The 115,343-nt window shown below is 70.2% G+C and carries 93 protein-coding genes and 13 pseudogenes (2 of these 106 running past the window's edge); 52 read left to right on the forward strand and 54 right to left on the reverse strand.

The window, feature by feature from the left end; all coding sequences use genetic code 11:
- The 11 genes in view from ACIBVL_RS28970 to ACIBVL_RS29020 are tightly spaced (at most 12 nt apart) and all read left to right on the forward strand, a layout consistent with a single transcriptional unit that may run on beyond the window.
- On the forward strand, positions 1-248 hold the 3' end of the coding sequence (locus ACIBVL_RS28970) for a glycosyltransferase (protein WP_399101452.1). 1,003 nt of this gene lie to the left of the window's left edge; 248 of the gene's 1,251 nt are visible here — the last part of the coding sequence; the start codon falls outside the window, past its left edge; it ends in the stop codon at positions 246-248.
- On the forward strand, positions 245-1,480 hold the full coding sequence (locus ACIBVL_RS28975; RefSeq protein WP_399101454.1) for a class I SAM-dependent methyltransferase: 1,236 nt from the start codon (positions 245-247) through the stop codon (positions 1,478-1,480). The genes ACIBVL_RS28970 and ACIBVL_RS28975 overlap by 4 nt, the downstream gene beginning before the upstream one ends.
- Positions 1,477-2,274: a glucose-1-phosphate cytidylyltransferase gene (locus tag ACIBVL_RS28980; protein ID WP_399101456.1), complete on the forward strand. Its 798-nt coding sequence runs from the start codon at positions 1,477-1,479 to the stop codon at positions 2,272-2,274. Before ACIBVL_RS28975 ends, ACIBVL_RS28980 begins: the two co-directional genes overlap by 4 nt.
- Positions 2,271-2,918: a PIG-L deacetylase family protein gene (locus tag ACIBVL_RS28985; RefSeq protein WP_399101458.1), complete on the forward strand. Its 648-nt coding sequence runs from the start codon at positions 2,271-2,273 to the stop codon at positions 2,916-2,918. The genes ACIBVL_RS28980 and ACIBVL_RS28985 overlap by 4 nt, the downstream gene beginning before the upstream one ends.
- 3 nt (positions 2,919-2,921) lie before the next feature.
- Positions 2,922-3,956 carry an NAD-dependent epimerase/dehydratase family protein gene (locus ACIBVL_RS28990; RefSeq protein ID WP_399101460.1) on the forward strand — a complete coding sequence of 345 codons (1,035 nt, stop codon included), beginning with the start codon at positions 2,922-2,924 and terminating at the stop codon, positions 3,954-3,956.
- Positions 3,944-5,227 carry a DUF4910 domain-containing protein gene (locus tag ACIBVL_RS28995; RefSeq protein WP_399101462.1) on the forward strand — a complete coding sequence of 428 codons (1,284 nt, stop codon included), beginning with the start codon at positions 3,944-3,946 and terminating at the stop codon, positions 5,225-5,227. Before ACIBVL_RS28990 ends, ACIBVL_RS28995 begins: the two co-directional genes overlap by 13 nt.
- Before the next feature lie 5 nt (positions 5,228-5,232).
- Positions 5,233-6,522 (forward strand): hypothetical protein, encoded by a 1,290-nt coding sequence (locus tag ACIBVL_RS29000; protein ID WP_399101463.1) that lies wholly within the window; start codon positions 5,233-5,235, stop codon positions 6,520-6,522.
- 12 nt (positions 6,523-6,534) lie between these two features.
- A complete protein-coding gene (locus ACIBVL_RS29005) occupies positions 6,535-7,482 on the forward strand; it encodes a glycosyltransferase family 2 protein (protein ID WP_399101464.1) in 948 nt (315 codons plus the stop codon).
- Positions 7,479-8,717: a polysaccharide pyruvyl transferase family protein gene (locus tag ACIBVL_RS29010; protein ID WP_399101465.1), complete on the forward strand. Its 1,239-nt coding sequence runs from the start codon at positions 7,479-7,481 to the stop codon at positions 8,715-8,717. The genes ACIBVL_RS29005 and ACIBVL_RS29010 overlap by 4 nt, the downstream gene beginning before the upstream one ends.
- On the forward strand, positions 8,714-9,265 hold the full coding sequence (gene rfbC, locus ACIBVL_RS29015; RefSeq protein WP_399101467.1) for a dTDP-4-dehydrorhamnose 3,5-epimerase: 552 nt from the start codon (positions 8,714-8,716) through the stop codon (positions 9,263-9,265). Before ACIBVL_RS29010 ends, rfbC begins: the two co-directional genes overlap by 4 nt.
- A 6-nt stretch (positions 9,266-9,271) precedes the next feature.
- Positions 9,272-10,606: a glutamate-1-semialdehyde 2,1-aminomutase gene (locus ACIBVL_RS29020; protein ID WP_399101469.1), complete on the forward strand. Its 1,335-nt coding sequence runs from the start codon at positions 9,272-9,274 to the stop codon at positions 10,604-10,606.
- 17 nt (positions 10,607-10,623) lie between these two features.
- Here ACIBVL_RS29020 and ACIBVL_RS29025 read toward each other — a convergent pair whose 3' ends face one another.
- Positions 10,624-11,316, reverse strand: a complete 693-nt coding sequence (locus tag ACIBVL_RS29025) for a phosphatase PAP2 family protein (protein WP_399101471.1) — start codon at positions 11,314-11,316, stop codon at positions 10,624-10,626.
- A gap of 557 nt (positions 11,317-11,873) precedes the next feature.
- Between ACIBVL_RS29025 and ACIBVL_RS29030 the strand changes: the two genes are divergently transcribed.
- Together ACIBVL_RS29030 and ACIBVL_RS29035 are read left to right on the forward strand one after the other, a co-directional pair.
- Positions 11,874-12,407 (forward strand): hypothetical protein, encoded by a 534-nt coding sequence (locus ACIBVL_RS29030; protein ID WP_399101828.1) that lies wholly within the window; start codon positions 11,874-11,876, stop codon positions 12,405-12,407.
- Between the two features lie 26 nt (positions 12,408-12,433).
- Positions 12,434-13,078, forward strand: a complete 645-nt coding sequence (locus ACIBVL_RS29035) for a dihydrofolate reductase family protein (protein ID WP_399101473.1) — start codon at positions 12,434-12,436, stop codon at positions 13,076-13,078.
- 31 nt (positions 13,079-13,109) lie between these two features.
- Here the strand turns inward: ACIBVL_RS29035 and ACIBVL_RS29040 are convergent.
- The 15 genes and pseudogenes from ACIBVL_RS29040 to ACIBVL_RS29110 form a co-directional block, all read right to left on the reverse strand.
- Positions 13,110-13,217: pseudogene (locus ACIBVL_RS29040) on the reverse strand (IS630 family transposase); the annotation flags it as partial.
- Positions 13,218-13,296: 79 nt separating this feature from the next.
- Positions 13,297-16,245, reverse strand: a complete 2,949-nt coding sequence (locus ACIBVL_RS29045) for a glycoside hydrolase family 18 protein (RefSeq protein WP_399101475.1) — start codon at positions 16,243-16,245, stop codon at positions 13,297-13,299.
- A gap of 201 nt (positions 16,246-16,446) precedes the next feature.
- Complete coding sequence (locus tag ACIBVL_RS29050) at positions 16,447-16,659, reverse strand: integrase core domain-containing protein (RefSeq protein WP_399101477.1); 213 nt, start codon at positions 16,657-16,659, stop codon at positions 16,447-16,449.
- On the reverse strand, positions 16,659-16,988 hold the full coding sequence (locus ACIBVL_RS29055) for a hypothetical protein (protein ID WP_399101479.1): 330 nt from the start codon (positions 16,986-16,988) through the stop codon (positions 16,659-16,661). The genes ACIBVL_RS29050 and ACIBVL_RS29055 overlap by 1 nt, the downstream gene beginning before the upstream one ends.
- A 573-nt stretch (positions 16,989-17,561) precedes the next feature.
- On the reverse strand, positions 17,562-18,692 hold the full coding sequence (locus ACIBVL_RS29060; protein ID WP_399101481.1) for an XdhC family protein: 1,131 nt from the start codon (positions 18,690-18,692) through the stop codon (positions 17,562-17,564).
- Between the two features lie 165 nt (positions 18,693-18,857).
- On the reverse strand, positions 18,858-21,053 hold the full coding sequence (locus ACIBVL_RS29065; protein ID WP_399101483.1) for a xanthine dehydrogenase family protein molybdopterin-binding subunit: 2,196 nt from the start codon (positions 21,051-21,053) through the stop codon (positions 18,858-18,860).
- A complete protein-coding gene (locus ACIBVL_RS29070) occupies positions 21,050-22,030 on the reverse strand; it encodes an FAD binding domain-containing protein (RefSeq protein ID WP_399101485.1) in 981 nt (326 codons plus the stop codon). Before ACIBVL_RS29070 ends, ACIBVL_RS29065 begins: the two co-directional genes overlap by 4 nt.
- A 12-nt stretch (positions 22,031-22,042) precedes the next feature.
- Positions 22,043-22,693 (reverse strand): (2Fe-2S)-binding protein, encoded by a 651-nt coding sequence (locus tag ACIBVL_RS29075; protein WP_399101488.1) that lies wholly within the window; start codon positions 22,691-22,693, stop codon positions 22,043-22,045.
- 297 nt (positions 22,694-22,990) lie between these two features.
- Positions 22,991-23,404 carry a cupin domain-containing protein gene (locus ACIBVL_RS29080; RefSeq protein WP_399101490.1) on the reverse strand — a complete coding sequence of 138 codons (414 nt, stop codon included), beginning with the start codon at positions 23,402-23,404 and terminating at the stop codon, positions 22,991-22,993.
- A 36-nt stretch (positions 23,405-23,440) separates the two neighbouring features.
- Positions 23,441-24,208: an SDR family NAD(P)-dependent oxidoreductase gene (locus ACIBVL_RS29085; RefSeq protein WP_399101492.1), complete on the reverse strand. Its 768-nt coding sequence runs from the start codon at positions 24,206-24,208 to the stop codon at positions 23,441-23,443.
- A 97-nt stretch (positions 24,209-24,305) separates the two neighbouring features.
- Positions 24,306-24,518 carry an SDR family NAD(P)-dependent oxidoreductase gene (locus tag ACIBVL_RS29090; protein ID WP_399101494.1) on the reverse strand — a complete coding sequence of 71 codons (213 nt, stop codon included), beginning with the start codon at positions 24,516-24,518 and terminating at the stop codon, positions 24,306-24,308.
- A gap of 58 nt (positions 24,519-24,576) precedes the next feature.
- A complete protein-coding gene (locus ACIBVL_RS29095; RefSeq protein ID WP_399101496.1) occupies positions 24,577-25,833 on the reverse strand; it encodes an MFS transporter in 1,257 nt (418 codons plus the stop codon).
- Between the two features lie 167 nt (positions 25,834-26,000).
- On the reverse strand, positions 26,001-26,519 hold the full coding sequence (locus ACIBVL_RS29100; RefSeq protein ID WP_399101498.1) for a cyclophilin-like fold protein: 519 nt from the start codon (positions 26,517-26,519) through the stop codon (positions 26,001-26,003).
- Between the two features lie 15 nt (positions 26,520-26,534).
- A complete protein-coding gene (locus ACIBVL_RS29105) occupies positions 26,535-27,200 on the reverse strand; it encodes an SDR family NAD(P)-dependent oxidoreductase (protein WP_399101500.1) in 666 nt (221 codons plus the stop codon).
- An 85-nt stretch (positions 27,201-27,285) separates the two neighbouring features.
- Entirely contained in the window at positions 27,286-28,302 is a 1,017-nt protein-coding gene (locus ACIBVL_RS29110) for a zinc-dependent alcohol dehydrogenase family protein (protein ID WP_399101502.1), read from the reverse strand.
- Between the two features lie 183 nt (positions 28,303-28,485).
- Between ACIBVL_RS29110 and ACIBVL_RS29115 the strand changes: the two genes are divergently transcribed.
- Entirely contained in the window at positions 28,486-29,355 is an 870-nt protein-coding gene (locus tag ACIBVL_RS29115; RefSeq protein WP_399101504.1) for a helix-turn-helix domain-containing protein, read from the forward strand.
- Between the two features lie 254 nt (positions 29,356-29,609).
- Here the strand turns inward: ACIBVL_RS29115 and ACIBVL_RS29120 are convergent, their stop codons facing one another.
- The 7 genes and pseudogenes from ACIBVL_RS29120 to ACIBVL_RS29150 form a co-directional block, all read right to left on the reverse strand.
- Positions 29,610-30,347, reverse strand: a complete 738-nt coding sequence (locus ACIBVL_RS29120) for an HAD family hydrolase (protein WP_399101506.1) — start codon at positions 30,345-30,347, stop codon at positions 29,610-29,612.
- Positions 30,344-31,153 (reverse strand): DeoR/GlpR family DNA-binding transcription regulator, encoded by an 810-nt coding sequence (locus ACIBVL_RS29125; protein ID WP_399101508.1) that lies wholly within the window; start codon positions 31,151-31,153, stop codon positions 30,344-30,346. The genes ACIBVL_RS29120 and ACIBVL_RS29125 overlap by 4 nt, the downstream gene beginning before the upstream one ends.
- A gap of 167 nt (positions 31,154-31,320) precedes the next feature.
- On the reverse strand, positions 31,321-32,355 hold the full coding sequence (locus ACIBVL_RS29130; RefSeq protein WP_399101510.1) for a zinc-binding dehydrogenase: 1,035 nt from the start codon (positions 32,353-32,355) through the stop codon (positions 31,321-31,323).
- A 26-nt stretch (positions 32,356-32,381) separates the two neighbouring features.
- A pseudogene (locus ACIBVL_RS29135) lies at positions 32,382-33,387 on the reverse strand (zinc-dependent alcohol dehydrogenase family protein).
- Positions 33,384-34,271 carry a carbohydrate ABC transporter permease gene (locus ACIBVL_RS29140; RefSeq protein ID WP_399101512.1) on the reverse strand — a complete coding sequence of 296 codons (888 nt, stop codon included), beginning with the start codon at positions 34,269-34,271 and terminating at the stop codon, positions 33,384-33,386. The pseudogene ACIBVL_RS29135 and the gene ACIBVL_RS29140 overlap by 4 nt, the downstream one beginning before the upstream one ends.
- Positions 34,268-35,227: a carbohydrate ABC transporter permease gene (locus ACIBVL_RS29145; protein ID WP_399101514.1), complete on the reverse strand. Its 960-nt coding sequence runs from the start codon at positions 35,225-35,227 to the stop codon at positions 34,268-34,270. Before ACIBVL_RS29145 ends, ACIBVL_RS29140 begins: the two co-directional genes overlap by 4 nt.
- A gap of 79 nt (positions 35,228-35,306) precedes the next feature.
- Positions 35,307-36,665 (reverse strand): ABC transporter substrate-binding protein, encoded by a 1,359-nt coding sequence (locus tag ACIBVL_RS29150; RefSeq protein WP_399101516.1) that lies wholly within the window; start codon positions 36,663-36,665, stop codon positions 35,307-35,309.
- 134 nt (positions 36,666-36,799) lie between these two features.
- Between ACIBVL_RS29150 and ACIBVL_RS29155 the strand changes: the two are divergent.
- A pseudogene (locus ACIBVL_RS29155) lies at positions 36,800-37,744 on the forward strand (PfkB family carbohydrate kinase); the annotation flags it as partial.
- Between the two features lie 176 nt (positions 37,745-37,920).
- Here the strand turns inward: ACIBVL_RS29155 and ACIBVL_RS29160 are convergent.
- Both ACIBVL_RS29160 and ACIBVL_RS29165 read right to left on the reverse strand, forming a co-directional pair.
- Positions 37,921-39,438, reverse strand: a complete 1,518-nt coding sequence (locus ACIBVL_RS29160; protein WP_399101518.1) for an FGGY-family carbohydrate kinase — start codon at positions 39,436-39,438, stop codon at positions 37,921-37,923.
- A gap of 960 nt (positions 39,439-40,398) precedes the next feature.
- A complete protein-coding gene (locus ACIBVL_RS29165) occupies positions 40,399-40,989 on the reverse strand; it encodes an isochorismatase family protein (protein WP_399101520.1) in 591 nt (196 codons plus the stop codon).
- 653 nt (positions 40,990-41,642) lie between these two features.
- On the opposite strand from ACIBVL_RS29165, the gene ACIBVL_RS29170 reads away from it, so the two are divergent.
- From ACIBVL_RS29170 to ACIBVL_RS29200, 7 genes are all read left to right on the forward strand, one after another.
- Entirely contained in the window at positions 41,643-42,104 is a 462-nt protein-coding gene (locus ACIBVL_RS29170) for a hypothetical protein (RefSeq protein ID WP_399101522.1), read from the forward strand.
- Positions 42,105-42,937: 833 nt separating this feature from the next.
- Complete coding sequence (locus ACIBVL_RS29175; protein WP_399101524.1) at positions 42,938-45,484, forward strand: DUF6603 domain-containing protein; 2,547 nt, start codon at positions 42,938-42,940, stop codon at positions 45,482-45,484.
- 109 nt (positions 45,485-45,593) lie between these two features.
- Positions 45,594-47,837 carry a hypothetical protein gene (locus ACIBVL_RS29180; protein WP_399101526.1) on the forward strand — a complete coding sequence of 748 codons (2,244 nt, stop codon included), beginning with the start codon at positions 45,594-45,596 and terminating at the stop codon, positions 47,835-47,837.
- 38 nt (positions 47,838-47,875) lie between these two features.
- On the forward strand, positions 47,876-51,349 hold the full coding sequence (locus ACIBVL_RS29185) for a hypothetical protein (RefSeq protein ID WP_399101528.1): 3,474 nt from the start codon (positions 47,876-47,878) through the stop codon (positions 51,347-51,349).
- Between the two features lie 69 nt (positions 51,350-51,418).
- A complete protein-coding gene (locus tag ACIBVL_RS29190) occupies positions 51,419-52,969 on the forward strand; it encodes a discoidin domain-containing protein (RefSeq protein WP_399101530.1) in 1,551 nt (516 codons plus the stop codon).
- A 581-nt stretch (positions 52,970-53,550) separates the two neighbouring features.
- On the forward strand, positions 53,551-53,865 hold the full coding sequence (locus ACIBVL_RS29195) for a hypothetical protein (protein ID WP_399101532.1): 315 nt from the start codon (positions 53,551-53,553) through the stop codon (positions 53,863-53,865).
- Positions 53,866-54,512: 647 nt separating this feature from the next.
- Positions 54,513-55,763 (forward strand): flavin-containing monooxygenase, encoded by a 1,251-nt coding sequence (locus ACIBVL_RS29200; protein ID WP_399101830.1) that lies wholly within the window; start codon positions 54,513-54,515, stop codon positions 55,761-55,763.
- 169 nt (positions 55,764-55,932) lie between these two features.
- On the opposite strand, the gene ACIBVL_RS29205 is transcribed toward ACIBVL_RS29200, so the two are convergent.
- Positions 55,933-56,748, reverse strand: a complete 816-nt coding sequence (locus ACIBVL_RS29205) for a helix-turn-helix transcriptional regulator (RefSeq protein WP_399101534.1) — start codon at positions 56,746-56,748, stop codon at positions 55,933-55,935.
- 72 nt (positions 56,749-56,820) lie between these two features.
- Between ACIBVL_RS29205 and ACIBVL_RS29210 the strand changes: the two genes are divergently transcribed.
- The gene (locus ACIBVL_RS29210) at positions 56,821-57,537 is read left to right on the forward strand and encodes an SDR family oxidoreductase (protein WP_399101536.1); all 717 of its coding nucleotides are present in this window, start codon (positions 56,821-56,823) and stop codon (positions 57,535-57,537) included.
- Between the two features lie 16 nt (positions 57,538-57,553).
- On the opposite strand, the pseudogene ACIBVL_RS29215 reads toward ACIBVL_RS29210, so the two are convergent.
- A pseudogene (locus tag ACIBVL_RS29215) lies at positions 57,554-58,217 on the reverse strand (transposase); the annotation flags it as partial.
- 776 nt (positions 58,218-58,993) lie between these two features.
- Here ACIBVL_RS29215 and ACIBVL_RS29220 point away from each other — a divergent pair.
- Positions 58,994-60,742 (forward strand): SpoIIE family protein phosphatase, encoded by a 1,749-nt coding sequence (locus ACIBVL_RS29220; protein ID WP_399101538.1) that lies wholly within the window; start codon positions 58,994-58,996, stop codon positions 60,740-60,742.
- Between the two features lie 698 nt (positions 60,743-61,440).
- Here ACIBVL_RS29220 and ACIBVL_RS29225 read toward each other — a convergent pair.
- The 5 genes from ACIBVL_RS29225 to ACIBVL_RS29245 all read right to left on the reverse strand — a co-directional run bounded on the left by ACIBVL_RS29225 (position 61,441) and on the right by ACIBVL_RS29245 (position 66,331).
- Positions 61,441-62,247, reverse strand: a complete 807-nt coding sequence (locus ACIBVL_RS29225; RefSeq protein ID WP_399101540.1) for an urease accessory protein UreD — start codon at positions 62,245-62,247, stop codon at positions 61,441-61,443.
- Between the two features lie 101 nt (positions 62,248-62,348).
- Complete coding sequence (gene ureG / locus ACIBVL_RS29230; RefSeq protein ID WP_399101542.1) at positions 62,349-63,044, reverse strand: urease accessory protein UreG; 696 nt, start codon at positions 63,042-63,044, stop codon at positions 62,349-62,351.
- Between the two features lie 28 nt (positions 63,045-63,072).
- Positions 63,073-63,747 (reverse strand): urease accessory protein UreF, encoded by a 675-nt coding sequence (locus tag ACIBVL_RS29235; protein WP_399101544.1) that lies wholly within the window; start codon positions 63,745-63,747, stop codon positions 63,073-63,075.
- An 81-nt stretch (positions 63,748-63,828) separates the two neighbouring features.
- Complete coding sequence (locus ACIBVL_RS29240) at positions 63,829-65,685, reverse strand: urease subunit alpha (RefSeq protein ID WP_399101546.1); 1,857 nt, start codon at positions 65,683-65,685, stop codon at positions 63,829-63,831.
- The gene (locus ACIBVL_RS29245; RefSeq protein ID WP_399101548.1) at positions 65,669-66,331 is read right to left on the reverse strand and encodes an urease subunit gamma; all 663 of its coding nucleotides are present in this window, start codon (positions 66,329-66,331) and stop codon (positions 65,669-65,671) included. The genes ACIBVL_RS29240 and ACIBVL_RS29245 overlap by 17 nt, the downstream gene beginning before the upstream one ends.
- Positions 66,332-66,620: 289 nt before the next feature.
- On the opposite strand from ACIBVL_RS29245, the gene ACIBVL_RS29250 reads away from it, so the two are divergent.
- Positions 66,621-67,172 carry an ATP-binding cassette domain-containing protein gene (locus ACIBVL_RS29250; protein WP_399101550.1) on the forward strand — a complete coding sequence of 184 codons (552 nt, stop codon included), beginning with the start codon at positions 66,621-66,623 and terminating at the stop codon, positions 67,170-67,172.
- A gap of 707 nt (positions 67,173-67,879) precedes the next feature.
- Positions 67,880-68,332: pseudogene (locus ACIBVL_RS29255) on the forward strand (transposase); the annotation flags it as partial.
- Between the two features lie 11 nt (positions 68,333-68,343).
- Here ACIBVL_RS29255 and ACIBVL_RS29260 read toward each other — a convergent pair.
- Positions 68,344-69,179 (reverse strand): annotated as a pseudogene (locus ACIBVL_RS29260) (IS5 family transposase).
- Positions 69,180-69,233: 54 nt separating this feature from the next.
- Positions 69,234-69,806: pseudogene (locus ACIBVL_RS29265) on the reverse strand (IS5 family transposase); the annotation flags it as partial.
- Here ACIBVL_RS29265 and ACIBVL_RS29270 point away from each other — a divergent pair.
- The 3 genes and pseudogenes from ACIBVL_RS29270 to ACIBVL_RS29280 all read left to right on the forward strand — a co-directional run.
- Positions 69,806-70,547, forward strand: a pseudogene (locus tag ACIBVL_RS29270) (IS256 family transposase); the annotation flags it as partial. The pseudogenes ACIBVL_RS29265 and ACIBVL_RS29270 sit on opposite strands and share 1 nt — an antisense overlap.
- A gap of 402 nt (positions 70,548-70,949) precedes the next feature.
- Positions 70,950-71,560: pseudogene (locus tag ACIBVL_RS29275) on the forward strand (IS110 family transposase); the annotation flags it as partial.
- A 255-nt stretch (positions 71,561-71,815) separates the two neighbouring features.
- On the forward strand, positions 71,816-72,220 hold the full coding sequence (locus ACIBVL_RS29280) for a RidA family protein (RefSeq protein WP_141573509.1): 405 nt from the start codon (positions 71,816-71,818) through the stop codon (positions 72,218-72,220).
- Between the two features lie 32 nt (positions 72,221-72,252).
- Here ACIBVL_RS29280 and ACIBVL_RS29285 read toward each other — a convergent pair whose 3' ends face one another.
- Complete coding sequence (locus tag ACIBVL_RS29285; RefSeq protein WP_399101553.1) at positions 72,253-73,059, reverse strand: IS5 family transposase; 807 nt, start codon at positions 73,057-73,059, stop codon at positions 72,253-72,255.
- An 88-nt stretch (positions 73,060-73,147) separates the two neighbouring features.
- Here ACIBVL_RS29285 and ACIBVL_RS29290 point away from each other — a divergent pair.
- Positions 73,148-73,749: pseudogene (locus ACIBVL_RS29290) on the forward strand (transposase); the annotation flags it as partial.
- 7 nt (positions 73,750-73,756) lie between these two features.
- Here ACIBVL_RS29290 and ACIBVL_RS29295 read toward each other — a convergent pair.
- Complete coding sequence (locus ACIBVL_RS29295) at positions 73,757-74,221, reverse strand: hypothetical protein (RefSeq protein WP_399101555.1); 465 nt, start codon at positions 74,219-74,221, stop codon at positions 73,757-73,759.
- 196 nt (positions 74,222-74,417) lie between these two features.
- Here ACIBVL_RS29295 and ACIBVL_RS29300 point away from each other — a divergent pair, with 196 nt between their 5' ends.
- The 13 genes and pseudogenes from ACIBVL_RS29300 to ACIBVL_RS29360 all read left to right on the forward strand — a co-directional run bounded on the left by ACIBVL_RS29300 (position 74,418) and on the right by ACIBVL_RS29360 (position 85,480).
- On the forward strand, positions 74,418-75,254 hold the full coding sequence (locus ACIBVL_RS29300; RefSeq protein WP_399101557.1) for an alpha/beta fold hydrolase: 837 nt from the start codon (positions 74,418-74,420) through the stop codon (positions 75,252-75,254).
- A gap of 42 nt (positions 75,255-75,296) precedes the next feature.
- Entirely contained in the window at positions 75,297-76,148 is an 852-nt protein-coding gene (locus tag ACIBVL_RS29305; RefSeq protein ID WP_399101559.1) for an NmrA/HSCARG family protein, read from the forward strand.
- Between the two features lie 44 nt (positions 76,149-76,192).
- Positions 76,193-76,740: pseudogene (locus ACIBVL_RS29310) on the forward strand (SsgA family sporulation/cell division regulator).
- Positions 76,712-77,809 carry an LLM class flavin-dependent oxidoreductase gene (locus ACIBVL_RS29315; RefSeq protein ID WP_399101561.1) on the forward strand — a complete coding sequence of 366 codons (1,098 nt, stop codon included), beginning with the start codon at positions 76,712-76,714 and terminating at the stop codon, positions 77,807-77,809. Before ACIBVL_RS29310 ends, ACIBVL_RS29315 begins: the two are co-directional and overlap by 29 nt.
- Complete coding sequence (locus ACIBVL_RS29320; RefSeq protein ID WP_399101563.1) at positions 77,806-78,579, forward strand: CE1759 family FMN reductase; 774 nt, start codon at positions 77,806-77,808, stop codon at positions 78,577-78,579. The genes ACIBVL_RS29315 and ACIBVL_RS29320 overlap by 4 nt, the downstream gene beginning before the upstream one ends.
- A 41-nt stretch (positions 78,580-78,620) precedes the next feature.
- Positions 78,621-78,890 carry a WhiB family transcriptional regulator gene (locus tag ACIBVL_RS29325; protein ID WP_399101565.1) on the forward strand — a complete coding sequence of 90 codons (270 nt, stop codon included), beginning with the start codon at positions 78,621-78,623 and terminating at the stop codon, positions 78,888-78,890.
- A gap of 230 nt (positions 78,891-79,120) precedes the next feature.
- Positions 79,121-79,915, forward strand: coding sequence for a helix-turn-helix domain-containing protein (locus ACIBVL_RS29330; protein ID WP_399101566.1), 795 nt, complete (start codon positions 79,121-79,123; stop codon positions 79,913-79,915).
- 177 nt (positions 79,916-80,092) lie between these two features.
- Positions 80,093-80,486, forward strand: a pseudogene (locus ACIBVL_RS29335) (alpha/beta hydrolase fold domain-containing protein); the annotation flags it as partial.
- 1 nt (position 80,487) lies between these two features.
- The gene (locus ACIBVL_RS29340) at positions 80,488-81,276 is read left to right on the forward strand and encodes a low temperature requirement protein A (RefSeq protein WP_399101568.1); all 789 of its coding nucleotides are present in this window, start codon (positions 80,488-80,490) and stop codon (positions 81,274-81,276) included.
- A 261-nt stretch (positions 81,277-81,537) separates the two neighbouring features.
- Positions 81,538-83,418, forward strand: a complete 1,881-nt coding sequence (locus ACIBVL_RS29345) for an amidohydrolase (protein WP_399101832.1) — start codon at positions 81,538-81,540, stop codon at positions 83,416-83,418.
- Positions 83,419-83,516: 98 nt separating this feature from the next.
- Positions 83,517-84,179: a hydrolase gene (locus ACIBVL_RS29350; protein WP_399101570.1), complete on the forward strand. Its 663-nt coding sequence runs from the start codon at positions 83,517-83,519 to the stop codon at positions 84,177-84,179.
- A gap of 49 nt (positions 84,180-84,228) precedes the next feature.
- Positions 84,229-84,762, forward strand: coding sequence for a DoxX family protein (locus ACIBVL_RS29355; RefSeq protein ID WP_399101572.1), 534 nt, complete (start codon positions 84,229-84,231; stop codon positions 84,760-84,762).
- On the forward strand, positions 84,743-85,480 hold the full coding sequence (locus ACIBVL_RS29360) for a YoaK family protein (RefSeq protein WP_009340868.1): 738 nt from the start codon (positions 84,743-84,745) through the stop codon (positions 85,478-85,480). The genes ACIBVL_RS29355 and ACIBVL_RS29360 overlap by 20 nt, the downstream gene beginning before the upstream one ends.
- Positions 85,481-85,546: 66 nt before the next feature.
- Here ACIBVL_RS29360 and ACIBVL_RS29365 read toward each other — a convergent pair whose 3' ends face one another.
- Positions 85,547-86,560, reverse strand: a complete 1,014-nt coding sequence (locus ACIBVL_RS29365; RefSeq protein WP_399101575.1) for a helix-turn-helix domain-containing protein — start codon at positions 86,558-86,560, stop codon at positions 85,547-85,549.
- Between the two features lie 104 nt (positions 86,561-86,664).
- Entirely contained in the window at positions 86,665-89,550 is a 2,886-nt protein-coding gene (locus tag ACIBVL_RS29370; protein ID WP_399101577.1) for an AAA family ATPase, read from the reverse strand.
- 444 nt (positions 89,551-89,994) lie between these two features.
- Between ACIBVL_RS29370 and ACIBVL_RS29375 the strand changes: the two are divergent.
- A pseudogene (locus tag ACIBVL_RS29375) lies at positions 89,995-90,329 on the forward strand (transposase); the annotation flags it as partial.
- A gap of 171 nt (positions 90,330-90,500) precedes the next feature.
- Here ACIBVL_RS29375 and ACIBVL_RS29380 read toward each other — a convergent pair.
- Together ACIBVL_RS29380 and ACIBVL_RS29385 are read right to left on the reverse strand one after the other, a co-directional pair.
- The gene (locus ACIBVL_RS29380) at positions 90,501-91,832 is read right to left on the reverse strand and encodes a class I SAM-dependent RNA methyltransferase (RefSeq protein ID WP_399101579.1); all 1,332 of its coding nucleotides are present in this window, start codon (positions 91,830-91,832) and stop codon (positions 90,501-90,503) included.
- 103 nt (positions 91,833-91,935) lie between these two features.
- Positions 91,936-94,014 (reverse strand): APC family permease, encoded by a 2,079-nt coding sequence (locus ACIBVL_RS29385; RefSeq protein ID WP_399101581.1) that lies wholly within the window; start codon positions 94,012-94,014, stop codon positions 91,936-91,938.
- A gap of 415 nt (positions 94,015-94,429) precedes the next feature.
- On the opposite strand from ACIBVL_RS29385, the gene ACIBVL_RS29390 reads away from it, so the two are divergent.
- Both ACIBVL_RS29390 and ACIBVL_RS29395 read left to right on the forward strand, forming a co-directional pair.
- The gene (locus tag ACIBVL_RS29390) at positions 94,430-95,098 is read left to right on the forward strand and encodes a potassium channel family protein (protein WP_399101583.1); all 669 of its coding nucleotides are present in this window, start codon (positions 94,430-94,432) and stop codon (positions 95,096-95,098) included.
- Positions 95,098-95,775: a potassium channel family protein gene (locus ACIBVL_RS29395; protein WP_399101585.1), complete on the forward strand. Its 678-nt coding sequence runs from the start codon at positions 95,098-95,100 to the stop codon at positions 95,773-95,775. The genes ACIBVL_RS29390 and ACIBVL_RS29395 overlap by 1 nt, the downstream gene beginning before the upstream one ends.
- A gap of 279 nt (positions 95,776-96,054) precedes the next feature.
- On the opposite strand, the gene ACIBVL_RS29400 is transcribed toward ACIBVL_RS29395, so the two are convergent.
- The 7 genes from ACIBVL_RS29400 to ACIBVL_RS29430 form a co-directional block, all read right to left on the reverse strand.
- A complete protein-coding gene (locus ACIBVL_RS29400; RefSeq protein ID WP_399101587.1) occupies positions 96,055-96,819 on the reverse strand; it encodes a DUF3159 domain-containing protein in 765 nt (254 codons plus the stop codon).
- Between the two features lie 3 nt (positions 96,820-96,822).
- A complete protein-coding gene (locus ACIBVL_RS29405) occupies positions 96,823-97,221 on the reverse strand; it encodes an OB-fold nucleic acid binding domain-containing protein (RefSeq protein WP_399101589.1) in 399 nt (132 codons plus the stop codon).
- Between the two features lie 51 nt (positions 97,222-97,272).
- Positions 97,273-97,989, reverse strand: coding sequence for a response regulator (locus ACIBVL_RS29410; RefSeq protein ID WP_399101592.1), 717 nt, complete (start codon positions 97,987-97,989; stop codon positions 97,273-97,275).
- A complete protein-coding gene (locus ACIBVL_RS29415) occupies positions 97,983-100,583 on the reverse strand; it encodes an ATP-binding protein (RefSeq protein WP_399101594.1) in 2,601 nt (866 codons plus the stop codon). Before ACIBVL_RS29415 ends, ACIBVL_RS29410 begins: the two co-directional genes overlap by 7 nt.
- A 342-nt stretch (positions 100,584-100,925) precedes the next feature.
- The gene (locus ACIBVL_RS29420; RefSeq protein ID WP_399101596.1) at positions 100,926-101,693 is read right to left on the reverse strand and encodes a DUF3710 domain-containing protein; all 768 of its coding nucleotides are present in this window, start codon (positions 101,691-101,693) and stop codon (positions 100,926-100,928) included.
- 1 nt (position 101,694) lies between these two features.
- Positions 101,695-102,237, reverse strand: coding sequence for a dUTP diphosphatase (gene dut / locus ACIBVL_RS29425; protein WP_399101598.1), 543 nt, complete (start codon positions 102,235-102,237; stop codon positions 101,695-101,697).
- A complete protein-coding gene (locus tag ACIBVL_RS29430) occupies positions 102,234-102,818 on the reverse strand; it encodes a PaaI family thioesterase (RefSeq protein ID WP_399101600.1) in 585 nt (194 codons plus the stop codon). Before ACIBVL_RS29430 ends, dut begins: the two co-directional genes overlap by 4 nt.
- A gap of 58 nt (positions 102,819-102,876) precedes the next feature.
- Between ACIBVL_RS29430 and ACIBVL_RS29435 the strand changes: the two genes are divergently transcribed.
- Complete coding sequence (locus ACIBVL_RS29435) at positions 102,877-103,341, forward strand: DUF3093 domain-containing protein (protein WP_399101602.1); 465 nt, start codon at positions 102,877-102,879, stop codon at positions 103,339-103,341.
- A gap of 33 nt (positions 103,342-103,374) precedes the next feature.
- On the opposite strand, the gene ACIBVL_RS29440 is transcribed toward ACIBVL_RS29435, so the two are convergent.
- The 4 genes from ACIBVL_RS29440 to ACIBVL_RS29455 form a co-directional block, all read right to left on the reverse strand.
- The gene (locus ACIBVL_RS29440; RefSeq protein WP_399101604.1) at positions 103,375-104,322 is read right to left on the reverse strand and encodes a hypothetical protein; all 948 of its coding nucleotides are present in this window, start codon (positions 104,320-104,322) and stop codon (positions 103,375-103,377) included.
- A 13-nt stretch (positions 104,323-104,335) separates the two neighbouring features.
- The gene (locus ACIBVL_RS29445; RefSeq protein ID WP_003993510.1) at positions 104,336-104,632 is read right to left on the reverse strand and encodes a DUF4193 domain-containing protein; all 297 of its coding nucleotides are present in this window, start codon (positions 104,630-104,632) and stop codon (positions 104,336-104,338) included.
- Between the two features lie 396 nt (positions 104,633-105,028).
- A complete protein-coding gene (locus ACIBVL_RS29450) occupies positions 105,029-106,282 on the reverse strand; it encodes a sensor histidine kinase (RefSeq protein ID WP_399101606.1) in 1,254 nt (417 codons plus the stop codon).
- Between the two features lie 5 nt (positions 106,283-106,287).
- Entirely contained in the window at positions 106,288-106,941 is a 654-nt protein-coding gene (locus ACIBVL_RS29455; RefSeq protein WP_003993508.1) for a response regulator transcription factor, read from the reverse strand.
- Between the two features lie 417 nt (positions 106,942-107,358).
- Between ACIBVL_RS29455 and ACIBVL_RS29460 the strand changes: the two genes are divergently transcribed.
- Entirely contained in the window at positions 107,359-107,532 is a 174-nt protein-coding gene (locus ACIBVL_RS29460) for a hypothetical protein (RefSeq protein ID WP_199848057.1), read from the forward strand.
- A 73-nt stretch (positions 107,533-107,605) separates the two neighbouring features.
- On the opposite strand, the gene ACIBVL_RS29465 is transcribed toward ACIBVL_RS29460, so the two are convergent.
- Complete coding sequence (locus ACIBVL_RS29465) at positions 107,606-108,421, reverse strand: inositol monophosphatase family protein (protein ID WP_399101608.1); 816 nt, start codon at positions 108,419-108,421, stop codon at positions 107,606-107,608.
- Between the two features lie 8 nt (positions 108,422-108,429).
- Complete coding sequence (locus tag ACIBVL_RS29470; RefSeq protein WP_399101610.1) at positions 108,430-109,557, reverse strand: ferrochelatase; 1,128 nt, start codon at positions 109,555-109,557, stop codon at positions 108,430-108,432.
- Between the two features lie 247 nt (positions 109,558-109,804).
- Between ACIBVL_RS29470 and ACIBVL_RS29475 the strand changes: the two genes are divergently transcribed.
- The 3 genes from ACIBVL_RS29475 (at position 109,805) to sepH (ending at position 113,743) form a co-directional block, all read left to right on the forward strand.
- Positions 109,805-111,043, forward strand: coding sequence for an MFS transporter (locus ACIBVL_RS29475; RefSeq protein ID WP_399101612.1), 1,239 nt, complete (start codon positions 109,805-109,807; stop codon positions 111,041-111,043).
- Positions 111,003-112,322: a D-arabinono-1,4-lactone oxidase gene (locus tag ACIBVL_RS29480; RefSeq protein WP_399101614.1), complete on the forward strand. Its 1,320-nt coding sequence runs from the start codon at positions 111,003-111,005 to the stop codon at positions 112,320-112,322. The genes ACIBVL_RS29475 and ACIBVL_RS29480 overlap by 41 nt, the downstream gene beginning before the upstream one ends.
- Positions 112,323-112,705: 383 nt before the next feature.
- Complete coding sequence (sepH, locus tag ACIBVL_RS29485; RefSeq protein ID WP_399101616.1) at positions 112,706-113,743, forward strand: septation protein SepH; 1,038 nt, start codon at positions 112,706-112,708, stop codon at positions 113,741-113,743.
- Positions 113,744-113,872: 129 nt separating this feature from the next.
- Here the strand turns inward: sepH and ACIBVL_RS29490 are convergent, their stop codons facing one another.
- Entirely contained in the window at positions 113,873-114,724 is an 852-nt protein-coding gene (locus ACIBVL_RS29490; protein WP_399101618.1) for a sulfurtransferase, read from the reverse strand.
- Between the two features lie 221 nt (positions 114,725-114,945).
- Between ACIBVL_RS29490 and ACIBVL_RS29495 the strand changes: the two genes are divergently transcribed.
- A protein-coding gene (locus ACIBVL_RS29495) for a VOC family protein (RefSeq protein WP_399101620.1) crosses the window boundary here: on the forward strand, positions 114,946-115,343 show its 5' end (the start). The gene runs 406 nt beyond the window's last position; the window shows 398 of its 804 coding nt (coding positions 1-398); the start codon lies at positions 114,946-114,948; the stop codon falls past the right edge of the window.

A 115,343-nucleotide genomic window follows, 5' to 3' on the forward strand; every position in this document is an offset into this window, starting at 1 on the left:
TGACCGGGCTGCTGCACCGGCCGGGCGAGGCCGCCTCGCTCGCGTCCTGCATACGCCGGATCGCGGCCGAGCCGGCCCGCAACGCGGAGATGGGACAGGCGGCCCGACGCCGTTACGAAAAGGGTTTCAGCCCGGCGGTCGGCCTTGACCGCCTGGTTGAGGAGTACCGCACCGCGATCGCGGGTCGGTCGGCACTGGCTCGCGGCGGGGACACCCGCGCGAGCGGGGGGAATGGGGACAGCAGATGACACGATGCCGACTCTGCGGCTCGGAGGCGATGGCGAGCGTCGTCGACCTCGGGGCGACACCACCGTGTGAGAGCTTTCTCGCCGCGGACCAACTCGACCAGCCTGAACCGGCGTACCCGCTGCACCTGCGGGTCTGCGCCGACTGTTGGCTGGCGCAGATCCCGCCGCTGATCACTCCGGAGGAGACGTTCAAGGAGTACGCGTACTTCTCCTCGTACTCGACCTCCTGGGTGGAGCACGCGCGCACGTTCGTCGCCGACGCCGTGCGGCGCCTCGATCTCGGCACCGACGCCTTCGTGGTCGAGGTCGCGAGCAACGACGGGTACCTGCTGCGGCACGTGGTGGACCGGGGGATCCGCTGCCTCGGCATCGAGCCGTCGGTGAACGTCGGCGCCGCGGCGCGGGAGGCGGGCGTGCCCACGCTCACGGAGTTCCTGAGCCCGGACACCGGCTCGGCCGTCCGCGCCGAGCACGGCCCGGCGAACCTCGTCGTGGCCAACAACGTGTACGCGCACATCCCCGACGTCGTCGGCTTCACCCAGGGGCTGCGTGCCCTGGTCGCCGACGACGGCTGGGTCTCCATCGAGGTGCAGCACCTGCTGACCCTGATCGAGGAGAACCAGTACGACACGATCTATCACGAGCACTTCCAGTACTACACGGTCGCGTCCGCGATCCGGGCCCTGGCGAGCGGCGGACTGGCGCTGGTGGACGTCGAGCTGCTGCCCACGCACGGCGGCTCCATCCGGCTGTGGGCCCGGCCCGCCGAGGTGGCGGGCGAGCCGACGCAGCGGGTGGCCGACGTGCTGACCCGTGAGAAGGCCGCCGGGCTGCAGGAGCTGTCCGGGTACACCGAGTTCTCCGCCCGGGTGGCCAAGGTGCGCCGGGACCTCCTGAGGTTCCTCATCGAGGCGGCCGAACGCGGCGAGACGGTGGTCGGCTACGGCGCCCCGGGCAAGGGCAACACCCTGCTCAACCACTGCGGCATCCGGCCCGACCTGCTCCCGTACACCGTCGACCGCAACCCCTACAAGCACGGCAGGTACACCCCGGGCACCCGCATCCCGATCCTGCCGCCCGAGCAGATCGCCGCCGACAAGCCGGACTACGTGCTCGTCCTTCCGTGGAACCTGCGGACCGAGCTGGTCGAGCAGTTGTCCTTCGTGCACGCCTGGGGCGGCCGGCTGGTCTTTCCCATCCCGGAACTGAGCATTGTCGAGGTGAAGTCGTGAAGGTCGTTCTGTTCTGCGGCGGTTATGGGATGCGGATGCGCAACGGTGCCGCGGACGACGTGCCCAAGCCGATGGCGATGGTCGGCCCGCGCCCGCTGATCTGGCACGTCATGCGCTACTACGCGCACTTCGGGCACACGGAGTTCATCCTGTGCCTCGGCTACGGGGCGCACCACATCAAGGACTTCTTCCTCAACTACGAGGAGACGGCGTCCAACGACTTCGTGCTGCGCGGCGGGCGGACGGAGCTGCTGTCCACCGACATCTCGGACTGGACGATCACGTTCGCGCAGACCGGCATCGAGTCACCGATCGGAGAGCGGCTGCGCCGGGTACGGCACCACCTGGACGGCGACGAGATGTTCCTCGCCAACTACGCCGACGTGCTCACCGACGCCCCGCTGCCGGAGATGATCGACCGGTTCGCGCGGCGCGACGCCGGTGCGTCCATGATGGTGGTGCCGCCGCAGTCGTCGTTCCACTGCGTGGAGCTGGGCGAGGACGGCCTGGTGGGGGGCATCACCGCGGTGAGCGAACTGCCGCTGTGGGAGAACGGCGGTTACTTCGTGCTCCGCCAGGAGATCTTCGACCACATACCGGAGAACGGGGACCTGGTCGCCGACGGATGCGGCCAACTGGCCAAGCAGGGACGCCTGGTGGCGCACCAGCACCGTGGGTTCTGGAAGCCGACCGACACCGTGAAGGAGCGGGCCGCGCTCGACGCCGCCTACGCCCGGGGTGACCGTCCGTGGGCCGTGTGGGAACGGGACGGCGCCGAAGTGAGGACCGCGTGATCCGGCTCGGGGCCGGGCCCCTGGAACGGATCGTCGCGGTGGGAGCGCACTGCGACGACATCGCGATCGGCGCCGGCGGCACACTGCTGACGCTCTGCCATGCGCGGCCGGGCATCCGCGTCGACGCGCTGGTGCTCTCCGGCGGCGGCAGTGAGCGCGAGCAGGAGGAGCAGGCCGCGCTCGCCGCCTTCTGCCCGGGCGCCGACCTTCGGCTGACCGTGCACAAGCTGCCGGACGGCCGACTGCCCGCGCGCTGGGAGGAGGCCAAGGCCGCGGTCGAGGAGCTGCGCGCGGGGACGGAGCCGGATCTCGTGCTGGCCCCGCGTACCGGTGACGCGCACCAAGATCACCGCGGCCTGGCGAAGCTGATACCCACCGCCTTCCGCGACCACCTCGTGCTCGGCTACGAGATCGTCAAGTGGGACGGCGATCTCGGGCGCATGACGGCGTACCAGCCGCTGCCGCCGGAGATCGCCGAACAGAAGGTGCGGCTGCTGCAGGAGCACTACCCCTCGCAGCGGCACCGGCCCTGGTACGACCGGGAGGCCTTCCTCGGGCTGGCCCGGATCCGCGGCATCGAATGCCACGAGCGCTACGCCGAAGCGTTCACCGTCACCAAACTCACGCTCAACCTGGGGGGTTGAACCATGCGCGTACTGCTGACCGGACACCAGGGGTATCTGGGAACCGTCATGGCCCCGGTCCTCGCCGCCGCCGGGCACGAGGTCGTCGGCCTCGACGCCGGCCTGTTCGCCGACTGCGTCCTTGGCCCGACGCCCGCGGACCCGCCGGGGCACCGGGTGGACCTGCGTGACGTCACGGCCGAACACGTGGCCGGCGTCGACGCCGTGATCCACCTGGCCGCGCTCTCCAACGACCCGCTCGGGTCGCTGGCGCCGGAACTCACCTACGACATCAACCACCACGCGTCCGTACGCCTTGCCCGGTTGGCCCGCGACGCCGGAGTGCGGCGCTTTTTGTACGCGTCGACCTGCTCGGTGTACGGCGCCGCCGGCGACCCCGACTTGTCGAACCTGGTGGGCGAGGACGCCCCGCTGCGCCCGGTGACGCCGTACGCGGAGTCCAAGGTGCGGGTGGAGGACGACCTGCACGAACTGGCAGACGGCGACTTCACCCCGGTGTTCATGCGCAATGCCACCGCCTTCGGCTACTCGCCCCGGCTGCGCGCCGACATCGTGCTGAACAACCTGGTGGGGCACGCCCTTTTGTCCGGCGAGGTCCTCGTGCTCTCCGACGGCACCCCCTGGCGTCCGCTGGTGCACGCCGCCGACATCGCACGGGCCTTCACGGCCGCGCTGACCGCGCCGCGGGAAGCGGTGCACGACCGGGCGTTCAACATCGGCAGCGAGACCAACAACGTCACGGTCGCCGAGATCGCCGGGCAGGTCGCCGAGGCGGTGTCCGGCGCGAAGGTGGTGATCACCGGCGAGAACGGCGCCGACCCCCGCTCGTACCGGGTGGACTTCTCCCGGTTCCGCGCCGCGGTCCCCGGCTTCGACTGCGAGTGGACGGTGAAGCAGGGCGCGCTCGAACTCGCCGACACCTACCGGGAACACGGGCTGACCCGCGAGGCCTTCGACCAGCGCTTCACCCGCCTCGCCGTGCTGCGTGCCGCGTCCGAGGCCGGCACCGTCGACGACACCCTGCGGTGGCGCCGGTGACCGCGCACGGCGATGAGATGTACACACTGGTGGAGCGGCTCTACCCGCTCTGCCGGAGCATCACCGGCGACGGTGTGCGCGCCACCCTGGAGATCGTCGGCGAGTACATCCCGCTGCGGGTGCACGAGGTGCCGACCGGGACGCAGGTGCTCGACTGGACGGTGCCGCAGGAGTGGAACATCAAGGACGCGTACATCGCCGACGCCGCCGGCCACCGGGTCGTCGACTTCGCCGCGTCCAGCCTGCACGTGCTCGGCTACAGCGTGCCGGTGTCGCGGACCATGCCGCTTTCCGAGCTGCGCGGACACCTGCACACCCTGCCGGACCACCCGTCCTGGGTGCCGTACCGCACCAGCTACTACAAGCCGGACTGGGGGTTCTGCCTGGCCCAGGAGACCCTGGACGCGCTGCCGGACGGCGAGTACGAGGTGCGCATCGACTCCACACTCGCCGATGGCCACCTCACCTACGCCGAGCACATCGTCCCCGGGCAGGTCGCCGACGAGGTGATCGTCTCCTGCCACGTCTGCCACCCGTCCCTGGCCAACGACAACATGGCCGGCGTCGCGGTGGCGACGTTCCTGGCGCGGGAGCTGGCACGGCAGACGCCGTACTACACCTACCGGTTCATCTTCGCACCCGGCACCATCGGGGCGATCACCTGGCTGGCCCGCAACGCGGAGCGGGTGGAACGGGTCAAGCACGGGCTGGTGCTGGCCTGCGCCGGCGACCCGGGCTCCCTGACGTACAAGCAGAGCAGGCGCGGCGACGCGGAGATCGACCGGGTGATGCGGCACGTGCTGGCCGCCTCCGAACGCCCGCACCAGGTCGACGAGTTCACCCCGTACGGCTACGACGAGCGGCAGTACTGCTCGCCCGGCTTCGATCTCGGCGTCGGCTCGCTCACCCGGACCCCGTACGCCGGCTACCCCGAGTACCACACCTCGGCGGACAACCTGGACTTCGTCTCCCCGGAGGCGATGGCGGACACCCTCGCGGTCTGCCGCGAGGCGTTCGCCGTCCTGGACCGCAACCGGCAGTACGTCAACCTCAGCCCCTACGGCGAACCACAGCTGGGCCGACGCGGGCTGTACGAGGCGCTCGGCGGCCGCAGCGACACCCGGCAGGCCCAGATGGCCATGCTCTGGGTGCTCAACCTCTCCGACGGCGAGCACAGTCTGCTGGACGTCGCCGAGCGGTCCGGGCTGCCGTTCGACACCGTCGCCACCGCGGCCGCCGCCCTGCACGGCGCCGGGCTGATCAAGGCGTGACGCCGATGACCACCGAGAGTGAGAATCCGCGGACAACGGTGACACCGGCCGGATCCGCCAAGCGGGCCCTCGTCGGCCGGCTGTCCTGGGGACTGGCCGACCAGGCGGCCTCCAGCCTGTCCAACTTCGCGGTGGGCATCTACGTGGCCCGCTCGCTGGGGGTGACCGCGTTCGGTGTGTTCAGCCTCGCCTGGGTGACCTACGGCGTGGTGCTCAACGTCTCCCGCGGACTGGCCACCGACCCCCTCGTGGTGCGCTTCAGCGGCGTGCCGGACGCGTCCTGGCGGGGGGCGGTGGTCCGGTCGTCGGGTACCGCGCTCGCCGTCGGCGCCGCCCTCGGCGCGGTGTGTCTGGCGGCCGGGCTGGGTCTCGGCGGCCGTCTGGGGCCCGCGTTCGCCTGCCTCGGCGTCATGCTGCCGGGGCTGCTGCTGCAGGACGCCTGGCGGTTCTCCTTCTTCGCCGCGGGCGCCGGGCGGAAGGCGTTCGTCAACGACCTCGTGTGGGGCATCGCGCTCGTCCCGGCCATGGTCGTGGCGGCCCGTGTGGGCAGCGTGGCCGCGTTCGTGCTCGCCTGGGGCGCGTCCGCGGCGGTGGCCGCCGCGTACGGCTGCCTCCAGTCCGGCATCCGGCCCCGAATGACCGGGGCGCGCGGGTGGCTTCGCGAGCAGCGCGATCTCGGCTACCGGTACCTGGTCGAGAACGTCAGCCTCAGCGGCGCGAGCCAGCTGCGGGCGTACGGGCTCGGGGCGATCGTCGGGGTCGGCGCGGTGGGTGCGGTGCGGGGCGCCGAGCTCCTGATGGGCCCGTTCCTCGCCGTGCTGATGGGGCTGTCCCTGGTCACCGTCCCGGAAGCGGCACGGGTGCTGCGGCAGGCCCCGGACCGCCTCGGCGCGTTCTGCCTCCGGCTGGGCGGCGGACAGGCCGCCGCCGCGCTGCTCTGGGGCGGGGCGCTGCTGCTGGTGCCGGACCGGCTCGGCGAGCTGGTGCTCGGCGGAGTCTGGCACTCCGCCTCGCAGCTCATCGCGGCGATCACCTTCGGCGTCGCGGGCGCGGGCCTCGGCACCGGCGCGGCGGCCGGGCTGCGCGCGCTCGGCGCGGCACGGCGCAGCCTGCGCTGCCAGCTGTTCGCCTCCGTCTGCTACGCCGGCGGCGGGCTCGGCGGGGCGGCCTTGGCCGGCACGGTCGGTTCGGCCTGGGGCGCCGCCGCCGCGAACGTCGGCGCCTCGGCCGTGTGGTGGCTGCAACTGCGGTCCGCCCTGCGCGAGCGCGACCGGAAACCCCTACGTGAAAAGTGAAGTGAGGACGCCATGACCGCCCATCCCCGGTTGAGCATCGGGCTGCCCGTCTACAACGGCGAGGAGTATCTGGCCGAGTCGCTCGACGCCCTGCTCGGCCAGACCTACGAGGACTTCGAGCTGGTCATCTCCGACAATGCCTCGACCGACGGGACCGAGGACATCTGCCGCAAGTACGCCGCGCAGGACACGCGCATCCGTTACATCCGGCTGTCCCGGAACGTGGGGGCCACGCCGAACCACAACTACGTGTTCACCCAGTGCCGCGGCGAGCTGTTCAAGTGGGCCTCGCACGACGATCTGTACGCCCGGGACCTGCTGCGGCGCTGCGTCGAGGCGCTGGACGAGCGGCCGGACGTCGTCCTCGCGCACTCCGGACAGGCGGTCATCGACGGCGACGGCCGGGTGAAGGTCCCGTACGAGTACGGGCTCGCCACCGACTCGCCGCATGCGCCGGAGCGCTTCCGCAGTCTGCTGTTCGAGCCCGGCGGCGACGACTTCTACGGGGTGCTGCGGGCCGACGTGCTGCGCCGGGTGAAGCCGCTCGACAGTTACCACCACGCGGACCGGACGTTCGTCGCCGAGATAGTGCTGCAAGGTCCCTTCCACCAGGTGCCGGAGCTGCTGTACTTCCGCCGCGACCACCCCACCCGCGCCGAGCGGGCGAACCCGTCCAAGCGCTCCCGGTGCGTCAACCTGGACCCGCGCCGGGCGGGCCTGCTGCACCCGACGCCCCGGCTGCTCGCCGAGTACGTCTGGGGCTTCGTCTCGGCGATCCGGCGGGCGCCGTTGTCCGCGGCCGACCGGCGCGCGTGCTACCGCCACCTGGCCGCATGGATGACCAGCAGGGCCCGGCCGGGCGCCGGCGAGCGGGTCGAGGACCGCGCCCCGGTCGACCCGGACCGGATCACTGTTTCCGTCGACGCCATCGTCGCCGGCCGCGAAGGGAGCCAGGCATGACGTCTGCCCACAAGACCCCCGTGCGGGTGGGCCTGTTCGGCCTGCTCGGCGCCGGCAACTTCGGCAACGACGGGCAGCTCGAGTCCATGCTCACCTACCTCCGCACCGAGCACCCGGAGGCGGTCGTGGACGCGTTGTGCAGCGGGCCCGAGGTCGTCGCCACCCGGTACGGGATTCCCACGACGCGGATGAACTGGTACCGCGGGGAGTACCGGACCGCGTCGCGTCCGGGCGCGATCGCGGGGAAGGGGCTGGGCAAACTCGTCGACGCCGTCCGCACCGTCGCCTGGGTGCGTCGGCACGACGTGGTGATCGTGCCGGGCGCGGGCGTCCTGGAGGCCACGCTTCCGCTGCGGCCGTGGGGCTTCCCGTACGCGCTGTTCCTCCTCTGCGCGTCCGGCCGGCTGGTGGGCACCCCGGTCGCGCTGGTCGGCGTCGGTGCGGACACGATCGGCCACCGGGCGACCCGGACCCTCGTGCGCTGGTCGGCGAGGCTCGCCACGTACCGGTCGTTCCGGGACGCCGGGTCCCGGGACGCGATGCGGGCGATGGGCGTGGACACCGCGCGCGACGGGGTCTACCGGGATCTCGCGTTCGCCCTGCCGACACCGCGGGCGAGCGCGCCCTCGAACCCGCCGGGCTCGGTCTGCGTCGGCGTCATGGCCTATCACGGCAGCAACGACGACCGCGCCCGGGCCGAGGAGATCCACCGCCGCTACCTCGACGGGACGACCCGGTTCATCCGCGCGCTGGTCGAGGAAGGCAGGACGGTCCGGCTGCTCACCGGCGACGAGCTCGACGAGCCGGTGGTCGCCGCGATCCTCGACGCGGTGGACTCGCCGCTGGTCACCACTGCCGAGGCGGCCTCACTGGACGACGTGATGAAGGAGGTGGCGGCTGCCGACACCGTGGTGGCGACCCGCTTCCACAACCTGGTCTGCGCGCTGAAGGCCGGCACGCCGACGCTCGCGGTCGGCTACTCGGCGAAGAGCGGCGCGCTCATGGATCAGATGGGACTCGCCGCGTACTGCCACCCGGCTCGCGAAGTCGACGCCGACCGGCTGCTCGAGCAGTTCCGGGAGCTGGAGAAGCACTCTGCGGACCTGCGGCGGACGCTCGCGGAGCGGAACCAGGTCGCCGCCCGTCAGATAGAAGCCCAGTACACCGAGTTGACCGCGGCCCTGTTCCCGGCGACCGGCCAGGCCGGGGCCCGCGCCCGGCAGGAGACGCCGTGAAAGCGACCGAAGTCCCCGCGATCGAGGGCGCGTTCCTCTTCGAACCGACGCCGTACGCCGACGAGCGCGGCTTCTTCTGCCGCACCTTCGACGCCGACGTGGTCCGCTCGGTGGGTCTCGACCCGGACGCCTTCGTCCAGGACAGCCTGTCCCGCTCGGTCCGGGGTGTGCTGCGCGGCCTGCACCTGCGCTCCGGCGCCGGCGAGGCCAAGCTGGTGCGGTGCTCGTACGGGAGGATCTTCGACGTCGTCGTGGACCTGCGGCCGGACTCGCCGACGTACCTGGGCCGGGCCTTCTTCGAGCTGTCCGGCGAGACGCAGAAGACCGTGTACATCCCGGCGGGATGCGCGCACGGCTTCCAGGCTCTTACCGAAATCGCAGACACCTCTTACCGTATCGACCGTCAGCACGATCCGTCCGAGGACGTGACGATCGCCTTCGACGACCCGGGGCTCGCCATTCCCTGGCCACTGCCGGTCACGTCGATGTCCCAGCGGGACCGGGAGGCGCCCAGCCTCGCCGAGGTCCTGAAGCAAAGAGGAAGCTGAGGTCGCGTGGCCACCGAAGACATCGAAGAGCACAGCCTGCACCGGTCGCGGCTGGCGAACGAGCGGCTGCACGCCATGATCCCCGGAGGCGCCCACACCTATGCCAAGGGCGACGACCAGTACCCCGAGGACCTGGCCCCGGTCATCAGCCACGGCCGCGGTGCCCACGTGTGGGACGTCGACGGCAACCGGTACATCGAGTACGGCTCCGGCCTGCGGTCGGTCAGTCTCGGCCACGCCCACCCACGGGTGACCGAGGCGGTGCGGCGGGAACTCGACCGCGGCAGCAACTTCGTCCGGCCGTCCATCGTGGAGGTCGACGCCGCGGAACGCTTCCTGGCCACGGTGCCGACCGCCGAGATGGTGAAGTTCGCGAAGAACGGCTCCGACGCGACGACCGCCGCGGTGCGCCTCGCCCGCGCCGCCACCGGGCGCCCGCGGGTGGCCCTCTGCGCCGACCATCCGTTCTTCTCCGTCGACGACTGGTTCATCGGCACCACGCCGATGTCCGCCGGGATTCCGGCGGCCACCACCGAGCTCATCGTGGCGTTCCCCTACGGGGACCTGACCGCAACGGAGGAGCTGCTCACCCGGCACCAGGACGAGGTCGCCTGTCTGATCCTCGAACCCGCCACCCACACCGAGCCGCCGCCCGGGTACCTCGAGGGCCTCCGCGAGCTGGCCGACCGGCACGGCTGCGTCCTGATCTTCGACGAGATGATCACCGGCTTCCGCTGGTCCGAGGCGGGCGCCCAGGGCCTGTACGGCGTGGTCCCCGACCTCTCCACGTTCGGCAAGGCGCTGGGCAACGGATTCGCCGTCTCCGCGCTGGCCGGGCGCCGCGATCTGATGGAGCGGGGCGGGCTGCGTCACTCCGGCGACCGGGTGTTCCTGCTGTCGACCACGCACGGTGCGGAGACGCACTCCCTGGCGGCAGCGATGGCCGTGCAGACCACCTACGCGGAAGAGGGCGTCACCGCGCGGCTGCACGACCTGGGCGAGAGGCTGGCCGCCGGTGTCCGCGACGCCGCGGCGAGCGGGGGCGTCGGCGACCACGTCGTCGTCCGGGGCCGGGCCAGCAACCTGGTCTTCGCCACTCTCGACGAGGACCGGCAGCCCTCGCAGGAGTACCGCACCCTGTTCCTGCGCCAACTCCTCGCGGGCGGAGTGCTGGCCCCGTCGTTCGTGGTGAGCAGCGCGCTCTCCGAGGCCGACATCGATCACACCGTCGACGTGGTGGCCGAGGCATGTGCGGTGTACCGGAAGGCGCTGGACGCCGCCGACCCCACCCCCTGGCTGGGCGGACGACCGGTGAAGCCCGTGTTCCGCCGCCTGGCGTGACCCGACGTGACGTGACGTCAGCGACGTTCTTGCCGTCCGGCGTCGGCCGGCCGGCCGTCCGTCCGGTCGGCCAGCCGGTCAGCCGCCCGGTCGACCAGCCACGCGGTCGCCGGCGTCACCGCCAGCGCGGTGCACCAGCCGCCGAGGACGTCGGTCGGGTAGTGCGCGCCGAGGGCGACCTGCGCCCAGCCCATGGCGGCGCCGGCGACCAGCGCCGCGGCGAGCACGAGTGACGTGCCGGCCGCCCTGCCGAGGCCGAGCCGGCCGGTCCCGAGCAGCGCCACCATGAGGGCGAGCGCGGTGCCGAAGGCGGTGTGCCCGCTCGGGTAGGACAGGTTGTCGCCGTGGATGGTGCGTCCCACCAGGTGCTTGAGCAGCGTCGCCGTCCCCACGGCCATGCCGAGCCCGCCGACGACGAGCACCGCCGCGCGAGGACGCCGCAGCAGCAGGCAGCCCATCACGGTGGCCGCGACCAGCGTCGCCGCTCCCACGGGCTCCCCCAGGAAGTCCATGGCCCGAGCGACGTGCCGCCACGGGGTCCCCACACCGTCCAGCGCCGCCCCGATCCGCGCGTCCACCCTGCCGGGCTCGCTGTCGCCGGCGTACAGGACCCCGAGCACGACGACCACCAGCGCGGCTGGGGCCGCAATCAGCCCGAGCCACACGCGCAGCGACGGGGGCAGCACCGCGGGCCCCGGCCGGCCGGTCACACGCACACCGCGTCCGATCGGCCTGCGGGCACACCCTCGCAGACCATCCGGCACATGCGATGCACCCCCCTCTCGTCCGGGCCGACGCCATGTCACCCGCCGCCACCGCCATGCCGCGCCCCCGAGAACCACCCGCTGCACCGAGCAGGACGGCAAACACGTCAAGCACGAACCGGGCTCGGCCGACTTCCAGGCCCGCCCCGGCCAGGCGATCCAACGCCAGTGGTCACCCTAACCAACGATGCGGTCGCTGCGAGCCGCCGTCGCGAAGTCCGGGCGTCACCGAAACCGCGCTCGAGATGCGTCGCGGACGACGCCCTCCCGCAGGGGAACCGTTCCTCCGGCGGGCGGTTCAGCGCCGCGAGTCGTTCGGACTGCCGGGCTGTTCGGCGTGATACGACGGTACCTTGTGGGGCAATTGCGTACGTACGTCACTATGTGGAGTCTCGCCCGAGGGTTCTCCCGGGAAGGGAGTGCGGCTGCCCCGACGAGACTCCCGATCCGTCGCCGACGTCGAGAGCGGGGGATCCGGAGTGACCGCGCTGGACGTCCAGGCCGTGTGCGCCGGATTCCTCTACGGACTGGGAGTCGCCCAGGGCCTGATCGCCGCGGACACGGCCGACAGCGTCCTGGTGATCGGTACCGACGCGCTGTCGCTGAGCGTCGCCCCGGACGACCCCACGAGCATGCTGTTCGGCGACGGCGCGGGCGCTGTCGTCCTGCGTTCCGGCCACCGCGAGGAATCCGGCGCCCTGGGCCCCTGCGTGCTGGGCAGCGACGGCGGTGGACGCGACCTGATCACCGTCCGCGGGGGCGGATCCGAGGGAGCGGTCCGGGGCCGGCGCAGACATGGTGGACCGCCATCTGCGCCTGGAGGGGCGGGAGGTTCTCACCGCTCGGTGCGGTTCCGGCGTACTGCTCCGCAACGAGCAACGGTGCGCCGACACACATACGCCCGTCCACTTCCGCCACGGCCCCACCGCCACCGGGGCCGCTTCCCGGGAACGCCTTGGAAAGGGGTTGCGGGCCCGCTGTCGATCCGGCCACGTCCCGTTCGACGTCATGACGTGCGGCGCCTCGCCACACGATGACGCGACCCGACCTGACGAGGAAACACATGGATCAACTGCTGAGAGTCATGAACTTCTGCGTCTCGAGTGACGGAATCGGTGCCGGTGAGCACCAGAGTCTCGAGCGGCCGTTCGGCTACGACCATCCCGAGAGGCTGTTCGCCTGGGCCGGAGCCACGGCGAGCTGGCCCATGCGCACGGATCCCGGAGGGAGCCGGGGCCTCGACGACTACTTCACCCGGGACTTCGCACGCAACATCGGTGCCGAGATCATGGGCCGCAACAAGTTCGGGCCGCAGCGCGGGCCCTGGCCCGACCACGAGTGGCGCGGCTGGTGGGGAGAGGAGCCCCCGTTCCACACGCCGGTGTTCGTCATGACCCACTACGAGCGTCCGTCGCTCACGCTCTCCGACACCACGTTCCACTTCGTCGGCGGCGACCCGGCGAGGGTCCTCGAACTGGCGCGGGAAGCGGCACAGGGCAAGGACGTCCGACTCGGCGGCGGGGTCACCACTGTCCGGCAGTTCCTTGACGCCGACCTCGTCGACACCATGCATGTGGCGGTCTCGCCGGTGGAGCTCGGGTCGGGACTACGGCTCTGGGAGTCCCCCGAGGAGCTGCTGGACCGGTTCCACCTGGAGGTCGTGCCCAGCCCGAGCGGCGTGACGCACCACCTGTTCTGGCGAAGGTGACGCGAGCGCTCGCCCACTCGAGTTCAGGCCCGGTGGCGAGGGGGCGTCCGCCCCGTCGGACGCCCTTTCCGCCGCGGATGCGAGCGCGTTCCTCGCGTTGGGCTGCGAGTACCTCGGGGTGACGGGCGTTGGCGCTGCGCCTGCCCGTCCCTGGTGCGTGACCGACACAACGAAGCGCCGGAACCCTGGCCATGGTTCCGGCGCTTCGAGTCGCCGGGTCAGTTCAGGCCGGTCGACGCGTTGAGCAGGGTGGTCTGTGCGTCATCTCCTTCGAGGGAGTAGATCATCACGCCGGCCAGGCCCTTGTTCTTGATGTACTGCCTCTTGGCTGTCATCGACTTGGGGGTCTCGACGCCGAAGAACGTGCTGCCGTCGTACATCCAGGTGGACTTGGTCCGACTGTCCCAGAAGATCGTCGCGTCGGTCAGCTTGTTCGCCGACTTGAGTTCCTTGTAGAAGGCGACGCCCGGAGCCTGCGACAAGGGGTACGCCGGCGGAGCACCCGTCGCCGGTTGGTAGAGGCCGTTCTTGCCGCCGTTCGCCACCCCGGTCCACCCGCGGGCGTAGAAGGGCACACCCAGGGTGATCTTGCCGGCCGGGAAGCCCTTGCCGAGGTACGTCGTGATGGCGTCGTCCGCGGTCATACCCGTGCCGTCGGCCGGGTCGGCCGAGGATCGGTACAGCGGGGCGTTGAAGTTGGTCGGCCCCGCGCCCTCCCAGGCGCCGTGCATGTCGTAGGTCATGATGTTGCCGAGGTCCAGGTACGAGGCTATCTTGCCCACCTCGACCGTGCTGATCTTCTTCGGGCCGGCCGGCAGCGCGGCGGTGAGCAGCTTGCCGGAGCCGAGCTGGGAGCGGAACTCGGCGAGCAGAGCGGTGAAGTTGGCCGTGTCCTGCGCACCGTAGTGGTTGCCGGTGTGGCCGTCGGGGCTGCCCGGGAACTCCCAGTCGATGTCGATGCCGTCGAACACGCCCGCGGCGGCGCCGTCGCCACCGGCGGGGTCGTCACCGAGCTTGGGCAGGTTGCCCTTGATGAACATGTCGACACAGGACTTGACGAACTTCTTGCGCGAGGCGTCGGTCGCGGCGGCGTCGGAGAAGTACTTCGAGTACGTCCAACCGCCGATCGAGACCAGGACCTTGAGGTTCGGGTGCTTCGCCTTGAGCTTCTTGATCTGGTTGAAGTTGCCCTTCAGCGAGTTGCCCCACGAGTCGGCGACGCCGTCGACGCTCTCCTCGGCGGTGAAGCTCTTCTGGTAGTCGGCCCAGGCGTCACTCGCGCCGTCGTTGGCGTCCGGGTTGCTCTCGTCGCTCGAACCGGCCTTGTTGGCCGCCATGCAGGTCAGGTTGACCGGGTCGATGTTCTGGAAGGCGTAGTTGAGCTTGGTGAGTTTGGCGGCGGTGCCGTTCTGGTCCAGCGTCTTCAGGGTGTAGTTGTTGGCGTAGATCGACCAGGAGTTGAAGTACGCCACCCGCTCGCCGGGTACGCCGGCTTCGGCGCCGGACTCGTCCCACTTGAGGTCTTCGACGGCGTTGTCGCCGGGCTGCGGCAGCCGCCAGGCGTCGACGCCGTTGCTGGTGCTGTTGAACAGCAGGAAGTCGGAGACCTTGTCGACGTCGAGGTCGGCGAAGGCTCCGACGGAGCCGGCGAAGGGGTCGCCGGAGCGGACGGTGCCGAGCGACTCCCAGCGGGAGGTGTCGGCCGCCGCGGCTGTCCGGACGAGTTGCGTCGACAGCGCGGACGTGGAGGTCCAGGAGCCGTCGCCGGTGTTCTTCCACGCGAGCACGTCGCCGGTCATGTACTGGACGACGACCGTGTCGGCGAGGCCGTCGCCGGTGATGTCGGTGAAGTAGAGCTGTCCGACCGGGCCTTCGGCCGGGTGTGTGAAGCCCTCGATCTCGTCCCAGTCGCCGGGGCTCGGAATGCCGGTCGCGGTGTTCTCCCAGGCGGTGACGAAGTTGTTCCGGTCCACGAGGAGGAGGTCGTCGTCCTTGTCGCCGTCGAGGTCGGCGAACTGCGGTGTGCCGACGCCGAGGTCGTTGGCGACGATGACGGGGGCGGCCCACTTGATGTCGGTGCCGGTGGACTCGTTGCGCCAGACGCGCATGGCGGCGAAGCCGGTGCCGGACTCGGTAGCGGACAGGAAGTTGATCAGCTCGTCCTTGCCGTCGCGGTCGAGGTCGCCGAAGTAGGCGTCCTTGGGGGTCGCGGTTGCGGTGGCCGGGGCGGTGTCGCCCATCGGGAGCCAGATCCGCTCGCCCTTCGACCCGCATCCGCCGTTCAGCCAGGTGTAGAGGCGGCCGTCGGAGCCGCTCATGGTGCGGTCGCCGTCGCCGTCGCCGTCGAGATCCGTGAATCTGGTCTGCGAGCTGTCCGCGTTGTCCACGATCTGGCCCAGCGAGGTCCACTCGTTCGCCGCGCCGTCGCCGGCCGGTTCACGGCAGACACCGGTGGCCGTGGTGCCGGAGCGCAGCCATTCCGGAAGGTACCCCTCGACTTTGTTGAGGACGCTCTCGACGGTATCGGCGGCTCCCGTACCACCGAAGAAGTGCTCGGCGGTTCGAGCGAACACAATGGCCTTGCGCCTGAACGTTTGGAACATGGCGAGTGCCCCGTCCGTCCCGGCCCAGCTGACCAGGAACATCGTCAAGCCGATGGAGATGGACTTCGACATGGTGTTGGACCACTCGTCCTTGTCGCTCAGCTTGTGGTCGGCCCACTGGGTGAGGAAACCGTTCATGAACTCGCCCATGAACCCACCGAAACCGATACACGCAGGGATCGGCCCGCCGGCCCGCTTGCAGACGGATCCCATCCAGAGCCCGAACAGGGCGGAGGCCGAGACGATCAGCGCGCCCTGCCACCACGACGCGTCCACCTCGACTTCGGGCGCCTTGACGGTAATGGTCGCGACCGTGCCCTCGACCGTCCACTCGTGCTCGAAGTCCTGGAACTTCAGATCGGGCAGGACATCGTGCAGACGGCCCTCGGTCTTTTCCCGCACGGCTTCGCCGAGGCTCATTCCCGAGTCGTCGATCGCGGTGAGTTCCTGGCGGAAATCGTCGGCCAGGTCCGCGTCTTCGAAGTCGAGGCTGATCACTTGGTCAGTGGTCGACGACTGGGCCTGCGCCGTAGGCGGGTTGATGCCGCCGAACAGCAGGGCCACGGCCGTGATGCCGGCTATGAGGGTCAGAATTCGACCGAACCGGACAGACCTGTGCTTGTGGGGGATGGCAGACGCGTTCTCTGCCCCTCGATGCAGTAAGTACATTGTCAATCCTAGCCTCAGGGGTCCCTGCGAAAAGATCGTGTTGCGGCACGGTGGAGATGTAGGTGATCCTGAACCGCTCCGGGTTCGGCAGAGATCTCAGATGGTGGTTGTAACCTGGGGTTTCGTGGATTCCATGTAGTGGTTGGCTTCGTACTCGACGGGCGGAACGTGGCCTAACTCACCGTGGATCCTGCGGCGGTTATACCAGTCGACCCGCTCGGCGGTACCCAACTCGACGTGGGCAAGGGTCTTCCAGGGCCGCTGGGGTTTGATCAACTCGGTTTTTGCACAGCCGATCGTCGACTCCATCAGATGAACTGGCCGCGCCAGGAAAGCGAGAAGACCTGATCGGGGCCATCGAGCAGTGGGAAGCACGAGTCTTCGAAGGCCCAGTCGTCCGGCCCGTCCAGTGGACTGTTGACCCGGTGCTGGACTATGTCGCGACGCGCCGTCGTGAACCAGGAGTCCGTGGAGGCCAGCTCCTCCAAGTCGTACAGGCTCTCCAGGAAGTCGATCTCGTCGAGCCGTCCCCACCAGGGACCGCCCTCGCCGCGCAGGTGGTCAAAGATGTCTCGTCGCGTCACCGCCGTGATCCGCGGCGTGCTTTGCGGTGCCGACAAGGGCTCGACCTGAGTCATGCCCTCAGGAAGGCGTCATCCAGGTCTCCGACGTGGCGAGGTCGGTCCGCCTCACGAACCCTGCGCAGCCCCGCGAACGCCGGGCCCCTGACGCTCGCCCGAACCGGCGTGCTGCACGCCGCGTCGATCTGGCTGACCCGGGATTCAGCACGTGCCCTCTCAACCAGGGGCCCCTTTCCGCACAAGAGCCACCCATGTTCCCCGCCGCTACAGGCCGCCGCCTGGACCGGCACCCCGACACGCCCGACACCCATCAGAACGAGCGTCGAATAAGCGTTCATGCGCGTCATTTCAGCGTCAAGATGTCGCCCGCAACGCCCACACCACACACTATGCGCACGTACAAAACCGCAGGTCAGGAACCCTTCGCGGCCGGTTCAAGGATCGCAGCACACTCCACATGGTGAGTCATCGGAAAGATGTCGGCTTGAGCAAGTCTTGAAAAAGGCCAGGTCAGAGGCCATTTCTCGGATCGCTGTCCCGCCTGCGGGAGCCCAGAGCGTCAAACGAGCGTCATGACGTACAGGCTGCCTACAGAGGGAGGATGAGCCCTTGTCGGTTCGTGAGGCCGGCCTACTGGTAACCCGCCAACTCCGACGGCCGGTGGATCGGGCCGGTGATCTGGGTCAGAGGTCTGCCCGTGCCGTGGTTGGCCTGGGCGATGATCTCCGCGGTGATGGAGACGGCCGTCTCCTCGGGTGTGGAGGCTCCAAGATCGAGGCCGATGGGGGAACGGAGCCGGGCCAACTGGCCCTCCGTGACGCCCTGCTCGCGCAGGCGGCGCATGCGCTCGTCGTGGGTGCGCCGGGAACCCATGGCCCCGACGTAGGCGACGGGCAAGTCGAGTGCCAGGCGAAGCAGCGGGATGTCGAACTTGGCGTCATGAGTGAGGACGCATACGGCGGTGCGCTCGTCCACCTCGGTGCGTTCCAGGTAGCGGTGGGGCCAGTCGACGACCACTTCGTCCGCGCGCGGGAAGCGGGCGGGAGTGGCGAAGACTGGGCGGGCGTCGCAGACGGTGACGTGGTAGCCCAGGAAGCGGCCGGCCTGGCTGAGGGCCGCGGCGAAGTCGACGGCACCGAAGACCAGCAGGCGCGGCGGGGACGCATGGACATGAACGAGGACGGACAGCCGTTCGGGGCATTCGTCTGCCTGCCCGCCGGTGTCGATGCGGACGGTGCGGCCCGCCCGCATCAGGGCCCTGGCCCGGTCGGCCACGGCCCGGTCCGTCGGGCCGCCGTCCACGCGCCCGTAGGAGGCATGGCCGCCGCCGAGCACGCTCAGCGTGGAGCCGAGGAGACGATCCGGGCCGTCCACGACCTGTGCCACGGCGACCGATCGCCCTTGAGCGATCTCGGAGAGGGCCGTGGACAGGTGCGGCTGGGCTGCGGGATCGATGCGCTGGACGAGGACGTCGAGTTCGCCGCCGCAGGTCAGACCGACTGCGAAGGCGTCGTCGTCGGAGTAGCCGAACCAGGCCCGCTGCGGCGTGCCCCGGTCATGGAGCACCTGCCGGCACAGCTCGTAGACCGCTCCTTCGACGCAGCCGCCGGAGATGCTGCCGACGGCGTTGCCGTCCTCGTCCACGGCTACCGACGTACCGACCGGCAGAGGGGCACTGCCGTGCACGCCGACGACGGTGGCCAGGGCGAAGGGGCGTGCCTCGCGGCACCAGCGGTGCAGAGTGTCCGCGATGTTCAGCATGGCAGTTCTCCATGTCTCCATGGCAGGACCAGGATCGGAAGGTGAACGGGCCGCCGCCACGACGCCGGGGAAACGTCACGCGGCGGCGGCCCTGGGAAGTCCGGCAGCCGGACGGGGCAGGCTGCCGGACGAGCGATGTGCGCTCCGTCGGCCCGAGGGCATGGATCAGAGCAACGCCTCTGCGGTGATGGGCAGTTCGCGGACGCGGCGGCCGGTGGCGTTGAAGACCGCATTGGCGACGGCGGGCGCCACCCCGATCATCACGAGCTCGCCGAGACCCTTGACTCCGAGCGGGTCTGCCTCGCGGTCCTCGCCGTCCAGGTAGATCGCCTTGAGGTCGGGGATGTCGGCGTTGACGGGCACGAGGTAGTCGGCGAGGTTGGCGTTGACGATCCGTCCGTCGCGGTGGTCAGTGACCGTGTGCTCCAGCAGGGCCGTGCCGATGCCGCCGACCATGCCGCCGAGGGCCTGGCTGTCGGCAAGCTTGGGGCTGATGATGCGGCCCGCGTCGTACACGCCGAGTACGCGCCGCACCCGCACCAGGCCGAGCGTCGCGTCGACGGCCACTTCGGCGAAGGTCGCGTTGTAGCCGTAGAAGGAGTGCCGCTCCGGGCCGGACGGCGGGGCGAAGGAGCCGTCCGCTTCCAGGTGGGTGCGGTCGTTGCGGGCGAGCAGCCGCCGGTACGTCTCCCCGCGCGTGGGGTCGTTCTTCACGTGCAGCCGGCCGCCCCGCACCACGACATCGCCGGCGGCCACCCCGTACAGCGGCGACTCGCGGTCTGCGACGGCCAGTTCGATCGCCTGACGGCGGACCTTGTTGCAGGCGTCGAGGGTGGCGGAGCCGACGCTGGCCATGGTCATCGAGCCGCCGTGTGGTGGGGTCGGCGGGTAGAGGGAGTCCCCCAGCCGGAAGGTGACCGTGCGCACGGTCAGTCCGAGGGCGTCGGCCGCGACCTGGGTCTGGGAGGTGTACGTGCCCGGGCCCATGTCGGTGGCGGCGGCTTCGACCAGTGCGGTGCCGTCGGCGTCGAGGCGGGCGCGAGCCTGGGCGGGCATGCGGGCGGTGTCGTAGACGCCGGCGGCCATGCCCCTGCCGATCAGCCAGTCTCCCTCACGTGTCGAGCGGGGCCTGGGGCTGCGGCGATCCCAGCCGAACTCGCGCGCGCCGACCGCATAGCACTCGCGCAGCCGACGGGTGGAGAACGGCAGCCCGGACGACTCGTCCTCGTTCGGCTCGTTGCGTCGGCGCAGCTCGATCGGGTCGACGCCGAGTTTGTGGGCGAGTTCGTCCATGGCCGACTCGATGACGAAGGAGGCCGTCTGGAAGCCCGGGCCTCGCATGTACAGCGGCGTGGGCAGATCCAGCGGCACCGTCCGGTACTTCTGGGTCACGTTGGGCATGCTGTAGAGCATCTGTCCGGCCGCCAGGATGGACTCCGTGAACGTCTCGTACGACGACGTCTCGGCGTCCAGCTCGTGCACCGCGGCGGACAGCCGGCCGCGCCGGTTGCTGCCCAGCCGCAGGCGGTACTCGTACGAGGGCCGGAAACCCGTACCCAGGTACATCTGCTTGCGGCTCAGCACGAGCTTGACCGGACGCTTCGTCTCGCGGGCGGCCAGCGCTGCGACGACCACGTGCGGCCAACAGCGCAACGCCGTGCCGAAACCGCCGCCGACGAACGGCGAGATGACGCGCACCGCGTCCGTCTCCAGGCCGAACACCGCCGCGAGTTCGGTCTGCGTGCCCACCACCCACTGGGTCTTGTCCCACACGGTGAGCTTGTCGCCGTTCCAGCGGGCGATGGTGGCGTGCGGCTCCATCGGGTTGTGGTGGTTGCGCGCCGTGCGGTACGTCAGGTCCAGTCGTATTGCCGCTGAGCGCAGGGCCGCTTCGGCGTCGCCGCGCCCGTAGCGGGTCGGCTCGTCCGGCTCGGCCTCGGTGAGGTCGGTCGAGGGCTGCTCGGCGTCGTAGCCGACCTTGACCAGGCTCGCGCCGTGCTGTGCGGCCTCCAGCGTGGTGGCGACCACGACGGCGACGGGCTGGCCGTGGAAGCGGACGCGGTCGTCCTGGAAGACGCGAAGTCGCCGGCCGGGCGGATTGTTCGACCCGGAGTTGTCGCGGTACGGCAGCTTCGGCGCGTTGCGGTGGTGGAGCACTTTCAGTACGCCCGGAAGGGCTTCTGCAGCGCCGGTGTCGATCGACGTGACGCTGCCGCGGCCGATGGCCGCGTCGACGATGACGGCGTGCACGGACCCGTCGACCTCGTGCTCGGCGGCGTACAACGCCGTACCCGTGACCTTGAGCCGGCCGTCCACCCGGGACAGTGGCGCACCCACGACTGCCTGCGGCTGGGGGCTCACTTGGTACCTCCTACGACGCGCAGCTGGCGTTCGACAGTGCGCTTGAGCAGCTCGACCTTGAAGCGGTTGTGCTGAAGGGGACGGGCCCCGTCCGCCGCCTTCGCGGCAGCGGCCGACCAGAGAGCCCCCGAGGGGCGTTCGCCGAGAAGGTGCTGCTCGACGGCGGGCAGCTTCCAGGGCACCGTACCCACTCCCCCGGCGGCGACCCTGGCCCCGCGGATCACCCCGCCGCGTACGTGCAGCGCGACGGCCGCCGACGTCAGGGCGAACTCGTACGACTGCCGGTCACGCACCTTCAGGTAGCCGGACCTGAGCGGGCGCGGGAGAGCGGGGATCTCGACTGCCGTTATCAACTCACCTCTACGCAGGGCCTGTTCCCGTTGTGGGGTGCTGTCGGGCCGCAACAGGAAGTCGGCGAAGGGGACTTGGCGTGCTCCGTCCGGGCCCAGCAGGTGGACCCGGGCCTCCAGTGCCGCGAAGGCCACGGCGGCATCGGACGGGTGCGTGGCCACACAGGCGTCGGAGGTCCCGAGGATGGCGTGCGTGCGGTTGACGCCGTGCAGCGCGGCGCAACCGGAGCCGGGCTCGCGCTTGTTGCAGTCGGCGGTGACGTCCCGGAAGTACGTGCAGCGGGTGCGCTGCATGATGTTGCCGCCGATGGTCGCCATGTTCCGCAGCTGGGCCGACGCGCTCAGCTCCAGCGCCTCGGAGACGACGGGATACAGGGTGCGCACCTGGGGATGGGCGGCGGCCTCGGACATGGTCACCAGGGCGCCGATGCGCAAGCCCCCGCGCTCGGTGACGGTGATCTCGCCCAGCGGCAGTCCGGTGATGTCGACAAGGTTCTCGGGGCGTTCGACGGTCTCACGCATGAGGTCGACCAGGGTGGTGCCCCCGGCGATGTAACGCCCGCCGCGGCGACCGGCGTCGAGGGCTTCGCGGGTGTCGGAGACGCGGGTGTAGGAGAAGGGATGCATGGCGGCCGATCCTCACTTCCGGCCCGCGGTCTGCTCCACCGCGCGCACGATCTTGACGTAGCAGCCGCAGCGGCAGATGTTTCCGCTCATCCACTCCCGGATCTCCTCCGGCGAGCCGGTGTGGCCCTCCTGGATGCAGCCGACGCCGGAGAGAATCTGTCCGGGGGTGCAATAGCCGCACTGGAAGGCGTCCTGTTCGATGAACGCCTGCTGCAGCGGATGCAGTTGATCACCATCGGCCAGGCCCTCGATCGTGGTGACCTCGGCTCCCTCCAGACGCACCGCGAGCGTCAGGCAGGCGTTGTGCCGCTGCCCGTCGACCAGGACCGTGCACGCCCCGCAGGCCCCGGCGTTGCAGCCCTTCTTGGAGCCCGTGAGTCCGAGGTGCTCGCGGAGCAAATCCAGCAGTGAGGTGCGGTTGTCGACCGTCACGGTGTGGCGGGCGCCGTTGACCGTCAGGGAGACACGGCTGGACGGCGGCCTCTCGGCGGCCGTCGCTTCCTCCGGGTCGGCGAGGAACGTGCCTGCGATCACGCCCCCCGCGACGACGGCACCACCGACCGCTGTGCTGGTGGCGATGAACGTGCGCCGAGTCGGTGCCAGGGAGGACTCGGCGGCCCCGGTGGGTGGTGGGGCGGAAGGTTCGGGGAGTTGAGTGGACATACGTACGCCTTCGTATCGCGGACGGATCGGCCGTACACATCAGCGGGACGGGACAATGGATCGTCGTCACCGCGGGAAAGCCGGCAACCGCGCGCTCTGGCAGCGGCTACTGGTCGCCTGGGGAGTCTCGCACCACCGGCAACGCTCGTGACAGGGAGACTTTCCTCCCCCCTTGAAGCTCCATCAGGAGCGACTGACCGGCGTCATCGGGGGCACGTGCGCACGGGGCAAGGCAGGCGGCCCTCCCCGGGACGCCGTGACATCAGGGAGCCCCGGATGCGTGCTGGATGGGCCGGGCTACTGGTCGCGGGTGCGGCGGCCGTTGTAGTGCTGGTCGGTGACCGGCTCGGCCCACGTGGTCTCGGGAGTGCCGTCGCCTGTGCCCTCCCACAGGGCGATGTGCTCCATGAAGCGGTCGGGGGCAGCGCCGTGCCAGTGTTCCTCATCCGGCGGGCAGGCGACGGTCTCGCCAGGGTGGGCCTCGAAGACGGTGCCGTCCCGGGTGCCGATCAGGGCGATGCCGGAAACGACGTGCAGGGTCTGGCCCAAGGCGTGTGAGTGCCAGTTGGTGCGGGCACCCGGCGAGAAGCGGACCAGGTTGGCGCGCATCCGGGACGGCTCCTGGCCTGCCACGATGACGTCCCACCACACGTCGCCGGTGAACCAGTCCGCCGGGGCCTTGCTGCTGGACTTCTGCTTGATGAATTCCATGGTGTCTCTCAGCTCTCCTTCATGCGTGGGCCGTCCTCAGCGGGCGACGTAGCCGCCGTCGACGGGGAGGGCGACGCCGACGACGAAACTCGCTCCGGGGCTGCACAGCCACAGGACCGCCTGGGCGATCTCCTCGGCGGTGCCGAGCCGGTTGATGGGCTGGTTGGCCTCGGCCTCGGCGCGGTCGAGTTCCCCCTTGGCGATCATGTCGCTGACCATGGGGGTGTCGATGGTGCCCGGGCAGACGGCGTTGATGCGGATGCCTCGGGAGGCGTATTCGAGTGCCGCGCTGCTCGTCAGGCCGATGACTCCGTGTTTGGAGGCGTGGTAGGAGGCGCGGAGGGGCAGGCCGACCAGGCCGCCCAGGGAGGAGCAGTTGACGATCGTGCCGCTGCCCTGTGCACGCATGTGCCGCAGCTCGTGCTTCATGCAGGCCCACACGCCGCGCAGGTTGATGGCGTTGACGCGGTCGAACTGTTCGGCGGGCTCGTCTGCGGCGTCGCTGGGCGGGATCTGGATGCCGGCGTTGTTGTAAGCCATATCCAGGCGGCCGAAGGTCTCGACCGTGCGGTCGACGGCTGCGGCGACCTGGTCCTCGTCACTGACGTCGCAGGTGAGGGCGAGGGCTTGGTGGCCTGCGTCGGTGAGTTGCTTCGCGGCAGCGTTCAGGGCCGCTTCGTCGATGTCGGTGAGGGTGACGGCGGCTCCGGACCGGGCGAACGCGCGGGCGGTCGCCAGCCCCATACCGGCGCCGGCCCCGGTGACGAGGGCGACGTGGCCGTTGAAGTCGTAGGTGGGATTCACGGGGCGCTGTCCCTTCAGGTGGAGAGATGTGACGGCACGGCTGATGTCAGAGGTGCCTGGATGAACTGCGGCGGCACGACGCCTTGCCGCGACGCCGTCAGGCGGTTTCGCTGCCGCCGTCGACCCTGGCGTGGCCGGTGGCGAAGGAGGCGGCGTCCGAGCAGACCAGAACACCGTCCGCGGACAGGTCGGCGAGGGCGACGCGGGCGCCTGCGCGGGCGAAGGCGCCGGCAGTCACGCGGCCGATGCCGGAGCTGGCTCCGGTCACGAAGGCCACCTTCCCGCTGGAGCCCGTGCTGCTCACAGTCATGTGCGGAGTCCTCTCGCTTGCTGGTACGCCGTCGGCAGTACGCGGATCCAGGCTTGAGTCAGTGCTGCGACGGCACCTGCGCGGGTTCGTCGTGTCGCCGCTGCGTGGAAGAGCCGCTCCAGGCCACGATCCGGCCCTTGTGGGACGGACCGTGAACGGCGAGGGCGATCAGGGGCAGCAGCGTCAGGGCGGCGATGACGGTGCCGACCAGGGGCGGGCCGGTCAGGCCGAGGGAGGAGTCCAGGGCCGTACCGGCGATCGCCGAACCGGCGGCGACGCCGACGTTGAAGGCGGAGGTCGTCAGCGCCGAGGTGAGGGTGGGGGCGTCGCCGGCGAAGCGCATGGCGAGAGCGGTGACGACGGGGTTGACGGTGAAGCCGGTCAGGCCCATGAGGAAGACGAGGAGGGTGGCCGTCACCGCGTTGCCGGACAGCGGGATCATCAGGAGAAGGACCAGGGCGGTGGCCGCGGCGGCCGTGATGGTGGTGGCCATCGGACGTCGGTCGCCGAGGCGGCCGCCCGTGGTGGTGCCGCCCAGGGCGCCGACGCCGAACGCGATCAGGACGAGCGGTACGGCGCCTGCCGGGATGCCCGCGCGGTCGGTCAGCAGCGGCGTGACATAGGTGTACGTCGCCAGGACACCACCCATGATGAGCATCGCGGCACCCAGCGCCAGCCACAGCCGGCCCTGCCGCAGGGCCCGGACCTCGGCCCACAGGGACACCTCGACGCGCTGCTCCTGGGCCGGGATGAAGCGGCCGATGAAGACGGCGGCGAGCCCGGCAAGGACGGCCAGGGCCCAGAAGGGGCCGCGCCAGCCGGTGAACTGGCCGGCGAAGGAGCCGATCGGCACGCCGACGACGTTGGCCAGGGTCAGGCCCCCGATCATGACGCCCGTGGCGCGGGTGGCGTTGTGCGGGCCTGCGGCGGCAGTGGCGACGACGAAACCGACGGACCAGAACGCTCCGGTGGCCAGGGCCGTGACGACGCGGGCGGCGAGGACGATCGTGAAGGACGTGCTGAGGGCGGCGACGAGATGTCCGAGGCAGAACACGGACAGGGCCAGGATCAGCGTCAGGCGCTGCGGAAGCCGCAGGGTCGCCAGGGCCATGGTCGGCGCGCCGACGATCATGCCGATGGCGAAGGCGGTGATCAGCAGGCCGGCGTGGGAGACGCTGACGCCGAGGTCACCGGCCAGCTCCGGCAGCAGGCCGGCGACGACGAACTCGGTGGTCCCCATCAGGAAGGTGCCGGCGGCGAGCACCCAGACGACGAAGGGAAGCTTGCCGGGGGTCGTCCCGGACGCGGAAGGCATACGTGTGTCTTTCCTTGCGTGGAAATCGGGGGATCATGGTGGCGGCTGAAGCCGTCGCGGCGGACATTGGACGGCGCGGCCACGTCTTCGACGGTTCCATGCGGCGAACTTGATGAAAAGGGGAGGATCTCCTCCCCCTTTCGTGCACGGGGGAGCGGTGGGGCAGGTCAGGGCGCGGCTTCGATGGTGATCTCGTCGGCGGTGGCGAGCTGCTCGGCGCCGCCGTCGGCCATGTGTCCGAGGATGACCAGGCCGGTCGCGTAGGGAGCGTCGCGGTAGTAGGTGGCGAGCTGGTTCCAGGGGGCGTAGTACGCCAGGTCGCCGACCTCGGGGTCGGCGCCTTCCGGGGCGCCGGAGGTGGACAGCTTCCGGGGCAGATCGGCGATCTTCTCGGCCTGGTTGAGGTCGCGCAGGGAGAGGGTCAGGGGGAGCTGGGCGGCAAAGTCGCGGGCTGTGAGGCTTTCGTTCAGGGTGGCAGCGACGGGGTGGCCGTCGAGGGTGAGCCGGATGTTCATCGCGGTTGTCCTGCCGGTCGGTGTGGTGGCTGCCGGGGCCGTCGAAGCCTGCGGCGACGCGGACTCGGAGGCGGAGGAGGACGGTGAATCGTCGGTGCAGGCGGTCATGACCAGGAGCAGGGCGGCGGCCGGGAACACGCGAACGAGAGCGCGGAAGGGGGCGGGATTCACGGGGTCGTCCTGTGGCTAGTCGGGCAGAGGCTCGGAGTAGTGGCGGAAGCCGTCCCGCGTGGTGTGGATGTCGTACAGGCGCTGGGCCAGGACGTCGGGGCTGCTGTGCTCGGCGTCGGGCCGGATGGCTCCGGGGATGATCAGCTGGGCGGCGTGGATGTTCTCCGGGGCCAGCGCGTCGTGGAGCATGCGGGCGTAGGCGCTCTCGGCGGCGAAGGCGATCGAGGTGCCGGCGACCTTCGGGTTGGGACGTACGGCGCTGGAGCCGTTGACGAACAGCAGGGTGCCGCGACCGAGTTCGCGCATGCCGGTCAGGACGGCCTGCACCGCGGTGACGGGACCCTTGACGGAGAAGGCGAGCGGGGCGTCGAGGTCGTCGGCGCCGGTGTCGAGGACCGGCTTCATGAAGTGGGCCTGGGGCACGGGGCTGTACTGGAGGATCTCGACAGGCCCCAGATCGGCCGCGGCTGCGTACAGGGCCGCAGTCAGGGACTCGACGTCGAGGACGTCGGCCGGGTAGCGGCGCGCCTGGATGCCGTCACGGGCGAGGTCGGCCGTCAGGCCGTCCAGCTTCTCCGCGTCGCGGGCGATGAGGGCGACGGCGTGGCCGGCGGTCCCGAAGCGGCGGGCGGTGGCCAGCCCGAGACCGGGGCCGGCGCCGACGAGGGCGAAGGTCGTCATGGTCAGTCCTTGTATGGGCGGAGTGGTTGCCGGACCCGTGGCCGCACCTGCCTCGGTGCGGCCCCGGGTGTGGACGCGTCTTCGCTCAGGGCTTGAGCAGGGCCTTGACGGCGCGGCGCTCGTCCATCGCCCGGTAACCCTCGGCCACCTGGTCCAGGGGAAGGGTGAGGTCGAAAACCTTGCCCGGGCTGATGCGGCCGGTCAGCACGCGGTCGATCAGGTCGGGCAGGTAGCGGCGCACTGGGGCGGGGCCGCCGCGCAGGCCGACGTGGGAGAAGAACAGTTCCTCTCCGTCGACGGCCACCTCGTGCGGGACGCCGACGAAGCCGACGTTGCCGCCAGGGCGGGTGGAGTGCAGGGCCTGCCGCATCGAATCCGCGGTGCCGACGCACTCCAGCACGCTGTCGGCGCCGATGCCGCCGGTGAGGTCCTTGACGCGGGCGATGCCTTCGTCGCCGCGCTCGGCCACGATGTCGGTGGCGCCGAACTCCAGGGCGAGCTTCTGGCGGGACGCGTGACGGGACATGGCGATGATCCGCTCCGCACCCAGTTCCTTCGCGGCGATGACACCGCACAGGCCGACCGCTCCGTCGCCGACCACGACGGCCGTCGAGCCGGGCTTCACCTCGGCGGCGAGGGCGGCGTACCAGCCGGTTCCCATCACGTCGGACACGGCGAGCAGGCTGGGCACCATCTCGGCGTCCGGATGCTCGTTCGTGGCGACCAGGGTGCCGTGGGCGTTGGGGATGCGCACGTACTCGGCCTGGCAGGTGCTCATGAACTCGCGGTTCAGACAGGAGGACTGCCAGCCGTTCAGGCAGTTCACGCAGGTGTTGTCCGAGGTGGCGAAGGAGCCGATCACGAACTGGCCCGGCGCGACGTTGGTGACCTCGCTGCCGACCTCCTCGACGATGCCGACGTACTCGTGCCCCATGGGGTGCGGGTCGCCGACCGGCTCGAGACCGCGATAGGGCCACAGGTCCGAGCCGCACACACAGGTGGCGACCGTACGGATCACCGTGTCGGTCGGCTCGATGATCTTCGGGTCGTCGAGGTTCTCGAGGCGCACGTCGCCGGGGGCGTGGATGACTGCTGCGCGCATGGGGATGCTTCCTTCGGTGCCGGGATCGGTGAGCCACAGCCGTCGTGAGGAACGACTGCTCACGATCGAGCCTCACACGCGGGGGCAGGCGCGAAAAGCGGAGAGAAATATCCTGGGAGGGAAGCATCCGGGGAGGAAATTCTCCCCCCTTACGCAGGTGCGATCGATGTCATCCTGGGAAGCATGACCGCCAACGTTCCCCTCAATGAGCTGGGAGAATTCCTCAAGAAGCGCCGCTCAAAGCTGAGCCCCCGCACGGTAGGACTGCCCGAGACCGACAGGCCCCGCCGGGTGGAGGGACTACGCCGCGAGGAGGTCGCCCAGCTGGCCAATATCAGCACCGACTACTACACGCGCCTGGAACAGGGCCGTATGCAGGCGTCGGCGCCCGTGCTGGACGTCCTCGCCCGGGTACTCCATCTGGACGACGACGAGCGGGGCTACCTCTTCCAGCTCGCCGGAAAGACCACCACCCGCACCCGGCGCCGAGGCCGGCAGAAGGTCCAGCCACAGTTGCAGCGAGTCCTGGACGACCTCACCGCCACCCCGGCCATCGTGCAGGGCCGGCGCGGAGACATTCTCGCCTGGAACGCACTGGCCGCCGCCCTGGTCACCGACTTCTCCCGCCTCGCGGAAAAGCACCGGAACTACCCGCGGATCATCTTCACGGACCCCGCCATGCGCACCCTGTACGCCGACTGGAAGAGCTCCGCGCACATCGCCGTCGCCCAACTGCGCATGGAGGCCGCGAAGTATCCGGAAGACCCGCGCCTGATCGAGCTGGTCGGTGAACTGTCCATGCGCGACAAGCAGTTCGCCCGCTGGTGGGGCGATCACCACGTCGCCGCCCGCACCGTGGGCACGAAGACCCTCAACCATCCGGTCGTCGGCGAACTCGTCCTGGACTGGGACACCCTCACCGCCAACACCGACCCCGACCAGCACCTCACCGTCTGGACAGCCGCCCCCGGCTCCCCCACCCACGAACGGCTGCGCATCCTGGCCTCCTGGGCCGCCGACCAGAACTTGCCAGCCTCCTCCCCCGTCAGCTGACCGCGACGGGCCGCCGCCATGAAGGCGGCTGGAAGGGGCTGTCAGGCGGGTGCGAGCGCTGACATCCCGCGACCACGCGGCTACCCGAAGCCCGGCCCGCGCGACAGGCAGGTTCCTGGCACACCTTACGGAGGCTGCTCCAGGGTCCGTACTACTGCTCGGGGTCTCCCGCGAGGGGAGAGACGCCACGCCTTCATCGACGGCGTCAAAAGATCCGTCGGGGCGGATTCCCGTAGGCCCGTGGACCACCACGGTCACATCACGAGCCGCTGCACGTCCATCAGGCCGCGCACTCCCGTGCGGTGTTCCGCCGGAAGGATGTAGGTGCGCAGACCGCAGGCGGCCGCTCCGCCGTCGCGGACCGGGTTGTCACCGACCATCAGGGTGGCGCGGGGGTCCGCGCCGAGGTCGGCGCAGGCTTTGAGAAACAGCTGTGGGTCCGGCTTTTCGCGGCCCTGTTCGTAGGAGATCACGCAGGTGTCGATCAAGGCGTCCAGACCGTAGTGGACGAGGTGGGTGCGCAGGTCCCAGGCGAAGTCGCTGACGATGCCGACGCGCAGTCCGGGCTGGTGCAGGGCACGCAGGACCGGTTCGGTGTCGGGATAGGGAACCCAGGCGTCCGGAGCGGTGAGCTCCCGGTAGGCCGCCTCCTCCGCGCCGCGCAGGAAGTCCACCTGCTCCCACCATCCCCACATGGCGCGGCGGTGCCGTTCGGAAGAGAGATCACGGCCTTCCTGGAGGGCTACGACGGAGGGCAGCCGGAAGGCGGCGCGCAACTGCTCGGAGATCTTGGCCACCGCGCCGGGCTCGTCCAGCACAGCAAGGCGGCCGGCGGCGGAGCCGACCCGACGCAGCCACGTCTCGAGGTCGATCATCTGGAAGATGGTGTTGCTGAAGTCGAACAGGACGGCCTGGACCGGGGGCACCGGCGCCGCCTTCTCAGCGTCGCTGGGGCGGTAGGCGCTCGGAGTTTCGAACAGGGTGCGGGTCACAGGGAAGGCTCTTCGGGTTGGACCGTCTCGACGGGGACTCCGAGGTCGCGTATCGCCGCGAGTTCCGCGTCGGGGGTGGCGGTGTCGGTGATGACGGTGTGGTAGTCGGCCACGGTGCCGTACGCGTACGTGGCGGTCTTGCCGAACTTCGAGTGGTCCACCAGGAGCAGCGCCTGATCGGCGGAGGCAAGCATCGCCAGCTTGACCTCGACGTAGTCGTTCAGGGGGTGGAAGAGGCGTCCTTCCAGGACGGCGGTGGCGGACATCAGGGCGAGATCGGCCCGGATTTGGGACAGGGCGCGGGTGACGGTGGGGCCGGTGCAGGAGTTGAAGTCGCCGCGGTAGTGGCCACCCAGCAGGGTGACGTTCACCGCGGGGGCGGCGGATCCGAGGCGCTGCGCGAGGCCGACCGAGTTGGTGACGACGTGCAGCTGATCCACCTCCGCCAGCGCCGGGACCAGGGGGAACAGGGTGGTCGAGTCCTCCATGAGCACGGTGCTGCCCGGTCCGATCCGGTCGGCCACGGCTGCGCAGAGCGCGTTCTTGGCCGCGAGGGCGCTGTTCTCCCGGAAACGGGTGGCCGTCTCCATGGTGAGCGCGGGGAACGCGACGGCCCGCCCGCGCTCCTTGCGCAGCAGATGCCGCCCGGCGAGGTCGTCCAGGTCCCGGTGCATCGTCATCAGACTGACGTCGAAGTGCCGGGCGAGGTCGTCGATGCGGGTCTCGCCATGGTCGGCGACGTACCGCAGCACGGCCTGGCGCCGCTCCTCGACGGCCGCCTGTGACAGTCGCGTACGGGCGGTCACGGCGCCCCTCCTTCCCGGTCGCTCCGGTGTCGCAGTTTCCCACACGGGCCGGTGCGGGGCGGGGTCCGTCCGGCTCGCGGCCCTCGGGCCGTCCGTGCGACGGCTGCTCCGTACGACGTGCGTGTCCGCGTCCATGTCTGCAATCCCTGTCTGCGTGGGGCCGTGGGCTACGGTCCGTCCACCGTGACCAGCACCTTGACCTGTTCGGGGTCGACGGATGCGGCGAAAGCCTTGGCGGCGTCCTCCAGCGGGTAGGTGGCGGTGACGATCTCGGCGGTGTCGACGGCGCCGGACGAGATCAGGGACATCGCGGTGCGGTAGTCGTCGCCGGTGTACATCAGCGTGCCCTCGATGCGGATCTCCCGGTCCTGGACCAGGTCGAGGCGGACCGGGGTGGTGCCGGCGGCGCCGACGCCGACGACGATGATCGTGCCGCCCTTCGTGACCAGGTCGGTGGCCTGGGCGATGGACTGTTCGCGCGCCACGCAGTCGAAGACCACGTCGGCCGGTCCGCCGAGCGCCGCATGGGCCTGGTCGGCGAGGTCGGTGGCGTCGGCGGGCAGGGCCGTGTCGGCTCCCAGACGCAGGGCGCGGTCCCTCTTGCCCGGCAGCAGGTCGGTGACGGCGATCCTCGCGGCACCGGCGTGCCGGGCGGCGACGAGGACGAGCAGACCAATCGGCCCGGCTCCGAGCACGACGACCGTGCGTCCGGTGAGGTCACCTGCCTTCGCCACGGCGTGCACCGGGGTGGCCAGGGGTTCGACGAGGGCGGCCTCGATGTCGGTCATGCCGTCGGGAACGCGGTGGACGCGGTCGGCCGCGATGGTGAACAGGTCGGCCATGGCGCCGGGCGTCTGGCAGCCGAACACCTTCAACTCCTGGCAGATGTTGTAGCGGCCGGAGCGGCACTGGGGGCATCGGCCACAGTACAGGTTGGGCTCGATGATCACCCGGTCTCCGGGCGTGAAGTCCTCGGCTCCATTCCCTGCCGCGGCGACTACACCGACCGCCTCGTGGCCGGGGCGGTAGGGCAGGTCGATGAAGGGGTGGTGGCCGGCCGCCGCATGGGTGTCGGAGCCGCACACGCCGACGACGGTGGTACGCACCAGGAGTTCGTCGTCCCCGGGGACGGGGGCGGGCACCTCCTCGAGGGTGATGCCGTCGAGGGAGCGGACGAGAACGCGGCGGATCTGCTCGGTCATGTGGGGGTTCCGTTCGGTTCGGGCGTTCACGCGGTGGCGAGGCCGGGCTGGTTCTGGATCTTGCGGCCGATGCCTGTCTGGAAGCGGGCGACTGCGTCCGGGAACGCCGCCAGGGGAAGGCGGTCACTGATGAGGACGCGCGGGTCGATGACACCGGTGGCGAAGAGGTCCGCGGCGCGTTCGAAGCTGTGCAGGACCGCCATGGAGCCGGTGATCGTGATCTCCTGGTTGTAGATCCGGTACGGCTCGATGGTGGCCCAGGTGGCGTAGTCGGCGACCCCGAACTGCAGGTACGTACCGCCTTTGCCCACCGGGCCGAGGGCGTCCTGGATGGCTTTCGCGTTGCCGGTGGCGTCGACGACCAGGTCCCAGCCGTAGGGCGGCCGGTCGAGCTCGTCGGCGGACGCGGAACCGGCGGTGCAGCCCAGTTGCCATGCCGTGGCCAGGCGTTCGGCGTTGATGTCGACGACGTCGCCGCTCGCAGCGCCGGTGGCTTTGGCGAGCTGGAGCATCATCAGGCCCATGGTTCCGGCGCCGTAGACGAGCACGCGGGAGGCGAGTCGGCTGCGCAGGACGTCGTTGCCGCGCACCGCGCAGGACAGCGGCTCGATCAGGGCCGCGTCCTGGGCGTCCACGTGGTCGGGCAGTCGTACGCTTGACGGCGGGCGCCACGGCGTACTCGGCGGCGGCGCCCGGGTGGGTGACGCCGATGGCGGCCCAGCGTTCGCAGAGGTTGTTGTGGCCGAGGCGGCAGTAGTGGCACTCGAAGCAGTACAGCGACGGGTCCACGGCGACCTGGTCACCGAGCGCGAGTTCGGTGACCTCGCTGCCGCGGCCCACGACCTCCCCGGCGAACTCGTGGCCGGGGATGATGGGCAGTTTCGGGGCGAACTCCCCCTGGAGGATGTGCAGATCTGTGCCGCTCAGCCCGGTGGCCGCGACCTCGACGACGACCTCGCGCGGGCCGGGAGCGGGGTCATCGACCGTGGTGATCTCGACGCTGCCGGGCTGGGTGATGACGGCTGCCTTCACTTGACGGCTCCCAGGGAGAGGCCGCGGACGAGCTTGTCCTGGGCGGCGAAACCGGCGATGAGGACGGGCAGCGAGACCAGCGTGGCGGCGGCGCACAGCCGTGCGAGGAACAGGCCCTCGTTGGTGATGAAGCCGACCAGGAACACCGGTGCGGTGGACGCCTGGGTCGCGGTGAGGTTCACGGCGAACATGAACTCGTTCCAGCTGAAGATGAAGCAGATCAGCGAGGTGGCGGCGAGTCCGGGCATGGCGACGGGTGCGACGATCCGCCACAGCACGGTGAGCAGGCCCGCGCCGTCGACCTCGGCCGCTTCCAGGATCTCCTTGGGGACCTCGGCGAGGAAGGAGCGCATCATCCACACCGCGATCGGGAGGTTCATGGCGGTGTAGAGGATGACCAGCGTCCATACGTTGTCCAGCATCCCGGCGTCCTTGACGATCAGGTACACCGGCAGCAGGGCCGCGATGGCGGGGAGGAACTTGGTGGAGAGGAAGAAGAACATCACGTCGGTCCACTTCTTCACCGGCTTGATGGACAGTGCGTAGGCCGTCGGCACCGCCAGTGCGAGCACCAGCAGGGTCGAGAAGACGCTCGCCATGGCCGAGTTGAGGAGGAAGGGGGTGATGTTCCGGCTGAACAGCAGTTTGTACTGGTCGACGGTGAGGGGCGCGAAGGGGGTCGGTGGGTTGGTCGCCGCGTCGGCTTCCTGGTGGAAGGAGGTGAGCACCATCCAGGCCACCGGCGCGAAGAACGCGAGTGTGGCCAGCCAGGCGACGAAGGTCCACAGGGGAGAGAGCCGGGGCTCACCGCCCCGGTCCTCCCTGCGGCGGAAGAGCTTTGTGAACTTCGCCCCGGGCGCGGCGACTGCCGCGTGAGCGGTCATCGGGACACCTCCTCGCGGAACAGCGACGCGATGGTGCGCAGCGCGAAGGTCGCGATAACGAACGCGCCGAGGACGACGACGACACCGGCGGCGGCCGCCTCGCCGTACTCGTACTTGCGGAACATGGTCAGGTAGATCTCGTAGGGCAGGTTGGTGGTCTGGGAACCGGGGCCGCCCTGGGTGATGGTGAAGACCGCGTCGAAGGTCTGCACGACGTAGATCGTTCCGAGCAGGATGCCCAGCTCGATGTACTGGCGCAGATGCGGCAGCGTGATGTGCCGGAAGGTCGCCGTGGCCGACGCGCCGTCCATGCGGGCCGCCTCCAGGACGTCACCGGGCTGGGCCTGCAGGCCGGCCAGCAGGATCAGCATCATGAACGGGGTCCACTGCCAGACCAGCGACACCACGACGGCGGGCATCGGGTAGGAGGAGATCCAGTCGACCGTGGGGCCGTTGTCCGCGCCGAACAACCGGTAGACGGCGTCGAGGGTGCCGTTGAGCAGTCCGTAGTCGGGGTTGTAGATGGCGTGCTTCCACAGCAGCGCCGCCGCGACCGGCATGACCAGGAACGGGGCGATGAGCAGCGTGCGCGCCAGCCCGCGGCCGGCGAAGCGGCGGTCGAGGAGCATCGCCAGACCGAGGCCGAGGATCACACTGATGATCACCACCGACGCGGTGAGCACGACGGTGTTGAGCACGGCCGTGCGCAGCCGTTCGTCGGTGAAGACGAACGTGAAGTTGGACAGGCCGACGAAGTGCCGCTCGCCCGGCTTGAGGATGTTCCACTGGAACGTGGAGATGATCAACGTGGCCACGAACGGCAGCTGCGTGACGACAATGGTGAAAATCAGCGCGGGCAGCAGCGGGATACGGCGCTTCCACGTGGCCGTGTCCGAGGACTTCCGGGGACGGGCGGGTGGGGGTGCTGTCTTGGGGGGTGCGGTGAGCGTGGTCATGAAGGGTTCCTCTGCCGGTAAAGGCCGGGGGCTGGGAAGCGCCGCCCGGCCGACGCCGAGGCCGGCCGGGCGCTGAAGGTCACTTCTGGTAGTTCTTGGCGACGTCCTCGGCGAGCTTCTGGCCGTCGTCGAGGGCCTTGTCCACGCTGGTCTTGCCGGCGATGGCGGCCGAGATCTCCTGGGTGACCTTCGTTCCCAGGTCCTGGAACTCCGGGATGGCCACGTACTGGATGCCCACGGTCGGCCGGGGCTGGACGCCCGGGTTGGCCGGGTCGGCTCCCTCGATGGACTTCAGGGTGATGTCACCGAACGATCCGGCGGCCTTCTGGTACTGCGGGAGCTCGTAGGTGCTGGCCCGCTTGCCGGCCGGGACCCGCGACCAGCCGAGCTTCTCGCCGACCAACTTCTCGTACTTCTTGCTCGACGCCCACAGCATGAACTGCGAGGCGGCGTCGGCGTTCTTCGTGGTCTTGGGCATGGCCCACGCCCAGGCCCACAGCCAGCCGCTGCTCTTGGTCTCGACGGTGGGTGCGTAGGCGTAGCCGACATGGCCGGCGATCTTGCTGGAGCCGGTGTCCTCGAGGGAGCCCGCCGCGCTGGTCGCGTCGTACCACATGGCGACCTTCTTCTGGCTCATGGCGTTGAGGCACTCGGTGAACCCGGCCTGCGGGGCGCCCGCCTCGCCGTGCTTGCGGACCAGGTCGACGTAGAAGTTCGTGGCCTTCTTGAACGCCGGGCTGTTGACCTGGGCCTTCCAGTCCTTGGTGAACCAGGTGCCGCCGAAGGTGTTGACCACGGACGTCAGCGGCGCACCCAGCTCCCCCCAGCCGGCCAGGCCGCGCAGGCAGATGCCCTTCATGCCGGGCTCGGCGCCGTCGACCTTGGCCGCGATGTCGGCGATCTGCTGCCAGGTCGGGTGCTCGGGCACCGTGACGCCCTTCGCGCTCATGACGTCCTTGTTGTACATGAGCATGGAGGACTCGCCGTAGAACGGCAGGGCGTAGAGCTTGCCGTCCGAGCCGGACAGCGACGTGACCATTGGCTTGAGCAGGTCGCTCGTGTCGAAGCCGGTGTCCTTGTCGGCGTAGGAGCCGAGCTCGTGCAGCCAGCCGTTCTTGGTCCAGATCGGGACCTCGTAGGCGCCGATGGTGGCGACGTCGTACTGGCCGGCCTGGGTGGCGATGTCCTGGGTGACCTTGTCGCGCAGCTCGTTCTCGGGAAGGATCGTGAAGTTGACCTTGATACCGGTGTCCTTGGTGAAGGTGCTCTTGGTCAGTTTCGCGATGTCCTCCATCTGCGGGTTGCCGACCATCAGCACGTTGATGCTCTTCCCTCCACCCGAGGCCCCGCCGGCTCCGGCTCCGGCTCCGGAACAGGCCGTGGTGAGCAGGGCGGTGGCGGCGGCGCCGGCTATGAGGGCGTATCTGGTCGATGCCATGTGACGGGGGAACCTCTCGTGCGGGTTCGCCGGGACCTCGACTGAGGCGCGGCGGGTCGAGCAGGGGGTGTGGATGCGTCCTTGGGGAGTCGGGCGCGTTTCGATGGCCGAATTATTAGCAGGAGACTGCGCTGTTGTTAACACATCTTGCGAGAAATTCTCTTCATACTTATCGTCAAGCGGTCTCTGAGGGCTACGAGACTCCACCGAACAGCCCAGTCCCGAACCCTCGACCTCGCCACCGCCGTCCCCGAGGAACCCACACGAGCACCAGACCGGAACCCGCAGACCAGCCTGCCGTCGTCGTCGCCGGAGACGCTCTGGTGGACCTCACCACCGCCCGCACGGCCGACGGTGCCGCGGCGTTCCAGCCACGCCCGGGCGGCTCGTGCCTCAAGGTCGCCGCCGGTCTCGGCCGACTCCGAGTCCCCACGGCACAGCTCGCGCGCATCTCCGACGACCACTTCGGCGATCTCCTGCGCGCGCACCTCGCGGCCTCCGGCACACGGCTCACCCATGCGCTGCCTGCCTCCGACCCCACCGCTCTCGCCGCCGTGCATCTGCGCGAGGACGGGTCGGCCGCCTACTCCTTCGACGCGAACGGCACCGTCGACCGCGGCCTGCGCCCTGAACACCTCGCCGCTCTCCCGGACGGCGGCACGCTGCCCGCGGGGACGGCCCTGCACCTCGGGTTGCTGGGTCTGCTGCCCGAACCCCTGGCCTCCACGCTCGACGGACTGATTCGCCGGGAGGCGGGCCGGCGGCTGGTGTCCCTCGACCCGAACGTGCGGCTCACCGACCTCGCCGCCTATCTCCGCCGGTTCGCCGAGTGGGTGGCGCTCGCCGACATGGTGAAGGCGAGCGACGAGGACCTGGCCTGGCTCCACCCCGGTGAGTCGTATGAGGGGGTGGCCGAACGCTGGCTCGAGTCCGGGGCAGGACTCGTCCTGATCACGTTCGGCTCCCGGGGCGCCTGCGCCGCCGGCCGCGACGCCCGTGTCCATGCGCCGGCCTCGGCGGTCCGGGTAGTCGACACTGTCGGAGCGGGCGATGCCTTCACCGCCGGAGTGCTCCCCCATCTGCACCGCACCGGCCGACGCAGCCGCGAAGGACGCCGTGGAGATGGCTGCCGACACCTGCACCCGCGCCGATGCCCAGCCGCCGTACCGCTACGACGGCGTGACGACCCCCGTGTAGAGGCAGTGGCCATGCCTGGATGCCCGTCGCTCCCTCATGTCGCCGGCTCGCCCGGCGCTCACTCCGGAGCCTCGCGCGCGTCCAGGCGAGCCCAGACCGGTCCGAGAGCCTCCAACGCCTCTCGGTACACCGCATACGCCTCGTCGAGTACGGCGACCCGGTCGGGGCGGGGTTCGTAGCGCCTGAGTACGTGGGGGGTGGCGCGCGGGTCCGTCACGTCGTCGAGCAGTCCGACGGCTGTGGCCGCGAGCAGCGCCGCTCCCCGGGCAGCACTCTCCTGCACGTCGGTCACCACGACCGGCCGCCGTAGGGCGTCGGCGAACATCTGGCTCCATACCGCACTGTGTGCGGCCCCGCCGGTCAGCCGGGCCGCAGCCCCGGTGATCGGCAGCTGCGAGCGGAGCGCGTCGACATGCCAGCGGTGGTTGAGGACCACGCCTTCCATCAGGGCCCGCAGCAGGTGGCCGCGGCCGTGCCAGCCGCGCAGTCCGAGGAACGTCCCGGACGCGGGATGCGGGTGCGGGGAGCCGTAGACGAACGGGTGGAACAGCACCTCCGACGGACCGTCCAGGCATGCCTCGACCTCGCGGCCGATCGCCTCATGGACGCCGTACCGCTGGTCGGTCGGTGCACCGGTGACCCGCAGGAACCATTCCAGGTTCGCCACCGACGCGGGTGAGGTGGACATGGTCATCCACTGGCCCGGGCGGACGAAGTGACGGACCTGCCAGCGCGGATCGACGACCGGGCGCTCGCTGACCATCTGGTTGATGCTGAACGACCCGGCGATCAAGCACAGTTCGCCCGGCGTCGTGCCGCCGATCCCGAGCGCGGCGGCATCGACGTCATGGGCACCCGTGACAACGGGCGTGCCGGCGGTGAGCCCGGTGAGCGCCGCGGCCTCACGGGTGACGGTTCCGCTCACCGCGTCGCAGGGCAGCACGGGCGGCAGCAGGCGGGCGAGCGCGCCGAGGCCGTACAGGTCGAGCAGCTCTGGCGAGTATCCGCCGCGGCGCATGTCCGTGAACGAGGCACTGGCGTCCGTGGGATCGGTGGCCACCGCGCCTGTCAGTCTCAGGCGCAGCCAGTCCTTGCAGGACAGAAGCCACCGGGCCTGCCGAAGCACTCCCGCCTCGTGGCGGGCGAGCCAGGCCAGCAGGGCGGCCGGGGAACCAGCGAACGGCACCGTGCCCGACATCTCCAGGGCGCGCGACCAGACCGGAGTGCCCCGCCACTCCACCAGCATTGGTTCGGCGCGCGTGTCCATCGCCACGATCCCGGCCCGCACCGGCCGGGCGAACCCGTCGACGGCGTACAGGCCGTCGCCGTGCCCGGCCAGTCCCACCGCGGCGACGGCTCGCCCCGCGTCCGGTCCTACCTCGGCGAGACAGGCGGCGATTGCCTGGAACGCGGTCCGCCACACCTCGTCCATATCCCTCTCCACCCAATGAGGTCGAGGGGTCTTCAGGGGCACTGTGCCGCTGCCGCGCGCCACCGCTCGGCCGGTGGCGTCGAACAACACGGCCTTGGTCACGGTATGGCCGGCGTCGACGCCGAGCACCAGTTCACGCGTCACAGCTCACACCCGCCCCAGGCCGAGGGCAGTGTCCGTCGCGGCGCACCGGCCGGTCGCCACGAGTCCGGCGACGAGCCGCGCCGAACGCAGCATCCCGGCCGCGCCGGAGCCCTTTGGCTGCCGCTCAGTCAACGCCGCGCCCCGGTCCGAAACGGGCCGCACACTCTGCCACGGCGTCGGCGTACCCGGTGGGGACCATCGATCACCGATGACCGGAACGCACACCGGGGTCTCCTCGCGTGCCGAAGCCACCATCCACCGGGCCGATCGTCCCACATAGCCGGTCGACGCGCCCTGACCGTCATCTGTCCGACGCCGTCTGACACACCGTCGGAACAAGCGTCGAAGACAGCGCCCCTCAGCCCCGGTGAACCAGCACTTCTCGCCCGCCGCTCCCACGCACTCGCAGGTCGGGCGGGCGTTGCCCCACCTGGCGAGCCCTTGACGTCATGCACCTGCAGAAAGATGTCGTCACGATCCGTTCGCAACTTGCGACATCAGCAAAGCAGCAGGTCAGACACCCTTTGCCGCGGGCTCAAGAATGGCCACGCATTCCACGTGCGACGTCATCGGAAAGATATCGGCTTCGGCGAGATTCGGAAAGACGCAGGTCAGAGCCCAATCACGGACCGCTGTACCGCCTGCGGGCGCCCGGAGCGTCAAATGAGCGTCATGACCAACAGCCCCCTCGTCGGGTGGTACAGGCGAGGCTGCCTCAACTCGTCCACGTCGGTTCTCCCCCCTAGGCGGCCTGGGCACGGGAGCGCACAGCAGCTGCTGATCAACTGGTGGACCACCAGCAGCCACCCCAGGGTCCGACGAGGGCAGCCCAAGACCCGTCACTGGTCAGGGCCGGGACCGCAGCCGGTCGGATGAGAAGCCGCTGGATGCTCCAAGGCCCGTGCCACGTACGGTGCGCCTGGTGCGGACCCGTCCCGCGGCAAAAGGCGTTAATGGCTCTCAGGCGAGGACGACTGGCTTGCCGCTCAGCGCCACACCGGCTTGGCGTAGCTCACTGATCGCGGTGCTGGTGGTATCGGCGGCAACGCCGGCGGTGTAGTCGAGCAGGACCCGGACTGCGAAGCCCGCTCGTACGCCGTCGAGCGCGGTGGCCTTCACACAGTGGTCGGTAGCGATGCCGACGACGTCGAGCTTGCTGATGTGGCGGGCGCGCAGCCAGTCGGCCAGTGATGTGCCGTCCTCAGCCGAGCCCTCGAAGCCGCTCTTCGAGGCGGAGTACGCCCCCTTGTAGAAGACCTCGTGCACACCGCCAGAGGTGACGGCGGGCGCGAAGTCCGGATGGAACTCGCCTCCGTCGCCGCCGACGACGCAGTGCTCGGGGAAGGAGTTCTGGAAGTCCGGGTGCTCGGAGAAGTGGTCTCCCGGGTCGATGTGGTGGTCACGGGTGGCGACGATGTGCGCGTACCTGCCATCGGCGCGCCGCACCAGGTCGGCGATGGCCACGGCCCTGCCCGCGCCGCCCTTCACCGGGATGCTGCCGCCTTCGCAGAAGTCCTTCTGCACATCAACAACGATCAATGCACGGCGCACGGAGACCCTTTCCCCTCGGAAGAACCCATTGCCGGTATGGTCGCTCCCCCCGTCGGTGGGCCGACGCAGCACTCGCCAGAACTCACCCGATAGGGACGCACTTGGTGAAAGTGTCCAGCTGCGGGTCGAGCACCTGGCCGAGGCTCAAGCACCTGGCACACTGCTGGGTTGTCCGCCGTCTGGCGCATCGGACCGATCGGCCGACTTCCGGACCGCGCGGCCAAGGAAGTCGGCCTCGACGGGGCCCCGCAGCCGCAGAGCTCACTCTCTGTGAGGCTTGTCTAGAGCAGAGCCCGCGCCCTTACGGGTGTGCTGGCTTGCGGTGATAGCCGGGCGCGTGCGGCGCAGTGTGTCGTGCAGGGGAGTGGAGTGGGTTGGGGGTGTGCGTCGCGCGCTTGGTGGTCACTCCCTGTCCCTCTGGCCGCTTGCACCCTGATTCCGGCGTGGACATGGCCTGTTGGCCCACCGCCACACCGCCGACGCCCTGCACCTCCTGGACCAGGTGCGGCCGGAGCCGGTGGCGGCCGCCGAACTGGCGGCCCTGGCCGACCTGATCACCCACCGCGACCACTGACCCTTCTGGGGCAACGCTGTTCCCGCAGCCCACACCGGTTCCGCACGCCGTTCCATCAACGAAAAGGGAGAACTCACAGATGCACCCTGCCGACCTGCCCGAGGGGTTTTGGACCTTCTACTGCCCCCTCGAGGAGGAAACCGGCACCGATGCGGAACGCCTGAGTGCCAACAGCGCCGCCTGGGCGCAGAAGTTCGACCTCGGCCGCGGCGATCCGAACGTTTCCGCGCTGTACGGGGTGGGAGGGGCCGCCATGATCACCCATGTCTTCCCGCACGCCACCACGAACCCCGACCTGGCCCAGGCACTGGCCGACTACAGTAGCTGGGCCTTCATGACCGACGACTTCATCGTGCCCGACCCGGACGCCACGGCCGACGACCTGGTCCGCGAGGTCGGAGGAGCCCTCGGCATCGCCGTCCTGAGTTCCCTCCTCGCCACCCAGCACACACACCACCCTCAACCCAACACGCTCAGGGACCGTTGCAGCATTCCACACCAGCAGCCCCCTCTGCCGTCCTCCCGGAGACGTCCTCGGTGACCTTCATGAACGGCCTGCACACCGCCTCCTGGGCCGCCGCGGTGGCCGCCCTGTCCGTAGCGCTCATCGCCGCCGCATGGCTGCTCCGCTGCGCAGGGCCGGCGCACCCTGCCGGACCTGCTCGCGCACCACAGCTCGAGAGTGAACTCCGAGGAACGTCACATCCAGGGAAGCTCCACTGAACCGGCAAGGGCATTGACGTGCGCCGGCAGGCGCTCCCGCCGAGTCTGTTGACCTGGAACGCCTGAACATCACGCACGAGGCTGCTCTTGAAACCGACTTCCGGGGACAGCACCGAGCCGCCCGGGCAACTGCCGCACGGCTACCGAGAAATCCTCACCCTCTTCGAACGAGCGGAAGAAGGTCCAGGCGCCAGGACGTCTCCCACCCGCTCCGTATCGGACTGGAGCCACGACACACCGAAGGCTCGGCAAGCTGAACGCCTGGTCAGCCGCGGCGAACTCATCGAGCCCGAACCTGGCCTCTTAGTCCTACTCCTGCCCAAACCCCATGCCGGACACCGACTCAAAATGAACCACGACGAATCACCGCAGAACACATTTTGAGACGTCCGAGGAGACCGACTGTCAGCCCCGGATGCCTTCCTTGGGCCGTAGAAACGCTTCTGCAGGATCGACGATTCACGAAAGATCCACGCTCCGGTGAAGGTTCGAATAATCCTTTTCAGCCGTTTTGGCCACTGAGAGTAATTACAGCAACACGCAACGTATTCGCCCGGTTAGGCTCCTTACAGCGGACGCATCAGGCCCGCCGCCGGGACCGGCGCGGGCTTCCGCCTTCCCCTTTTGCCGCGAGTAGAGGGCTGGATTGCCGTGACAGCACGTGTTGAAGAGGTACGGAGGCTCCTCGACCAGACGGCGGGGGGGACGGTCGAGATCCCCCCGTCCCTCTTCACCGACCCGGACGCCGCAGCGCTCGTCTTTCCGGGCGGCACGGTGCGGATCAACGGCGCGGTGTGCGATCCGCAGGCTCTGTCGGTCGGCGGGTGGGCCACGATCACCGCGTCTACGGCGCCGGTGGACCTCGCGTTCACCGCAGACGGCGAACGGGTGACCGGAGCGCTGGCCACCGTAGATCTCGGCCGGGGCTGCACCCTGGTCCTGATCGACGGGGCCCCGGCTGGTACGGATCTGCCTGCCGGCGCCTGGGCCCTGGCGGACGGCCGGGCGCTGCGGCTGACCCGGCGCACACCCGCGCCACCGACCGACCCCGGGCGCCTGGACGGCCTGGGCAGGGCCCTGCCCACATTGCAGCACCGCGGCAGCACAGCACGCGACCACGCACTTCGGGCGCTGGTTACGGACGACGGCATCCTCATCCCCCGCCGCGGGCCGCAGCGCCGCAAGGGCATGCGGCTCCTAGAAGCACCATCAGCGCAGGGCTGGTCACCGATCGGCACACCCGGCGGTGCGGACGGCATGGGTGTCGACTACACGTGTCCGCCACTGCGGATCGCCGGCATGCTGACCGCGCTGCCGTCCTCCCCGTCATACAAGACGGTGGTCGGCGGCTCGTTGCTGGTGGACACCGGGGCGTTCAACGGCTCGGCGGTGGGCGCCTACGTGATCCCCAAGGGCAGCGGCGCGGATCCGTCGCTGTTCGCCTACGGGTCGCTGGGCAGCGCCACCGGGTTCGGGCCGCCCATGTTCCAGCTGCGCGGCATCTCGGCCGGGTTCGGGTGGAACAGCCGGGTGCGACCTCCTGCCGTCGAGGAACTGTCCGGGTTCCCGTTTCTGATCGCGCTGGACAATCCCGGCGCGATCGGGGCCGATGACCCCGTGGTCGAGCCGGTCAAGGTGCTGGGAAAGCTGATCGGCGGTGACAATCCGTGGGTGCGCCCCCAGCAGGGGGACCTATGGTTCGCCGCCGGTCTGGCCTTCGACTGCTTCGAGACGTTCAGCGGCCGCGCGATGGCCTTGGTGCAGACCGGATCGGACCTGACGATCAGCCTGCTCGGCGTGGCCGGCATGCAGCTGCCCACGAAGAGCGCCAAGAAGATCGCCCGGTTGGAGATCGGCCTTGAGGCCACAGTGCGCCCGACAGCGGGGGAGATGAGCTTCGCCGCGGCGTTCACCGAGAAGACGTTCCTGATCGACCCGAACTGCAAGCTGCGCGGTGGCGTCGGCATGAAGTTCTGGTTCGGCAACCACGCCCACGCCGGTGACTTCGCGTTCATGCTCGGCGCGCCCCCCAAGGGGCGGGAACTGCCCGACCGGTACCCCAAGCAGCAGCCCGCCGAGCTCGCCTGGAGTGTCGGCTCCAACGTCAACATCACTGGCCGCGCCTACGCCGCGTTCACCCCGAAGTCCCTCATGGCCGGCGGCTCCCTCGACGTCGTCTTCCAGTCCGGCATGCTGCGCGCCTGGCTCAACGCCCATGTGGACGCGCTGCTGGAGTGGAACCCCTTCTACTTCGACGTCGGCATGGGAGCGCGAGTCGGAGTCTCCGCGACCATCAAAATCTGGTTCGTCAAGATCAAGATCTCGATCGAGGTCGGCGTGAGCGTCCGCGTCTGGGGCCCCGCGGTCGGCGGCGAGGCCACCGTCCACCTCTGGTTCATCTCATTCACGATCGGCTTCGGCGCCGACCGGCGAAGCGAGACCCCCGCGCTGGACTGGGGCGGCTTCCAGGACATGCTGCCGCCGCCCGAGAACATGGTCCGCACCACTGCGATCGCCGGCTACACCGGTGAGGGAGCCCCCGCCACTCGTGGTGCGGTCAAGCCGTGGCTGATCAGCAGCGGTGGCCTCACCTTCACCGCCGACACCCAGGCACCCGTCAGCAAGGTCTACCTGAACGAGGGAGACGACAGCATCGAGGTCGCCACCGACAGGACGGTGGACATCCTGCCCATGCACGTGCGGGGCAAGGGCAGCGAACTGCGCGTCCGGCTCGACCGCGACTGTCACCCCTACACGCTGATGCCCTGGGGCCGCGCGATCCTGCGCGGCAACGTGCCCAACGGCCTGTGGGGCGAGCGGCCGGACGCGCCGAACGACGGGATCATCCCCGACCGGATCCTCGGGATCCGGCTGACGTCGCCGCCGGTCGACCACGGCACCTCCACCGGTTTCCTCGACGAGCAGGCCATCTCCTTCGACCCGATCAACCCCGACGGCAACCAGCCGCTGTCCGCCGGCGAGCCGGCCACGGGCCCGACGCCGACGCGGCCGGACGGCGTCATCGCCGTGATCAAGGGCGGCATCGACACCACCGCCACCCGCGCCAACCGCACCGCCTTGGCCCAGGCCCTAACCGGCCTCGGCGCCGACCTCGGCGCGCTCGACACCGACCTGAGCGCCTACGCGCACGCCGTCGGCACCGCCTTCACCGCCGAGCCGATGCTCGTCGCCGGCTGACCGGACGCGCCGCACCGGGCCGCCCACACCGTCCCCGCTGGGCGGCCCGCACCGCCATGCGCCGCCTGCCCCTTCGCCATTTGCCGCGTCCTGTCGAAAGGCACGCCCTGTGACCACCACATCCGAACCCGCCCCGCAGCCCCGCACCAGCCCGCCTACCGCCCAGCACCGCACCCGGTTCTTCGACCACCGCATCCCCTCCCTGCATGCCGGGCGCTACATCATCAGCAACCGCCAGACGCTGAAGGACGTCGACCGTGCGGACCGCGTCATCGACGCCACCCCGCAGCCCTTCGACGTCGTCCAGCCGCGCTTCAGCTTCGACCCGACCGGCATCAACGCGCAGTTCCCCGTGCCGGACGCCGTCGGCACCTACAGCCAGACCCTCGCCCACATCAACATCGACGCCCCCGGCCTGCCCTGGAACCGCCTCCTCGGCCCGACCCAGCCGGCCGCCGTCCCGTGGATGGCCCTGCTGCTGTTCCGCGAGGACGAACTCCCCGAGGACCCGGACGCGGTCGGCCTGGTCCAAACCGGCACCGTACGCCAGCTTTTGGAGCCCGCCCTCGGCGAGGGCACGCCTCCCGCTCTGCCGCCGGGAAGCCTACGCCCGGAGGAGTACGACGAGCAGTGCGCCACCATCTTCGTCCCCAAGGCCCTCTTCGACGCAGTCAAGCCGCTGCCCGCCGAGATGGGCTACCTCGCGCACCTGCGCGAGGGCGGACGCCCTGACGCCACCCGCGCCGGCGACGATCCCGATCCCGACGAGGGCGAACTCAACGCCGTCCTGGTTGCCAACCGCTTCCCAGCTGCCGCCGGCGGACGCCACGTAGTGCACCTCGTCTCCTTCGAAGGTCACGACACGTACCTGACCGCCCCGGCGCCCACCGGCGGAGTGCGTTTGGTCTCCCTCACCTCATGGTCCTTCACCACAGAACCGGACTCCGGCATCGGCTTCGGCGACCTCGCCCAGCACCTGGCCACCACCGACGGCACCACCCCCCGCCCCGCCGAGCAACTGCGCCTGCGCGTACCGGCCACCGCACCGGCCAACCCGGCCGGCCCGCAGCAGGAGGCCCTGGACCGCATGGCGTCGGGCGCCGTCGCCCTGCCCCAGCGTCTGGAGAGCGGCGAGCGCACCCTCGCCTTCTACCGCGGCCCCCTGACCGCACTGCCGGCCCGCACCCTGCCCGCGCCGGCGGCCACCCGCCTGGAGTCCCCCGGCGAGGCACTGATCTACCTCCAGCGGTACGGCGTGTTCGACACCGCCTACGCCGCCGCGTTCACCACCGGGCGCACCCTCGCCATCGCGGACGCCGAGTTCCGCACCGCCCTGCTGGAGTTCCGCACCGCCGCCCGCACCGCCGCCCGCCGCCTCGCCTCCCACCCCGAACTCGCCGCACGGTCCGCCGAGGCCCTGACCGGCCGCCACCTCACCGCACCCCTGGCCTTCGAGTCCTTCGACCGCCTCCTCACGGACGGCGACGAACCCAGCGACGGGCGAGGCGGCGGTGCCCGCCTCAACCAGGCCCTCACCCAAGCCGGCCCGCAGCTGCGGGCCGGCCGCCGCCGGACCGCCGCCCGCAACCGCCGCTGCCCCGGCGACGCGCGTGCTGTCCTCGCCCAGCCCGGTGTCGCCGCCCTGCTCACCCAGGCCGCGCCCGACCACTTCGCGAAGGTCACCGCATGGCTGGACGCCCTGCGCCGCCTGGAGATGCTGAGCCTGTCCCACCTGGTACCCGACCCTCGCGCGCTTCCGGCCGAGAGCATCCGCTTCGCCCACCTCGATCCGGCCTGGGTGCGAGCGGCGGTGGACGGCGCGCTGAGCGTCGGCGTCGGACACGCCCTGGACGCCGACCTCAACGCCCTCGCCACCGGCGGCGGGCCCGTTCCCAAGTGCGCGGTACTGGTCAACTCCGGCCTGGTCCCGAACTGGCCCCACATGATCGTCACCGCCTACCAAGGCACAGCCGTTGTCGAACCCGTGCGCGACGCGGTGTTCGGCCTGGAGACCCGCCTGCTGCTCTACCCGGAGGTCATCGACCGCTTCGAGCTGGCCGAACCCCCGCGCGGCCTGTGCTTCGGCATCGGCGACGTCGGCACCATCGAGCTGCGCGAGATCACCGGAGACCGGATCGGCCACCCCATGGGCGAGTTCCCCCAGCCGGCCGGATTCGCACGATTCCTGCGCCCCGGCGGGCGGGACGTCCTCAACGTCGACGGCAACGGGGACGCGCTGCTGCCCGCCCTGTCCCGGGCGCACGGTCTTCAAGGAGACCAGCGGCTCTCCTCCGCCCAGTTCGCCCTGCAGATGATCAACGCGCCGCAGGTACAGAACTTCTCCCGGCCCTGAGCCCCGACCACCCCGTACCGACGAAAGGATTCCGGGCCATGTCCGTGGACAACACCCTCATCGTGCCGGTCGAGGTCGCGGCCCTCGCCGTCAACCGGCAGACCCGTGACACCGGCACCCCGCACGTGTTCCACCGGTGGATCACCAACTTCAAGGACGTCGCCGAGGGCGTGCCCCCTGAGCCGGCTCCGTTCGACGGCGCAGAGGACTGGACCGGGCGGGAGGACCGCCTCGGCGTCTACCTCCAGTGGGAACTTCCGGCCGCCCTCACCCGTGGCCGCCACGACGAACAGGAGGGCATCGGAGACTTCCCGCTGGTGCCCAACCGGTGGCTCGTCGTGCGCCACGCCGAGAGCACCCGCGCGCTCAGGGCCTGGATCGTCGAGAGCGACTACCTCGACCCGATGGACGGCAGCGTTTCCTTCCAGAACCCTGACTTCGACCCCGGCACCGACAGCGAGGAACCCGCCGGGACACTGATCGGCAAGTGTCACGAACTCACCGGCCCCTGGCGCGAGCCCACCGGCCGCCGCGCGCCGTTCCTCACCGCGATCGGCCCCGGCCTGCTGACCTTCTCGGTCTTCCAGCCCTACAACAAAAACGTCTTCTCCCTCCATGACACCCTCCTGGACACCTCCGAGGGCGAACTGCCGGCGCGGGAGCGGCTCAGCTACTTCGTCGTCGGCTGGTACGCGGACGCCGACAGTGACATCCTCGCCGGCGCGGACGACCTCGCTACGCTGCTGGAACGCCTCCAGTGGACGCCGCCCGTCGGCTCCGGCAGCGGCATCCGCTCCTCCGTCTACTCCGGGACCGTCCTGCACCTGGACTGGGACCTGACCGGTCCCGTCCCCGACTCGCCCTGCCCCAGGCCCGCCGACGTCACCGCGATCGTGTCCAACAGCATCGCCGAGGCCGTCGCCGAACTCGGCGGCCAGGCCGACGGCCACAGTGCGCTGTCCGCCGAGGAGGCCGGGCTGTTCCGGGCGTTCCTGCTCGGCGGCATCGACGCCCTGGAGGAACGCGACCGGCCCGAGGCCGACATCCTCACCGACCGCCGCGCCCACGACTGCGCCTTCGGCCCGGTCTCGGGCGGATACCGCTGGTTCATCGGCGAACGCGGCGAGGAGACCGGCCACATCACATCCCGGGCGGCCCGGACGGCGGAGGCCGAGACCGTCGCCGACCTCAACCGCCGCCAGGCCGCCCACGACGCCACCGAAGCCGAACTCGACGCCGCCCGCGAACACCTCTACCACCTGTGGTGGCTCACCCACCTGAAGAAGAAGCACGCCGACTTCAACGCGCGCATCGACGACGAACTCGACCCCCGCAACCCGGACGGCGCAGCCGGACGCGTCGTCGCCCTCGCCAACCGTCTGGCCGACCAGCGTGCCGAGCTGCCCTGGGGCAAGAGCGAGGCGGACCTGGCGGCCCGTATCGACGCCCTGTACCCGGCCTACGGCGCCCGCGCTGCCCGCCGCCTGATCCGCGTTCCCGCCGAGGAATTCGAGTACAGCGCCGACCCGGTCCTCACCCTGGAGGGCGCCAACCTCCACGCCCCCCTCACCCGCGACACCGCCCTGCCCTGCCGCACCCCCGAGCGCCTGGTCACCCGCGCCTCCGGCATCAGCACCGCCGACGTCGCCGCCACCGCCGCCCAGATCGACCTCACCGGGCAGCAGCCGCACTGCCTGCCTGCGCTGCTCAGCGAGTTCCTCATCCTGGAGCGCGCCCTGCAGACCGGGGCGATCCGGGACGTCACCGGCACCCTGCCCGAATACGGCACCGCCAAGTGGACGATGCCCTGGCAGCCGCTGTTCCTGCTCTGGAAGGCCGAGTACTTCCCTCTGCCCTTCCGTGACGACGACACCCCGCACTGGGAGTTCATCGACGGCACCCGCTACCAGTGGAAGGGCACTGGCGAGCCCGGCAAACCGCTGACCGTCTCCGGCCGCCAGATCCTCGCCCCCTCCGCCGGCCACATCGTCGACGGCACCCTGCAGAGCTACGCCCGCGTGCGCGACCAGCTACCGGCCGACACCCTGCGACAGGTTCGCTCCCAGGCCCGCGAGGCGAACTACCTCTCCCAAGTCCTTGACGGCTTCGGCGCTGCCATCGCGCAACGCCAGCCCCTGGCCGGCCTCCAGCCCACCGGCAGCCTCGCCGACCTGATCGGCAGCGGCGACTACCCGCCGCCGGACCCCGGCCCCCTCAAGGCCAGCGACTGGGACCCCGATCCCGTCTCCACCTTCCAGGAACTGCGCGCCGGCCAGCTCGCCTTCCTCGAACTGGCTGTCGTCGACCGCTTCGGACGCTCCGTCAACCTCATCACCAACCCGGCCCACTTCCACCCCGAGATGCCCGACACCATGCGTCCGGCCCACCCCGTCAGCGGCTACGACTCCCACCGGCTCATCGAGCTGGGCCCGCGCCTGCTCCAGCCGGCCCGGCTGCGGTTCGACTTCCTTACCGCCACCACCGACGAAGAGACCGACCTGACGCCGGGGTCCAACCCCGTGTGTGCATGGCTGCTGCCCAACCGCCTCGATGAGTCTCTCGTCGTCCACGCGCCCGACGGTGCAGCGCTCGGCGAACTGCGCGTCACCCTGAACACTGCCGGCCGGCGGGAAGTCTCCTGGTCCGCCCTGCCCGGCTCCGAAGTGACCCGATTCGAACAGCTGGAGGCACTGGCCCCCCACCCCTATCGGTTGCTCGACGCGGTGAAGAGCCGGGGTCCGGGGACCTTCGACGCGTTCCGCGCCACCCTCGACCAGGCCCTGCAGACCATCGACCCGGACGGTCCTGCCGACCCCGGCCTCGGCTTCCTCATCGGCCGCCCGCTCGCCCTGGTGCGCACCCGCCTGGCCATGAACCTGAGCGGCCCACTGCGCACCGACGTCAGCTGGCAGAACCTCTTCCAGCCATCCCCCTCCCAGCTGCCCACCTACCCCTGGACGATCCGCCTCGGCGAGGCACAGCAGAGCGACGACGGCCTGGTCGGGTACGTCCTGGACGACGACTACGAGCACTTCGAGACGGTCGTCGAGCCGTCCCCAGACGGCGGGGAGTACCTGCGGCCCATCGGTGACGTGCCGGACCTGGAGCTGAACTTCGGTGACCGGAGCACCGCGGTCGCCACCCTGCTGCTGGACCCGCGGGCTGCCGTGCACGCCACCACCGACATCCTCGCCACGAAGCGGGTGTTCGTTCCGCAGGAGTTCACCGACGAGGCGATCGCCCGGATGAGCGTGAACTTCCGTACCGGTCCGCTGCTGGCCGCCACCACCGCCCTGCGCGGCGCGGGGGGTGAGAGTGAGGAGACCATCCTCACGCCGTCCCCGGCCGGCGTGGTCGGTACCTGGAGCTGGTCGGAGAACCGGGGCGGCGACTGGGCGAAACTGCCGATCCTCGGCCAGGACCAGTACGACCTTCCCCTCGCCGAACCCGAAATCCGCTCCGGTTTCCTCACCCTCGACGACGCCGTCCCGCACAGCCGCACCAGTCACTGACCGCTCGCCACCACCGCGCCGCCCCAGACCCGGGGCGACGCGGCCCGCCGAATTCCCGAGGAGCCCGTCATGACCCTGATCGTCCAGATGCAGGACACCGGCACCACCGCAGCCAATGATCCGCTGCTGTCGTACACCATTACCACCACCCCGAGCCCGCTCAAAGCCTGGCCGGAGAACCCGGAGGCCACAGGGGATCCAGGGGAGATCGTCATCGCCGTCGCCCGGCAGAGCGGCACCATCGCCGACGTGGAATCGATCCGGCTCAGGGTGCCCGCCGGCACCATGTCACCCGACCTCACTACCGACCTTGCGGCGATCACTGCTCAGATCACCCTCGACGGCTGGAGCGTCCGTCTGGACACCGCAGCCAAGGAGTTCGTCTTCTCGCCCGCCGCCGGACACACCCCCATCGGTCCCGACCTCGGCTTCACCATCCAACTGTCCGACATCCCGATGAGCCGCAAGGTCGGCACATCCCCCCTCACCCTGACGGAGAAATCCCGCACCGGAAACGCCCAATTCCAGGAACGGACCACCGTCTTCAACGTCGGCAAGTTCCCCGCCGACTTCTACCTCCGCAACTTCCTGTGCGAGCCGTCCATCATCTCCAACGGCGGCGACGTCAAGCTCACCTGGGAACGCTCCGCCAACGCCACGTACGAGCTGCTCTACCCCGGCGTCGAACGCGACGTCACCAACCGCACCAGCCTGGAGCTGGAAGGCATCGCGTCCGACACCGCCTTCTACCTCCGTGCCACCACCGGCGATCCCACCAACCCCGTCACCCGCATCCTCTCCACCCAGGTCACCGTCCTCAAGCCCGACCTCGACGTCGGCAACCTCACCGTCAACGGCAACGTCATCGCCAAGGGCGACCTCACCATCGCGCCGGACGGACAACTGACCGTCCCCAAGATCGTCAGCAACGGCGATCACATCGAAGTGGGCAGCAGCATCCAGCAGACGGCCGGCGGTATCACGGTCAGCAGCGGCGGCCTGACCGTCCAAGGGGACTCCACCGTCTCGGGCGCACTCACCGCCACGACGGTGACAGCCCGCAACAATCTGGTAGTCGGCCTCGCCAGCGCCAGCGCCCTCTACAACGACATGCCCGGTCACACGGCGGACAAGATGGTGGACGGCCGGGACGACACCTTTTACCAGTCGAGGTTCTTCCCGAGGGTCGACGACTGGGCGATGGTCGACCTGGGGGAGATCCGACGCATCACCAGCATCGAGATCCACTGCACGCTGATCGCCGCACGGGTGGAAACCTCGACCGACCAGAGCAACTGGACCTCACACGGGCAAGTCACCCCTCCGGTGTCCAGCCACGCGCTTCCAGGCGGCGGAGTAGAGGCCCGGTACGTCCGTGTCCTCATCACCCAACCCATGCTCGTCGCATTTCAGATCAACCAGTTCATCGTCACCCCCGGCGCTGCCTTCGCTGCGGGCTTCGGCCCGAGCGGCGCGCTCGGCGTGGAGCAGACCGCTGGCGATGCACCAGCCGTGACGACCACCGCCGACCACCCCGCGGCACAAGACGGCCGGCCCACGTCCGCGGACGCACCCGTCCCACCGGCGGACGCGGACTCTCCGGACGGAACGCCCATGTAGGCGCGGTGCGCCAGTCAAGCAAGCCGGGCACCGTCGTGAAAGGACGCACGGGACACTGCCACCCGTAGCCGCACCAGCGGCTGAGCCACCATTACCGCGCCGCCTCATGCCAGGGCGGCGCGGCCACCCGATCCCCAAGGAGCCGACCGCTATGCGGTCACCGTCCCGTCCCCTCATGCCCATGAGAACAGGACGAGCCCGTTCACATTCAGCAAGAAGATGCGGCCCAAGCGGTCGGGGTACGTGGTGGCGTGGGGGAACAAATGGGTCATCATGGTGCCCCCTCCCACCCCCTACAGCGCGGAAAGGTTCGGATCGCCGCGGCCGAGGTCGAACTTCTGCGCCCAGGCGTAGCTGTTGGCACTCAGGCGTTCCGCATCGGCACCGGTCCGTTTCAACGGCAGCACATGGCACCCCGACACGGGGCTTCTGCGTGCACCGCGGCAGCTGACTCTCACGACACACCCACACGGCCACAGGAAAGTGCACGCCCAGCAAGTAACCCACCAGTAACTTTCCGACAGCAGACCGGCATGCGAAGGTAACGAAAGGGACTTTTCCCTCAGTGAAGGAGATTCGCCATGGCCACGGTTGCAGAACTCCAGCCCGACCCGAATCGGGAGGTGCGCATCGTCAGCCACCGTGAGAGCAGCAACGGGGCGTACCACGACGGGATCGTGCGCGCGGTCACGTGCGCCAACGCCGACGAGAACCTGTACGCCGTCACGCTGTACAGGCCGACGTACGGCAGCGAGTCCACGTGCTACGTCTACGGCACGGACCCGGTGACCGAGCCCACCCGGAGCGCAGTTCCCGCGGACACTGAGCGGTCCTACGCCGATCGCCAGCGGGCATTCGACCGGCAGAACTTCGGGTTGCCCCCGGAGGACAACTAGCCGCTCGCGGGTCGTCTTCTTCCTGCCCGGCCGCCGCCCGGGTCTGAGACCACGGCGCAGGTGATTTCCTGTCAGGCGGTCGTGTCGTTTCTCAGCCGATCGGTCCTAACCCGTCACGGCCGTGTGTCGTCAGACATAGTTCGCCGACAGACGGCCGGCTCGTCCAAGGGACACGGACGGACGGAGGCCAAGCCGGTCGCCCGCGCCGTTCTCGCCGGCGACCCCCACCAGCGTCCCGGCGGACACATCAAGATCCACATCGCGCAGGACCTGCCTGCCGCCCTACGCCTTGCAGACTCCGCTGATCCGCAGCCGCGGCCGATGTGACCGGTGGCGCGTCGTCACTGCCTGCACATGAACCCCTCGAATGATCGGACAGGTGGAGCGATCCGACCGGGGCCCGCCGCAGAAGCGGGGGCCGCGCAGGCTCATGTCCCCTGGTCTGCCCGGCTCATGACCGCTCACCCGCGCCCGGTCCGGACGGTCCCGACGGTCCGGCCCTCGGCGGACCGATCCGCCACGCTGCTGCCCGGTGTCCAACGAGTCCGTACCGCTGCTGTAACGGCAGCCACCACTGTTCCGTTGAGCAACCGACATCACCACTTGACAGGCTTGACGCCTCCCCCGTCGAGCGTGACCCCGAGCCGCTGCCCGCCGTTGCAGGAGGCGATGCTCCTGACACCACGGAAGACCTCAGCGCTCCCTCGGTCGTGATCGGTGCGGGCCCCCACGGCCTGGCGGCCGCTGCGCTACTGCGCCGCTCCGGTGTGCCGGCCGTGATCCTGGAACGGTCGGAGCGAGTGGGAGCGAGCTGGGCGCGGCGTTACGATCATTTGCTCCTGCACACCACCCTCGGCGCCTCGAAACTCCCCGGCCTGTCGGTGCCGCGCCAAGCGGGCCCCTGGGTGAGCCGGGACGACTACGTGCGCTACCCGGAACGCTACGTCGCCCATCAGGGGCTCGACGTCCGGGTGGCCACCCCAGTGCAGCGCATCGAGCGGGCCGAGCGAGGTTCGAAAGCACAGTGGCTGGTCCACACCTCCCGCGGCCCGGTGCTCACCGGCGCGGTCGTAGTGGCCACCGGGCGCTGTCACACCCCGAACATCCCGGACTGGCCCGGACGTTCGACCTTCACCGGCACGCTGCTCCACTCGACCCACTACCGCTCTCCGGCCCCCTACCGCGGTCAGCACGTCCTGGTGGTCGGCACCGGCAACAGCGGTACCGAGATCGCCGGCGTCCTCGCCGGGGCGGGAGCCGAACGGGTACGGATCGCGGTCCGTACCCCACCCAACATCCTGCCTCGAGCCAGCGCTCGATGGCACGCGGTCGGCCGGCTGACGGAGGTTCTCCCGCTCGCGTGGCGCGACCGCACCTCCCTGCTGACACAACGCCTCGCGGTGCCCGACCTGACCTCACGGGGACTGCCGCGGCCCTGCACGGGCCTGTACACCCGCAATGCCCGCGAAGGAATCAACCCTGTGCTCGACCACGGTTTCCTGGCCGCCGCCCGGTCCGGGCAGGTCGAGCCGGTCGCGTCTGTCCAAGCGTTCGACGGCCCCGACGTGGTGCTGGCCGAGGGCACACGGCTGCGACCCGACACGGTCATCGCCGCCACCGGGTACCAGCCCGCCCTGCACGACCTGGTCGGGTCCCTGGGTGTACTCAACGAGGACGGGCAACCCCTCATCGTAGGGGCACAGACCCATCCCGAAGCCTCGCGCCTGTACTTCACCGGATACACCAATCCCCTCACGGGTGTCCTTCGTCAGGCCGGCATCGAAGCGCGCGCCATCCCGCACGCGCTACGACGCGAGACGGTGGGGGTCCCCATTCCCTCCCCCCGCGTCGCGGACCGCACGACCGACACACTCCACAGAGGGCACGCTTCGAGTTGACGGGGCCTCGGAAAGCTCGGGCCTTCAGTGGCGTCCCCCGCAGGGCGACTAAGAGGCCGTGCAGATAGGCGGCGTAGAAAGCCTCAGTATCAAGGTGAGCATAGGCCCGAGTGAACATGTAGTTGCGACGCTCTGTGACTGCTGAAAAAACCTACGCGCGTCTTCCGTTTCACGTCGTCTGCCTGGCCAGCCTGTGCAGGGCCCGCCAGGCAGGTGATCCGGGGTCGGCCGTGATCAGGACGACTTCCTGGTCTTCCTCGGGTACGAGCAGGACGTCACAGTTCAACCGCAGCGTGCCGGCTTCCGGGTGGTCGATGGTCTTGGTGCGGTGCCCGGGAGCGTGGACCGGACGTATCTGCCAGATCTGCCGGAACTCCTCGCTGCTGGCGTGCAGTTCTGCCAGCAGGGCGGTCAGCTGCGGGTCGTGCGGGTAGCGGTCGGCGGCCCGGCGCAGCCGCGCCACCACGATGTGCCCGAACTCCTCGACGCTGGCGCCCTCGTGTATCCGCGCCTGGCCCAGGAAGCGGCGCCGGGCCAGGTTTATCGTCCCGCCTGCGAGGTCGCCGCCGAGCAGTGCCTGGGCCAGGGGGTTCCAGGCGACGACGCCGTAGGCCGCGTCGGTGACGATGGCAGCGGTCTGCGGCAGTCGCTCCAGCATCCGGGCCACGTGCGGGCGTACCCGCCGCACGACGTTGCTGCCGGGCGGCGCGCTCGATCCCGCCAGGCGGAACAGGTGGCTGCGCTCGGCCGGTGTGAGCCGCAGTGCCTGAGCCAGCGCGTCCAGGATCCGGGCCGACGGCCGCGGTCCGCGGGCCTGCTCCAGCCGCGTGTAGTAGTCGACCGACATGTGGGCGAGGTCCGCCACCTCTTCGCGGCGCAGGCCCGGCGTGCGGCGGGCGGTGCCCGTCGTCGTCAGGCCGATCTCGTGCGGGCGCAGGCCCGCCCGGCGGTCCCGCAGGAAGCGGGCCAGTTCCTGCCGCGCCATGCCGCCTCCCGCCGCCTGCCTGGTACAGGTTGTCCCTGGCAGTGCGCCCACCGCCAGAGGACCGTAGTTGCCATGAACGATCGCACAGCTCTGGTCACCGGTGCCAACAAGGGCATCGGCAAGCACATCGCCCGGCTGCTCGCCGCTGAGGGCCTCACCGTGTACGTGGGCTCCCGCGACCCGGGGCGCGGACAGCGGGCCGTCGAGGAGATCGGCGTCGGCGCCCGGCTGCTGGTCCTCGACGTGACGGATCCCGACGGCATCGCATGGGCGGCGGCTCATGTGGACCGCCTGGACGTGCTGGTCAACAACGCCGGCATCGCACCATCGCTGGCCTCGCCGGCTGACACCGGCGTCGAGGAGTTCCGGCGCGCATACGAGACCAACGTGTTCGGGGTGGCGGCGGTGACCAATGCCTTCCTGCCCGCCCTGCGCCGGTCCCCGCACCCGCGCATCGTCAACATCTCCAGTGGCACCGCGTCGCTGACCTGGAGTACGAACCCCAATCCCCAGTTCACGCCGGGAAGCGGTGGCGCCGCCGCCTACCGGTCGTCCAAGGCCGCCCTCAACGCCCTTACCGTCTTCTACGCCCAGACGCTGGCAGAGGACGGCTTTAAGGTCAACGCGCTCGCCCCCGGCCTGCGGGCGACCGATCTCACCCCCGGGGCCGCCGCTGTCGGCGACGACCCGGCCGAGGCCGCCCACGGTGCCCTCCGCCTGGCCCTGCTGCCGGACGACGGCCCCACCGGTGGCTTCTTCTCCTGGGACGCAACGCCCGTGCCCTGGTGAATTGGTGATCAGTCATGGGCAGCGCCGGGGGGCGGTTGTCCCAGCGGTGGGTGGTCCAGACTCGGCGGATGAGGCTGCGGACGGTGATGATCGTGTCCGCGAGGTCAAAGAAGGTGTTGACAACGGTCGAGCGGCGCTCGTAGCAGCGGGCAAGGCGGTGGAAGGCGTTCTGCCAGGCGTGGGTGCGCTCGACATGCCACCGCTGACTGGCCTGGATCGACGCCTTCTCGCCCTTGTGCGCGATGCGGCCGTTATCCATCCGTCATGCCCGAGCGTTTCAGGCCCTGTTTGCCGCGGTCGACCGGTGAGCGCCCGGCGACCTCGCCGCCGCCGGGGGCCTTGGTGATGGAGCCATCAACGGCGATCTGGTCGAGCACGAGCCCGACGATCCGGTCGTAGGACTCCAGCGCGATCTGCTTGAGCCGGGTGAAGACGCCGAGCCGGATCCACTCGTCACGGCGGTTGCGGATGGTGGTCACCGAGCAGGTCGTGTCGGAGATCGCCTGATACGAGCAGCCGAACCGCAGGAGCTGCAGCAGCTTGTCGAACACGATCCGGTCGCTGATGCGGGGCCGGTGGCACCCCAGCGGGTGGGACGGATCGACCGTCGGGCGCTCGGGCAGCAAGGCAGCGAATTGGTCCCACAGCGGGCCGGTCAGCCATGATGGCAGCACGGGCACAGGTTCCCCCAGTGATCACAGAGCGTCGCAACTCCATGATCACGGAGACCTGTGCCCGCATCGCTGCCTGGGTCTCCACCCCGCCTATCTGTGCGGGCTCTAAATGGCATCGCGCCTACGGCGACACAGTCCCTGCCCTCCTGGGCCGCCGACCAGGACCTGCCGGCCTCCCTCTCGTCAGCTGACGCCGACGGGCCGCCGCCATGCAGGCGGCTGGTGGATCGCGGCCATGCCCTGCAGCGGGTGCAGGCTGTCCCGGCGAGGAGAAGGTCGGCTGCCCCGACGCGGGAAAGCGTGCGGATGCTCCGCGGAGACGTATGCCGGGTGCTCACCGCGACCTCGGCGCCTCATACCGTTGACGACGCTGATATACGACCCATCCCACGCACCCGCTGGAGCAGCCTCACCCACCTGACGCTCCGTCGGACAGTGTCACATGAACGTCAGGAAGGTCGTTCCATACGCCCCCATGGACCCGGGACAACGCGCCCTTCACCTCGCGAGAGGTCCTACGAAGCCGCGGGTCAAACCACTCCCCCGGCACCAGACAGGTTCCACACTGTGTTTTCAGGGGAACACGGCGAACGCAACCGGACGCGTGGGGCAACCCAACCCCTCCTCATCACTCGCGACCGACATTCGGGACTTCAGGTACGGCTCCCCCCTGCGGCACCAGGATGTGCTCGAGCAGTCGCAGCAGAGAAGACGAGCCTTCGGTGCATGCCGGACTCCGGTTGGGGTACTCGCATCGATTCGGCCTTGAACAGAGGAGGGACATGGACGACGTCGCCCTTCCCGGCAGGGAAAATGTTCCCCTGTCCGGGGATCAGGCGCGTTCCGGCCCCCTGCTCGACGGAACGCTTGAAAACCTGCGGGTGTCCGCCATCGCGGTCGATGACGATGGCCTCATCATCGCGGTCAACAGGGCGGCCCAAGACCTGCTGGGCAGGGAAGCCTCAGAACTCGTCGGTCAGGACTTCCACGACCTACTGCACCGGGACAGATACGGGCACTCGGTGCCGCGCACGCGCTGCCGGATGCGAAAGGCGCTCCTCACGGGGGACACCAAGCATGGCGACACCGAGTGGTTCGCTCGCGGGGACGGCACTCTCGTACAGCTGTCCTGGCTGGTCACGCCCTACTCACCCGGCCCCGGCGGGACAGGTGCGCTGGCGATGCTGTACGCGCCGGAGCAGCCTGACGCTCGCCCCAGCGACGGCGGGCATTCCGCGCCGCTGACAGAACTGGACCGACTGGCTCTGCTGGCGGAGACGACCACGCAGCTCACATCCACCCTGGACGTCGACGAGGCGCTGCACCGACTGGCGTCCCTGACCGTACCCCGGCTCGCGGACTGGGCCGTGTTCGACCTGCTCACCGAACGGGACGAGGTACGACGTGTTCTCGTGATGGAGCACAAGGACGGCATTCTCGTCGAGCGGGACGACCTGCAAGGCCCGATGCCTCCCGTGCCGGCGGACTCGCCGATGCCCCTGTCACGGGCCCTGCGCGGCGCCGCCTCCTCCCTCGCCGGCCCCGCCACCTACCATGGTCCGCCCGACTCCGGCATAGCGGTCGAGCAGCAGCGCCTGTTCACCGCGACAGGTATGCACTCCGCCGTCATCGCACCCATTCGCGGGCTGCGCGACGTACTCGGCGCCCTGACCCTGGGCCGCGCCCAGCGTCATGACTCCTTCACCCCTGCCGACCTGCCGCTGCTGGAGGACCTCACTCGCAGGGCGGGCCTGGCGCTGGACAACGCACGTCTGTATCAACGCCAGCGGAAAGTCGCCGAGACCATGCAACGGCACCTGTTGCCCCAGCTGCCCGTCCTGCCCGGGCTGGAGATGACAGCGCGCTACGTACCCGCTCCGGACGCCTCCTCCGTGGGGGGTGACTGGTACGACGCCTTCGCTCTGGCCGCCCACGCCCACGCACTGGCCATCGGCGACGTCGTCGGACACGATCTCGACGCCGCAGCCGGCATGGCGCAGGTCCGCAACATGCTGCGCGCCTTCGCCTGGTCCGACCCCGAGGCCGCACCCAGCGCCGTCGTCACACGGCTCGACGATGCCGTGATGCACATCGCCGAGGTACCCATGGCCACCATGATCCTCGCCAGGCTCACCCTCGGGAACGACACACTGTGGCGTCTACGCTGGACGAACGCCGGCCACCCGCCGCCCCTGCTCATCACCCACGACGGCCAGACACGCTTCCTCGACGAGGCTCACGGCATACTCCTCGGAACCGGAGTCACCAGACCTCGCCCCGACGCCGTCACCGTCCTGCCACCCCAGGCCACGCTCCTGCTCTACACCGACGGACTGGTCGAATCCCCGCACCGCTCCATCGATCACGGGCTTGACCGCCTGCGCCGACACGCGGCCTCCCTCGCCCACCGCCCCCTCGACTCCTTCTGCGACTCGCTGCTGGACCGGGTCCGCCCCAGTAACAACGATGACGACGTCGCCATGATCGCGCTGCGCACACCCCGCACACCCCCTCCCGCAGGACCCGCCTGACCCGGGCGTGGGGCAGATCGAGTGGGCGGAACGGGAGACGGTCGAAGCTCCTTAGCTGGTGGGCTGAGGTTTCGAACGCCTCTCTCCACCGCGCGAGATCTTCGCGCGGTGCGGGCCCCGTACCGCCCCACCGGTGAGCGGCGCGAGAACGCAGTCCTTGACGTCACCTGGGAAGTCGCCCTACCGACGAAGGCAGCCCCCGCGCTTCACCTTCCCCTGCTCTTTGACCTCCGGACCCCAACGAAAGGTCCCCACATACCTTCAGAACGGGCGTCAGGTGAGCGACACGAGCGGCACATGCCGTCCATGCGAATATCTCGGTCCGGAGCCCGGGGCCCTCCTGGCCACTGTCGAAACCGCAGGTCGGAAGCCCTCCCGGACATTCGGCAAGACTCCACACCACGCACCTCGGGGGACAGGTCGAGGAGCCACCGGCGACCCTCAGCAATCCAGAGAAGCAAGTCAGAGCCCCGTTGCTGCAGGCTCCAAGTGCGCCCGCGCTCCACGTGCGACGTCATCGGAAGGATGTCACCGACGGAGTAAGCAGGAAACCTGCAGTCAGTGGCCGTTTCGAGCCTGCCCGGAGGTTCACAGGGCTGCGGAGTGTCAAACGAGCGTCACGCGTGACACGCGCCCGAACTCCCACGGACCGCTCTGGAGGGAAGGCTCCACAGGACCGGCGATGCGCTCGGTCGCTGTCACGCGGTCCGTCTCGTGCCCACGGCGTGGGCGAGAGCGGCGTCGAGGAGCTGACGCAGTCCGGCCAGGGTCGGTGCGACGGCGGTGGCGAGGAGCGCCGCCTCGTCGGCGAGGGGCGACAGGATGCAGTGTCCCCGTAGTGGGTCGCCGAGGACCAGGGATGCCGGTGGCGATTCGACGTCGGGGGTGACGAGGAGCAGTTGGCCCGCCGCGCGGTGGCCGCCCAGTACGGCGGGCCCGTCCCATGCGGGTGCCTGGGTGCCGTAGACGGTCTGCTGGTCCAGGATCGTCCGGCCCGCGCGGAGAACGGTCAGTCGTGTGGACAAGTGGCCCGGAGGTTCGGCGGAACGTCCGAGGAGTTGTTCTTCGCGCAGGAGCACGTGGGACGTCCCCTCGAGGTCCACCCGGCAGGTCTGGCGCAGGCTGCTGCCGTCGGTACTGATCAGTGGCTGAGGCAGCCAGTGCAGGGAGGCACCCGCGCCTGCGGTCAGCCGTACGTCGTAGGTGGCGGGGTCGGGTGTGGCGCCGCGTAAGGCAATGGTGGCGGCGGCCGTTGTCACCTCCAGCCTGGTGTGGGCTGCGGCGGTGATGTCGAGCGCGAGCTGATCGCCGCCGAGGGGTGCGCTCATCGCGCCGAGCACGCAGACCCGCGCCCGTTCTCCGTGCGGTCGCAGCCGGCGCAGGTGGAAGGGGCCGTCGCTGTGCAGGAGGGGGACGGTGGTGGTACGGCCGTTGTGGGTTGCCCGGAGGCGGGCCGTGGCGCTGAGGCCGGCGGGGTGAGCGGGGTCTGTGGCAGGGCGCCTCATGAGCGGCGTGTGCGGTGCGGGGGCGTTAGCCGAGCGTCGTGGAGGCGCCCCGTCGCCGGCGGCCGCTTGAGACGTCGCGGTCGGCGCCTGGGCAGCGGCCTTCACCGGGCGGCCCTGGTCCGCCAGGCGGCAAGGCACTCGGTGACCCAGTCCGCGACGGGCCTGATGCCGTCGTCCGAGGTGAGACTGGTGAAGGCGAACGGCAGATCCTTGCGCTGCCTGCGGGTGTCGGCACTCATCGTGTCCAGGTCGGCCCCGACGTACGGCGCGAGGTCGGTCTTGTTGACCACGAGGAGGTCTGCGGTGGTGATGCCGGGGCCGCCCTTGCGGGGGATGTCGTCGCCGCTGGCCACGTCGATGACGAAGACCTGGGCGTCGACCAGTCCGCGGGAGAAGGTCGCTGTGAGGTTGTCCCCTCCGGACTCGATTAGGATCAGGTCGAGCGGACCCAGTGTTTGTTCGAGTTGCTCGACGGCTTCGAGGTTGGCGGAGATGTCGTCGCGGATGGCGGTGTGCGGGCAGGCCCCGGTCTCGACGGCGGTGATCCGCTCGGGTGGCAGTACGGCTTCGCGGCGCAGAAAGTCGGCGTCCTCCTGGGTGTAGATGTCGTTGGTGACCACGGCGAGGGACAGCCGGTCGCGCAGGGTGCGGCACAGCGCGGCGACGGTGGCGGTCTTGCCCGAGCCGACCGGTCCGCCGAAGCCGATCCGCAGGGCGCGGGGTCTCCCGTCCGGACGCTGGGGATCGGCGCTGTGGGTGTGGCGCTGCGGCATGGTGACGGGGTGGTCCAGGTGCACAGGAGACTCCGTGTCGGTGCGGAAGGGGTCAGGATGCGAAGAGGCGTACGGTCCGGACGGCGTGCTGTTCTCCGGTGATGTCCAGCAGGGGTGCGGACGCGGCGGGCAGGACGGCGACGCCGGCCGCGGCGACGCGCTCGGCCGCCGCCGCTGCGGTATCTGCGACGGTGTCGCACTCGCCGGTGAGGCGGGCCAGGACCGCTGTTGCGTCGAAGGGGTCGAGGCTCAGCAGCCGTACCGCTGCGGTCGCCGGGCCGCCGACACTGTCGAACGCGGCAGCTTGGGCGGCGTCCAACGGAGACAGACCGGCGGCCCGGGCCGCGACGCCGAGGACGACCGGCTGGTGCACGCCTCCGGGCCGGTGGTGAGCGAGGTGGTCGAGGTCGGCACAGGGCCACGCGGCGCGGGCGGCGCGCAGCATCTGCCGACCCAGTCGGCGGGCGACGCGTCGCAGCGCGGGTGCCGGCGTGCGGGCGTCGGCGGCGTCGTCCAGGGCGAGCGGGTCGTGGCCGGTGGCGGCCGCGGCGGCCAGGCCGGCCGCGGTCAGTCCCGTGGTGTGCAGTCGCCCGCGGCAGAACGCCTCCAGGCTCGCGGTGTCGTGGACGGCCCCGGAGGCTACGGCGGCTTCCATACCGCCGGAGTGGGCATGCCCTCCGGCGGGGAAGCGGCCGTCGGCCAGGACGAGCAGGGCGGTACGGCTCATGAGGAGACAGGCTCGCCTTTCGGGAGAAGGCGGTGGGGCCGGCCTGGTCGCATGTGGCCGGCCCACGGTCGCGGAGGGCGGTCAGAAGAGGAAGTACCGCTGGGCCATGGGCAGTTCCGTGGCGTAGTTGCGGCCGACCTCGTGTCCGTCCACGCTGGTGCGCACGTCGGACGTCGTGGCGCCGCCGATGGTGACCAGGAAGGTCTCGGGGTCGACGACGATGTCCGGTACGCCGTCGTTGTGGATCATGTCGGCCTTGGTGACACCGCGGGTGGAGCGGATCGCCCGCAGCGGCTTGAACAGGCCGAGCTGCGGCAGCCGCCCGCCGAGGGCGGCCTCGGAGACGAAGTTGAAGGAGTTCGCCGCCGGGGAGCGCCCTTGGCACCCCCAGACCGGGCGCGGCAGGTAGGGCTGCGGGGTGGGGATGGAGGCGTTGGCGTCGCCGATCTGGGCGTAGGCGATCTGGCCGCCTTTGATGACCATGTGCGGTTTGACGCCGAAGAACTTCGGCTCCCAAAGGACCAGGTCGGCCAGTTTGCCGGTCTCCACGGAACCCACCTCGTGGTCGATGCCATGGGTGATGGCGGGGTTGATGGTGTACTTGGCGATGTAGCGCCGGGCCCGGAAGTTGTCGGCCCGGGAGTCGTCCTCACGCAGATGTCCGTAGCGGGACTTCATGACGTGCGCGGTCTGCCAGGTCCGCATGATCATCTCGCCGATGCGTCCCATGGCCTGGGCGTCCGAGGACATCATCGAGATGGCGCCCATGTCGTGCAGCACGTCCTCGGCGGCCATGGTGGAGGGCCGGATCCGGGAGTCGGCGAACGCCATGTCCGCCGGGATCTCGGGGTTGAGGTGGTGGCACACGATCATCATGTCGACGTGCTCCTTGACGGTGTTCACCGTCAGGGGCCGGGTCGGGTTGGTCGAGGCGGGCAACACGTTCGGCTTGCTCACGAGGCTGATCATGTCCGGGGCGTGGCCGCCGCCGGCACCTTCGATGTGGAAGATGTGCAGGCCGCGGTACTTGGCGTCCTTGGTGTCCGATGCACCGTCCTTGGTCGCGGCGAAGGTGTTGTGCACGAATCCCGACTCGTTCAGCGAGTCGGCGTGAAGTGCCACCTGGACACCGGTCTGTTCACACACGCTGAGGGCCGCGTCGATCACCGCGGGGGTGGCCCCCCAGTCCTCGTGGATCTTGAAGCCGAGGGCCCCGGCCGCGACCTGGTCAAGCAGCGCCTTCTGGGAGACGGTGCTTCCCTTGGCGAGCAGGCCGACGTTCACCGGATAGGCGTCCAGCGCCTCGAACATCCGCTGGATATGCCACTCACCGGGCGTCACCGTGGTGGCGGTACTGCCCTCGGCGGGGCCGGTACCGCCGCCGATCAGCGTGGTCACCCCGGCGGCCAGGGCCTCGTGGATCTGGCCGGGGCACAGGAAGTGCACATGCGTGTCGACGCCGCCCGCGGTCAGGATCCGTCCCTTGCCCGAGATCACCTCCGTCTCGGGGCCTACGACGAAGTGCGAGGCGCGTGTGTCCTCGTGGGGCCTTTCGGACATGGTCTCGGGGTTGTACGCCTTGCCGATCGCCTGGATCCGGCCGTCACGCAGCCCCACGTCGGCCTTCACCACGCCCCAGTGGTCCAGGATCAGCGCGCCGGTGATGACTGTGTCCACCGGTTGGCGTGGGTCGTCGCGCGGGATGTGCGACTGCCCCATGGACTCCCGAACGACCTTGCCACCGCCGAAGACCATCTCGTCGCCGCTGCGTCCGGGGCCCCCGCACCAGTCGTCCTCGACCTTCAGGACGAGGTTGGTGTCGGCGAGCCGGACCCGGTCGCCGGTGGTCGGCCCGTACAGGTCGGCGTGGGTCGACCGCGGCAGCGGGTCCCAGGCTCGCGGTGTTCCGTCGTCGTGCTGTTCAGTCCTGTCGGGCATCGAGGTACTTCTCCTCGTCGGTCTTGCCGGTCTGGAGTCCGTGCACGATCCGCTCGCCGGCGATCGGCACCAGCATCACAGTCCGCTCATCACCGGGTTCGAACCGCTCGGAGGTGCCGGAGGGGATGTGGAGCCTCATGCCGTGGGCGTCGCGGCGGACGAAGTCCAGTCCCTCGTTGGCCTCGGCGAAGTGGAAATGGGAACCCACCTGGATGGGGCGGTCCTTGGGATTGGACACCCGCAGCGCTACGGGCGTCGCGTCCTCGTTGAAGACCACCCGGTGCTCGTCGTCGTCGGGCAGCAGCTCCAACTTTCCCGGATGGAGGTCCACTTCGTCGGCTGCCTCGTCGAACGGGTCATGGATGGTCACCAACTTGGTGCCGTCCGGGAACGTCGCCTCGACCTGAACGTTGTCGATCATCTCCGGGACGCCGTCCATGACTTCACTGCGCTGCAGCACGTGCCGTCCGGACTCCATCACGGCGTCGACGGTCGCACCGGCGCGTGCCTCCTCGTAGACGTGCGCCGTCAACAGTGCCATGACCTCGGGGTAGTTGAGCAGCAGCCCGCGCTCGCGGCGCCGCCGGGCGACATCCGCCGCCACATGGACCAGCAGACGCTCCTGTTCGTGCGGAGTCAGATGCATACGGCCCCTTTTCCTGTTCGTCGCTCTCGTGCAGGACGGTCGGACGCCGCACCGGAGCAGGGCGGTCGGAGGGCCGCCTGCGGCGTGCGCCACTCACCGATCATCGGGAAGGCGAGGGCTCCGACAACCGGGAATCGTGCCACCGGCCCCGAAGTGATGAACTGGAAGCGTGCGGTTGCACCGCCAGCACTCAGCCGCGCCGGGACGCGCCCATGACCGGTCTCAGTCGGTTGAGCACGGCAGCCGAACTCAGGCAGGCTCGAGGGCGTCGTCGAGAAGGAGTGCTGCCATGAGGTGTTTCCGCAAGGCATGCGGATTACCCAACAGCGCCGGCACCGTCACGGTCGACGGCCAGAGCCACCGGCCACACCCGCGGCGAACTCACCGACCTGCGCCGCCACAAGATCGGATCGTCTTCGAGAAGCCCAACCTGCTACCCTCCCTCACCGCCGCCGAACAACTCCAGGTCATGGCCCAGGTCGACAGCCGCAAACCCCGCACCGCCCGCACCCGTGCGATGGAACTCCTCGACGCCGTCGGCCTCGCCGACCAGGCCGGCCGACGGCGTCACCAGATCTCCGGCGGCCAGTGCCGGCGCGTCAACATCGCCCGCGCCCCCATGAACGACCCCACCGTCCTCCTGGTCGACGAGCCCACCAGTCGCCCTCGACCACCAACGCGGCGCCGCCGTCCTCGACCTGATCACCCGCCTCACCCACCAGCAGGCCACCGCCACCGTCCTGGTCACCCACGACCGCACCCACCAAACAGCAGTCGACCAGATTGCCGAAGTACACGACGGACGGCTCACCCTGCCGCCCCCGACCTGCTGATTGCCTGAAGCGCTACGAGCGACTGCGGCCATCCGTCCTTCGGAAGCCGGAGCAGAAGGACGGACCACCGCTCGCCTGGCAGCGGCGCTGACGCATTCCACGCCGTCAGGGCACCGGCGCCGCGCTCGAATGACGAGCCATCAGAACGAGCGTCAACCGAGCGTCGAGACGGTCGGCTTCGCCTCGGTCCCAGAGAACGTAAGGCCCGCACCGCCATCCCCGCAGGTCTGCTGGAACACGTGGTCAGATGACTTTCGCGAACAGACGACGCGCTTCACGCCTTGCACTTCGGGGAACAGGTCGAGCACGCCCGGCCAGACCTGAGCAGCACAATAAAACCACAGGTCAAAGGCCCTTTGCGGCAGGCTCCAAAGTAGCCACACACTCCACGTGCGACGTCAACGGAAAGATGTGCAGTTTGGCCCGCACCGGACAACATGCAGGTCAGAGGTAGTTTTCCAGCCCACTACTGGACCCGCGAAAGGCTTCGTGCGTCATACGTGCGTCACCGCCGCATACGTGCGTCAGAGACGCCGAGACCACGATCATGACGTGGCAAGGTTGCGTCCACGGAAGTGGTGTATGGGTTCGACCTGATCCGGGGGTTTGCTCCGGCATCGGGGTGGAGTCCGCATAGACGAACGGCCACCGGCTGATCTTCGAGGTGTCGAAGCCCGAAGGAGATCAGCACGATGACCGCACCTGACAGTCGCCCCTGCACGCCCTCGCGGAAGACAACCTCGCCGCGGCGAGTCCCGATCTGCTGCACGCGATGATCAAGACGTTCGCCGACGCGCTCATGTCCGCCGAGGCCGACGCCCTCTGCAACGCCGAATACGGCCAGGTCAGCGAGGAGAGACTCAATCACCGCAACGGCTATCGCCCGCGTGAGCGGGACACGAGGGCCAGCACGATCGAACTGGTTGTCCCCAAGCTCTGGACCGGTAGCTACTTCCCGCACTGGCTTCTCGAACGCCGACAGCGAGCCGAGCAGGCCCTCATCAGGGTGGTCGCCACCGCCTACCTGCTCGGCGTCTCCACTCGCCGTGTCGAGAAACGCGCCGAGAGCCTGGGTGTCACCCAGCTGTTGAAATCTCGGGTCAGCGCGATGGCCAAGCATCTGGACGAGCAGGTCGCCGCGTTCCGCAACCGTCCCCTGGACCAAGGCACTTAGAGGTCCTAACAAAGGCGTTGTGCGTGGCGGTAAGTGATCAGGCAGGTGGCGAGGCCGAGGAAGGCTTCGTGGATGTCGTCGCGTCGTTCCCATCGGATGCGCAGGCGGCGGAAGCCGTGCAGCCAGGCGATCGTGCGCTCGACCACGTAGCGGAAGATGCCCAGGCCGGAGCCGTGGGGCCGGCCGCGTTCGGCGATGACCGGGCGGATGCCGCGGGCCCAGAGCAGGCGCCGGTACTTGTCGTGGTCGTAGCCGCGGTCGGCCAGGAGCGCGTCGGGCCTGCGCCGGGGCCGGCCGACGAGTCCGGCCACGGCCGGAATCTTGTCCACCAGCGGGATCAGCTGGGTGACGTCGTTGCGGTTTCCGCCGGTCAGCGACACCGCGAGCGGGATGCCCTGGCCGTCGGTCAGGACGTGGTGCTTGCTGCCCGGCCGTGCGCGGTCGACCGGGCTGGGCCCGCTTTTGGGCCACGCCGAGCGGCCCTGACGTGGGAGGAGTCGATCACCGCCCGCGACCAGTCAAGCTTCTTCGCCGCCCGCAGCTTCTTCAGCAGCACGAGATGCAGTTGGTCCCAGACACCGGCCTCGTTCCACGCGGCCAGACGCCGCCAGCACGTCATGCCGGAGCCGAAGCCCAGCTCCTGGGGCAGGTACTCCCACTGGATGCCGGTGTGGAGCACGAACAGGATCCCGCACAACGCCTGCCGGTCCGGCACACGCGGCCGGCCCTCCACCAGCTTCGGCGCCGGCTCGGGCAGCAACGGCTCGATCAGCGACCACAGTTCATCCGACACGATCCACGGCCGCGACTGTCGCTTTCCCACGACCAGACCAACGACCATCCACGCCGAAAGTCACATGATCAACAACTTCTGTTAGGACCTCTTTAGGGGCGCCCAGCGGGTCCGTAGGCGGCGGGGGCCATGGAGCCAGGCGATGGCGGACTCGGCGACCCACCGGACTTTGCCCAGGCCCGAGCCGTGTGGCCGGCCGCGCCGGGCGATCTTCGGTGTGACGCCGCGCTCGCGCAGATGGCGGCGGTAGACGTCGTAGTCGTAGCCGCGGTCGGCGTACAACGTGCGGGGCTTGCGCCGGGGCCGGCCCCGCTTGCCCCGCACCGGCCCCAGGCTGTCGACCAGCGGCAGAAGTTGGGTGACATCGTGACGGTGACCGCCGGTCAGCGACACCCGCAGCGGAGTGCCACGGGCGTCGGTCAGGACGTGGTGCCTCGAGCCCGGCCGTGCGCGGTCAACCTGGCTCGGGCCGACTTTTGGGTTGCTTCGCCCCCGCTTGGCCTGCACGTGCGAGGCGTCGATCGTGACGCGGGAAAAGTCGAGGCGGTCGGCCGCCCGTAACCGGCCCAGCAGCACCCGCTGGAGTTCCTCCCACACCCCCGCCTGCTGCCACTCGGCCAGCCGACCCCAGCAGGCAGGACCCGAACCGAACCCCAACTCCTTCTGCAAGGACTCCTTACTCGTTCGTCTGGGTCAATGCCCTGACTCAGAAGGTCCGCGAGGGCGGCCGCATCAGTCCAGGCCGAGGGTCTCGCGGTGGCCGTCGGCGTTGACGCCGACCGGGATCAGCGCGTGGACGTTGAGGATGGTGCGGGCTGGCTGGCCTTCCTGCGCACGCTCGTCGCCCGCGGCCTGTCCGGCGTCCAACTGGCCATCTCCGACGCCCACATGGGCCTAATCAACGCGATCGGCGCCACGCCGCCCGGGGCGAGCTGGCAGCGCTGCCGCACTCACCACGCCCGTGTCCCTGCTCAGCCAGGTGCCCAAGTCGGCCCAGCCCTGGGTGGCCACGCTGCTGCGGACCATCTTCGAACAGCCCGACGCCGACGCCGTCCAGGCCCAGATGAAGCACGTGCTCGACGCTCTGGAGGCGAAGTTCCCCAAGTCCGCCGAGCATCTCGACGCCGCGCAGGCCGACGTGCTGGCGTTCACTGTCTTCCCGCGCGAGATCTGGCGGCACATCTGGTCGAACAACCCGCAGGAACGCCTGACCAAGGAGATCCGCCGTCGCACCGACGTGGTCGGCATCTTCCCCGACCGCGCCGCCCTGATCCGACGGGTCGGGGCGGTCCTGGCCGAGCAGAACGATGAGTGGACCGAGGCCGCCGCTACAGGGGACTCGACGTCCTCGCCAAGGCCCGCCTCCACCCGATCGAGTCAGAAACCGACGACACCGCCCTGCCCACCGAACTCACCACACAACCTCAAAGAAGAGATCACCGAGTGGCCGTAGACCTCGGCCCGCAGGACGCGGCGGGTCGAAGGACAAGCTCAGCAGAGAGTCCACCCCAACCTGGCAGCGGCAGGCGTGATCCGCCCGGGAAACCTTCCGGAACCCCGCGCAACAGCAGCGTCCCCCCCGTTACCTTTTTCGTGGCTCCGCAATGGGTCCTCCGGCCTTCGGGTCCTGCATGACTTCCCCCTCCTGTTGTTGATGATCCGGGGGGGTGGTGTCACCGGGTCCGGAGGCATCGACGGACCGCTGATGAGGGGCTTTAGCACCGGCTTCACCCGAGCCGGAAGAGCTCTCCGTAACGTGGATGTGGCGGCTCGGTGCCGTGCCAAGGCCGGACGAAAGCGTGATGGAGGGGCCTGCGCGTGATCGACACCGGCGACATCGACGTCTTCCTCGGCCTGGACGTCGGCAAGGGCGAACACCACGCCACCGCCGTCACCCCGGCCGGGAAGAAGGCGTTCGACAAGCGCCTGCCCAACACCGAGCCCAAGCTCCGCGAGCTGTTCGCGAAACTCCAGGCCAAGCACGGAACCGTGCTGGTCGTGGTCGACCAGCCAGCCTCGATCGGCGCCCTGCCGCTGGCGGTTGCGAAAGACATGGGCTGTTTGGTCGCCTATCTGCCGGGTCTGACGATGCGGCGGATCGCCGACCTCTACCCCGGTGAGGCCAAGACGGACGCGAGGGATGCGTTCATCATCGCCGACGCGGCCCGCGCGATGCCTCACACGCTGCGGACGATCGACGGCGAGGACGAAACGATCGCCGAGCTGGAGATGATCGTCGGGTTCGACGACGACCTGGCCGGCGAAGCCACCAGAGTCGCCAACCGACTGCACGGCTGATGACCCAGATCCATCCATCGCTGGAACGGGTGCTGGGGCCGCGGTTGCAGCACCCGGCCGTCCTCACGCTGCTGGAGCGTTTCGGATCTCCGGCACAGATCCGCAAAGTGGGCAGGCGGCGCCTAGTGAGCCCCTTTCATCCTCTGCTGGAGGGTGAGACTGGCTGGCCGACGGGTGCGGTGAGGAGGCAGGGCCCTCGTCGTCGGCGTAGTGGCGCCACTCATCACACCGGCGCCTGGAGGAGCCCACTGCAGCCAATTTTGTGCGCGCAGAGAACACTCGGGCGGCGCTACCAGACAAGCATCGCTTGTACGGACCCGTAACTTCTACACGCAAGGGGCCTGCCTGCAACTACGGCCCCGCGCGCTGTATCAAGGGAGTGAGTCATGAGTTCTCAGGTGAAGGTATTCGGGTTCGGCATGCCGTGGGAGTCGTTGTACGGGTACAGCCAGGCCACCCAGGTCGGTGACACGGTTTACGTGTCGGGGCAGCTGTCTCATGACCGTCACGGCAACTTCGTGGGTGCCGGCGACTTCGAACTGCAGGTCCGCACCACACTGGAGAATCTGGACTTGGTGCTGAGGCAGTTCGGAGCCGAGCGCAGCCAGATAGTGGAGACCACGGTTCTGGTGAGGAGCCTGCGGGAGAACTTCGACACGACAGCACGCCTTCACGCCGAGTACTTCGGGGAGCACCGGCCCACCAGCACGGTCATGGGAGTCTCCGACTTGGCCCTGCCGGACCAACTTGTGGAGATCGGCGCGCTCGTGCGTCTCGACGTGAAGCCATAGGTGAGAAGGCCGGCCTGATTTCTTCGGCCTCCTCATCCTGGATAGTTGCAGATCAGCAGCGTGTGGACAGCCTGGACGATGGTGCTGATGCGGCGGGTGGAGCATCTGGCTCGCCGGAGCAGCCGCCAGGATTTCAGCTGGGCGAAGGCGCGTTCTCCCGGAGCTCGCAGGCGGGCATGATCTCGGTTGAACTGCTGGTGGTGGGCGGGCTGTTCGCGGTGGTGGTAGTACGGGATGCGGACCGTGGCGCCGGCACCCTGGTAGGCGCGGTCTGCGAGCACGAGGACCTGCCGGGTCAGGCAGGCCTGGATGATGCCGTGGGCTCGTGCCGCGGTCAGGTCATGGGTCCTGCCTGGAGTCGCGCGGGAGAACCGCAGCGGTGTGCCGTCGGGACGGGCGATGACCTGCACGTTCATGCCGTGCCGACGGTGTTTCATCGAGTAGTACGGCTCGTCCGCGCGGATCCGGTCGATCGAGATCAGAGTGCCGTCAACGATGACGTGGTCGCCTTCACCGAGGCCGGTGAGAGCTTCATGGAGACCGGGCGCCCAGCCGGCCAGGACCTCCAAGGACTCGTTTACGTAGCGCCAGGCGGTGGCCTGGGATATCCCGAAACCGGCTCCGAGCTGCGAGAACGTCTCGTTCTTGCGTAGGTGGACGAGGGTGAGCAGCGCCTGCTTGAAGCAGCCGAGCTTGCGCCAGCGCGTGTTGCGGGCCCGGCGGTGTTCGTGCAGCAGCCAGGCGACATGCTCGACGAGCTCATGCGGGACGTCGAGCATGGCGGGATACGGAACCAACAGGGCCCCTTCGGTCGCCGGTGTGATGAGTGGAATCACCACGCCGACGACGAGAGGCCCTGCCTCGTCACAACCCCCGCTGACCAGGCCATTTCACCCTTCAGCACAGGATGAAAGAGGCTCAGTCACGTTGTTACGGCCGAAGGCGCCGCGGATGGCCGAGCGGCTCGTCGATGAGATTTTCGCCGCGTTGGACGAGCAGACCGTCACCGTCCCGGGGACGGAGGCGGCCGCGCTGATCGTCCCGAGCCTTGCCGCGTCCCTGACGGCCGTGCTCGACCAGCGGAAGCTCCTGGCTGGGCGGATCGAGGAACTCCTGGAGGAACACCCTCTTTCCAAGGTCCTGACCTCGATGCCCGCATCGGCGTCAGGACCGGAGCCAGGATCCTGATCGAGGTCGGCGACGGCAGCGCTTTCCCAACCGCCGGCCACCTCGCCGCCTACGCCGGCCTCGCTCCCGCGACCCGGAACTCGGGCTCCTCGATCCGCGGCGAACAGCCCTCCAGGAGAGGAAACAAGCAGCTCAAACGGGCCTTCTTCCTCTCCGCGTTCGCGGCCCTGGGCGATCCGGCATGGCGGGCCTACTACGACAAGAAGATCGCCCAGGGCAAGCACCACACTCAGGCTCTCCTCTGCCTCGCCAGACGCCGGGCCGACGTCCTCTTCGCGATGCTCCGAGACGGCACCTTCTACGAACCCAAGCCCGCCCGGGCCGTCGCTCCGCAGACCTAGACCATGGTCAGGAGGTGATCCGTTGGACCGTAGTCGATCTTCCAGTCGGCATAGACCCACAGAACCCGTCCTTGATGCACCGCAGGCCCACCGTCACCCAACGGACCGAGCCGTCGCCGGCCAGCGAGAACGCTGCTGCCGCCTCGAACTCCTTGCTCCCGCAAGGGCAGCCGGCCTCGCCAGGATCAGCGTCCTCCCAGAACTCCTCGCTATCCGCGATGAACGCGCGGCCGCCGCAACCAGCGCACACCCGCTCGGCTCCGCCCTCGACATCGTCAACGAGCACGAAGAACACGCGCCCGTCACACCCGCCACAGACGGACGGAACGATCTTCACCCGACGGTCGTCGTCAACGTTCCGGAGAAACACTGCGAGGTCCGCAGAGACACCCTCGCCAACCTCGTCATCAGCATGCACAGGCACATCGTCCCAGAGCCGAACCAGCACCCCATCCACCTTGACCAGAGACATAGGGGCCCCCAACACGGTGAACGCCCGGTGGAGGACCGGGCGGCGGTGAACGCGCTCCGCGCCCGGCTTCGAGGCGACGCGAGTGCGTCCCTTGGGCACCAACGGTCAAGACGTGGTGCGTTCAGGGACAAATAGGTGGGGGATCCGCGCTCTAGCGTGCTGGTGAACGTCACTCGTTCACTACTGAGGAGCACATATGCCGTACATCACAGTTGGCCAGGAGAACTCCACCGACATCGATCTCTACTACGAGGACCACGGTTCCGGGCAGGCCATCGTGCTCATCCACGGCTTTCCGTTGGACGGGCACTCGTGGGAGCGACAGAGCGCCGCTCTGCTGGACGCCGGTTACCGGGTCATCACCTACGACCGTCGCGGTTTCGGGCAGTCGGCCCAGCCGACGAGCGGTTACGACTACGACACCTTCGCCGCCGACCTGAACACCGTCATGGAGACTCTCGACCTCCGCGACGCCGTCCTGGTCGGGTTCTCGATGGGTACCGGCGAAGTCGCCCGCTACCTCTCCACCTATGGTTCCGGCCGGGTGGCCAAGGCCGCGTTCCTCGCCTCGCTCGAGCCCTGCCTCCTCCAGACCGACGACAATCCGGACGGCGTCGCTCCGCAGGAGTTCTTCGACGGTGTGGTCGCGACGGTGAAGGCTGACCGCTACGCCTATTACACGGCCTTCTACAAGGACTTCTACAACCTGGACGAGAACCTGGGCACCCGCATCAGCGAAGAGGCGGTCCGCCACAGCTGGGACGTCGCCGCGGGCGGGGGCTTCTACGCCGCTGCGGCCGCGCCACTCACGTGGGCGACCGACTTCAGGGCCGACATCCCCGCCATCGACGTACCAACCCTGATCCTGCACGGTACGGGCGACCGGATCCTGCCGGTCGAGGGAACCGCGCGGCTCTTCCACAAGGCGCTGCCGTCCGCGGACTACGTCGAGATCGAGGGCGCCCCGCACGGGCTGCTGTGGACCCACGCCGAGGAAGTGAACGCCGCGCTCGTCGCCTTCCTGAGCAAGTGAGGGACGTTCTCGAAGGGGACTGTTGAAGGGAGTTCTCTCGTCATGGCCGACGCACCGATCCTGGTCCTCGCAGCGACAGGGGGCCAGGGCAGGGCCGTGACAGGTGCCCTGCTCCGGCGGCGGGCGCCCGTCCGCGTGCTGGTCCGTGACCCGCACCGGTGGGCCGCACGCGAACTCGCCGAGCAGGCAGTGGAGGTGGTGGCGGGGTCGTTGAACGACGTCCGCTCGCTCTCCGCCGCCATGCACGGCGTGGCGGGCGTCTTCGCATACACCACGCCCTTCGAAGCGGGCCCGGCGGCCGAGGTCGCACAAGGGCGGGCCATCATCTCCGCCGCGACCCGGCAGCGGGTGCCGCACCTCGTGTTCAGCTCCGTGGCGGGCGCCGACCAAAACAGTGGCGTACCGCATTTCGAGAGCAAGGCGCGCATCGAAACGGACTTGGTCTCCGGTGACGTGCCGTACACGATCCTGGGGCCGACCTACTTCTTCGACAACGCGCTCGGCGGACACGAGCGGGTGCTCCACGGCGTTCTCGATCTGCCACTGCCCTCCGAGCGGCCGTTGCAGCAGCTGGCGCGTGCCGACCTCGGCGCGTTCGCGGCGGAGGTGATGCTCGCCCCGGGTCCCTTCCTGGGACAGCGCATCGAGCTGGCCGGTGACGCTCCCACCCCGGTGGATATGGCGGCGGCCTTGAGCAAGGTCCTGGGGCGGGACGTCCGCCATGAGCAGGTCCCCCTCGGTGCGATCGGCGATCCCGACATGCACGCGATGTGGTCCTTCCTCAACGGATCCGGCTACCGCGTCGACATCCCGGCCCTGCACGAAGCCCATCCGGGGATTCCCTGGACCCGCTTCGGGGACTGGGCCGGCCAGGCCTGGGGCGGGGTGCGCTGAGGGTGCTGAGGAGGAAACGCTCTTCTCAGTTTTTCGAGGCTTCAATGGAACTGCATTCCGGCACTGTCACCCGCGCAGTCACGGCGCATGTCAGATCTCTCAACAGGCCGCCGCTTCCGCTGCCCGCGGAACTGCGGTACCGCGTCACCGATCCCTACGCCGTCGGTATGTCCCTCGGCCCCTTGATCGGCCCACGCATTCCGTGGGTGTTCGCCCGCGACCTCCTGGCCGGGGGCTGCGGCGCCCCACGGGCTCCGGCGACGTCCTGGTGCTGCCCGCGCACGGCCACCACCCGGACACCCTCCGCGTCGTCCTCAGGCACGGGTCGGGTAAGGCCTTGATCGAGCTGCCGGTGACGGAGGTGGCGGACTTCCTCCAGCGGACCTTTTCCCTGGTGCCTGCCGGGGTGGAAAGCACGTATCTGGACGTGGACGGCGCCCTCACTTCCCTCCTGGGAAAAGTGCCCGTCCCTGACTCGTGGCCCCGCGTTGTCATGTGCGACTCATATGCGACGACCAATACCGCATCCCCAGTACCGAGTACGTCATCGAAAGGAATCAGCAATGCAGTTCGGGATTTTCAGCGTCGGTGATCTCACCGTCGATCCGACGACCGGGCGTGCGCCGAGTGAGCACGAGCGGATCAAGGCGATGCTCGCCATCGCGCTCAAGGCCGAGGAGGTCGGCCTCGACGTCTTCGCGACTGGCGAGCACCACAACCCGCCGTTCGTGCCGTCCTCTCCGACGACGATGCTCGGCTACATCGCCGCCCGCACCGAGAACCTGATCCTGTCCACCTCGACGACGCTGATCACGACGAACGACCCGGTGAAGATCGCCGAGGACTTCGCGATGCTCCAACACGTCGCGGACGGCCGCATGGACGTGATGATGGGCCGCGGCAACACCGGCCCGGTCTATCCGTGGTTCGGCAAGGACATCCGGGACGGCATCGACCTCGCCATCGAGAACTACGCGCTCCTGCGCCGCCTGTGGGACGAGGACGTGGTGACCTGGGAGGGCAAGTTCCGTACGCCGCTGCAGTCGTTCACCTCCACCCCGCGCCCGCTCGACGGTGTCGCACCGTTCGTCTGGCACGGCTCCATCCGCTCCCCGGAGATCGCCGAACAGGCCGCGTACTACGGCGACGGCCTCTTCCACAACAACATCTTCTGGCCTGCCAGCCACACCAAGCAGATGGTGAACCTCTACAGGAGGCGCTTCGCCCACTACGGGCACGGCACCCCGGAGCAGGCCGTCGTCGGCCTCGGCGGCCAGGTGTTCATGCGCAAGAACTCCCAGGACGCGGTCCGCGAGTTCCGCCCCTACTTCGACAACGCCCCGGTCTACGGCCACGGCCCGTCCATGGAGGAGTTCACCCGCGACACCCCGCTGACCGTCGGCTCCCCGCAGCAGGTCATCGAGCGGACTTTGTCCTTCCGTGGCTATGTGGGCGACTACCAGCGCCAGCTGTTCCTCATGGACCACGCCGGGCTGCCCCTCAAGACCGTCCTGGAGCAGCTCGACATCCTCGGCGAGGAGGTCGTCCCGGTGCTGCGCAAGGAGTTCGCCGGCCTCAAGCCCGCCGGCGTCCCCGACGCGCCCACCCACGCCGCCCGCATCGCCGCCAAGACGACCACCCCCGAAGGGAGTTCCCGGTGAAGCTCGTCGCCGTCGCGGCGGGACTGAGTTCCCCGTCGTCCACCCGGCTCCTGGCCGACCGCCTCGCCGCGGCCACGCTCGACCATGTGGACGCCGGGGTCGAGGTGGTCGAACTGCGCGACCTCGCCACCGAGATCGCCCAGCACTTCGTCACCGGCTTCCCGGCCGCCCGGCTCGCCGCCGCGCTCGACACGGTGGCCGCCGCGGACGGCCTGATCGCCGTCACGCCGGTCTTCTCCGCGTCCTACAGCGGCCTGTTCAAGTCGTTCTTCGACCTCATCGACAAAGACGCCCTGACCGGCAAGCCCGTGCTCGCCGGCGCGACCGGCGGCACCGCCCGCCACTCCCTGGTCACCGAACACGCCCTGCGCCCCTTGTTCACCTACCTGCGCGCGCTCGTCCTGCCGACCACCGTGTACGCGGCGTCCGAGGACTGGGGCGAAGAGGGACTCGCCCACCGCATCGCCCGCGCGGGCACCGAGTTGGCCCGCTTCATGACCTCCACCGGAACCGAGGCCACCGGCAGCTCCCCGGGCCCCGGAACCGAAACCAGCGCCCCCGGCCCGGGCCCCGGCAGAATCCCCGCCCCCGCCACGGCCCCCGACGTCGACACCACCGCGGCGATCGCACCCCGCTCCCTGCACGGCGCGATCACTTCGGTCGACCCCACCGACGGGTTCGGCGCCGGTCTGGTCCCCTTCGAACAGCGGCTCGCCGCGCTGAGCCGGTTCTCAGGCGGTGCGCGAACACGTCCGGCGGCAGACTCGTGAGCCCCCGCCGCCAGGGACGCCGCAGCGGCCGGACGGGACGGATGAGGGCGCTGACGAAGCCCTTGCTGCACATGTGGGACTGGCAGGGCAAGGCCGCGTGCCGAGGCATGGACAGCGCGGTCTTCTTCTCTCCCAGCGGCGAGCGGGGCACGGCGCGCAGGCGTCGGGAGGAGGCGGCGCGCGCGATCTGCCGCGCCTGTCCGGTGAGCGGCCCGTGCGCCCGCTTCGCTGTGGCCTCGCGGCAGCAGTACGGCGTCTGGGGCGGGATCACCGAGGCCGAACGCCGCTCAGGGGATGCGGTCGCGGGCTGACGATGCCCGGCCTGCCAACGGACAGTCACATCGCCAGTCGACTGACAGATGCCTGCAGGACAGACGCTCGGCAGAGAAGAGGACATGCGGCCGCCGTCGGCGGCATGACCTCGACCCTGGACTCGGCGCAGGCAACACCGATGCGACACCGACCACGGTGTGCGTACGGTGTCCCGGAGCACGGGCCGCGACGCGACAGGGCCGCTATCGCATCGAGCGGAGAACTCCTCATGTCCACACTGCCCGGGCTCACCCATACCCTCTCGCCGCTGCCGCACGCAGAAGACGACCAGTTCTTCCGGTTGGGGGTGGCCGAGAAGGACTCTGTCGCGACGACCCGGGACGGAGGCCGTATCGTCATGAGACCGGGCGACCTCATCTTCTGTGATCCGGGACGACAACGCTCCCCGAGGTTTCCGGACGCCTGCGGCATGACGGTCTTCCGGCTGCCACGCTCCTATCTGGAACTCTCGGAAGCTGACTGGGACCAGCTCACCGGAACGAGGGTCGCGGGCGATGCGGGATTGGGCGGGCTGGTCTCGGACTTCCTGTCGGTGTTGTCCGCCGGGGCCGGCACGCACGCGCCTCAGGTGATTCACCAACTGACCCGCAACACCGTCGATCTCCTGGTCGTCCTCGTCATGGAACTCCTGCAAGGGGCGCAACGGAACGATCCGGCGGTGCCGCACGCCCGCGACGAGATGCTCTCCCAGGTCCGCGCCTACATCGAACAGCATCTGCCGGACCCCGATCTGTCCCCGCAGTCGATCGCACGCGCGAACCATATTTCCGTGCGCTACCTGCACAAGCTTTTCCAGGCCGACGGCATCACCGTGGGGCAGTGGGTGCGGCAGCGTCGGCTGGACTGCTGCCGGCGTGATCTGAGCAGGGCGCCGAACCGCAGGATCACCGTGGCGGCGGTGGCGCACCGCTGGGGGTTCACCAGCGCGGCCCACTTCAGCCGTGTCTTCCGGGCCGCCTACGGCATGACTCCGACCGACTGGCAGGCGCTGGCCTCCTCATAGGCCGGTCCGGCGCGCCGCCGCTGCGTGCTCCGTCCGTGCACTCCTGGACCATCGCCCTGCTCGCGGCGGCATAGCGTGGCAAGGCAGTGGCTCCCGCGCCCGCTCACGGGTCGGCACGGTGGTGCCGGAGCGACCGGCATCCTGGCACGTCCACGGAAACACGTACGGAGAACTGACATGTCTGATGCCGTCGAGCCGGTCCGGCCCGTGCTGGAGGCGGCTGCCGCCGCGTCCGCCCTACCTGTTCGAGCTGACGCCGGTGAAGGGCCGCAGGGCGGTCGACGAGGTGCAATCCGGCGACATCGCTCTGCCGGCGGTGGACAAGGAGTGGGTGGTGGTGCCGGGCCGGCCCACGGGCACTGTCCGGGCGCGTGTCGTCCGGCCCGCCGGGGCCACGGGCGCGCTGCCGGTGGGGGTGGAAGCCGCGGTGGTGTTCCCGGAGTACGACCTGTCGCCCGAGGCCCGCTACCCGGTGGTGATCGAGAGAACCCACGCGGTGGCCCGGTGGATCGCCGAACAGGGTGCGCAGGTGTTGTTCTACCCGGTCACCGTTTCCTCCTTCGGTACCGGTGGTGCTGCGCACAGCACTGGCGGCACTGTGGCTGCGCGCCGGCCTCGCCGATCGCCCGCGGCGTGCGACCACGCTGCGCTTCGCCGTCGGCGTGACGGGCTGTCAACTCGGTTGGGTGGGGCTGTTGTTCCTCCCGGCCACGGGTCGACTTCCCGGCATCGCCGTGATGATCCTCGCGGAGGTGCTGGTCCCTGTGTGGGCGCAGTCCGCGGGCATGACGCCGTGGCATCCACGTCATATCGCGGAGCGCTACGAGCTGTTCACGCTCATCGTGCTGGGCGAGTCCGTGGCGACCGCCACGATCGCCGTACGGGGGGCCTTCGAGCGGCAGCAGAACATCGCCGCCCTGTGCGCCCTGGCCGGGGGCGGGCTGTTGATGGCCTTCGCGATGTGGTGGCTGTACTTCGCCCGGCCCGCGCACACGCTGCTCGCCACGACGCACCAGGCGCACGGCAGACGGTTCACCTGGGCCTACGGGCACTACTTCGTGTTCGCGTCGGCCACCGCCGAGGGGGCGGGCCTGGCTGCCTACGCCGACCACCTCACGCGCCCCGCGGGGACCGCCGGGGTCCTGCCGGCCGCGCTGGGGGTCACGGTTCCGGCCGCCGTCTTCGTGTTCGCCGTCCGGGCGGTGCACCTGCGCCCGCACCGGCGCCGCAAGGCCGATGACGTCCCGTGCGCCGTCACCGTCGTCGGCCTGCTGCTGGCGACGTGGCTCCCGGCGCCCGCGCTGGTTGCCGATGCGCTCTTGGGCGGTGTCGTCGTCGCGGTCACCCGGCAGAACCCCTGAGGCGCTCCCGCGCGGCCGGCGACCACCACCGCGTGCGAAGCGCCCCCGGGCCGCCGGACCACCCGTGCGCTACAGGTCAACCCGCAGTGCACTGACCGGACATCGGGCCCGGCTTTTCCCCCGTAGCGTGATCGGCGAAGCAGCCGCCGCACGGTCGTCCGTGCACCTCGCCGATGTGTCGTCGGCTTGAGCCCGGCCTGTCGCAGATCCCACCCCATACGCCCCGTACGCCCTTCAGGAGGTTGTCGAAAGGTGTCCACGATGCCGGTCGGCGGGCTGATTCCCCGCGCCACCGACGACGCGGCGGACCTCGTCGTCCGCAACGCGAAGATCCACACCGGTGATCCCCGGCTGCCCCAGGCCGAGGCGATCGCCATCCGCGACGGAGTCATCACGACCGTCGGCGGGGACAAGGACGTGGCCGGGCAGGTCGGCCCCGCGACCCGGGTGGTCGACGCGCTGGGCCGCCGGATGATCCCCGGCCTCAACGACTCTCACCTGCACGTCATCCGCGGCGGCCTCAACTACGTGCTGGAGCTGCGCTGGGACGGCGTACGCTCCCTGCGCCAGGGCCTGGCCATGCTCCGGGAACAGGCGGCCCGCACCCCCGCGGGCCAGTGGGTACGGGTGGTCGGCGGCTGGTCCGCCGAGCAGTTCGCCGAACGGCGGCTGCCCATGGTCGCGGAACTCAACGCCGCCGCGCCGGACACCCCCGTCTTCGTCCTGCATCTGTACCAGTGCGCGATCCTCAACCGCGCGGCCGTCAAGGCCGCCGGCTACACCAAGGACACCCCCGACCCGCGGGGCGGACAGATCATGCGGGGACGCGACGGCGACCCCACGGGCATGCTGCTCGCGGCCCCGAGCGCACTGATCCTTTACTCGACGCTGGCCAAGGCGCCGGTGCTGGACGAGGAGCATCGCAAGACGTCCACCCGGCACTTCCTGCGCGAGCTCAACCGGTTCGGTCTCACCTCCGCGATCGACGCGGCGGGCGGCTTCCAGAACTTCCCGGACAACTACGAGACCGTCACGGAGCTGGCCAGGGAGGGCGCGCTCTCCCTGCGGATCGCCTACCACCTCTTCCCGCAGACCGCCGGACAGGAGATCGACGACCTCACCCGGTGGATCGCAATGGTCCGCCCCGAGGACGGCGACGAGTGGCTGCGCCTCAACGGCGCCGGCGAGAACCTCACCTGGGCGGCGGCGGATTTCGAGAACTTCGCCGAGCCGCGCCCCGAACACGCCCCCGATTACGAGGTGGAGTTCGAGGAAGCGGTCCGCCTCCTCATGGAGAACGGCTGGGGTTTCCGCCTGCACGCCACCTACGACGAGACCATCCGCCGTGACCTGGCCGTCTTCGAGAAGCTGGCCGCCGAGGGGTTGTTCCCCGGGAACAACCGGTGGCTGTTCGACCACGCGGAGACGGTGTCCGCCGACAGCCTCGACCGTATCGTCGCGCTCGGCGGCGCCATGTCCGTGCAGAACCGGCTCTCCTTCCAGGGCGAGGCCTTCGTCCGCCGGTACGGGATCGGTGCCGCCGCGGACGCGCCGCCGGTCCGGGCGATGCTGGGGCGGGGACTGACCGTGGGCGCCGGTACCGATGCCACACGGGTCTCCTCGTACAACCCGTGGATCGCTCTGCACTGGCTGGTCACCGGCCGGACCGTGGGCGATCTCACCATCCATCCGCCGCACAACCGGGTCGACCGGGAGACGGCGCTGGAGATGTTCACCACGGCTGGTGCCGCGCTGACCGGTGAACAGGACCTCAAGGGCGTACTACGCCCGGGTTTCCTCGGTGACCTGACCGTCCTGTCGGAGGACTACTTCACGGTGCCGGATCCGGAGATCGCCCACATCGAAGCCCTCCTGACGGTCGTCGGCGGCCGGGTCGTGTACGCCGCCGGCGAGTACGAGGGCATCGACGAGGAGATGCCCGCCGTGACGCCCGAGTGGAGCCCGGTGGCCCACTTCGGCGGCTACCAGGCGACCCCCGCGCAGGCCCGGCCGGGAGTCCGTCAGGCGGAACTGCTCGGCGAGGTCGCCGCCGAGTCGGAGCTGCACCGCCAGTGGCGTGCCCACCGCGGACTGGTCCCCGAGACCGACACCCCGGTCTTCGACCCCTGCTTCTCCCTGTGACCGGAGGCGCGCCCGTGCGCTCCGGCCCTCACACCTCCCTTCCCGGATCGCGGACGACCGTCCGTGATCGTCATCTCTCGTCGCAGAAAGGCACACTCATGGTCGATATCGCCAAGGTCACCGCTGCTCCCAGCCCCGACCTGCTGACCCCCGACAACTGCGCGGTCCTGTTCGTGGACCACCAGCCGCAGATGTTCTTCGGCACGGGCAGCGGCGACCGCACCGCGATCATCAACGCGACCGTGGGCCTGGCGAAGGCCGCCAAGGCCTTCGAGGTCCCCACCGTCCTGAGCACCGTGGCCGCCGAGTCGTTCTCGGGCCCGCTGATGCCGCAGCTCGCGGACGTCTTCCCCGGTCAGAAGATCGTCGACCGCACCACGATGAACGCCTGGGAGGACGAGGCCTTCGTCAAGGCGGTCAAGGCAACCGGGCGCAAGAAGCTCGTCATCGCGGGCCTGTGGACCGAGGTCTGCGTCGTGCTGCCCGCGCTGTCGGCGCTCGCCCAGGGCTACGAGGTCTACGTCGTCACCGACGCGTCGGGCGGCGTCAGCCCCCAGGCCCACGAGCACGCCGTACAGCGCATGGTCCAGGCCGGTGTGGTGCCGGTGACCTGGGTGCAGGTGCTCCTGGAGCTCCAGCGCGACTGGGCGCGCGCGGAGACGTACCTGCCGGTCATGGACGTCGTGAAGGCGTACGGCGGTACCTACGGTCTCGGCGTCGTCTACGCCCAGGCGGTCATCGGCGACCACGCCGCCGGCTGACCCTCCCCCACGGTTGACGACGGACGTCAGGAACAGGCGGATACACGCGATGGACAGCGGATTGCTGCTGCTCCGGCTGGTGGTGGGGCTCCTCATTGCCGGGCACGGAGTGCAGAAGGTCAGTTTCCGGCTGGGCGGCAGCGGGCTGGCCGGAGGAACCGAGGAGTTCCGCCGGGACGGCTTTCGCGGCGGGCAACTCACCGCCCTCGCCGCGGGCGGCAGCCAGATAGGGGCCGGACTGTTCCTGGCGGCCGGACTCCTCACTCCGCTGGCGGCAACGGCCGCCATGGGGGTGATGACGGTGGCCGGCACCGTCAAGTGGCACAACGGGCTGTGGGTCCAGCACGACGGCTACGAGTACCCGTCGGTCCTCGTGGCCGTCGCCGCGGCCCTCGCCCTCACCGGTCCTGGAAAGTGGTCGCTCGACCACGCCCTCGGGCCCATCACCTGGCCCTTGTGGGTCTCCCTCGCGGCGATCGTGATCGGCCCGGCAAGCGGGCTGGTCACCCGAGCGGTGCTGTCGCGGCCGACGGCCGGCGACCCGACGGACGATAGGACACGGCATGCGCAAGCTGCTGACTGACGCCGCACGGACACTCGTCCCGCCCCGGGGCGACCGGCACGGGCCGCTGCCGCCCCTGATGCTCGCGCTGACGGTGGTGACGGGCCTCATCGACGCCGTGAGCTATCTGGCGCTCGGCCGGGTGTTCGTCGCCAACATGACGGGCAACGTGGTCTTCCTGGGCTTCGCCCTGGCCGGCGCGCCGGGCCTGTCGGTGGCGGCCGCCATCGTCTCGCTGCTGTCGTTCCTCGCCGGCGCCTTGGCGGGCGGGCGGTTCAGCACCGGGCTCGCAGCCCATCGCGGACGGCTGCTGAGCACGACGACCGCTCTACAGGCCCTTCTCGTCGCCGGGACGGTGATCGCGGTCGCGGTCGCGCACGGTGAGGTGTCCAGCCCGGTCCGCTACACCCTGATCGTGCTGCTCGGCCTCGCCATGGGGACGCAGAACGCGGTCGCGCGGCGTCTCGGGGTCCCGGACCTGACGACCACCGTCCTGACGCTTACCCTGACCGGTCTGGCGGCGGACTCCACCGTGGCCGGCGGTGCGGCACCGCGGCCCGGTCGCCGGGTGCTGTCGGTCCTCGCCATGTTCCTGGGCGCGCTCGTGGGGACACTCCTGCTGGCACACACCGAACTCGTGCACATCCTGCTGCTGGCGCTGGTGCTGCTCGTGGTGACGTCGGTGACCGCGCGACGGCTGTCGGCCGGCGCACCCGAGTGGACCAGGCCGCCCGCCTGAGGACTGCGGACGCATCGGCCTGGGCGGCGCTGCCGTCCGGGGTACCGGCCGACGGCTTCGACGAAGTCACCCAGGCGGATACGTGACGCCAGAGCCTGGGGCCGGCGTGGCGCGCCACTCGCTGGGGGACACACCGTAGAAGGCCCGGAACGACCTGCTGAAGTGCGCGGCGCTGGCGAATCCGTGCAGGTGTGCCACGGCGGCGATGGTCAGCCCCCGGGTCTGGCGGTGCCGCAGGTCGCGTCGGCAGGCTTCGAGCCGGCGACGCAGGATCCAGCGGCCGACCGTCGTGCCCTCGGCCTGGAAGAGCTTGTGCAGGTATCGCAGCGAAATGTGATGGGCGCGGGCTATGCGCGCGGGCGAGAGCTCGGGATCGGCGAGCTGTTCGTCGATGAACCCCTGGATCCGCAGCAGGAGGGCCCGGTTGGCGTCGGCCGCCTCGGCTCGGCCGCGCCGGAGCCATTCGTCGGCCAGCACCCCGAGCAGGTCCACCGCGTTGCGGGCCATCAACTCACCGATGTCCGCCGAGAACAGCTCCGCGTCGTCCACGAGCCGCGTGACCACTGAGGGCAACAGGGCACCGATGGAGGTGTCGGGCCCGAACGGCACCGCCGTGATCCGGCACAAGTCCTCCTCGTGCGAGCGCAGCGCCGCACGGGGCAGCACCAGGGACTTCACGCGGAAGGAGTGCGTGATGTCCAGCCGGACGGGCCGGAACGTGTCGTAGAGGAAAACGTCGTTCGTCTCCAGAGCCGCCGTCCGCCCGTCCTGGTCGATCCGACCGGCCCCGGACTCCAGGAGGCTGACGACCACGCAGTCCCCGCGCCCGGTGTCCTCGGTCGAGACGGCGGAGCGCCGGACGGTCATTCCGTCGCCCTCCGAGCGCACCACCCGCAGCATGCCGAGGACGGCGGTGCTGACGGAGCCCGAGGACGAGGGGTCCTGCGAGGAGATGTCGACTCCCCCCAACGCATGCGACAACGTGTCACGCCAGTCCGTTCCCTGTGCGCGGGCGGACACCAGTGGCCCGGCGTGGATGGTGGTGCGGGAGCTGCCTCGGGCAGTCGTCCCAGTAGTCATAAGAATGCGTCCCCTTCCTTCCTCACGAGCCTGCCGCGCTCCGCGCGCCCCGCGCGTCGCACGTCCGCGGTGGATCTTGAGGAAGGGTGTGGGATACGAAGCGACTACTCTCCGTGCCGACGTGCGGCTGCGATTTCCGCCAGCTCGACGCGCGAGGTGATGTCGAGCTTGATGAAGGCGCGCCGCAGGTGCGAGCTGACCGTGTGCGGCGACAGCCCCAGGCGCTGAGCGGTCGCCCGGTTGGTCAGACCCTGCGAGACCAGCCGGATGACCGCCACCTCCGACTCAGTCAGTTCGGGCCAGACCGCGGAGGTCCGCTGGGCGGAGGTACGGCGCCGCGGGGCACCCAGGGCGCGCAGCCGGCACCGGACACGGGCGGCGTCACGTTCCGCACCCGCTTCCGTGTAGAGGTCGAGCGCACGGTCGAGACGGGGCACGGCGTCGGCGGCGCTGCGCGTGGCCAGCCGGATGCCGGCGTCTTCCAGCGCCGCGGCCCTGGGGAGCAGTCGGGGGATGCCGTCGTACAGCTCGACGGCCCTGAGCAGCTGTCCGAGATCGTTGTCGAGCAGGCCCCGGGCGTGCGCGGCGGCGGCCGCGAGGACCGGGAAGCCGGGGTTGCAATCCGCCCGGCGCTCCGCGAGGGAGACGGCCGCGGCGGCCCGCTCCGCCGCCCCTGCCCGCAGCGCCATGCGGACGAAGACGACCATGTCGGCCGGGTCGTCCGGGCTGGCGAGGGACGGGCCGTCCAGGGCGAAGGTGCCGAAGGACTCGTCGAGGAGTTCCATGGCACGATCCGGTGCGCCCACGTCGTCCGCCACCAGGGCGAGGAGCCAGGAGCCCACGTTGCGGACGAGGACGGCGGGGTCGCCGACCATGCGCTCGGCCTGCGCGGCGTACGTCGTGACGGCTTCCCGGTCGTTGGTGTGCAGGGCGACGCGCAGAAGCGTGTACAGGGCCGTCGCCTCGGCGAAGTTGCCCATGCCCATCTCGTCCGCCAGCGCCGTGGTGGCCTCGGCCTCCGCGCGTGCGTCGTCCAGGTGGCCGGCGTCGAAGAGCACCCGGGACCGGTTGCTCATCCACAGGCCCATGGCCGCGGCCTGCCCCTGCTTCTGGGTCTCCCGGATGCCGGCCGCGGACTCGGCGAGCGCCCGGTCGGTCCGGCCCTCGGCGTTGAACAGGAAAGCCTGCCACAGCGCCTCCGGCACCCACAGCGAGTGGAGGAAGCCGATGTCGTCCGCGAGGGACGACGCCTCGTCGGCCAGCTCGAACGCCCGCTGCCACTCCATCCGGTAGAAGCGGACGACGGAGTCGACTGCGATCGCGGTGGCCCGGGCGGCGTCGTCATCGCCCTCGGCCGCCGCCGCGAGGGCTTCGGCAACGGCCCGTGACGTCGCCTCGAAGTCACCGATCATCGACAGGTTGAGGCAACGCAGCGCCAGCAACTGGGCCCGCACACCCTCGGAGATGTCAGGAAGCGCCGCCCCGATCCGGGCCTGCTCGGCGGCCTCGGTGAAGTCGAACTGGCTGGAGAGGCGGGCCAGACCGAGCCGCAGCCGGGCCTCGGCCTCCGGCCGCATGCTCCCCGGCAGGACCGCGGCGGCCAGCGCCCGAGCCTGTCCGGCCTGTCCCGTCTGCCACAGCAGCAGCATCGTCTCCGCGACGATCGCGGGATGCTCCGGCGCGGTCTCCGCGGTCAGTTCCAGCGCCCGCCGGCTGAGCTGTTCGGCCGATGCCGGAGCCGAAGCGGACAGCTCGGCAGCGGCGGCCCTCAGTAGCTCCACAGCTCGCTGGTCCCCGGCCTCGGCGGTGTCCACGAGCAGGGCGGCCGCCTCGGTCACCGGGGCTCCGCGTGCCAGCAGCACTTCGGCGGCGTGCCGCCGCAGAGCCCGGTGCACGGCCACGGGGATGCTGCTCTCGACGGCCTCACGGAACAGGTCGTGACGGAACAGCAACCGCTCGTCGCGCTCGACGAACAGATGGGCGTCCAGGGCCTCCTGCACCGGCGCTATCAGCGAGGCCGTGGGCCGTCCCAGCAGCTCGGCGAGGAGCCCGATGGTGACCGTGCGGCCGACCGCCGAAGCCGTCTGTACGACCTCGCGCGTCGCCGGGGTGAGACGGTCGAGAGCGAGCCGTACGGAAGCCTGGAAACGGGCCGGCACCTCGTCGCCGACCAGTCGTGCGATGTCGCCCTCGACGACCACGGAGTGCTCTTCGCGCATGCTGCGCAGCAGTTCGACGAGCAGCAGCGGCACACCTTCGGCCCGTCCAGCCGCCTTCAGCGTCCCGGCGTCGGGCCTGGCCCCCAGGACGTCCTCGGTGATCTCGGCCACCGCCTCGGCGGTGAGGGGACCGAGTTCCAGGCGGAGTGCGCCAAGTTGCCCGAGGCGGTCCAGCGTCGCGCGGACACCCGGCGCGGCGGCGTTGGTTCGGACCGCCAGGAGCCACAGGATGGCGTGCGACGAGAGTCGCGCGGTCAGCGTGCGCAGGGCGAGGAGGGTGACGTCGTCGAGCCACTGGACGTCGTCCAAGGCGATGACCAGCGGCATGTCGAGCGCCGCCTGCTCCAACCGGTCCTGCAACTCCTGGAGCAGCCAGAAGCGTTGCTCGGAAGCGCTCGCTAGGTCGCGCAGGCGGTCGACGTCGAACAGCGTGCCGCTGTCCGTGAGCAGTCCGTCCAGCAGCGGCCCCAGGGGAACGAACTGCCCGTCAGGATCGGCGCCGCCTTGGAACACTCGCAGCTCGCGGCGCATTGCTCGTCCCCACGCTTCCACGAGCAGGCGGCTCTTGCCACTGCCGGGAGCCCCCTCGACACACACGATGCCGCCGCGGCCCTGCGCCAGCTCGGCAAAGCGCTCGTCCAGGAGAGCCAACTCCGCATCCCGTCCCCGTACGGGCGGCTGGCTGTCGCCGATCCTAGGTAAGGGCACGGGTTGCCGAAAAACTTTCAACGTATTCCTCTGTAGCGCGGTGAGCAATGACCGTGAGTGCACACTTGCACGGCCACAGCATGTCATGTCCAAAAAATCGCGACACGACGGCACCCGGGGGTGGGCGTCGATCCTCGCGAGCATGAGCGGAGCTGCCCTCCCCCTCTCCGGCCGCCGGTCTGCCGACGCTCGTGCCGGAGAACGTCAGAACATCAGGGCCATCTCACGGCAGCGACGTGGGGACGGTGCCGCGAACGGCCACCCCGTCGCGGGTGCGCATGCGCCGCAGTTCCCACAGCCCGACGGCGGTCACCGACACCGGGCCGCCCAGCAGCGAGAGAGCTGCACGCCGGGCGGACCCTGGGCCGGCATGCCGCTGTCGATGAGGTCGAAGATCGCGAACACCCACACGAACACAGCCGAAGGGGCGGTGGATCAAACACCTGAACACCCAGTTCGGGTCGGTCGACTCGACGCTTACATCATCGCCGACTTCATCGACACCCGCTGCCGACCCCGGCCTGCGGGACCAGCACGGGTGGGCGACCGGACAAGCACCCACGGCGCGAGATGGTGGACACGATCCGATACACGGTCGACACCGGCTGCAAGTGGCGGGGCCCTGCCCAAGGACTTCCCGCCCTGGCGCATGTGTTACGGATTCATGCCCCGCTGGGCCGCCGCTGGCATCGTCGGACAGATCCGTGGCCAGGATCCGCAAACGCATCCGCCGCGAGATGGGCCGGGCGCCCAGCGCGGTCGCCACCGTCATCGACTCCCAGTCCATCAAGGCTGCGGAGACGGTCGGCCACGACGCCCGCGGCTACGACGGCGCAAAGAAGACATCCGATGCGGAAGAACTGTCAAGCGGCTTGTGGTAGTTGACTGCCTGATGGGGCGGGAAAGGCGACGCACCCCTCCTCCTCAGACGAATGCCCACGTCACGCGGCGCCTTCACCCGTTCCCACCTCCCAAACAGGTCGAGCCGACGAAGGAAGTCAGAAAACCGCAGGTCAAGAGGCCTTTCCAGTGGGTTCCAGGATCGCAACGCACTCCACGTGGGAGGTCATCGGAAACAGATCGAACGCCCGCAACGTCCGCACCCGGTACCCCCCGTCCCGGAAGTACCCCAGGTCCCGCGCCAGCGCGGCCGGGTCGCAGGCCACGTACGCGATGCGGCGCGCGCCCAGGGACGTCAGGTGCTCGACCGTCCTGCGCCCCGCCCCCGCCCGGGGCGGGTCCAGGACGACCAGGTCGACCTCGGTGATCCCGGTGCGCGGGAGCACGCTCTCCACCTTGCCCTGTTCGATCCGCACCCGGTCGAAGCCCGCGAGGTTGTGCCGGGCGTCCTCGACCGCGCGCTTGCCGGACTCGATGCCGAGGACCGCGCCCTTGTCGCCGAGCCGATCGGCCAGCGCGCCCGCGAACAGGCCGACGCCGCAGTAGAGGTCGAGGGCCATCTCGCCCTTGCGCGGCAGCAGGCCCTGCATGACGGCGGTCACCAGGGTGTCCGCGGCCTTCGGGTGGACCTGCCAGAAGCCGCCGCTGCCGACCCGGTACGTCCGTCCGTCCGCCCGCTCGCGCACGAAGGGGCGCCCGTGGACGCGGTGCACGCCCCCGTCCTTCTCCTCCACCCGCATGACCGACACCGGACGGTCCAGTTCCACGAGGGGCAGGCGGGCGCCCGGACGCGGCGTCAGGATCACCTGCCGGTCCTGCGATCCGGTCGCCGCGATCGCCTCGACCGACGCCATACCGCTCCAGTCGCGCTTCTCGACGCCGAGTTCGCTCACTCCGGCAGCGGCGATCATGCAGTGGTCCACGGGCTCGACCTCGTGCGAGCGGTGCCGGCGCAGACCCGCGCGCCCCGTCTCGGCGTCCACGGCGTACTGCACGCGCGTGCGCCACTGCGGCACCTGCCCGGCGGGCAGCTTGTCACCCTCGGCCGGCATCACCGTGCCGTCCCAGCCGGCCTCCTCGGGGGTGAGCCCCGCGAGCCGCTGGAGCTGCTCGGCGACGACCTCGCCCTTGAGCCGGCGCTGGGCGCCCGGCTTGGCGTGCTGCCAGTCGCAGCCTCCGCAGCGACCCGGTCCTGCGAAGGGGCAGGGGGCCTCGACGCGGTCCTTGGACGCCTCCAGGATCCGTACGGCGTCCGCGCGCAGGAACCGCGCGCCCTCCTCGCCCTCCGTCACCCGGGCCACGACCCGCTCGCCGGGCAACGTGTGCCGTACGAACAGCACCTGACCCGCGTCGGTACGGGCGATGCAGTGGCCACCGTGGGCGACGGGGCCGATCTCGACCTCGTACTCGCTCCCCACCAGTGTCTTCTTCGGTTCTGCCTGCATGGCGGGGTGACTCCACAACGTCGAACGAGGAACGGCCGGACAACAGCCCACCAGTCTACGTGGCTGTCGTCCGGCCGTTCACCAGCCGGTCCGTCCCAGGGGCCTACGAGCCCGAGGACCCCGGAGCGGAGGAGGAAGACCCCGAGGCCTCCTTCGGCCGTCCGTCCTGCGCCGGACCGCGCCGCACCGAACCAGGCGCGTTCCACTCCTGCCGCTTGCGGGCCCGCATCCGGGCCACCTCGGAGGACTCCAACTGGTACGGGACGGAGGTGACCATGACGCCCGGTGTGAACAGCAGCCGGCCCTTCAGCCGCAGCGCGCTCTGGTTGTGCAGCAGGTGCTCGTACCAGTGGCCGACCACGTACTCCGGGATGATCACCGAGACGGCGTCGCGCGGCGACTCCTTGCGCAGGCCCTTGACGTACTCGATGATCGGCCGCGTGATCTCGCGGTACGGCGAGTCGAGGACCTTCAGCGGTACGTCGATCCCGCGCCGCTCCCACTCCTCGCGCAGCACCTTCGTCTCCGCCTGGTCGACGTTCACGGTGAGCGCCTCCAGGCTGTCGGAGCGCATCAGTTTGGCGTAGGCCAGGGCACGCAGCGTGGGCCGGTGGATCTTGGAGATCAGGACCACCGAGTGCACACGGGACGGCCGTACGCTGTCGTCGCTCGGGCCCTCCGGGGCCGCGATCTCCTCGGCCACCCGGTCGTAGTGCTTACGGATGGCCGTCATCGTCGCGTAGAAGATCACCATGCCGAGCAGGGCGACCCAGGCGCCGTGCGTGAACTTGGTGACGAGGACGACGACCAGGACCAGGCCGGTGAAGAAGGCGCCGAAGGTGTTGATCGCGCGGGAGCGGACCATGTGCCGGCGTTGGGCCGGGTCGGTCTCGGTGGCCAGGTGGCGGTTCCAGTGGCGGACCATGCCGGTCTGGCTGAGCGTGAAGGACACGAACACACCGACGATGTAGAGCTGGATCAGGCGGGTGGAGTCGGCGCCGTAGACGATGATCAGGAAACTGGCCGCGCCGGCGAGCAGCACGATGCCGTTCGAGAAGGCGAGGCGGTCGCCGCGGGTGTGCAGCTGGCGGGGCAGGTAACGGTCCTGGGCGAGGATCGAGCCGAGCACCGGGAAGCCGTTGTAGGCGGTGTTGGCGGCGAGGAACAGCACCAGGGCGGTGGCCGCCGCGAGCACCAGGAAGAAGAAGCTGCCCTTGCCGAAGACGGCCTCGGCGACCTGGGTGATCACCGGGTTCTGGACGTAGTCGGCGCCGACGCCGACGCCGTTCTTCAGCAGGTCGGCGGCCGGGTTCTCGGCCATCCGGACGTCGGTGACCAGGGCCAGGACGATGATCCCGCAGAACATCGTGACGGCCAGCAGGCCCATCGCGGCCAGCGTGGTCGCCGCGTTCTTCGACTTGGGCTTGCGGAACGCCGGCACGCCGTTGGAGATGGCCTCGACACCGGTGAGCGCCGCACAGCCGGAGGAGAAGGCGCGCAGGAGCAGGAAGACGAGCGCGAAGCCCGCCAGGCCCTGGTGCTCGGCCTTGATCGTGTACTCGGCGGTCGGCGCCCGCATGGTGTCGTCGAGGACCAGGCCCCGGAAGGCACCCCATGCGATCATGATGAAGACGCCCGCGACGAACACGTACGTCGGGATCGCGAAGAGCTTGCCGGACTCCTTGACGCCACGCAGGTTCATCAGCGTCAGCAGGACGACGACGGCGACCGCGCAGGCCACCTTGTGCTCGACGACGAAGGGGATCGCGGAGCCGAGGTTCTCGATGCCGGAGGCGATGGAGACGGCGACGGTGAGGACGTAGTCGACGAGCAGGGCGCTCGCGACGGTCAGTCCCGCCTTGGCGCCCAGGTTCGTGGTGGCGACCTCGTAGTCGCCGCCCCCGCTGGGGTAGGCGTGGACGTTCTGACGGTAGGAGGCGACCACCGTGAACATCAGCACGACGACCGCGACGGCGATCCACGGGCTGAAGTGGTAGGCCGACACACCCGCGATGGAGAGGACCAGCAGCACCTCCCCGGGCGCGTAGGCCACGGAGGACAGCGGGTCGGAAGCGAAGACGGGTAGGGCGATGCGCTTCGGCAGGAGCGTTTCCCCGAGCCGATCACTGCGCAATGCGCGCCCGATCAGGATCCGTTTGGGCACGTCGGTCAGTTTGGACACAACAGTGAAGCGTAAGCCTTCGAACACGGGGCCGCCCACCCTCCCCCCGGGTGAGCCGGGTGCCGGAGCGTCGCGTCTGCCTCCCGGGTGAAATCGGCCGGGCCGCGGCTGCCGATTCCGCAGCCGCCCCGATCGCCATGTCTCTGTGACGAACCCTCGTACGCCGCCGCCCACCGCAGGCCCCATGCACGCGACCGCGGAGCTGATCGGCGCCGTCGGCACCCTCGTCGGTCTCGGGATCCTTACCTTTCCGAGCCTCTGGAGCATCAGCCGTCGCTGATCGCGCAAACCGCGCACGGGGGGTGCCCCGCACGGACCGCGCGTGTGTAGCTTGGTCGACGGTCTGAGACCCTGTTCAAAGCCAGGCCAGAAAACCATTTGACTTTCTTGACCTCTTTACCTCGGAAGGACGGTCGTGCACATCGTCATCATGGGCTGCGGCAGAGTGGGTTCCGCTCTCGCCCAGACCCTGGAGCAACAGGGGCACACGGTCGCCGTGATCGACCAGGACCCCACCGCCTTCCGACGACTGGGCTCCGGTTTCGGCGGCCGTCGTGTCACCGGCGTCGGCTTCGACCAGGACACCCTGCGCGAGGCGGGCATCGAGGAGGCCGGCGCCTTCGCCGCCGTCTCCAGCGGCGACAACTCCAACATCATCGCGGCCCGGGTGGCCCGCGAGATGTTCGGCATCGAGAACGTCGCCGCCCGTATCTACGACCCCCGCCGCGCCGAGGTCTACCAGCGCCTGGGCATCCCCACCGTGGCCACGGTCCGCTGGACGGCCGACCAGATGCTGCGCCGGCTGCTGCCCTCGGGCGCGGAGCCGCTGTGGCGCGACCCGACCGGCGGCGTCCAGCTCGCCGAGGTGCACGCCGCCCCGTCCTGGGTGGGCCACAAGATCAGCAAGCTGCAGGAGGAGACGGGCGTCCGCGTGGCGTTCCTGACCCGCCTCGGCGAGGCGATGCTTCCGACCTCGCAGACGGTGCTGCAGGAGGGCGATCTGGTGCACGTGATGATGCGCACCGACGAGGTGGAGAAGATCGAGGCGTCGTTCGCCGAGGGCCCGAAGGAAGGCGGTCACTGATGAGGGTCGCCATTGCCGGAGCCGGCGCCGTCGGCCGTTCGATCGCGGGCGAGCTGCTGGAGAACGGGCACGAGGTCCTGCTCATCGACAAGGCGCCGACCGCCATCTCGGTCGAGCGCGTCCCTCAGGCGGAGTGGCTGCTGGCCGACGCCTGCGAGATCACGTCCCTCGACGAGGCGGCCCTCCAGCGCTGCAACGTCGTGATCGCCGCCACGGGCGACGACAAGGTCAACCTGGTCGTCTCCCTCCTGGCCAAGACGGAGTACGGCGTCCCGCGCGTCGTGGCCCGCGTCAACAACCCCAAGAACGAGTGGCTCTTCAACGAGTCCTGGGGCGTCGACGTCGCCGTCTCCACCCCCCGCCTGATGTCGGCGCTCGTGGAGGAGGCCGTCAGCGTCGGCGACCTGGTCCGTCTGCTCCGCTTCAGCCACGGTGACGCCAACCTCGTCGAACTGACCCTCCCCGAGGAGTCGGCCCTGGCCGGCACCCAGGTCGGCGACGTCGAGTGGCCCGAGGACACCTCCCTGGTCACCATCATCCGCGGCACCCGCGTCCTCACCCCCACCCGCGAGGATTCCCTGGAGCCGGGCGACGAACTGCTCTTCGTGGCCGCCCAGGCGCGGGAGGAGCAACTGGAGGACCTGCTGTCGGTACGCCGCGAGGACTTGACCGGCTGACCCGCCTGCCCCGCCCATGCGGGAGTTGCCCGAACGGCGAAGGCCCGGAACCCCATGGGGGTTCCGGGCCTTTCGTTCAGCTCAGGTGGGCCGCTGGTTCGCTCGTCCGCGGCACTAGGGGGTGTTTCGAAAGTCCTGTGCGGTGCCCGCGGTGTCCGGTGCGTGCTCTCGGTGTGCCGGACGGAAGCCCTCGTACTGGACGTACTCGGGCTTTCGGCCGGTGCGGCGAGAGGGCGTGCCGGGCGCCGTGGGCGCTGTGCGGGACTTTCGAAACACCCCCTAGGCTCCCCGCCGGTGTCGGCCGCCGGTGGCGGGCTCCTCGCCCTGGTCCTTCGCCAGCGCGGCCTTGCGTTCCTCCTCGGCCCTCTCCTCCGCCTCCATCTCCGCGAAGACGTCGATCGGAGCCGGCGCCTTCGCCAGGAACACCCAGGTCAGCCACACCGCGAGCAGGAAGGGCGGGATCTTCAGGGCGACCAGGACCCAGCCGAGCTGCGCGGTGTTCGCCCACCAGTACAGCGGGAAGAGGACCGCGCACTTGGCGAGCAGGATCAGGCCCCACGCCCAGCTGGCCTTGGCGTACGCCTTCTTTCGGCCCGGGTTGCGGGTGCGCCAGGAGAGGTTCTCCTTGAAGACCGGGCCGAGGATCAGACCGATCAGCGGGACCCCGCACAGGGTGGTGATGATGTACGCCAGCGCCAGGCCCAGCGTGTAGAGCATGCCGGGGAGGTAGAAGTCCTTGGCGTTGCCGGTCATCATCGCGAAGACGACACCGAAGGCGACGCCGAAGACCCCGCTGAACGCGTGCTTGACCGTGTCCTTCATCGCCAGCCGGACCACGACCAGGACCAGCGACACCGCGAGCGCGGCGATCGCGGACATGTGCAGGTCCTTGTTGATCGTGAAGATGGTGACGAAGAGCAGGCCGGGCACCACGGTCTCGACCATGCCCCGCACCCCGCCGAACGCCTCGAAGAGCGCGGCCTCCGTCACCGCCCGGGCGTCGTCCTGCTGAGTGTCTTCGGTCGGCTTGTCGAGCGACGTCACCGGCTACTCCCTACCAAGGGGTCTCAGTTCGTACTTGGGGTTGAACAGCACCCGGCGGCCACGGCTCATGGAGACCCGGCCCGATGCGATGAGCTTGCGCCCCGGTTCTATGCCCACGATGGAGCGCCTGCCCAGCCACACCACGTCCAGCGCGGCGCTGCCGTCGAACAGCTCGGCCTCCAGGGCCGGGACTCCGGCGCGCGGTCGCAACGTGACCGTGCGCAAGGTACCAGTAACCGTGACGATCTGCCGGTCCTGGCAGTCTCCGATCCGGACGCAGCCGGCCGTCTCGGAGTCCTCCCGCAGCTCCTCGGACTCCAGGTCCTCCTGGGACGAGGAGAGCCGGTCGAGCATGCGCCGGAACCGGCCCACCGGCTTTTCGGAACGAGGAACAGCGCTCATATCTGAAGCGTACCGGGGTCACCGGCACGGCCGTACTCGCGGTACCGGCACCTAGCGCTCGAACCGGTATCCCATCCCCGGTTCGGTGATGAAGTGCTTGGGATGGGAAGGGTCGGCCTCCAGCTTCCTTCTCAGCTGGGCCATGTACACCCGCAGGTAGTTCGTCTCCGTCCCGTACGACGGCCCCCACACCTCTTGCAGCAGCTGCTTCTGGCCCACCAGGCGGCCGGTGTTGCGGACCAGCACCTCCAGCAGATGCCACTCCGTCGGAGTCAGCCGTACGTCCTTCCCGGCCCGGTGGACCTTCTTCGCGGCGAGGTCGACGGTGAACTCGCCGGTCTCCACCAGGACGTCGTCCTCGCCGCCCCCGGCCGGCTCGGCCCGGCGCACGGCGGCCCGCAGCCGGGCCAGCAGTTCGTCCATGCCGAAGGGCTTGGTGACGTAGTCGTCGGCGCCCGCGTCGAGCGCCTCGACCTTCTCGTCCGAGGAGTGCCGGGCGGACAGCACCAGGATCGGCACCCGGGTCCGGCCCCGCAGCCCCCTGATCACCTCGACGCCGTCCATGTCGGGCAGCCCCAGGTCGAGGACGACCACGTCGGGGTGGCGGGTGGCGGCCAGTTCGAGGGCGGTGGCACCGTCGTGGGCGGCGTCGACCTCGTACTTGCGGGCCTTGAGGTTGATCACGAGGGCGCGCACGATCTGCGGCTCGTCGTCGATCACGAGCACCCTCGTGGCGGTCTGGGGCGTCGCCCCAGCAGGGCTCACCATGAAGCCTGCCTTTCCGGTTCTGCCGAACGTTCCTCCGGTGCGGCCGGTGCCGCCGGCCGCGCCGCGGTGACCTCGCCGGGCGGCTCCGGCTGCGCTCCTGCCGCGCGGAGCGTGAGCACCATGGTGAGGCCTCCGCCGGGCGTGTCCTCGGCGTGCAGGGTGCCGCCCATGGCCTCGGCGAAGCCGCGCGCGACCGCGAGGCCGAGCCCCACCCCCGCCCCGCGCGGTGCGTCGCCGTACCGCTGGAAGGGCGCGAAGATCCGCTCCTTGGCCTCGTCGGGAACGCCCGGCCCCCGGTCCACGACCCGTACCTCGACCCGGTGGGACATCGCGCTGGCCGAGACCAGCACCGGCTCACCGCCCGGGCTGTACTTGACCGCGTTCTCCACCAGGTTGGCCACCGACCGCTCCAGCAGCCCGGGGTCGACGGCGACCATGGGCAGCGTCTCCGGGATGTCCAGCTCCACGCTCTCCTCCGGGTCCGGGACCCCGCCGAGCGCCATCGGCACCACCTCGTCGAGGTCGATCTCCCGGACGATCGGCGCGACGGTGCCGGTCTGGAGGCGGGACATGTCGAGCAGGTTGCCCACCAGGTGGTCGAGCCGGTCGGCGCCCTGCTCGATGCCTTCGAGCAGTTCCGCCTGGTCGTCCTCCGACCAGGACACGTCGTCGGACCTGAGGCTGGAGACCGCCGCCTTGATCCCGGCCAGCGGGGTGCGCAGGTCGTGGCTGACGGCGGCCAGCAGCGCCGTGCGGATCCGGTTGCCCTCGGCCAGCGCGCGGGCCTGTTCGGCCTCCTCCCGCAGCCGCCGCCGGTCCAGCACGACCACGGCCTGCGCGGCGAAAGCGGCCAGCACCCGCCGGTCCTCCGCGGGCAGCACCCGGCCGGTGAGCGCCAGCGCCGTGTGGTCGCCGACCGGCACGTCCACGTCCGCCTCGTCCGGCCGCCGCACCGGCCGCCCCGGGCCGGCCTGGCCCGCGCAGGTCCACGGCGCGTGGTCGTCCACCCGCTCCAGCAGCGCCGCCGACTCCATGCCGAAGGTCTCCCGCACCCGCTCCAGCAGCGCCTCCAGGCTGGTCTCGCCGCGCAGCACATTGCCCGCGAGATAGGACAGGATCTCCGACTCGGCTCTCAGCCGGGCCGCCTGGTGCGTGCGCCGGGCCGCCAGGTCGACCACCGAGGCCACCGACACCCCCACCCCGACGAAGATCACGATGGCGACGATGTTCTCCCGGTCCGCGATCATCCACCGGTGCAGGGGCGGGGTGTAGTAGTAGTTCAGCAGCAGCGAGCCCAGGGCCGCCGAGGCCAGTGCGGGCAGCAGGCCGCCGAGCAGGGCGGCCGCCACGGTCACGGCCAGGAACAGCAGCATGTCGTTGGCGAGGCCGAGGTGGACACTGCTCAGCAGCAGCGCCAGGACCGCCGGTCCGGCCACCCCGGCCAGCCACCCCGAGACGATCCGGGCCCGTCCGAGCCGGGCGCCGCGGGCCACCGGAAGCCCCCGCCCCCCGGCGGCCTCCTCGTGGGTGACGATGTGCACGTCGAGGTCGGGCCCCGACTCCCGGGCGACCGTGGCACCGACGCCCGGCCCGAAGACGTACCGCCAGGCCTTGCGGCGGGAGGAGCCGAGGACGATCTGGGTGGCGTTGACCCCGCGGGCGAAGTCGAGCAGCGCGGCCGGTATGTCGTCGCCGACCACATGGTGGAAGGTACCGCCCAGGTCCTCCACGAGGGTGCGCTGGACGGCCAGTTCCTTGGGCGAGGCGGCGGTCGGTCCGTCGCTGCGCGCGATGTACACGGCCAGCACCTCGCCGCCGGCGCCCTTCTCCGCCAGCCGCGCCGCCCGCCGGATGAGGGTGCGCCCCTCCGGACCGCCGGTCAGCCCCACCACGATCCGCTCGCGCGAACCCCAGATCGCCGACACCCGGTGCTCACCGCGGTACTGCTTCAGGTACGCGTCGGTCCGGTCGGCCACCCACAGCAGGGCCAGCTCGCGCAGGGCGCTGAGGTTGCCCGGCCGGAAGTAGTTCGACAGGGCCGCGTCGACCTTGTCCGGCCGGTGGACGTTGCCGTGCGCCATCCGCCGCCGCAGCGCCTGCGGTGACATGTCCACCAGTTCGACCTGGTCGGCACGGCGGACGAACTCGTCGGGCACGGTGTCCCGCTCCCGTACTCCCGTGATCGACTCCACCACGTCCCCGAGGGACTCCAGGTGCTGGATGTCGACGGTCGAGACCACGTCGATCCCGTCCGCCAGCAGCGCCTCCACGTCCTGCCAGCGCTTGGTGTGGCGCGAGCCGGGGACGTTGGTGTGCGCCAGTTCGTCCACCAGGGCGACCCGCGGGCGGCGGGCGAGCACCGCGTCCACGTCCATCTCGGTGAGGACATCGCCCCGGTGCTCCACCTCGCGGCGCGGGACCTGCTCCAGGCCGTGCAGCATCAGCTCGGTGCGCCGGCGTCCGTGGTGCTCCACGACCGCCACCACGCAGTCCGTGCCGCGCTCGACCCTGCGGTGCCCCTCGGACAGCATCGCGTACGTCTTGCCCACGCCCGGTGCCGCACCGAGGTAGATCCGAAGCTTGCCGCGCTCCATGGCCTCATTGTCTTCCCGTGACTCCTGCCTACGCAGCGTCGACCCTACGACCGGCAGGGCCGACGAAAGTGACGAGCCGCGGGGTGGGGGACACCTTTGACGCAACCCTGACGCGACGGGCTGTTCCCACGGTGTTCCGGACATCGGCATCCCGCTCACCCGCTTCATCGGATGAGCCCGCCGTTTCCGCATACCGCCCGTCCCGGGTGACGTACCGGGCGAGAGCGTCGGTGTACGCGGCACGGGCGTCCTGGCGTTCGTCGGTGCGGCAAGGGTTCACGCACGTGAAAGAGCCGCACCCCGAAGGGTGCGGCTCCTTTTCGACTCTGCCGGGGGAAAGTCCTAGCGGACCTCGGTGATCTCCGGTCCGCGCTGCAGCTGGCCCATGCCGCCGGAGAAGCGGGAGCCCTCCTCCTGCTGCTGGACGCCCTCGGGGACCATCTGCGCGTCGTTCGGCAGCTTGAGGACGATCGGGTCGCGGGGCGCCATCGGGCCCTCGCCGCGGACCACGACCGTGTCCCGGAAGATCTGCTCGAGCAGCCCGGCGGCCTGCGGCTGCACCGCGCCCTGGCCGGAGATCACCCCGCGCAGGAACCAGCGGGGACCGTCCACACCGACGAACCGGACGACGTGGAAGCCGCCCGTGCCGTCCGGCAGCTGTACCGGTACCTGAGCGCGCAACTCCCAGCCCAGCGGGCCCTCGACCTCGTCGATGATGCCACCCTGCTGGGTGATGCCGGCGCCGATCTCCTCGCGCACCTCGCCCCAGATGCCCTCGCGCTTGGGCGCGGCGAAGGCCTGCAGCTGGATGGCGCTGTCGCGCAGCACGACGGTCGCGGCGACGATCGCGTCACCCGCGACCTCGACCCGCAGTTCCATGCCGTCGACGCCCGGCACGAACAGACCGCCCAGGTCCACCCGGCCCTCGGCCGGGTCGCGGACCTCGGAGCTGTCCCAGGGCCCGTCGGGCCGCGGCTCCGGCTCGAGCCGGACGCGCTCGCGCTCGCCCGTTACCTCTTCGTCCGCCTCAGTGTCGACACTGTCGACGACCTGCTCGGCCTCGCCGGCCGCGTCCTCGGCGGCACCCTTCTTCTTGCGACGTCCGAACACGTCACTGTCCTTCCCGGTCGGATACGACCGAAGCGTATCGATACCCACCCACACTGCCGCCCAGGGCGGCCTGACCGCTTGCATCGCCCACCGCGGCATGCCCGCCGGTGGACCCGAAGCCCCCCGCGGCCCGTGCCGATTCGGGAAGCTCCGCGACCTCCTGGAAGCGGACCCTCTCGACCTGCTGGACGACCAGTTGGGCAATCCGGTCGAAGCGCTCGAACCGCACGGACTCGCGCGGGTCGAGATTCACCACGATCACCTTGATCTCCCCACGGTACCCGGCATCAACCGTCCCGGGGGCATTCACGAGGGCGACTCCGCACCGGGCGGCGAGCCCCGACCGCGGGTGCACGAAGGCCGCGTACCCCTCGGGCAGCGCGAGGGACACCCCTGTGGGCAGCACCGCCCGCTCTCCCGGCGCGAGTTCGCGGGCCTCGGTGGTGCGCAGATCCGCCCCCGCGTCACCGGGGTGCTCGTACGCCGGAAGCGGTACATCGGGGTCGACGCGCCGGATCAGGACGTTCAGGAGAGCACGGCTCACGGGTTCACCTCGAAGGCACGGGTGCGCCGGATCCGGTCGGGGTCGCTCATGGCGGCCTGGATCTCCTCCTCGCGGCCGTGCCGCACGAAGTGCTTCACCTCGACCTCGATGAAGAGCGCGTCGGCGCGGACGGCGACCGGCCCGTCGGGGCCGCCGATCCGTCCGGTGGCCGTCGAGTAGATCTTCCGCCCGGCCACCGCTGTCACCTCGGCCTCCAGATGCAGCGTGGTGCCTACGGGCACCGGCTGCACGAAGTCGGTCTCCAGCCGCCCGGTGACGGCGATGGTCCGCAGCAGCCAGTTCAACGAGCCGAGCGTCTCGTCCAGGGCGGAGACCAGCACCCCGCCGTGCGCGAGTCCCGGGGCCCCCTGGTGGGCGGGCCGCACGGTGAACTCGGCGGTGACGGTCACTCCCTCGCCGGCCCGCGCCTCCAGGTGCAGCCCGTGCGGCTGCTCGCCGCCACACCCGAAACACCGTTCGTAGTGGGCGCCGAGAAGCTCGCCGGGAACGGGAGCGTCAGGGTGCCGAACGGGTTTCTCGGCGTCGGCCGGAGGTCGAAGAGCTGCGGAAGTACCACTCACAGCCGCAGACCTTACCCGCGCGTCCGCGATATCCGGACACCGTGCCAAGCTTGACCGCATGCAGCTCTCCGCCACCCCCTACGAAGAACGTCTCACCGCCCCCCGCACGTGGTGGCTGATCTCGTTCCTCGTGGGTGTCTCCTTCGCCCTGATCCTGCTGCCCTTCGGCACCCTGCCGCTGCTGGGCGGTCTGGTCGGCGGCACCGCGGCCGCGGCGGTCGTCGCCAGCTCGTACGGTTCCGTCCGCATCCGTGTCGTGGGCGACGCGCTGATCGCCGGCGAGGCGAAGATCCCGGTGGCGGCGCTGGGCGAGGCGGAGGTCCTGGACCCGGAGGAGGCGCGCGCCTGGCGCACCTACAAGGCCGACACCCGGGCGTTCCTGCTGCTGCGCGCCTACATACCGACCGCGCTGAAGGTGCCGGTCACCGACCCGGACGACCCGACGCCCTACCTGTATCTGTCGACGCGGGAGCCGGAGCGGCTGGCGCAGGCGCTGCGGACGGCACGGGAGGCCGCGGCGTAGGCAAAGGTTTCTGCCCGGCTGCGCCGAGGCTTCTCAGTCCCCGAGCTCCCTGGGTCTCCCGGGGAGCTCTCGCATGTCCAGTGGGTGGGCCGGCTTCTCGAGCGGCGGCAGGTCCTCCAGCGCCTCCCAGGGCACCTGGGCCTTGCGCAGGTCGGCGCGGATCTTCGCGGCCAGTTTCTTGGTGTCCCGCCGGTTCATGGCCGCGCCCACCGCGGCGCCCACCAGGAACGGCATCAGCATCGGCAGGTCGCGGACCATGCGCTTCATGATCTGCTGGCGGAGTTCGCGCTTCATCTGGCCGCCGAGCGCGGAGTTGACGGAGGACGGCTTCAGCGGGTCGACGCCGCGTTCGCCCGACCACGCGCGCAGATACGCGGTGCTGCGGTCCTTGAGGTTGCCGGGCGGCCGTACGCCGTACACCTCGTGCAGTTCGGCGATCAGCTTCAGCTCGATCGCCGCGACCCCGGTGATCTCCGCGGCCAGTTCGGTGGGCATGGCGGGAGGCACGGGGAGCATCGCCGCCGCGCCGACGCCCGCTCCGACGGTGGACGTCGCGTTCGCGGCGCCGGCCACGAGCTTGTCGGCGAGTTGCTCCGGCCCGAGGCCGGGAAACTGCCTGCGGAGCGTCCTGAGGTCCCGTACGGGGACCCTCGGGGCGATGTCGATGATCCGGTCCGCCAGGTAGGCCAGAGCCGCCCTGGCGCGGTCTCCGCCCTTGCGGACGCCTTCCCGGGCCAGGTCCCTGGCCCTGTCCCGGACCGCCGCCACCCGTCGCCTGGCGACGGGCGCGGGGCCTCGCGTCGGCACCGGGAGGTCAGGCCCGTCGCCTGTCGTTTCGAGCGAGGCCGATCCCGCCGGGACCACTCCCGTACCGGATGAGCCTCGCTCGTCGTCACGCACGCCGTGAGGGCCGTCGGACGGCCCTTTGTCCGCTCCCGTCAGGTGGAAGCGGCGCTTCCGAGAGGGGGTCGAGCCAGTCACGGCCGACCCCGCCTCAGTCGCAGTCGCGGCAGATCGGCTGACCGTTCTTCTCCCTGGCCAGCTGGCTGCGGTGGTGCACCAGGAAGCAGCTCATGCAGGTGAACTCGTCCTGCTGCTTCGGCAGCACCCGGACGGCCAGCTCCTCGTTCGAGAGGTCGGCTCCAGGGAGCTCCAGGCCCTCCGCGGCCTCGAACTCGTCGACATCGACGGCGGATGCGGACTTGTCGTTCCGCCGGGCCTTCAGCTCTTCCAGGCTGTCGGAGTCAACGTCGTCGTCGGTCTTGCGTGGGGTGTCGTAATCGGTTGCCATTTCGCCTCTCCCCCTCTGGGTGAATGCGGTGTCTCCAGCGCACGTAACGCGTGAGAGGCCGGACTTGTGCCCGCCTCGAGGCGGAGATTTTGCCTCACATCAAGGTCTGTTACTCAATCGACACCCAACCGGACTCCTCATGAGTGATCGGCTTGGATGGCGATCGGGACCGTACACGGTCCTGATGCCGCACTTCAAAGGCGTCTCACCGTGTACTTCCCGTGATCAGGACCCCCGAAAACCCGGATTTTCCGGGCTTTACGGCAGCCATCATGATCACGCAGAGTAGATGGCCAGAAAACCGCCCCTGTGATCGATCACACACGGCGATCCGGGCCCGGGGTCCTGAGAATTCCGCGCAAAGCGAACATGCCCGCGTGTGTCGGCGACATGATCTCAGACGGGCAGGGTGACTCGCATCATGAGACCTCCCCCCTCGCGCGGCTGGGCCGTGATGTTCCCGCCGTGCGCCCGGGCCACGGACCGCACGATGGACAGGCCCAGCCCGACCCCCTTGTCGCTGCCCGTGCGCTCGGTACGCAGACGCCGGAACGGTTCGAAGAGGTTGTCGATCTCGTACGCCGGCACGACCGGCCCGGTGTTCGACACGACCAGGACCGCCTGACCGTGCTGGACCTCGGTGGTCACCTCGACCCAGCCGTCCTCCGGGACGTTGTAGCGCACGGCGTTCTGCACCAGGTTCAGTGCGATGCGCTCCAGCAGGACGCCGTTGCCCTGGACGATCGCGGGCTTCTGCTCGCCCCGGATCACCACGCCCTTGGCCTCGGCCTCCCCGTTCACCTGGTCGATGGCCTGCTCGGCGACCTCGGCGAGGTCGACCGGCTTGCGCTCGACGATCTGGTTGTCGCTGCGGGCGAGCAGCAGCAGGCCCTCCACGAGCTGCTCGCTGCGCTCGTTGGTGGCCAGCAGGGTCTTGCCGAGCTGCTGGAGCTCCACGGGCGCGTTCGGGTCGGACAGGTGCACCTCGAGCAGTGTGCGGTTGATCGCCAGCGGCGTCCTCAGCTCGTGCGAGGCGTTGCCGACGAAGCGCTGCTGGGCGGTGAAGGCTCTCTGGAGCCGCTCCAGCATGTCGTCGAAGGTGTCCGCCAGCTCCTTGAACTCGTCGTCCGGGCCGTCCAGCTCGATACGGCGGGACAGGTCCGAGCCCGCCACCGCGCGGGCGGTGCGGGTGATCCGGCCGAGCGGGGACAGGACACGTCCGGCCATGGCGTAGCCGAAGGCGAAGGCGATCACCGCGAGGCCGAGGAGGGCCAGCAGGGAACGGCTGAGGAGGTTGTCCAGGGCGACCTGGCGCTGATGGTCGATGCAGTCGCTGATCGCGGCGTTGAACTGGGTCAGCGTCAGGCCGGTGGCGTTGTTGACCGCGGGGCAGTCGGCGCTGGACACCTTGATGGTGGTGTCGGCGCTCACGATCTTGAACGGCGGCTGGTTGCCCGTGTTGATGGCCTGCGCGGCCAGCAGGTAGATGATCGACAGCAGCAGGATGCCGGCGATCAGGAACATGCCGCCGTACAGGAGCGTGAGCCGTATGCGGATGGTCGGGCGCAGCCAGGGGAGCGCCGGCTGGGGCCTCCTGGGGTCCCAGGTGGGCTTCGGGGGCGCCTGGGGAGGCGCGGGTGCGGCGGCCACGGGGATCAGATCCGGTAGCCGGAGCCGGGCACGGTGACGATCACCGGAGGTTCGCCGAGCTTGCGGCGGAGCGTCATGACCGTCACGCGCACGACGTTGGTGAACGGGTCGGTGTTCTCGTCCCACGCCTTCTCCAGGAGCTGCTCGGCGGAGACGACGGCGCCCTCGCTGCGCATGAGCACCTCCAGGACGGCGAACTCCTTGGGCGCGAGCTGGACCTCCTTGCCGTCGCGGAAGACCTCGCGGCGGTTCGGGTCCAGCTTGATGCCGGCGCGCTCCAGGACGGGCGGCAGGGGCACGCTGGTGCGCCGGCCGAGGGCACGCACGCGTGCGATGAGCTCACTGAAGGCGAAGGGCTTGGGGAGATAGTCGTCGGCGCCGATCTCCAGGCCCTCGACCCGGTCGCTGACGTCACCCGAGGCCGTGAGCATCAGCACGCGGGTGGGCATGCCGAGCTCGACGATCTTGCGGCAGACGTCGTCGCCGTGCACGAGCGGGAGGTCGCGGTCGAGGACGACCACGTCGTAGTCGTTGACGCCGATGCGCTCCAGGGCGGCCGCACCGTCGTACACGACGTCGACGGCCATGGCCTCCCGGCGCAGTCCGGTGGCCACCGCATCGGCGAGCAGTTGCTCGTCCTCGACGACGAGTACGCGCACGTCGCTTGTCCTTCCTGTGTCCACCCGCGTAGCGCTCGGTGAGCGCGCGTGGGCAGGGGGGCTTGGTGAGTGTGTGCATCCATCCTGCCCTTTTCGGCCATAAGTCGGCGGTAAGACGGCGAGCGGGCGATGAAGGGCGGGCAGGAAGCCCGGGAATGCGAGATTTTCTCGTTCGGTTGAGGTTTCCGTGGAAGGAAGCGGGGGGAGGACGGCTTTACACCCCGCGATCACGCTCTGCATGTGCCACACCACCATGTGGTACTCCGCGATCCGCTTGCCGCAGAGTGGGCGTGGGTGTCCGGCACCGTCGCCGCCCAGCAGGGCAGCGCTGGGCACCTACTGGAGACGTGATCGCCCCTTCCCAACCGGCACACCCCCGTGCCACCGACCCACGACCCAAGGACGAGGGGGCGCAGCATGGACGCATTCACCGCAGGACTTCTGCAGCGCATAAGGGCGACCGAGTCCGACCTGACGCGGGCTCGTGACGAGGGCGACGACTTCCTCGTCGAAGTGGAGCAGGCAGAGCTCGACGACCTGCGCCGCCTCGCCGCCGAACACGGTGTGGAAGTCGGCGCGTCAAGCGTCTGAGCGGTTCGTACGCGTTGACGGAGGGGCCCCGGCGAATCCAGCGCCGGGGCCCCTTCGTGTGCTCGGCGCGGCTTCAGTCGTGCCAGGCCCCGAAGTCCTCCAGGAGCCGCTGGAGGGGCGCGAAGACCGCCGGGGTCGCCGCGATCGCCAGGCCGCGTGAGGGGCGCTCTCCGGGGCGTCCACCGGTCAGCGCGCCCGCCTCCCGGGCGATGAGGTCGCCCGCGGCGAGGTCCCACGGGTGCAGACCGCGCTCGTAGTAGCCGTCGAGGCGGCCGGCGGCCACGTCGGCCAGGTCGACCGCGGCCGACCCGCTGCGCCGGATGTCCCGCAGGAGCGGGATGAGTCGCCGCGCGACGTCGGCCTGGTGGGTGCGGACCTCGGTGACGTAGTTGAAGCCGGTGGAGACCAGGGCCTGTTCGAGGGACGTGGCGGGCCGGCACGCCAGCACACGCTCGCCCTCCCAGGCGCCGGTCGCCCGGGCCCCGCCGCCGCGCACCGCGTGGTACGACTCCCCGCGCATCGGGATCTCGACGACCCCGACGACGGCCTCGCCGTCCTGCTCGGCGGCGATGGAGACGGCCCAGGTGGGCAGCCCGTACAGGTAGTTGACCGTGCCGTCGAGAGGGTCGATCACCCAGCGGATGCCGGTGCTGCCCGGGCTGGCGGCGCCCTCCTCGCCGAGGAAGCCGTCGTCGGGGCGGTGCTCGGAGATCAGGCCGGTGATCAGCTTCTCGGCGGCGATGTCCATCTCGGTGACCACGTCGATCGGGCTCGACTTGGTGGCGGCCACCGCGAGATCGGCCGGGCGGCCGTCCCGCAGCAGCTCGCCGGCCCGGCGGGCGGCTTCCTGGGCCAGCTTGAGCAGGTCCGTGTGCAGGGGGTCGGTCACGGGGCTCCTCACGCGTAGGGGCTGTCGGCGCCCGCGGCGGCGGGCCGGGGCGCGCGGGCCGGGCAGCACCCGACGGGACAGAGGTCGTGGCTCGCGCCGAGGGTGCCCAGAGCGCACGGGGTGACCCGCCGTCCGCTCTCGGTGGCGGCGCGCTCCAGGACGAGCTCGCGGATGGCGGCGGCGAAGCGCGGGTCGGCGCCTACGGTGGCCGAGCGGCGCACCGGCAGGCCCAGTTCCTCGGCCCTTGCCATGGCCTCCGTGTCGAGGTCGTAGAGGACCTCCATGTGGTCGGAGACGAAACCGATGGGAACCATGACGACGGCCGGGACGCCGGCCGCGTGCCGCTCCTCGAGGTGGTCGCAGATGTCCGGCTCCAGCCACGGGATGTGCGGGGCGCCGGAGCGGGACTGGTAGACGAGTTGCCAGGGGTGGTCCACGCCGGTGCGCTCGCGGACGGCGTCGGCGATCAGCCGTGCCACGTCCAGGTGCTGCCTCACGTACGCCCCGCCGTCGCCGTGGCCCTCGACCGGGCCGGAGGTGTCGGCCGAGGCCGTGGGGATCGAGTGGGTGGTGAAGGCGAGGTGGGCGCCGTCGCGGACGTCGTCGGGGAGGTCGGCGAGGGACTGGACCACGCCGTCGATCATCGGCTCCAGGAAGCCCGGGTGGTTGAAGTAGTGCCGCAGCTTGTCGATCTTCGGCGGCTCCAGGCCCTCGGCCCGCAGCGCGGCCAGTGAGTCGGCGAGGTTCTCGCGGTACTGGCGGCAGCCCGAGTAGGAGGCGTAGGCGCTGGTGGCGAGGACGAGGACGCGGCGACGGCCGTCGGCGACCATCTCGCGCAGGGTGTCCGTGAGGTACGGGGCCCAGTTGCGGTTGCCCCAGTGGATGGGCAGGTCCAGGCCGTGGTCGGCGAAGTCCTTGCGCAGGGCGTCCAGAAGGGCGCGGTTCTGGTCGTTGATGGGGCTGACCCCGCCGAACAGGAAGTAGTGCTGCCCGACTTCCTTGAGGCGTTCCTTCGGGATGCCGCGCCCGCGCGTCACGTTCTCCAGGAACGGGACCACGTCGTCCGGGCCTTCCGGGCCGCCGAAGGAGAGCAGGAGCAGGGCGTCGTAGGGGGTGGCATCGAGCGCGTCTGGCATGAGTCGATCCTGCCACCCGCCTCCGACAGCGTGGAAACGGCGGGGTGGCCTCCCGGGGTGGCGTGGGGCGCCCACGGGACCCGGTTCGCGCGGGGGCGTCGACGCCAGTGCGTTAGGGTTGCCTAACTCGTAAGCTGTATGGGTCGGCTTCACGCCTTACGGAGCGTTACCGAGCACCACAGAGCCGCTTTCCCTCACGCCGCGCCGAACGGTCACGCGCGCGTGACCGGACCCCCCGGAGACCCCCGTGCCCAGCCCGTACCGCGCCCTGTTCGCCGCCCCCGGCTCCAAGGGCTTCTCCGCCGCGGGGTTCCTCGGCCGGATGCCGCTGTCGATGATGGGCATCGGCGTGGTCACGATGGTCTCCCAGCTCACCGGGCGCTACGGCCTCGCGGGCGCCCTGTCGGCGACCATCGCGCTGGCGGCCGCGGTCCTCGGGCCGCAGATCTCCCGGCTGGTCGACCAGTACGGCCAGCGCAGGGTGCTGCGCCCGGCGACGCTGGTCGCGCTGGCCGCGGCGGCCGGGCTGCTGCTGGCCGCGTACTTCGGCTGGCCGGACTGGGTGCTGTTCGTGTGCGCGGCGGGCATCGGTTCGGTGCCGAGTCTGGGCGCGATGATCCGGGCCCGCTGGGCGGCGCTGTACCGGGGCACCCCGCAACTGCACACCGCTTACTCGTTCGAGTCCGTGATCGACGAGGTGTGCTTCATTTTCGGGCCGATCATCTCGATCGGTCTGTCCACCGCCTGGTTCCCCGAGGCGGGACCGCTGCTGGCGGCCTGTTTCCTCGCCGTCGGCGTCTTCTGGCTGACCGCGCAACGGGCCACCGAACCCGCGCCGCACCCGCGCGAGCAGCGCGGTGGAGGCTCGGCCCTGCGCTCGCCCGGTCTGCAGGTCCTGGTGGCCACCTTCGTGGCGACCGGCACGATCTTCGGAGCGGTCGACGTGGTGACCGTCGCCTTCGCCGACGAGCGTGGCCACAAGGGCGCCGCGAGTGTGGTCCTGGCGCTCTACGCCGCCGGTTCCTGCCTGGCCGGGCTCGTCTTCGGCCTGCTGCGCCTCGAGGGGACGCCGGAGAGGCGCTGGCTGCTGGGCGTGTTCATGATGGCCGTGAGTATGATCCCCCTCCTACTGGTCGGAAACTTGCCGTTTCTGGCTGTGGCGCTGTTCGTTGCGGGCCTGGCCATCGCTCCTACGATGATCACCACCATGTCCCTCATCGAAAAGCACGTACCAGGCGCACAACTGACCGAGGGCATGACCTGGATCAGCACCGGGCTCGCGGTCGGGGTCGCGCTCGGCTCCTCCATCGCCGGCTGGGTCATCGACGCGGCCGGCGCGCAGGCCGGGTACGGGGTTCCGGCGGTGTCCGGGGCCGTCGCGGTCGCGGTCGGTTTCCTGGGGTACCGCCGGCTCAGCAGGCCGGCTCCGGGTCGGGGAGGCACCGTTGAGCAGCACAGCGAGCGGGAAGAACGGCACGTGGCGTAACTGGGGCGGCAATGTGTCCGCCCGTCCCGCGCGGGAGGTCACGCCTGCCTCCGTCGACGAACTGGCCGCGGCGGTGCGGCGGGCCGCCGAGGACGGTCTCAAGGTGAAGGCGGTCGGCACCGGCCACTCCTTCACGGCGATCGCCGCCACCGACGGCGTGTTGATCCGCCCTCAGCTCCTGACCGGCATCCGCGAGATCGACCGCGACGACATGACGGTCACGGTCGAGGCCGGCACACCGCTCAAGAGACTCAACCTGGCCCTCGCGCGCGAGGGCCTGTCGCTCACGAACATGGGCGACATCATGGAGCAGACGGTCTCCGGGGCCACCAGCACCGGCACCCACGGGACGGGGCGCGAGTCCGGCTCGATCGCCGCCCAGATCAAGGGCCTGGAGCTGGTCACGGCGGACGGGTCGGTGCTGAGCTGCTCCGAGAAGGAGAATCCGGAGGTCTTCGCGGCCGCCCGGATCGGGCTCGGCGCCCTGGGCATCGTCACCGCGATCACCTTCGCCGTGGAGCCGATCTTCCTGCTCACCGCGCGCGAGGAGCCGATGTCCCTCGACAAGGTCCTCGCCGACTTCGACGAGTTGTGGGCCGAGAACGAGCACTTCGAGTTCTACTGGTTCCCGCACACCGGCAGCACCAACACCAAGCGCAACAACCGCAGCGCGGGCCCCCGCAAGCCGGTGAGCCAGGTCTCGGGCTGGATCGAGGACGAGTTCCTCTCCAACGGCGTCTTCCAGGTGGCCCAGTGGGTGGGCCGCGCGGCGCCCGGCACGATTCCGGCGATCGCCCAGATCTCCAGCAAGGCGCTGTCCTCGCGGACCTACACGGACATCCCCTACAAGGTCTTCACATCTCCGCGCCGGGTGCGCTTCGTGGAGATGGAGTACGCCGTTCCGCGTGCGGCCGTCACCGAGACGCTGCGCGAGCTGAAGGCGATGCTCGACCGCTCGGACCTCAGGGTGAGTTTCCCCGTGGAGGTGCGCACCGCGCCGGCCGATGACATCACGCTGTCCACAGCCTCCGGCCGCGACAGCGCGTACATCGCCGTCCACATGGTCAAGGGGACGCCCTACCAGGCGTACTTCACCGCCGCCGAGCGCATCTTCACCGCGCACGAGGGGCGGCCGCACTGGGGGAAGGTGCATACGCGCGATGCGGACTACTTCGCCCGGGTCTATCCGCGTTTCGGGGAGTTCACCGCCCTCCGGGACCGGCTGGATCCCGAACGCCGGTTCCAGAACGACTACTTGCGAAGGGTTCTGGGGGTGTAGCGGTCGAGTGACGTGCACCACTTTCAAGATCGCAGAAAGCGCGTAACGGACGGCCGGGTCCCACCCCTTGCCAGAAGTTGGGCGGCGCGCCAATCCACGCACGTGGCCCAAATGGAGTACTGTTGCGAGCCCTGGGCCCGGCCTCCCTCCAGGGTGTCCGGGGCCTTGCTGGACCGCCAGGAGGGGACTAGTTGCACAGGGTGACGGTGTTGGTCACTTAGCGTGGCGAACAGGTAACCGTGCCATAACGGCGATCAAGGGCTCATGCCCGACACGCCGGGCAACTCGGCAAGGTTGTGGCAGGCTGCACCCGGGCAGGCCACACTCGACTAGCGGAAGCAGCGACGCACGTGACGTCGGCAGGCACCACCCGGGAGGTCCCCATGCCCGAACTGCGTGTCGTGGCCGTCTCGAATGACGGCACACGGCTGGTGCTGAAGGCTGCGGACAGCACGGAGTACACGCTTCCGATTGACGAGCGTCTGCGCGCCGCCGTACGCGGCGACCGTCCCCGCCTCGGCCAGATCGAGATCGAGGTGGAGAGCCATCTCCGCCCCCGTGACATCCAGGCGCGTATACGAGCCGGCGCGACCGCGGAAGAAGTCGCGCAAATGGCAGGCATCCCCGTCGACCGCGTACGCCGGTTCGAGGGACCCGTGCTGGCCGAGCGTGCCTTCATGGCGGAGCGGGCCCGCAAGACGCCCGTCCGCCGGCCCGGCGAGAACGCCGCGGGGCCGCAGCTCGGCGAGGCCGTCCAGGAGCGGCTGCTGCTGCGCGGCGCCGAGAAGGACACCGTCCAGTGGGACTCCTGGCGCCGCGACGACGGCACCTGGGAGGTGCTGCTCGTCTACCGGGTCGCGGGCGAACCGCACTCCGCGAGCTGGACGTACGATCCGCCGCGGCGGCTCGTCCAGGCCGTCGACGAGGAAGCGCGCTCGCTGATCGGCGAGTCCGACGACCTCGCCGCGCCGGAGCCCAGCTTTCCGTTCGTCCCGCGCATCGCACGGCTGCCGCGCGACCGCCCGCTGGACCGTGCGCTGGAGCGGCCGAGCCTGCCCGCGCAGCCGTCCGAGCCGGCCGAGGAGAGCACCGGCGAGCGGGAGCGGGACTCGCTGACCAGCCTGCTGGAGGCGGTGCCGAGCTTCCGGGGCGACATGGTCGTCCCCGAGCGTCCGGCGGAGGCCCCGGAGGAGCCCGACGAGCAGGAGTCCGAGACCGAGGAACCCCCGGCGCCCGCGGCCTCCGCCGGTTCCGCCTACGCGGATGTCCTCATGCCGCGCTCCGTCGGCAGCCACCGCGACCGGCTGGTCGGCGCCACCGACCGCCAGGCCGAGGCGGACGGCGTCCGTCCGGGCCGCCGGGCCGCGGTGCCGAGCTGGGACGAGATCGTCTTCGGGACCCGCCGCAAGAAGCAGGAGTAAGCCGCCGTACGGCAACTCTGCCGGGCCGCGGGCCGGTTCGCGGACATCGGTCCGCACGACGGTTCATACGTCCGCGGGGGCCTCACCTACTCGGTGGCGGCCCCCGCGGACGTCCGCGTGCGAGGCAGGTCACTCAGGGTCGGGCCCCACGGCGACCGGCCGGGACGGGTCCGACGACCACTCCGACCAGGAGCCCACGTACAGGGCCGCCGGAATGCCCGCCACCGCCAGTGCCAGCACCTCGTGGGCGCCGGAGACGCCGGAACCGCAGTAGACGCCCACCTCCGTGCCGTCGGACGCCCCCAGCGCCTTGAAGCGGTCGTGCAGTTCCTCGGCGGGCCGGAAACGGCCGTCCGGGCCCACGTTGTCGGTGGTGGGCGCGGACACAGCGCCCGGGATGTGCCCGCCGACCCGGTCGATCGGCTCGACCTCGCCCCGGTACCGCTCCCCCGCGCGCGCGTCGAACAGGACTCCGGCACGGGCCAGTTCGGCGGCACCGTCCGCGTCGAGGAGGCCCGCGGCGGCCGGAGCCGGCTCGAAGTCGCCCTCCACGTGCGCGGGCACGTCGACCGAGAGCTCTCCACGCCACTGGGGCAGCCCGCCGTCGAGGACCCGCACGTCCGGGTGACCCGTCCAGCGCAGCAGCCACCACGCGCGGGCCGCGGCCCAGCCCTGCCCGCCGTCGTACACGACCACCGGCCGCCCTGCCGACACCCCGGCCCGGCGCATCGCCGCGCCGAACTCCGCGAGGTCGGGCAGCGGATGCCGGCCGGCGGCGCCCGGGGTTCCCGCGAGCTCCCGGTCCAGGTCGACGTAGACCGCACCGGGCACGTGCCCGGCCTCGTAGGCGGCCCGGCCGTCGAAGGGCGGCTCACCGGCCGCCTTGGCCACGCTGAGCTGCCAGCGGACGTCGAGGACGACGGGCGGGTGCTCCCCCGCCAGGTCGCCCGCGAGTTCGGTTGCGGTGATGATGACGTTCATGGCCACCATCCTCGCGCACGGGGTGGCCCCATCGCTCCGGTCCGGCTACTCTGCTCGGCCGGACACGCCCGATCACGAGCCGTGCGGGATCGAGCACGTGCCGTACAGGCGATCGACATACGGCGACAACCGCGTGTGAACCGACGGGAAACCCCCCATCAGGCATCCTCCGAGGGCGGACGCGACACGGGCCCCCGCGAGGGGCCGGGGAGAGAGGGACGATGACCGAGGCACATGGGTCGGCCCGCCAGAACGGCGCAACACCCGCCCGGTACGCGCCCGGTACACCCTGCTGGGTGAGTCTGATGGTGCATGGATTGACGTCGACCCAGGAGTTCTACGGTGAGCTCTTCGGTTGGGAATTCCAACCCGGCCCGCTGCAGCTCGGCCCGTACGTCCGCGCCCTGCTCGACGGCCAAGAGGTGGCCGGAATCGGCCAACTGCCCCCGGACCGCCATCTCCCCGTCGCCTGGACGCCTTACCTCGCCTCCGAGGATGCGGACACCAGTGCCGAAACGGTGCGGCTGTGCGGCGGCACGATCGGGGTGGGCCCCCTGGACGCCGCCGACGCCGGCCGCCTGGCGATCGGCTCCGACCCCTCCGGCGCCGTCTTCGGCAT

This window comes from Streptomyces sp. NPDC049687 (assembly GCF_044465285.1).
GTDB lineage: Bacteria > Actinomycetota > Actinomycetes > Streptomycetales > Streptomycetaceae > Streptomyces.

Coding starts and splice junctions, on each gene's coding strand:
- ACIBVL_RS29150 (WP_399101516.1), bottom strand. CDS start 36,665: ATGGCATCGACCAGATACGCCCTCATAGCCGGCGCCGCCGCCACCGCC.
- ACIBVL_RS29035 (WP_399101473.1), top strand. CDS start 12,434: ATGGATCAACTGCTGAGAGTCATGAACTTCTGCGTCTCGAGTGACGGA.
- ACIBVL_RS29080 (WP_399101490.1), bottom strand. CDS start 23,404: ATGGAATTCATCAAGCAGAAGTCCAGCAGCAAGGCCCCGGCGGACTGG.
- ACIBVL_RS29435 (WP_399101602.1), top strand. CDS start 102,877: ATGCAGCTCTCCGCCACCCCCTACGAAGAACGTCTCACCGCCCCCCGC.
- ACIBVL_RS29070 (WP_399101485.1), bottom strand. CDS start 22,030: ATGCATCCCTTCTCCTACACCCGCGTCTCCGACACCCGCGAAGCCCTC.
- ACIBVL_RS29295 (WP_399101555.1), bottom strand. CDS start 74,221: ATGTCTCTGGTCAAGGTGGATGGGGTGCTGGTTCGGCTCTGGGACGAT.
- ACIBVL_RS29005 (WP_399101464.1), top strand. CDS start 6,535: ATGACCGCCCATCCCCGGTTGAGCATCGGGCTGCCCGTCTACAACGGC.
- ACIBVL_RS29345 (WP_399101832.1), top strand. CDS start 81,538: ATGCCGGTCGGCGGGCTGATTCCCCGCGCCACCGACGACGCGGCGGAC.
- ACIBVL_RS29240 (WP_399101546.1), bottom strand. CDS start 65,685: ATGCCCGACAGGACTGAACAGCACGACGACGGAACACCGCGAGCCTGG.
- ACIBVL_RS29050 (WP_399101477.1), bottom strand. CDS start 16,659: ATGGAGTCGACGATCGGCTGTGCAAAAACCGAGTTGATCAAACCCCAG.
- ACIBVL_RS29365 (WP_399101575.1), bottom strand. CDS start 86,560: ATGACTACTGGGACGACTGCCCGAGGCAGCTCCCGCACCACCATCCAC.
- ACIBVL_RS29205 (WP_399101534.1), bottom strand. CDS start 56,748: ATGGCGCGGCAGGAACTGGCCCGCTTCCTGCGGGACCGCCGGGCGGGC.
- ACIBVL_RS29140 (WP_399101512.1), bottom strand. CDS start 34,271: ATGACCGCTCACGCGGCAGTCGCCGCGCCCGGGGCGAAGTTCACAAAG.
- ACIBVL_RS29350 (WP_399101570.1), top strand. CDS start 83,517: ATGGTCGATATCGCCAAGGTCACCGCTGCTCCCAGCCCCGACCTGCTG.
- ACIBVL_RS29235 (WP_399101544.1), bottom strand. CDS start 63,747: ATGAGCCGTACCGCCCTGCTCGTCCTGGCCGACGGCCGCTTCCCCGCC.
- sepH (WP_399101616.1), top strand. CDS start 112,706: ATGCCCGAACTGCGTGTCGTGGCCGTCTCGAATGACGGCACACGGCTG.
- ACIBVL_RS29225 (WP_399101540.1), bottom strand. CDS start 62,247: ATGAGGCGCCCTGCCACAGACCCCGCTCACCCCGCCGGCCTCAGCGCC.
- ACIBVL_RS29110 (WP_399101502.1), bottom strand. CDS start 28,302: ATGCGCGCAGCAGTCATCCACGCCCCCGGCGACGTGCGCCTCGAGAAC.
- ACIBVL_RS29055 (WP_399101479.1), bottom strand. CDS start 16,988: ATGACTCAGGTCGAGCCCTTGTCGGCACCGCAAAGCACGCCGCGGATC.
- ACIBVL_RS29105 (WP_399101500.1), bottom strand. CDS start 27,200: ATGACGACCTTCGCCCTCGTCGGCGCCGGCCCCGGTCTCGGGCTGGCC.
- ACIBVL_RS29470 (WP_399101610.1), bottom strand. CDS start 109,557: ATGCCAGACGCGCTCGATGCCACCCCCTACGACGCCCTGCTCCTGCTC.
- ACIBVL_RS29460 (WP_199848057.1), top strand. CDS start 107,359: ATGGACGCATTCACCGCAGGACTTCTGCAGCGCATAAGGGCGACCGAG.
- ACIBVL_RS29060 (WP_399101481.1), bottom strand. CDS start 18,692: ATGCTGAACATCGCGGACACTCTGCACCGCTGGTGCCGCGAGGCACGC.
- ACIBVL_RS29095 (WP_399101496.1), bottom strand. CDS start 25,833: ATGCCTTCCGCGTCCGGGACGACCCCCGGCAAGCTTCCCTTCGTCGTC.
- ACIBVL_RS29245 (WP_399101548.1), bottom strand. CDS start 66,331: ATGCATCTGACTCCGCACGAACAGGAGCGTCTGCTGGTCCATGTGGCG.
- ACIBVL_RS29210 (WP_399101536.1), top strand. CDS start 56,821: ATGAACGATCGCACAGCTCTGGTCACCGGTGCCAACAAGGGCATCGGC.
- ACIBVL_RS29305 (WP_399101559.1), top strand. CDS start 75,297: ATGGCCGACGCACCGATCCTGGTCCTCGCAGCGACAGGGGGCCAGGGC.
- ACIBVL_RS29330 (WP_399101566.1), top strand. CDS start 79,121: ATGTCCACACTGCCCGGGCTCACCCATACCCTCTCGCCGCTGCCGCAC.
- ACIBVL_RS29415 (WP_399101594.1), bottom strand. CDS start 100,583: ATGGAGCGCGGCAAGCTTCGGATCTACCTCGGTGCGGCACCGGGCGTG.
- ACIBVL_RS29250 (WP_399101550.1), top strand. CDS start 66,621: ATGAGGTGTTTCCGCAAGGCATGCGGATTACCCAACAGCGCCGGCACC.
- ACIBVL_RS29315 (WP_399101561.1), top strand. CDS start 76,712: ATGCAGTTCGGGATTTTCAGCGTCGGTGATCTCACCGTCGATCCGACG.
- ACIBVL_RS29000 (WP_399101463.1), top strand. CDS start 5,233: ATGACCACCGAGAGTGAGAATCCGCGGACAACGGTGACACCGGCCGGA.
- ACIBVL_RS29220 (WP_399101538.1), top strand. CDS start 58,994: ATGGACGACGTCGCCCTTCCCGGCAGGGAAAATGTTCCCCTGTCCGGG.
- ACIBVL_RS29325 (WP_399101565.1), top strand. CDS start 78,621: ATGAGGGCGCTGACGAAGCCCTTGCTGCACATGTGGGACTGGCAGGGC.
- ACIBVL_RS29130 (WP_399101510.1), bottom strand. CDS start 32,355: ATGACCGAGCAGATCCGCCGCGTTCTCGTCCGCTCCCTCGACGGCATC.
- ACIBVL_RS29185 (WP_399101528.1), top strand. CDS start 47,876: ATGTCCGTGGACAACACCCTCATCGTGCCGGTCGAGGTCGCGGCCCTC.
- ACIBVL_RS28975 (WP_399101454.1), top strand. CDS start 245: ATGACACGATGCCGACTCTGCGGCTCGGAGGCGATGGCGAGCGTCGTC.
- ACIBVL_RS29490 (WP_399101618.1), bottom strand. CDS start 114,724: ATGAACGTCATCATCACCGCAACCGAACTCGCGGGCGACCTGGCGGGG.
- ACIBVL_RS29145 (WP_399101514.1), bottom strand. CDS start 35,227: ATGACCACGCTCACCGCACCCCCCAAGACAGCACCCCCACCCGCCCGT.
- ACIBVL_RS29300 (WP_399101557.1), top strand. CDS start 74,418: ATGCCGTACATCACAGTTGGCCAGGAGAACTCCACCGACATCGATCTC.
- ACIBVL_RS29395 (WP_399101585.1), top strand. CDS start 95,098: ATGAGGGTCGCCATTGCCGGAGCCGGCGCCGTCGGCCGTTCGATCGCG.
- ACIBVL_RS29010 (WP_399101465.1), top strand. CDS start 7,479: ATGACGTCTGCCCACAAGACCCCCGTGCGGGTGGGCCTGTTCGGCCTG.
- ACIBVL_RS29445 (WP_003993510.1), bottom strand. CDS start 104,632: ATGGCAACCGATTACGACACCCCACGCAAGACCGACGACGACGTTGAC.
- ACIBVL_RS29190 (WP_399101530.1), top strand. CDS start 51,419: ATGACCCTGATCGTCCAGATGCAGGACACCGGCACCACCGCAGCCAAT.
- ACIBVL_RS28990 (WP_399101460.1), top strand. CDS start 2,922: ATGCGCGTACTGCTGACCGGACACCAGGGGTATCTGGGAACCGTCATG.
- ACIBVL_RS29195 (WP_399101532.1), top strand. CDS start 53,551: ATGGCCACGGTTGCAGAACTCCAGCCCGACCCGAATCGGGAGGTGCGC.
- ACIBVL_RS29170 (WP_399101522.1), top strand. CDS start 41,643: ATGCACCCTGCCGACCTGCCCGAGGGGTTTTGGACCTTCTACTGCCCC.
- ACIBVL_RS29280 (WP_141573509.1), top strand. CDS start 71,816: ATGAGTTCTCAGGTGAAGGTATTCGGGTTCGGCATGCCGTGGGAGTCG.
- ACIBVL_RS29380 (WP_399101579.1), bottom strand. CDS start 91,832: ATGCAGGCAGAACCGAAGAAGACACTGGTGGGGAGCGAGTACGAGGTC.
- ACIBVL_RS29355 (WP_399101572.1), top strand. CDS start 84,229: ATGGACAGCGGATTGCTGCTGCTCCGGCTGGTGGTGGGGCTCCTCATT.
- ACIBVL_RS29075 (WP_399101488.1), bottom strand. CDS start 22,693: ATGTCCACTCAACTCCCCGAACCTTCCGCCCCACCACCCACCGGGGCC.
- ACIBVL_RS29405 (WP_399101589.1), bottom strand. CDS start 97,221: ATGAGCGCTGTTCCTCGTTCCGAAAAGCCGGTGGGCCGGTTCCGGCGC.
- ACIBVL_RS29410 (WP_399101592.1), bottom strand. CDS start 97,989: ATGGTGAGCCCTGCTGGGGCGACGCCCCAGACCGCCACGAGGGTGCTC.
- ACIBVL_RS29115 (WP_399101504.1), top strand. CDS start 28,486: ATGACCGCCAACGTTCCCCTCAATGAGCTGGGAGAATTCCTCAAGAAG.
- ACIBVL_RS29090 (WP_399101494.1), bottom strand. CDS start 24,518: ATGACTGTGAGCAGCACGGGCTCCAGCGGGAAGGTGGCCTTCGTGACC.
- ACIBVL_RS29360 (WP_009340868.1), top strand. CDS start 84,743: ATGCGCAAGCTGCTGACTGACGCCGCACGGACACTCGTCCCGCCCCGG.